Here is a 108276-nt window from a genome sequence, read left to right as displayed (position 1 = left end):
CACCCGAAACAGGTCAGACGGGCGACGCGTCGTCATCATTTGAATTTGTTTTGACTTAATTCAGGTTACCAAACCGTCAACGATGGTCGAAAACCGCGGGTTTAGCCCCGAAACGGAGCGATTTGCTCCATTGTCCGGCGCCGTTCGACCGGTGATTCGTACCATCGCCGAACCAAGGATCGATGTCGGATGCGCGGTACTTCGGAATGCTGTTCCGGACGGATTCCTGCCCCAAGTCATTGAATGACGCCGAACGCGCCAAAGCGCACGACCGGCCTCATTCGCATGTCTATGCCATAAAGAATCGGGCAAGAGTTTGACTTTTGGGCGGGAATAGGGCGCCACAACCCGGGAGGCCAATCTCCTTTCAATCTTGCGGAGTATCGGCAAGGGTTTCGTCAGCCTTGGTGTAGTGCGTTTCCTTGATCTGGCCGCTGATGGCGGCGAAGGCCGCGGTCAGCACCGCGACGTCGTCGGAAAAGCCGACCACGGCCAGCATGTCGGGGATGATGTCGATCGGCAGCACGAAATAAGCGAGTGCGGCAAGCAGGATGCCGCGGGTCCGTGTCGGCGTCTGCGGATCGATGGCGCAGTAATAGGCGGCGACAAGGTCGCGGCTGAAGGGGATCTGCCGCGCAGCCCGGCGGAAGGTTGGCCAGAAGCGCCGCTTCACACGCTTTTCCCTGCGCTCCTGCTCGGATTCCTCGCCAGGCAAGAGAATTTCACCGATCTTGACGTCGTCCATTATCCCGCTTCCGCTGCTACAGCGCTTTCAATATGGGAATTGTGTTCCCTATTTCAAATGATCGGGCATGCGGCCCGCCGCCGCCTTGTCCATCCGGGCCGCCAGCTTGAAGTCCAGCTCCGTCAACCCGCCGGCGTCGTGGGTCGTCAGGGTCACGTCGACGCGATTGTAGACGTTGAACCATTCCGGATGATGGTTGAGCTTCTCGGCAACGATCGCGCACTCGGTCATGAAGCCGAAGGCCTCGACGAAATTCTTGAAGCGAAAGGCCTTCCAGATCGAGTTGCCGTCCTCCGCCCTAACCCAGCCTTCCATCTTGTGCAGGTTTTCGGCAATCGTCGCTTCGTCGAGCTTTTCCGCAGTCATCGTCTCTCTCCCACACGTCGACCTGTTCGAAGGCCTACAGCGCCGCGCGTCTCATGAGGCGCGCAAAGGTCGCTGTAGCACTTTGATTTGCTGCATGTCTTCGTCCTCAAATCGAGGTCGATTTAAGGAGACATGCAGTAGCTGCCGCGTATAAATGCGCACCAATCTCCAGTCCTGTCGAACTTGAATAGCATGAAACCGGTCAGAGTTCTTTTCGTTTGTCTCGGCAATATCTGCCGGTCGCCCCTGGCCGAGGGCGTGCTGCGCGCGTTGGCGGAGCAAAAGGGATTGGCATCGGCGCTGCAGGTGGATTCGGCCGGAACCGGTGCCTGGCACATCGGCGATCCGCCCGACGGCCGCTCGATCCAGGCGGCGCGTCGGCACGGGATCGATATTTCGGCCTTGCGCGGGCGCCAGGTCCGGGCCGAGGATTTCAGGGATTTCGACCTGATCCTCGGCATGGACGAGAACAATGTCCGTACGCTGAAACGGCTGGCGCCTGAAGGCGCGGCAGGGAAAGTGCATCTTTTCCTGGACCATGCCTCAGGCCGCCGCCAGGACGTGCCGGATCCCTATTACGAAGGACCGGAAGCCTTCGAGGCGCTCTACCAGATGCTCGAGGCCGGATGCTCGTCGTTGCTCGTAAGGCTCGGCGCGCGCACCTCGTGAAGCGGGAAGACCTCCTCCGTGAGGTAAGGCCCGCCGCCGACCGAATCGCGCGATGACAGAAGCACGAAGCGCGACACGGTGAAGGGCGAGGTCATGAAGTTGCCGCGTCCGGAGAGGTATTCGACGACATCTTCGACGCGGCTGGAGCGCAGCCGGGCGAGCGTCACATGCGGTGTGAACTTGCGCGGATCCGGCTGCAGTCCGAGCCGCTGGCAGATGCGTTCGATCTCGGCCTGCAGCGCATACATTTCCGGCTGGTTGGTGACGCCGGCCCAGACCGAGTGCGGTTTCTTGGAGCCGAAGGCGCCGGTGCCGGTCAATTGAAGCTGGAATTCCGGTCTTTCGATCCGATCGAGCTTGTCGATGATCTCGTCGGCGGTGCGCCAGTCGACGTCACCAATGAAGCGCAAGGTGATATGGTAATTCTCCACATCTATCCAGCGAGCTCCGGGAAGTCCTCCGCGCAGCAACGAAAGACTCATTGCTGCATTGCGCGGAATTTCGAGGGCGGTGAATAGTCTCGGCATGGCGAGCTCCCCGAATCTCTTGCAGATGTCTCAGCGAATCACGCATCGAGTCTGCACGCAACTAGTATTTGACACTTACGAATATTAACGTTCTCTTAACTGTGGACGATGTCATCACTCCGTCTTATTCAGCGTTGCCAGAAAGCGTTCGACCACGGGCAATGCCTTCTCGACCATCACGCCGACGCCGTCGCCATTGGGATGAATGCCGTCTTCCAGCTTGAGCTTCGCCTCTGTCACTACGCCGTCGAGGAAGAACGGGTAGAGTTCCAGCCCATATTTTTCGGCAAGCTCCGGATAGATCGGGTTGAAGCGGGCGGCATAGTCCGCGCCCATGTTCGGCGGCGCCATCATGCCGGCGAGCAGCACCGCTATGCCTCGGTCCTTGAGCCGGGTGATCATCGCCTCGATGTTCTTGCGGGTGGCTTCCGGCGGAATGCCGCGCAGCGCGTCGTTGGCGCCGAGTTCGAGGATCACGCCCTTCGTGCCATCAGGCACGGACCAGTCGATGCGGGCAAGGCCGCCGGAGGAGGTGTCGCCGGAAACGCCGGCGTTCGCGATTGTCACGTCCAGGCCCTTTTCCTTCAGCGCCTTTTCGAGCCGAGCGGGGAAGGCGTCCTGCGGCGGGAGCTGATAGCCGGCCATCAGGCTGTCGCCGAACCCCACAAGGCTGATCGTCTCGGCGCGTGCTGTCGATGATAACGCAATTGTCATCATCAGTGCCAAGAAAACCCGTTGAAATCCTTTTAATGCCATGGGCCTGTTCCTAAATCCCGAATGCCGTTTCTGTTCCCCATTTCGTTCATATAGGGTTGTTTCCCTTGGCCAGCACCATCATCGAACTCAAAAACGCGGATCTGACCCTCGGGGAGGCGGCAGCCTCGGTGCACGTGCTGAAGGGCATGAACCTCACGATCAATGCCGGCCAGTCGGTCGGCATCGTCGGTCCGTCGGGTTCGGGAAAGTCGACCCTGTTGATGGTGCTTGCCGGGCTCGAACGGCTGGATAGCGGCGAGATCGTCATCGACGGCACGCCGTTGCACCGGCTCGACGAGGACAGGGTGGCGGACTTCCGCGGGCGCAACATCGGCATCGTCTTCCAGTCCTTCCACCTCATCCCCAACATGACCGCGCTCGAAAACGTCGCGGTGCCGCTCGAACTCGCCAATGTCCCGGGCGCCTTCGAGATCGCGCGCAAGGAACTCGTCGCCGTCGGCCTCGGCGAGCGGCTCAGCCACTATCCCGGCCAGCTTTCCGGCGGCGAGCAGCAACGCGTGGCGATCGCTCGCGCCTTGGCGCCTTCGCCGAAACTGCTGATCGCCGACGAACCCACCGGCAACCTCGACGCCGAGACCGGACGCCAGATCGCCGATCTGCTTTTCGCCGAACAGCGTGACCGCGGCATGACACTCGTTCTCGTGACGCATGACGCGGCTCTTGCCGCACGCTGTGCGCGGCAGGTCCGCGTCCGCTCCGGCGAAATTGTCGCCGGCGGCGAGGCGGAGCCGCTTGTGGCGACGCCGCGCCAGGAGGCGGCTTCGGCATGAACGGCGTGTCATCGGTTCGGTTGCGGCCGCTTCTTGCCCTTCGCCTGGCGCTGCGCGAAATGCGCGGCGGACTTCGAGGTTTCTACATATTCCTCGCCTGCATCGCGCTCGGCACCGCGGCCATTGCCGGCGTCAATTCGCTGTCGCAATCGATCACCGCGACGATCGCCACGCAGGGGCAGGAATTACTCGCCGGCGACATCCGCTTCGAACTCAACAACCGTGTGGCGACGGTGGACGAGCGGGCCTATCTCGACACGCTCGGCACTGTTGCGGTTTCCGCCGGCCTGCGCTCGATGGCGCGGCTGCCCGACGGTTCCAACCAGGCGCTGGTCGAACTGAAGGCGGTCGATGCCGCCTATCCGCTCTACGGCGCACTGGAAAGCGGGCCGAACCGCCCGCTGCATGAATTGTTGGCGCGCGATGGCGAGACCTTTGGCGCCATCGTGGCACCGCTGCTGCTCGACCGCCTGGGTGTGCAGGTCGGAGATGAAGTCCTTCTCGGCAACGCCAAAATCCGGATCACCGGCACGATCGTCCGCGAGCCGGACGCCTTGTCCGACGGCTTCGGCTTTGCGCCGCGCCTGATGGTCTCGGCCGAGGCGCTTGCGGCTACTGGCCTGGTGCAGACGGGAAGCCTTGTCGAGCATAGCTACAAGGTGAAGGTCGCCGATCCGGCACAGCTTCCGGCCATTCGTGCCGATGCCGAGAAGCGCTTTCCGGCGGCCGGCTGGTCGATCCGCACCAGCGCCAACGCCGCGCCGTCACTGACGGCGAACATCACCCGCTTCTCGCAGTTCCTGACCCTCGTCGGCCTGACGGCGCTGATCGTCGGCGGCGTCGGCGTTGCCAACGCGGTGCGCGCCTATCTCGATCAGAAGCGCAGTGTCATTGCGACCTTCAAGTGCCTGGGCGCTCCTGCCTCGCTGGTGGCGATGATCTATCTGGCACAGATCCTGATGATCGCCCTGATCGGCATCGCGATCGGCCTGATCCTCGGCATGCTGATCCCCTTTGTCGCGGCGCAATTCCTCGCCGACCTGCTGCCGATCTCGACCGAGTTTCATCTCTATCCGGGCGCCCTCGGTCTTGCCGCGCTCTTTGGCGTGCTGACGGCGCTGACCTTCGCCATCCTGCCGCTCGGGCGGGCGCGGGCCATTCCGGCAACCGCGCTCTTCCGCCAGCAGGGTTTCGACCCCTCGGGCTTTCCGGCATGGCCCTATTTGCTGGGCGCGGTCGCGTGTCTTGCCGCGCTGGCGGGGCTCGCGATCTGGACGGCCTACGACCGCTATATTTCGCTGGTGTTCCTCGGCGCGATCGCCTTCGCCTTCATTGTCCTGCGCGTCGTCGCGCTGTTGATCGCCTGGCTTGCGCGCCGCAGCCCGCGGGTCAACTCGCCGGCCCTGCGGCTGGCGATCGGCAACATTCACCGCCCTGGCGCGCTCACGCCTTCCGTCGTGTTGTCGCTCGGTCTCGGGCTGGCGCTGCTCGTGACGCTGGCGCTGATCGACGGCAATCTGCGCCGCGAACTCACCGGCAACATGGCGGAGCGGGCGCCGAACTTCTTCTTCGTCGATATCCAGGGCAGCGAGATCGAAGGCTTCCGCTCGGTGCTGAAGCGGACGATCCCGAAGGGCAAGGTCATCGAGGTGCCGATGCTGCGCGGCCGGATCGTCGCCTTCAACGGCGAGGACGTGAACAGCCGCAACGTGCCGCCCGGCGGCCAATGGGTATTGCGCGGCGACCGCGGCATCACCTATGCCAAGAACAAGCCCGAGAACTCGACACTGTCCGAGGGCACATGGTGGCCGGCCGACTATAGCGGCGAGCCCCTGGTCTCCTTCTCGGCGGAAGAGGCCGGCGAACTCGGCCTGAAGATCGGCGACACCGTGACCGTCAACGTGCTCGGCCGCAACATCACCGCCAAGATCGCCAATTTCCGCAATGTCGAGTGGGAATCGCTTTCGATCAACTTCGTCATGGTGTTTTCACCCAATACCTTTGCCGGTGCGCCGCATGCGTGGCTGGCAACGGTCATCGATCCGGAAGCGACGCCGGAAGAAGAGGCTGCGGTGCTGAAAGCCGTCACCAACGCCTATCCGACGATCACGAGCGTGCGTGTGAAGGATGCTCTCGACATCGTGAACGGGCTGCTTGGACAGTTGGCAACGGCGATCCGGGCTGCGGCCGCGGTGGCACTGGTCGCGTCCGTCCTGGTGCTTGCCGGTGCGCTTGCCGCCGGCAACCGGGCCCGTATCCATGATGCGGTCGTCCTGAAAACGCTGGGTGCGACACGCGCGACCCTCATCCGGGCCTCCAGCTACGAATATGCCATTCTCGGCCTTGCGACCGCGGTTTTTGCCCTGTTTGCCGGCGGTGTTGCCGCCTGGTTCGTCGTCAGCCGCATCATGACGCTGCCGTCAAGCTTCCTGCCGGATGTCGCCATCCTGACCGTCGCCGGGGCCCTGGTGATGACCGTTGGCATCGGTCTTGCCGGTACGTGGCGCATTCTCGGGCAGAAGGCGGCGCCGGTCCTGCGCGAGCTCTGAGTACGTGCAGTTAACCGTAAATCCCCGTCGGGCTTGCCGGAAACGGCCGGATGCGTTCGAATCCAGGGGCTTCGGGGCTTGTACGCAACCGGTTTCGGCATCATATTTATCCACAGGCATGCTGGAGCTCCGCAGCGGCGCCTGGGCGTGGAAGCCAGCCTTTCAGAGCGAGACCGTTCGCCGCCCGACACCGTAACTTCCACCGGAGCTTAAATGAGGAAACAATGGCTGATCTGAGAAACTACCAAACCCGAATGTCGCCCGCCGGCGCTCAGGCGGGTGCCGTGATCGATGAAGGCCTTCGTGCTTACATGCTGAAGGTCTACAACCTGATGGCCCTTGGGCTGGCGATCACCGGCGTGGCAGCTTACGGAACCTATGCGCTTGCCGTCTCCAATCCGGCATTCGCCCAACTCATCTACGGTTCGCCCCTGCGGTGGGTCGTGATGCTGGCGCCGCTGGCGATGGTCTTCTTCATGAGCTTCCGCATCAATTCGATGAGCGTCTCCGCAGCGCAGACGACGTTCTGGATCTACGCCGCCCTGATGGGCCTGTCGCTGTCGTCGATCTTCCTGGTCTTCACCGGCCAGAGCATCGTGCAGACGTTCTTCGTCACGGCCGCGTCGTTCGGCGCCCTGTCGCTTTACGGCTACACGACCAAGAAGGACCTGTCGGGCTTCGGCACGTTCCTGATCATGGGCCTCTTCGGCCTGATCATCGCGTCGATCGTCAACATCTTCCTTGTTTCGTCGGCTCTCGGCTTCGCGATCTCCGTGATCGGCGTGCTGATCTTCGCTGGCCTTACCGCCTATGATACGCAGAAGATCAAGGAAATGTACTACGAAGCCGACGACAGCACCGTTGCCGGCCGCAAGGCGATCATGGGCGCGCTGACGCTCTACCTCGACTTCATCAACCTGTTCATGTTCCTGCTGCAGTTCCTGGGCAACCGGAACAACTAAGCACGAAACGAATGACGGAAAAGGCGGCTTCGGCCGCCTTTTTTGTTGCCCACAGATGTTGTCATATGTTGATCGCGTCCCGGCTCCGTGGGAGTGAAGGACGACGAAACCTCGAGATGCAGTCTATCGCCATGTCCCTGAGTTTGCGTGACGCCACCTTGGCGGACCTTCCCGTCATCACCGGAATCTACCGCGAGTCCGTTCTGAACGGTGTCGCCACCTACGAGATCGTGCCCCCTTCGGAGGCGGAGATGCGAAGCCGCTTCGAGACGATTGTCGGCAACGGTTACCCCTATATGGTCGCATGCAACGGCAGCGGATCGATCGTCGGCTATGCCTACGCGTCCGCCTTCCGGACGCGCACGGCCTATCGCTTCCTGGTCGAGGATTCGATCTATCTGGCGCCGGAAGCGCGCGGCAAGGGCGCCGGCAGGGCGTTGCTCGCCGAACTGATTCGTCGTTGCACGCAACTCGGCTTTCGGCAGATGGTCGCGGTGATAGGCGGCGCCCATCCGGCCTCGATCGCGGTGCACCGCTCCCTCGGCTTCGAACTTCAGGGTACGATGAAGGCGACTGGCTTCAAGCACGGCCGCTGGCTCGATACGGCGATCATGCAGCTTGCGCTCGGCGAGGGGCAGGCGAGCGATCCACCGGAAGATGTCTATCCGGACACGCTCTATCAGAGCTGATTGCCACATGTCAGACGGCAGGCCCGGCGTGCGCTGATTGCAGTCCGTCTTGCGTTCAGGCCAAAGCCAGGCGCCGGCAGAAACCGCCGCGCATCGCACCGGGCTGCTGCTGCAGATCAGGTCTTGAAGCGCATCGCGATCTTTCGGGTCGCTCCTCGCGCTTTAAGATCTTGATATTTCGCATGTCGCGCAAGGCGGCCGCGCACATTTGCGCGGCATGCCTCAGGTTTCCACCAGCTTCAGCACCTTGTCGAACACCTTGAGCACTTGGGCGAGCTCGTGGCCGCGTTTCAGGATCGTGCCGTGAATGTTCAGCACGCTATAGGCGCCCTGTTTCGTCGACAGCTTCGGGTTCTTCTCGATCCGGTAGAGCGGCATCTCCCCCGATCGCTTGAACACCGAGAAGACCGCTCGGTCCTTCAGGTGATCGATGGCGTAGTCCCGCCACTCGCCCTCGCCGACCATGCGGCCGTAGACCCAGAGGATCTGGTCCAGCTCGCGGCGATGGAAAGTGATGGGGGGAGGGTTCTTGGCGTTCTTGTATTCGTGAAGATCGACAACCACTTCGGAAGTGGTCTCGCGCTGATGGCGCGCCTCGCCTTGCGGCAAATCCGGCTCATCGGTCATCGGCAATCCGGCCTTCTGTTGTGACAGAACGATAACAGTGTGCCTGACGTGAGCCGAAAAGCAAGCCGGAAGCCGTTGGACGATGAGGGCATTTCTTGCCTCTGCCCCATTTCAGTCAAATCGCCGCCCCAATTCACCGCAAAACTCGCGGGCGCTGACGGACAGAGTCGTTGCCACCGTATGTCCGGTCAGGTCGTCATGCTGCGGGAGTTCACCGAACGCAGCCATGGCCGGTTCGGTCCGGTAACTTCGAACCCTCAGCCCCAGCCCCTCGATGCTGCCGGGCCGAACCACCCCCTCGCGCTTCGCGCTAGAGTTTGCCCTGGGGGCCGGCGAGCACGGCGGCTGCGCCGACGATCGCGCCCGGCGTCTCCTTGTCCTTCATCGACTGCAAGAGAACGGCACAGCCACTATTGCCGGGGCGCTCGGTCAGGACCGTTGCAGGAAGGGTGAAGCTTGCCGGTTTTCCATCCCACATGCCGATCGTCTGAATGTCGCGCACGGCATGCCAGTAGGGGATTTCCTTGCCGCTGTTCTCGCCCTTCTCCATCCTCACGACTTTCGCACGGTCGAAATAGACGACGACGACGTTCGCCTTGCCGATGCCGCTACCGATGTTGATCTGGATCTCTTCGTCCTGGATCTTCGCATCGACGGGTACGGCAAGCCCCTTGCCTTCGGCCTTCATTGTTTCCAGCCGCGTCTTGATCGCCTGAAGGTTGCCGCCGTTGAGATGGTCACGGCCATTCAAAATGGCCTGGGGCGTATAGACGCCGTTGCGACCGAGCATGCGGGCATAGGCATATTGCCGCTCGGTATTTTCCTTGGAGGCGAGCGTGTCGGCCCAGCCGAGATAGTTCCAGTAGTCGACGTGATAGGCGAGCGCCACGACGTCGCCATCGTCGACCAGCGTCTTCAGCGCCGCATCCGCCGGCGGGCACGAAGAACAGCCCTGGCTGGTGAACAGTTCAACGACGCCTTTGATCACCTGTCCGTCCTGTGCCCCGGCCGGTGCACCAGCGGCTGTGAACAGCCCGAAAGCCAGTGCAAAAGGGCGAATGAGAGAACGGTCTGCGGATGTCATGGCGTCACTTCGTTGGGGCCGTCGGCCTACTCCTTGTGGGGGAGCTAATTACATACGCCGGCCAGGCATCAACGGAAAGTCACGTTGGAGTGAGGTCGCGGGTGAGTGCCACCTTGTAGCGGGCGTACCGGTATTTGCCGGCCGGAGAAGAAGGAGCCGGGGCGCCTTTCGGCGTCCCGGCTCCAATGTTTCACGGCATGTCGACCGCGGCCGATCAGGCGGCCAGATCGCGCAGAACGGTCTGCAGGATGCCGCCGTTGTTGACGTAGGTCACTTCGTCCAGCGTATCGATGCGGCAGATCAGCGGAACTTCCTTCACGCTGCCGTCGCCATAGGTGATCTTGGCAACGCGCTTCTCGCGCGGCTGGACCTTGGCGAGGTTGTCGATGGTGACGACTTCATCGCCCTTGAGGCCCAGCGATTCCCAGGTCGTGCCCTCTTCGAAGACGAAGGGGATGACGCCCATGCCGACGAGGTTCGAGCGGTGGATACGCTCGAAGGACTGCGCGATGACGGCCTTGACGCCCAGCAGGTTGGTGCCCTTCGCGGCCCAGTCACGCGACGAACCGTTGCCGTATTCGACGCCGGCGAAGATGACGAGCGGAACGCCCTCTTCCTTGTACTGCATGGCCGCGTCGTAGATCGACATCTCTTCCTTCGACGGATAGTGGATGGTGTAGCCACCTTCCTTGCCATTCGGGCCGAGCATGTGATTGCGGATGCGGATGTTGGCAAACGTGCCACGCATCATCACCTCATGGTTGCCGCGGCGCGTACCGTACTGGTTGAAGTCGGCAACGCCAACACCATGGCCGATGAGGTAGGAGCCAGCCGGCGAAGCGGCCTTGATCGAACCGGCCGGAGAGATGTGATCGGTGGTGATCTTGTCGCCGAAGAGACCGAGAACGCGAGCGCCCTTGATGTCGGAGATGCCCGAGCCGGTCTTGCCCATGCCGACGAAGTACGGCGGGTTCTGCACATAGGTCGAACCCTCGTCCCATGCGTAGGTCTGCCCGGCCGGAACCTGAACGGCCTGCCAGTTCTCGTCGCCCTTGAAGACGTCCGCGTATTTCGTCGCGTAGAGCTCGCGCGTGACGTACTTGAAGATGAACTCCTGGATTTCCTTCGAGGTCGGCCAGATGTCCTTGAGGAAGACCGGCTTGCCGTCCTTATCCTCGCCGATCGGCTCCTTGGTCAGGTCCTTCTGCACGGAGCCCGCGAGCGCGTAGGCGACGACGAGCGGCGGCGAAGCGAGGTAGTTCGCCTGAACGTCAGGAGAGATACGGCCTTCGAAGTTGCGGTTGCCCGACAGAACGCCGGCGGCGATCAGGCCCTTGTCGTTGATCGTCTTCGAGATCGGACCCGGCAGCGGACCGGAGTTGCCGATGCAGGTGGTGCAGCCGAAGCCGACGAGGTTGAAGCCGAGCGCGTCGAGGTCCTTCTGCAGGCCCGACTTGGCGAGGTATTCGCCGACGACCTGCGATCCCGGTGCGAGCGAGGTCTTGACCCAGGGCTTGGACTTCAGGCCCTTGGCGACCGCGTTGCGGGCGAGCAGGCCGGCCGCGATCAGCACCGACGGGTTGGAGGTGTTGGTGCACGACGTGATCGCGGCAATCGCGACATCGCCATGGCCGAGGTCGAAATCCGTGCCTTCGACGGCATAGCGGTTCGAAAGCTGGCCGGGCTTCTTGTAGTCGTTTTCGAGCGCGGTGGCGAAACCGGAGGCGATGCTTTCGAGCGCGATGCGGCCTTCCGGACGCTTCGGGCCGGCCATCGACGGAACGACGTCGCCGAGGTCGAGTTCGAGTGTGTCGGTGAAGACGAGATCGGCGCCGTCGCCTTCGCGCCACATGCCTTGCGCCTTGGAGTAGGCTTCGACCAGCGCGATGCGCTGTTCTTCACGGCCGGACATGGTGAGGTAGTTGATGGTTTCGCTGTCGACCGGGAAGAAGCCGCAGGTCGCGCCGTATTCCGGACCCATGTTGCCGATGGTCGCACGGTCGGCGAGCGTCATGTTGTCGAGGCCCGGGCCGAAGAATTCGACGAACTTCGAAACCACGCCCTTCTTGCGCAGCATCTGAACGACCATGAGCACGAGGTCGGTCGCGGTGACGCCCTCTTTCAGCTTGCCGGTCAGCTTGAAGCCGATGACTTCCGGCAGCAGCATGGAGACCGGCTGGCCGAGCATTGCGGCTTCCGCCTCGATACCGCCCACGCCCCAGCCGAGAACGCCGAGACCGTTGATCATGGTGGTGTGGCTGTCGGTGCCGACGCAGGTATCCGGATAGGCGGTGATTTCGCCGTCTTCTTCACGGGTCCAGACCGTCTGGCCCAGATACTCCAGATTGACCTGGTGACAGATGCCGGTGCCGGGCGGAACGACGCGGAAGTTCTTGAACGCCTGCTGGCCCCACTTCAGGAAGCGGTAGCGCTCGCCGTTGCGCTGGTATTCGAGTTCGACGTTGCGGGCAAAGGCGGTCGCCGTGCCGAATTCGTCGACGATGACCGAGTGGTCGATGACGAGGTCGACGGGAACGAGCGGGTTGATCTTCTCCGGGTCGCCGCCGAGCGAGACCATGGCGTCGCGCATCGCAGCGAGGTCGACGACGGCGGGCACGCCGGTGAAGTCCTGCATCAGCACGCGGGCCGGACGATAGGCGATTTCGTTTTCAGCCGTGCCCTTGTCGTTGAGCCAGGCGGCAATGTTCTCGATGTCCTTCTTGGTGACGGAACGGCCGTCTTCGTTGCGCAACAGGTTCTCGAGCAGAACCTTCATCGAGTAGGGGAGCCTGGATACGCCGGCGAGACCGTTCGCCTCAGCCTTGGGCAGGCTGTAATAGACGTAGTCCACACCGTTGACGGTGAGCGTGGAGCGACAATTGAAGCTGTCTAGGGATTTGGACACTGGATAATACCCCGTTCCGTCTGATCGCCAAAAACTGACGTACGAACGCCCGAGCGCCTGTGAAGCGCAAATTGGGATGCGGGTGCGGCCATTTCCGCTGTCCGTACGTGGAAATTCATTCCATGTTCGGCGCTAGGATGAAATTCACGCCGACCGCTGGCGTGTTGGCCGCCTTATAGATAATTTCTCCAAAACGTGCCAGAGCAACGAAGGTTCAAATGGAACTTTTTTTGCTCTGCGGAAGACGCGCGAAGGGAAGACAGATATTCATGCGCCTGCTGGCTGAAGGTTTGAGTGCGAAGCGCGGCGAGGATCTGATTTTTAACGATATTTCCTTCGCGCTTGGTACCGGAGAAGCCCTTGTCGTGACGGGTCCGAACGGCTCGGGCAAGTCCACTTTGCTCCGGGTGCTGGCAGGTTTGTTGAGGCCCGAACGCGGGCACTTGAAACTTGAGAATGGCCCCCCGGAAATAGCCAGTCCCGCAGAGGTCAGCCATTATCTCGGTCACCGCAACGCGATGAAGCGCGAACTGACCGTCGCAGAAAATCTTTCCTTTTGGCAGCGTTTCATGGGCGATTCGCCAGGAGGCCACGGCGTCGCCCTCGATGAGGCCGTCGAGGCTGTCGGTCTGCCTGACATAGCACACCTGCCTTTCGGCTATCTCTCGGCCGGTCAACAGCGCCGCATGGCGATGGCGAAGCTGCTCGTCGCCTACCGCCCGATCTGGATTCTCGATGAGCCGACCGCCGCCCTCGATGCCGGCGCCGACCGGTTGTTTGCGGATCTGGTGAAGGCGCATCTTGGCAAGGGCGGCATCGTGGTCGCAGCGACGCACCAGCCGCTCGGGCTCGATCAAACAAAGGAACTGCACATGAAGGGCTTCGAGCATCTGGCGGGAGGGCTCTGGCATGATGCGTAGGGGCGTGATGCATGGAAGCCCGTCCGTGCTCGCCGCTGCGAGACTGGCGGCATGATGGCGCTCTTCTTCCGCGATCTGAAGCTGTCGATCCGTGCCGGTGGCGGCGCCATGATCGGCGTGCTCTTCTTCATGACCGTGGTGGCGGTCATTCCCTTCGGCGTCGGCCCGGATCTGAACCTGCTTTCGCGCATCGGGCCGGCAATCCTCTGGATCGGCGCGCTGCTTGCCTCGCTGCTTGGTCTTGATCGCCTGTTCCAGGCGGAGCGGGACGACGGTTCCCTCGATCTGATGCTGATGCAGGAGACGCCGCTGCTCTTCACCGTCTTCGTCAAATGCGCGGCCCATTGGGCGGCGACCGGCCTGCCGCTGGTGATCGCTTCGCCCTTGCTCGGTCTCTTCATGAACATGAGCGAGATTGCGATCGGCGCGACCATGCTGACGCTTTTGATCGGCACGCCGGCGATCACCTTCATCGGCGCGGTCGGCGCGGCCGTCGCCGTGTCGCTGCCGCGTGGCGGGCTGCTCGTTTCGATCCTGGTGCTGCCGCTTGCTATTCCCGTGCTGATCTTCGGCGTCAGCGCGGTCTATGCGGCGATCGAGGATCCGGCGCCGTTCCTGCCGCCCTTGATGATCCTCGCGGCAATCACCCTGTTCTTCGCCGTCATCGGGCCGGTTGCCGCCGCCGCAGCACTTCGGCACGCGTCCGATTGACGCAATCGGCACGGATCGGCTGAAACTGTTTGCGGTTTTCCGTCGCGGCCGGCGCTAAGTCATTCAGATCGATCACGTTTATGATTGGCGACACCAACTGATCGTGATCGGTCGATTGACGGGGATCAATTGCAGCAGAGGGGCTTAAGCGTTAAAGAGCCATCATGAGCGAAAACAGCCTGGCCATCCGCAAATTCAGCTACCTCGCCAACCCCACACGGTTCCTGGCGTTGGCCGACCGTCTGCTGCCTTGGCTTGCCGGCCTGACGGCGCTGTTCTTCGTCGCCGGCCTCTGGCTTTCCTTCTCCACCGAAGGCGACTACCAGCAGGGCGAGACGGTGCGCATCATGTACGTGCACGTGCCCGCCGCCTGGTTGTCGATGATGTGTTATTCGGTGATGGCCTTGGCAGCCCTTGGCACGCTCGTCTGGCGCCATCCGCTCGCCGACGTCTCTTCACGTGCGGCAGCGCCGATCGGCGCCTGTTTCACCTTCCTGGCGCTCGTCACCGGCTCGCTCTGGGGCAAGCCGATGTGGGGCACCTGGTGGGTCTGGGACGCGCGGCTCACTTCGGTCTTCGTGCTGTTCCTGATGTATCTGGGACTGATGGCGCTCAACCGCGCGATCGACGATCCGGCACGCTCCTCCAAGGTTTCCGCGGTGCTCGTGCTGGTCGGCTTCGTCAACATCCCGATCATCAAGTTCTCGGTCGAATGGTGGAACACGCTGCATCAGCCGGCGAGCGTCATGCGGCTCGACGGGCCGACGATCGATCCGGAGTTCCTGTGGCCGCTGATCGTGATGGCAATCGCCTTCACGCTTCTCTTCTTCACGCTGCACATCGCCGCCATGCGCAACGAAATCCTGCGCCGGCGCGTCACGGCGCTGCGCCGTCTGGCGGCGCGCAGCGCCGGCAGGGGAGCCCGCACGAAATGATGAGCCACACCGCTTACGTCTTTACGAGCTATGGAATAGCGACGCTGACTGTTCTCGGCCTGATTGCCTGGGTCGTTCTGGACGGGCGTGCGCGTCGACGTGAACTCGCCGAACTCGAAGCGTCAGGCATTCGCCGGCGCTCGGCCGAAGTGGCATCGGGAGAGACACGATGACCAGCACCCCTGCGCCGGGCGGCGAAGAGCGCAAACCCGGCCCCTTGCGTTTCGTGCTCGCGGCACTGCCGCTCATCATCTTCGCCGGGCTTGCGGCGATCTTCTGGAGCCAGCTCAATTCCGGCAAGGATGTCAGCGAGATCCCGTCGGCACTGATCGGCACCAAGGCGCCGAAGCTCGACCTGCCGGCGCTGGAAGGGGCGACCCGCGACGGCCAGCCGATGCCGGCGCTGACTGATGCCGCGATCAAGGGCAAGCTGACGCTCGTCAACGTCTGGGCCTCCTGGTGCGTGCCGTGCCGTCAGGAGCACCCTTTCATTCGGGAACTGGCGAAGGATCCTCGGCTCACTGTCGTCGGCATCAACTACAAGGACCAGAACGAAAACGCCCTGCGCTTCCTCGGCGAACTCGGCAATCCCTTCGCCGCGATCGGCGTCGACCCACGCGGCAAGGCGGCGATCGATTGGGGCGTCTACGGCATCCCGGAATCCTACCTCGTCGGGCCTGATGGTACGATCCTCTACAAGCGTGTCGGTCCCTTTGACGAGAACAGCGTCAAGACCGGCCTGCTGCCGGCGATCGAGAAGGCGATTGCGGGTTCGTAAGTCCGGCGCGCTGTCGACAGATTAGTCCCTCATCCGGCCTGCCGGCCACCTTACTGATCCGGCCTGCAGCGGTGATGTAGGGGAGGAGGGTGTGTCATCTCCCTTCTCCTCCTTGCGGGGAGAAGGTCGCGCAGCGGGAGAGGGGCGGAGGAGCCGAAATCTGACGGCCGCCTAAATCCCTGCCTGCCATTCCCTGACGGCGTCCAGCGGCCAGGCCAGCATCAGTACGTTTAGCGTGAGATTGTCGCGGATCAGCCAGCCGGTGAAGATCTCGAAGACGATGGCGACCGTCACCGTCAGCCAGACGGGCATGCGGGCGGCGAACAGGAAGCCGGCGACCATGGCCAGCGTGTCCATGGTGGAATTGAGGACGCTGTCGCCGAAATAGTCGAGCGAGATTGTTGCCGAGCGGTAGCGGTTGATCACCATTGGGGTGTTTTCGGCGATCTCCCAGGCGGATTCGATCACCGTCGCCAGGAACAGCTTTGCCGACAGCGGCTTGCCGCGCAACAGCAGATGGCCGAGGCCGTAGAACAGGAAGCCGTGGATGATGTGCGACGGCGTGTACCAGTCGGCGATGTGCTGCGAGTTGCCGCTGGATTTTACCACGGGCTCGAAGAGCTTGACGTAGCCGCACTCGCAGATCCAGAGACGTCCCATCAGATGCTGGGTTATGATCTGGATGATGAGGACCGCGAAACAGGCGGCCAGCCAGAAGAGTGCGCGACGGTTGCGGCTGTCATTCTCCTCGAGAGCGGTGCTCACTCGGCGTTCTCCTGGTCAAGCGAGTGCTTCATGATCAATGGCATCTGGGCGAGCGTGAACAGGATGGTGATCGGCATCGTGCCCCAGACCTTGAAGGCGACCCAGAAGTCGGTCGAGAACGAGCGCCAGACCACCTCGTTGAGCACGGCGAGGAACAGGAAGAACACACCCCAGCGCAGCGTGAGTTTGCGCCAGCCGGGTTCGTCGAGCTTGAAGGCGGAGTGGAAGACGTAGCCGAGCAGCGACTTGCCGAACAGGAGGCCACCGAGCAGGATCGCGCCGAACAGCGTGTTGACGATCGTCGGCTTCATCTTGATGAAGGTGTCGTTCTGCAGCCAGAGCGTCAGCGCGCCGAAGACGAAGACGACGATGCCCGAGATCAGCGGCATCATCGGCAGCGTGCGGGTCAGCATCCAGGAGACGATGAGCGCGATCGCAGTCGCGGCCATGAAGAGGCCGGTGGCGATGAAGATCGGACCGCCGAGCTCGGCCAGCGCCGGGAAATGCCCGGCCAGCCATTCGCCGCGCGAGTTGGCGAAGAAGAAGACCATCAGAGGCCCAAGCTCCAGCACCATCTTGAGCAAGGGGCTGACTTCCTTCTGCGGCTTGGTAGCCTCGATCGTCGACATCTGGGGGTCCTGTTTTCGCATGTGCCTGCTGCTCTTAACACCAGCTTTGCGGCAAAACCATATCAAGACGGCGGCCTCACGCCAACGCGCAACGCCTCGTCAGGCGGCGACGCCAGCGATCGCTTCGGCAAAATCCTTGGCCTCGAACGGTTCCAGATCGTCGACGCCTTCGCCGACGCCGATGAAATAGACCGGCAGCTTATGCTTGGCGGAGATGGCGACGAGGATGCCGCCGCGCGCCGTGCCGTCGAGCTTGGTCATGATCAGGCCGCTCACGCCGGCGACGTTGCGGAAGATCTCGACCTGCTGCAGGGCGTTCTGCCCGGTGGTGGCGTCGAGGGTCTGCAGCACGGTATGCGGCGCGTCCGGATCGAGCTTGCCGAGCACGCGGACGATCTTTTCGAGCTCGGCCATCAGCTCCGCCTTGTTCTGCAGGCGGCCGGCGGTGTCGATGATCAAGACGTCGGACTTCTTCTCGCGCGCCTGCTGGAACGCCTCATAGGCAAGGCCGGCCGCATCGGCGCCGAGTTTGGAGGAGACGATGTCGGAGTTTGTGCGCTCCGCCCAGATCTTGAGCTGCTCGATCGCCGCGGCCCGGAATGTGTCGCCGGCGGCGAGCATGACCTTCAGGCCCGCGCCCGAAAGCTTGGCGGCGAGCTTGCCGATCGTCGTGGTCTTGCCGGTGCCGTTGACGCCGACCACCAGGATGACGTGCGGCTTGTGGCTGAGATCCAGCTCCAGCGGCTTGGCGACGGGCGAAAGCACCTTGGTGATCTCGCCGGCCATGATGCGCGAGACGTCCTCGCCGGAAACATCCTTGCCGTAGCGCTCGGAGGCGAGCGTATCGGTGATGCGCATCGCCGTTTCGACGCCGAGGTCGGCCTGGATCAACAGGTCTTCGAGGTCCTGCAGCGTCGCTTCGTCGAGCTTGCGCTTGGTGAAGAGGCTGGCGATCTGGCCGGTGAGCTGCGACGAGGTGCGTGCAAGGCCGCGGCGCAGCCGCTGGTACCAGGTGAGCTTTTCCTTCGGCGCGGCGACCGGTTCCTCCCTGGGTTTGCGCTCGGTGGCCGAGAAGCCCTTGGGGAGGGCACGGGCTGCAGCTAGCTCGGCTTCGCCTGCCTCGCTCGGGGCGATGTCGGTCGTTGCGTCTGCGGCGGTGTTCTCTGCTGTCTCGGAGCCTTCTCGGAGGGCTGCGGCTTCACTCCCCTCTGCCCTGCCGGGCATCTCTCCCACTGTGGGGGAGATTGTGCTGGGCTCGCCCGCGGCGTCCAAGGGGAGCTCCTCGCTGGCCGGGGTTTCCGGCGCGGATGCCGGGGCGCCATCATCTGCCGTTGCCTCGAGACGCTCGGCATTGTCTGCAACCTCTGCATGGGGGGCGGAGGTTACGAGCGTGCCATCCGCATCCACGGGCTCCTCGTCAGCGACAGCTTCCGCAGCTTCGATAGCGGATGGTGTTTCTTCAGCGGCGGCCTGGGTCTCCACCTGTTCTCCCCCCTTGTGGGGGAGATGTCCCGAAGGGACAGAGGGGGGTACTGCAGCATCTTCGATGGCCGCGGTTTCGATCTCGTCGGTAGCCAACTCTTCGGCATCATCCGAAGCCGGTCCACCGGCGGTCTCGATCTCGGCTTCGAGCACCGGATCGTCCTCGGAGAGAGGCAGCGTCTCGATATCAACAGGCGGTTCGAAGGCGGCTTCGGGGCTTTCCTCGACGATCTCTGCCTCGGCGACAGGGGCAGACGGCTCGACTGCCTCAGCGCTTGGCTCAGGCTGCCGCTCCGCCTCGGGCGAAGAGACAATCGTCTCGTCAGGCACACCTTCCGGCGGCTTCGTTTCCTCCACCGCACCCTTGCCGAAGGTGAAGATCCTCTTGATGAAACCCATTGCCATTCAGGAATTCCGCATAAATCAGGCCGCAGCCATCTGTTTTACCTGCATCGTCAGATGCTTGCCATTGTGGCCGGTGATCGTGACCGGGACAAGCGCGCGGGCTTTCAGGCCGGCGGCGTCGACGAGCGTGAAGTTTTCGGTGTGGGCGAGCCCGTTGTTCTCGACCAGGATCGTCTGTTCGCTGCCGACCATGCCTTCGAGATGCTGCGCGTAAAGCGTTGCGCCGACGGTGCGCAGGCGGGCGGCACGATCCTTGACGAGCGCTCGATCGAGCTGCGGCATGCGTGCGGCCGGCGTGCCCGGACGCGGGCTATAGGGAAAGACGTGCAGATGCGCGATGCCGCAATCCTCGGCGAGCTTTGCGGCATTCTCGAACATCTCCTCGGTCTCCGTCGGGAAACCCGCGATCATGTCGGCGCCGAGACTGATCCCGGGGCGCAAGCGCCGGACCTGATCGGCGAAGGCGCGGGCATCGGCGCTCGAATGCCGGCGTTTCATGCGCTTCAGGATCAGGTCGTCGCCATGCTGCAGCGACAGGTGCAGATGCGGCATGAAGCGCGCCTCGTCGGCGATCAGGTCGAAGAGATGCTTGTCAGCCTCGATGCCGTCGATCGAGGAGAGCCGCAGGCGGCGGATGTCGGGCACCTGTTTCAGAAGCGTCTTCGCAAGCAGGCCGAGCGTCGGCGTGCCCGGCAGGTCGGCGCCGTAGCTGGTGGCGTCCACACCGGTCAGCACGATCTCGCAGTAGCCGGTTTCGACGAGCTTGCGCGCCTGGTCGACGACGTCGCCCATCGGTACGGAGCGGGAATTGCCGCGGCCATAGGGGATGATGCAGAAGGTGCAGCGATGGTCGCAGCCGTTCTGCACCTGGATGAAGGCGCGCACGTGGCCGTCGATGTGCTTGACCATCTGCGGTGCCGTGGCGCGCACGCTCATGATGTCGTTGACGCGCAGCTTTTCTTCCGCCGAGACGCCGAAATCGGGCAGGGCGCGATAGGAGGCGCTCTTGAGTTTTTCCTCGTTGCCGAGCACGGCGTCGACCTCGGCCATTCCGGCAAAGGTCTCCTTTTCCGTCTGCGCGGCGCAGCCGGTGACGATGATGCGGGCATGCGGGTTCTCGCGGCGCGCGCGACGGATCGCCTGGCGCGCCTGGCGTACCGCCTCGCCGGTGACGGCGCAGGTGTTGACGAGGATGGCGTTGTTCAGCCCCGCCTTCTCGGCTTCCGCCCGCATCACTTCGGATTCGTAGGTATTGAGGCGGCAGCCGAACGTTATGACCTCGACGCCGCTCAAAGCGCCTGCGCTCCGCTGGCCTCGGCTCCCTCGCGCTGCCAGGTGCCGGTGGTGGGGTTCAGCGTGCCGGACCATTCCCATTCGGCAGGTCCCGTCATGATCACGTGATCGTCGCGCTCGCGCCATTCGATCGTCAGCTTGGCCGGGGCCGGGGCGGAGGAGACGTCGATCGTCACCTTGCGGCCGGTGCGACCCGTGCGTGCGGCGCTGACGGCTGCAGCGCAGGCTGCCGAGCCGCACGCAAGCGTCAGCCCGGCGCCCCGTTCCCAGGTGCGGGTGCGCAGCGACGCGGGCGAAAGCACCTGTGCCAGCGTGATGTTGGCGCGCTCGGGAAACATCGGATGGTTTTCAAGCAGCGGACCGAAGCGATCGAGATCGAAGGACATCGGATCCTTGTCGACCCAGAAGACCGCGTGCGGATTGCCCATCGACATGGCCGAGGGCGAATGCAGGACGGGATTGTCGATGGGGCCGATCTGCAATTCGATGCGGCTCGTATCGGCGAACTCCTCGGCAAGCGGGATCCTGTTCCAGGCAAAGACTGGCTTGCCCATATCGACCGATATCGTGCCGTCCTCATGCTCCGCGGCATTCAGGATGCCGGCGACGGTCTGGAAGGTGAACGCCTTCTTGCCGGTTTCGGCGGCAAGCGCCTGGACGACGCAGCGCGTGCCGTTGCCGCAGGCCTGGGCCATGGAGCCGTCGCAATTGACGATGTCGATCCAGGCGTCGGTGCCGGCGGCCTTCGGGTCGTGGATCGCCATGATCTGATCGAAGGCCGTTGCCGGGTCGGCATTGAGCGCGATCGCGGCTGCGGGCGTCACCCGGTCCTTCCGGCCGCGCATGTCGACGACGAGGATCTTGTTTCCAAGCCCGTTCATTCTGGCGAATTGCACGTTGTCGGTCATGTGGCGATGGTCCAAACCGGCCCGCATCAAACGGGGCACCCTTCATTCGGGCTGTATATGGCGGAAAAGCCCGGAAATTACCAGTGCCGCCTTCATTCCCCGGCGGATGCGGCAGCAGGCACGTCGAAGACCTCGCCGGGGCGTAGCGGCCGGAAGCGGGCGCGGGCGATGCCGGCCGCATCGAGCGCCCGTTCCAGCGCCAGTCGGGGCTCGTCGACGCCCTCGTCGGTCAGGCGGAACGTGCCCCAATGGTGGCCGGCGACGTGGGCGGCGGCACAATCGATCATGCCACGCACCGCTTCTTCCGGGTTCTGGTGCTGGTCCTGCATGAACCAGCGCGGTTCGTAGGAACCGAAGGGCAAGTTGGCGAGACGGAAAGCGCCGTGTTTTTCGCGGGCGGCGCGATAGTTTGTGCCGCCGTGAAAGCCGGTGTCGCCGACATGGTAGATCTTGCCTGCCGGCGTCTCCAGAACGAAGGCTGCCCAGAGCGCCATGCGCCGGTCGCGTGAGCCGCGGGCCGACCAGTGGTGGCAGGGCTCCGCGTGGATCACGATGTCATCGCCGCAATCGACCCGGTCGTGCCAGTCGACCACCGTTATCTCGGCATCGGGAACGGCGTGGCGGATGATCGTGTCGTTCCCGAGCGGAGTGATGATCCTGGGCGTGTGCTCTTGGTGAAGCGCGGCCAGCGTTTCGACATCGAGATGGTCGTAATGGTTGTGGGTGACCAGCACGATGTCGATCGGCGGCAGATCGTCGAGCTCGATGCCGGGGGCATTGCGGCGCTGCGGGCCGGCGAAGGCGAAGGGGCTGGCGCGATGCGCCCAGACGGGGTCGGTAAGAATGTTCACGCCGTGCACCTGGATAAGCAGCGTCGCATGGCCGACCATCGTCACGCGCAGGCGTTCGCCTTCGACGCTGAGTTCGGGCTTCACCTGCGCGAACGGACTTGGATTGTGCGCCGGCCAGCGGACCTTGCCGCCGCCGAACTGCCAGCGCAGCAGGTCCGCCATGCCCTTGGGCGGCTTGCCGCCGGGATTGAAGAAGCGGGTTCCGTCAAAATGATCGGAGACGGGGCCTCGATAATATGGATTGGGCGTCTTCTTCATCCGGAGCCTTTCGGCAGGTCTCGTGACTGAATCAAATGGTACACCGGCGCAGGCGATGGAAGGTCGGGCCTTAATAAATTCTTGAAGACAGCAACTGGATTGCTATCGTGTTCGTATGCTCGTTCGATTCGATCCGCATGAACGCCTCTACAAGACCCTGAAGCTGGTCCGCTCCGTCCATCTCAATATGCAACGCGCGTCGGAGCATATGCTCGATGGGGCCGGCATATCCGTGGCCGAGCGTGCGGTTCTCGAGCTTTTTTGCGAAATGCAGCTAACCGTGCCGGAGGCGGCGCGACGCCTGTCGATGAAGCGGCAGTTCGTGCTGCGCATCGTCACCGGGCTGATGGACAAGCGTTTGCTCGAGAAGCAGCCGAATCCGGAACATCGGCGCGCCTATCTTTGCACTCCGACGGTTGCCGGGCGCGATCTGTTCGAGGAAATCCATCGCCGCGAAGTCGAGATGCTGCACGCCTTGCTTGGTGACATCAACCAGACCGAAGTGGTGGCGGCGCTCAGGGTAATGACGCGGGTCGCGACGGCCTTCGAGCAACTCGCCGGGGAACTGGGCGAAGAGGTCGAGGGCGAGGCGCCTTGAGCCTGAAGCGCCCTCATTGCCCTGCCGTCCTTGACTTTTGCCGCGCTTTCCTGTTTATCCGCCGCAATTCCTTCGCAAGCTCAAGTCTTCGAAGCCGCCGACCGGGTCCCGCCAAGGTATAAAGAGAACCCGGAGGTCACCATCCGACAGCGCGTCGCGCCCTCGGGTGGTTTTTGGCTTTGCGCCTTGTTTTCCGCGCGAAGGAACCCACGTTTCCGGCGAGTTGATCGCCACCGGAAACCAGAAGGAAGTAAGAATGTTCGAGAGCCTCCAGGACCGCCTTGGTTCCATATTGAATGGACTGACCGGCCGCGGCGCATTGTCGGAAGCCGATGTTTCCGCCGCGCTCCGCGAGGTTCGCCGTGCGCTGCTCGAAGCCGACGTCGCGCTCGATGTCGTGCGCTCCTTTACTGAAAAGGTTCGCGAGAAGGCCGTCGGCGCCGAGATCCTGAAGTCGATCAAGCCCGGCCAGATGGTCGTCAAGATCGTCCATGACGAGCTCATCGAGATGCTCGGATCCGAGGGGGTCGCCATCGACCTCAATGCGCCGGCGCCCGTCGTCATCATGATGGTCGGTCTGCAGGGCTCGGGTAAGACGACGACGACAGGCAAGATCGCCAACCGGATGAAGTCGCGGGACAAGAAAAAGGTCCTGATGGCTTCGCTCGACACGCGCCGTCCGGCAGCCCAGGAGCAACTGCGTCAGCTCGGCGTGCAGACCGGCGTCGACACGCTGCCGATCATTGCCGGCCAGTCGCCGACCGATATCGCCGCGCGCGCCGTCCAGGCTGCCAAGCTCGGCGGTCACGACGTCGTCATCCTCGACACAGCCGGCCGTACCCATATCGACGAGCCGCTGATGATCGAGATGGCGGAGATCAAGCGGAAGTCCAATCCGCATGAAATCCTGCTCGTCGCCGATGCGTTGACCGGTCAGGACGCCGTCAACCTCGCCCGCAACTTCGACGAACGCGTCGGCATCACCGGCCTGGTGCTCACCCGCATGGATGGCGACGGCCGCGGCGGCGCGGCGCTCTCGATGCGGGCCGTCACCGGCAAGCCGATCAAGCTCATCGGTGTCGGCGAGAAGATGGGCGAGCTCGAAGAGTTCCATCCCCGCCGCATCGCCGACCGCATCCTCGGCATGGGCGACATCGTTTCGCTGGTCGAAAAGGCGGCCGAGAACATCGATGCCGAGAAGGCGGCGGCCATGGCCGCCAAGATGGCCAAGGGCAAGTTCGACCTCAACGATCTCGCCGACCAGCTCAAGCAGATGCAGAAGATGGGCGGCATGGGCGGCATCATGGGCCTGATGCCCGGCATGGCCGGCATGAAGGACAAGATGGCTGCGGCCGGTCTCGACGACACGCTCTTCAAGCGCCAGCTCGCGATCATCTCGTCGATGACCAAGGCCGAGCGCACCAATCCGGACCTTCTCAAGCACTCGCGCAAGAAGCGCATCGCCGCCGGTTCCGGCACCGATGCCGCCGACATCAACAAGCTTCTGAAGATGCACCGCCAGATGGCGGACATGATGAAGATGATGGGCGGCAAGGGCAAAGGCGGCATGATGAAGCAGATGATGGGCGGCCTTGCCAACAAGATGGGCCTCGGTGGCCTCGGTGGCGGCGGCATGCCTGACCTGTCGAAGCTCGACCCGAAGCAGCTCGAAGCGCTGCAGAAGCAGGCGGAAGCCGCCGGCCTCAAGCCGGGTGGAATGCCGGGCCTTGGCGGCGGTGGCCTGCCGGGTCTGGGCGGCGCCAAGCTTCCGGGCCTCGGCGGCGGTTTCCCCGGCCTTCCCGGCCTGCCGAAGAAGAAGTGAGGATCGGTAAGAGATGATTGATCCCGAAATCAAACAGGAATTGGCGGGCTACCGGCAGTCGATCGACAACATCGATGCCGCGCTCGTCCACATGCTGGCCGAACGTTTTCGCTGCACCCAGGCAGTCGGCGTTCTCAAGGCCAAGCATGATCTGCCGCCGGCCGACCCGGCGCGCGAAGAATACCAGATCGAACGCCTGCGCCGCCTGGCCAAGGATGCCAATCTGGATCCGGATTTCGCCGAGAAGTTCCTGAACTTCATCATCAAGGAAGTCATCCGGCATCATGAAGCCATCGCCGCCGATCGCTCGCATAACGCGGGTAACGCCGGCACAAACCATTCCGCTTGAACGAAGCGGTCAAGAAAGCCTGCAAGGAGTAACTGAAATGGCACTGAAAATTCGTCTCGCCCGTGGCGGTTCCAAGAAGCGTCCGTACTACCAGATCGTCGTTGCCGACGCCCGCAGCCCGCGCGACGGCCGCTTCCTCGAGAAGATCGGCTCCTGGAACCCGATGCTCGGCAAGGACGACGAAAAGCGCGTCGAGCTCGACGCCGAGCGCGTCGCCCACTGGATCGCCCAGGGCGCTCAGCCGACCGACCGCGTTCTGCGCTTCCTCGACCAGGCTGGCCTGGCAAAGCGTCCGGCTCGCAACAACCCGGCCAAGGCCGTTCCGGGCAAGAAGGCTCAGGAGCGCGCTGCTGAAGCCAAGCAGAAGGCTGAAGAAGCTGCTGCTGCCGCTGCAGAAGCTGCCGCGGAATAATCGCCGGCAAACGGTTCGGAGCGGGATCGGCGGTCTTTCGACCGCATCCCCGCTCCGGCTTGCCGTGACATAAGGAAACGGGTGGCATTTCCATGCCGCCCGTTTTCCGTTATGTGCACCGATATATCCCGAAACGGACGCGGACGATGAGCAAACTCGAAAACCCGGTTCTGATGGCGACGATCGGCGCGGCGCAAGGCTTGCGCGGCGAGGTCAGGGTCAAGTCCTTTACCGACGATCCGACGGCGCTCGGCGACTACGGCAACCTGCACAGTGCCGACGGCCGCGTGTTCGAGGTGCTCGAAGTCCGCGAGGCGAAGAATGTCGTCATCGTGCGCTTCCGCGGCGTCAACGACCGCAATGCCGCCGAGGCGCTCAATGGCCTCGAGCTCTTCATCGAGCGGGACAACCTGCCGGACGAGGATCTTGACGAGGACGAGTTCTTCTATGCCGATCTCGAGGGCCTGGAAGCGATCGACGGCAATGGCACCAGCTACGGCAAGGTCAGCGGCGTTTTCGACTTCGGCGCCGGTGATCTCCTGGAGCTGAAGGGTCCGGGCAGGCGTCCGGTGCTGATCCCCTTTACCGAATGGTCGGTGCTGGAGATCGATCTGGAAGCGGGCAAGCTGCTGGTCGATCCGGTTGCCGCGGGTCTTTCCGACGACAAGGATCAGGATTCGGACAGTCCGTTTTCCACAAAACGCAAGTGAACGATGCGGCGATGACCTTTCGTGCGACTGTTCTGACGCTCTATCCGGAAATGTTTCCGGGCCATCTCGGCGTTTCCCTTTCGGGCAAGGCGCTGGAGCGCGGCCAATGGTCGATCGAGGCGGTGCAGATCCGCGATTTTGCCGAGGACAAGCACCGCACCGTCGATGATACGCCGGCGGGCGGTGGTGCCGGCATGGTGTTGAAGCCCGACGTGCTCGCCCGGGCGATCGACCATGTTTCTGAGGGCGATGATCGCCCGCGGCTGCTGATGAGCCCGCGCGGCCGGCCGCTGACGCAGGCGCGGGTGCGCGAACTTGCCGCCGGTCCCGGTGTCGTCATCGTCTGCGGACGGTTTGAAGGCGTCGACCAGCGGGTGATCGATGCCCGCGGCCTCGAAGAGGTTTCGATCGGCGATTATATTCTTTCCGGCGGCGAGCCGGCGGCGCTGACGCTGCTCGATGCCGTGGTGCGCATCCTGCCAGGCGTCATGGGCAACGAGCTTTCTGGCGTTCATGAAAGCTTCGAAGGCGGGCTGCTCGAGCATCCGCATTATACCCGGCCGCAGGTCTTCGAAGGCCGCGAAATCCCGGCGGTGCTGACCTCGGGCAACCACGGCGCGATTGCCAAGTGGCGCGAGGCGGAGGCGAAACGCCTCACCGCCGAGCGCAGGCCCGACCTTCTCGATCAGCCCGTGAAGAAATAATAGGCGGCCAGCAGCAGGCCGACGGCGACAACGAGAGCGCGGATGATCGCCTGCGGCACGCGCCTGGCCGCCCAGACGCCGGAGTAACCGCCAAGGGCCGCTCCCGGCACCATGATCGCCGCATGCAGCCAGGAGACGACGCCGCCGGCGGCAAAGACGACGATGGCGATCGCGGCAATCACGATCGAGATGAAGTTCTTGAGCGCGTTCAGCCGGTGGTAGCCGCCACCGGTGGCCAGCCCCAGCACTGCCAGCATCATGATGCCCATGCCGGCGCCGAAGAAGCCGCCATAGACGGAGGTGACGAACTGGGCGCCGATGCCGGCCGGATTGATCGCATGCTCGTCAACGCGCGCCTTGGGCTTCAAGAGCGGCCCGGCGGCGAAGATCGCCGTTGCCGCAAGCAGCAGCCAGGGGACCAGCGCGCGGAAGGAGGCGTTGGAAAGCGAGACGAGTAGCAGCGCGCCGCCCAGGCCGCCGAGCGCCGAGATTACACCGAGCAGCATTGCATAGCGCTTGTCGGCGCGGATCTCCTTGGCATAGGCGAGTGCCGAGGTGATATAGCCCGGGAACTGGATGATCGACGAGGTCGCATTGGCGACGATCGGCGAAAGGCCGCCAAGGGTCATCGCCCCGAAGGTCAGGAACGTTCCGCCGCCGGCGATGGCATTGACGACACCGGACAAGAAGCCGGCCGCAAAAAGCATGAGAACTTCGAAGATATGCATGGTCTCCCCCGACCCACCACGCTCGGGATAGCCGGTGGTTGTGGCGGCCGCAAGTCCGTTGCGTCCGATAATCGCCCGCGCCTATTTGCGGATTTTCTGATAGATTCATCATGTTCGGCGCGGATCGCCGAGAAAATATGGCTTCCGGGGATGACAAGCCGAACCGATTGGTGTATGTGCCGCCCCGGTTCGGGTTCTGTGCCCGTCGACCACAACAAAGAATGGCGAATCCGCTCCTGTCGGTTTCCGGCAAGACCTGAAGGCAAGCCCGACAGGTTCATCGAGAGCGCTCTGGCTGTTTCAGAAGAACTTGAAAGGTTAGACCGATGAACATCATCCAGCAGCTGGAAGCCGAACAGGCCGCCAAGATCGCCGCCAAGCGCACGCTCCCCGAATTCTCCGCAGGCGACACGCTGCGCGTCAACGTCCGCGTTGTCGAAGGCAACCGTACCCGCGTACAGGCCTATGAAGGCGTCTGCATCGCCCGTTCGGGCGGCGGCATCAACGAAAGCTTCACCGTTCGCAAGATCTCCTACGGCGAAGGCGTCGAGCGCGTATTCCCGGTTTACTCTCCGCTCGTCGAGAGCGTCGAAGTGGTTCGCCGCGGTAAGGTCCGTCGCGCCAAGCTCTACTACCTGCGCGACCGTCGCGGCAAGTCGGCTCGTATCGTTGAGAACACCGGCACGCGCGCCCGCAAGCTGAACGAAGCCGAGCGCCAGGCGATTGCCGAGGAAAAGGCACGCATCGAGGCTGAAAAGGTTGCAGCAGCTCAGGCGCTCGCCGCCGAGAAGGCAGCAGCCGAAGCCGCCGAAGCAAAGGCAGCAGCGGAAGCCGCAGCAGAATAAGTTTTCAATCCCTACAGCGCCGCGCGTCTTGGACGCGCAAAGGTCGCTGTAGAAAATTGAGTTGCTGCATGTTCTTGTCCTTAAGTTGGTAAGACTTAAGGGAACATGCAGCGGCGGATTGTTGGAAAGGCGGCCGAGGCCGCCTTTCTTTTTTGGTACTATCCGCTTGTCTTTTCGACGGAATTTGTGACATTTTCCGCTGCCACAATATTCGGGAGCCCTCCAATGACAATCCGTCGCCACGTGCTTGCGGGCATCGCAGCCGCACTTGCCGTTCCTTTCGCATTTTCTGCACCGGCCACTGCCAGCGACCTGCCCGATCTCGGCGGCAAGACGGTCGTCGTCGTCACAGAGAACGCCTACCCGCCGCTGCAGTTCGTCGATCCGAAGACCGGCGAGGCCAAGGGCTGGGAATACGACGCCATGAACGAGATCGCCAAGCGGTTGAATTTCAAGGTCGAATACCAGAACACCAGCTGGGACGCGATGATCCAGGCGGTGCATGACGGCCAGTACCAGATCGGCATGACCGGCATCACCATCAAGGATGACCGCAAGGAGAAGGTCGACTTCTCGGACCCCTATATGCGGTCGCAGCAGTTCATGCTGGTGCGCAGCGACGAAAACCGCTTCAACGACGGCAAGAGCTTCGGCGCCTTTGCCGACGGCCTCGTCGGCGCCCAGCCGGGCACCTCGCCGTTCTACACTGCCGTCTACGAAATGCTTGACGGCAACGAGCAGAACCCGCGCATCAAGCTGTTCGAGACCTTCGGTGCGACCGTCCAGGCGCTGAAGGCCGGCGACGTCGACGTGGTACTGACCGACAGCGTCGCCGCCAAGGGCTATGTCGATTCCTCCGAGGGCAAGCTCAAGGTCGTCGGTGGCCCGCTCGGCACCGAGGATTTCGGCTTCATCTTCCCGAAGGGCTCGGATCTTGTCGCTCCGGTCAACGCCGCGATCAAGGCCTTGAAGGAAGACGGCACCTTCGATGCCCTCGATAAGAAATGGTTCCTCGAATACAAGATGGGCGGCTGATCTGAGTGGCTGCCCCGCAATCTCCTGATATGTCCGGCAAGGGCGACTATCCCTGGTGGTTGGTCGCCCTTCTCGTGATCGCGGTGGCGCTTGCCGCCGTGATCGTCAGCAATGACATCTTTTCCGAAGTTTTCACTGTGGTCTTCAAGGGCCTCGGCGTTACCGTTTTCGTGACCCTCATGGGGTTCGTGCTGGCGACGACGCTCGGCCTCGGTATCGCGCTGATGGCGCTCTCCGAGCACACGGCGCTTCGGCAGATCGCACGCTTCTATACCGAAGTCATCCGCGGCGTGCCGATCCTGGTTCTGCTGTTCTACATTGCCTTCGTTGGAGCGCCGGCGCTGGTCGTCGCCGCCAATTTCGTCTGTGCGCCATTGATCAGTGCCGGCTGGATGGACCCGGTCGTCGTGCGTGACATCTCGCTGATGTGGCGTGCAATCATCGCCTTGATGATCGGCTATTCCGCCTTCATCGCCGAGGTGTTCCGGGCCGGCATCCTTTCGGTCGACAAGGGGCAGGTCGAGGCTGCGAAGGCGCTGGGACTTACGCGCTATCAGCGTTTTCGCCTCGTCATCTTCCCGCAGGCGGTCCGCGTGATCCTGCCGCCGCTCGGCAACGACTTCGTCGCCATGGTCAAGGATTCTTCGCTGGTGTCGGTGCTCGGCGTCGCCGACATCACGCAGATGGGCAAGGTTTACGCCTCCGGCTCCTTCCGCTTCTTCGAGACCTACTCGATCGTCGCCTATGTCTACCTGGTGCTGACCATCGGCCTGTCTCTGGCATTGCGGGCGCTGGAGCGGCGGCTGCGACGTGCCGAGCGGCGCTGAGGCCGCTTCCACCGATTGCCGACCTGTCAGAAAATTGATATGAACACGGCCATGGAATCCAAATTCGGATGTCGCGAACAGAAAATCGTCGTGCTGCAGGATCACAAGCGCCTGCCGGCACGTTTCTTTGCGCGTGTCCATGGGGCGCTTACAAGCCGCCTATCCTGATCTCCTGATCAGCGTTCCCGGCCGCCCTGCCGCGCCGGACTCCCCTACCTTTTGAAAACTCGATGGATATACCGCCATGAGCGCACCGCGTACCCTCTATGACAAGATCTGGGATGACCACCTGGTCAACGAACAGGAAGACGGCACCTGTCTTCTCTACATCGATCGTCACCTCGTTCACGAAGTGACGAGCCCGCAGGCCTTCGAAGGCCTGCGCATGGCCGGCCGCCAGGTCCGCGCACCGGAAAAGACGCTCGCCGTTGTCGACCACAACGTTCCGACTTCGGCCGACCGCCATCTCGGCATCAAGAACGAGGAAAGCCGCATCCAGGTCGAGGCGCTCGCCAAGAACGCCGCCGACTTCGGTGTCGAATACTATTCCGAGAACGACAAGCGCCAGGGCATCGTGCACATCGTCGGCCCGGAGCAGGGCTTCACCCTGCCGGGCATGACCATCGTCTGCGGTGACAGCCACACCTCGACGCATGGCGCCTTCGGTTCGCTGGCCCACGGCATCGGCACCTCCGAAGTCGAGCACGTGCTCGCGACCCAGACGCTGATCCAGAAGAAGGCGAAGAATATGCTGGTTCGCGTCGACGGCCAGCTTCCGCCCGGCGTCACCGCCAAGGACATCATTCTCGCGATCATCGGCGAGATCGGCACAGCCGGCGGCACCGGCCACGTCATCGAATTTGCCGGCGAGGCGATCCGCTCGCTGTCGATGGAAGGCCGCATGACCATCTGCAACATGACGATCGAAGGCGGCGCCCGCGCCGGCCTGATCGCGCCCGACGAGACGACGTTTGCCTATATCAAGGACAAGCCGCGCGCCCCGAAGGGCAAGGCCTGGGACATGGCGCTCGACTACTGGAAGACGCTGCACACGGACGAAGGCGCGCATTATGACCGCGTCGTCGTGCTCGACGCCGCCAACCTGCCGCCGATCGTTTCCTGGGGCTCCTCGCCGGAAGACGTCATTTCGGTTCAGGGCATCGTTCCGAACCCGGACGAAATCCAGGAAGAGACCAAGCGGGCCTCCAAGTGGCGCGCGCTCGACTATATGGGCCTGAAGCCAGGCACGAAGATCACCGACATTGCCATCGATCGCGTCTTCATCGGCTCCTGCACCAACGGCCGCATCGAGGACCTGCGGGCGGTCGCCCAGGTCGTCGAAGGCCGCAAGGTCGCCTCGACCGTTTCGGCGATGATCGTTCCGGGCTCCGGCCTCGTGAAGGAACAGGCCGAGGCCGAGGGCCTCGACAAGATCTTCAAGGAAGCCGGCTTCGACTGGCGCGAGCCGGGCTGCTCCATGTGCCTGGCGATGAACGACGACCGACTGAAGCCCGGCGAGCGTTGCGCGTCGACGTCGAACCGCAACTTCGAAGGTCGCCAGGGCTTCAAGGGCCGCACGCATCTGGTCTCGCCGGCCATGGCAGCCGCCGCGGCGGTGGCGGGCCACTTCGTCGACATCCGCGAATGGAAATAAGCCGGATCTGAGCTTTTCCGGCGCAAATGGCCGCCCTTCGGGGCGGCCTTTTTTGTCTGCGGGCCGCGGTCTTATCGGACGCGCAAAGGTGACTGAGCACTTTGATTTGCTGCATGTCTTTGTCGTTAAACCGAGGTCGATTTAAGGAGACATGCAGCAGGCATTCCGCGCGGCTCGGCGAAATGCGCTAAGCTGTCCACTCATGACCTGAAGAGCCGTGGGAGGACGATGGATGAGCGACGATCTGCCTGTTCACAACTACTGCCTGATGCTGCTTCGGCATGCCAAGTCCGCCTGGCCGGCGGGCGTCGCCGATATCAATCGCCCACTTGGCGAGCGTGGCCGCAAGGCGGCGCCCCGGATGGGCGACTACATGAAGCAGCATGAGCTCGTGCCGGAACGCGCCCTTGTCTCGACGGCGAAACGTGCACAGGAGACCTGGCAATTGGTGGCGGCGGCTCTGCCGACGGGAATCGCGGTCGAGAATACCCGCGCGATCTACGAAGTGGGGGCGGCCCAGATCCTGAGCGTCCTCCGCGCCACCGATCCGGCCGTCAGGACGCTGCTCGTCGTCGGCCACAATCCCGGTTTGGAGGACCTGGCGTTCCAACTCGTCGGTTCCGGCGATGCGGACTTGCGCATGCGTATGGCGGACAAGTTTCCGACGGCTGCCCTTGCCGTGCTCGAATTCGAAGCAACGGGTTGGCGGGAGCTTGCGCCCGGCGGCGCCAAGCTCCGGCGTTTCGTGACGCCCCGGTCGCTGGCCTGAGTGACACCAGCGTGTCGCGATCAGATTCGCTCCTTGCTTTAAGTCCTTGATATTTTGCATGTCGTTATCGCAAAACCGCCGCGCACTTTTGCGCGACATGCTTTCGCCCTGGCCGGTATCAGAGAACCTGGACAGTGGTGCCGCGCCGCATATGCGGGATCAGCCGCGACATGGCGGGCAGGCTGACCGCGACGCAGCCCTGCGTCGGCTCATAACCCGGCCGGATCAAGTGGAAGAAGATCGCCGAGCCGGCATTTCGCCGGCGAGCGATGAGATTCCAATCCATCACCAGGCAGATGTCATAGAGCCCGTCCTCGCGCATCATCTCCTCATGGCTCGGCGTGAAAGGTGCCATGACCGGACGATTGTATTGGGCGTGGCCTGACGCGTCGCACCACAGCATGCCCTTGCGCGTGGTCCGCGTCGGCAACGGCGTGGGCGGCAGGGAGAGCCGATCGCGCCTGACATAACCGCCGATCAGCTTCATTGCGGCGCGTGGGGTGGCGCCGTCACCCTCGCGCTTCAGGCTGGTGATGCCGCTTCGTCCGATCGCCGCCTGCTCGACGCGGCCGTCGAAGCAAACCAGTGCCCGCCTTCGATCGCGCGGCGCCGGGCGGACTGTGATGATGGATTTGGCTGGTCTTTTTCCCGACGTTTTCTTGCGCATCATTCTCACGGATTTTTGCTTTGCCCGTGATTTGGGGGCACCATAAGCACGGTTGCGAATATAACGATCTACTGCATGTCTCCTTAAATCGACCTCGATTTAAGGACAAAGACATGCAGCAAATCAAAGTTCTACAGCGACCTTTGCGCGTCTGATAAGACGCGCGGCGCTGTAGCAAAGCTGGTTCGCTTGCCAACACAGGCATTTGAGCTAGTTTGAAAATGGAAGCAAACAGGAATTGTCCAATGGCGACCCGTACCATTCTTCTTGTCGATGACGACAATGACCTGCGCGAGACATTGGTCGAGCAACTCTCGCTCTACGAAGAATTCGATCTCATCCAGGAGGCGACCGCCGCCAAGGGTATCCAGACCGCACGTGGGCAGCAGGTGGATCTGCTGATCATGGACGTCGGCCTACCCGACATGGATGGCCGCGAGGCGGTGAAACTTCTGCGCAAGGGCGGTTTCAAGGCGCCGATCATAATGCTGACCGGCCACGACACCGATTCGGACACGATCCTCGGACTCGAGGCCGGCGCCAACGACTATGTGACAAAGCCGTTCCGCTTCGCCGTGCTGCTTGCCCGCATTCGGGCGCAGTTGCGCCAGCACGAGCAGAGCGAGGACGCGACCTTCAGCGTCGGGCCCTACACGTTCAAACCCAGCCAGAAGTTGCTGACGCTTGAGAACGGCCAAAAGATTCGTCTCACCGAGAAGGAAGCGGCGATCATCCGCTACCTCTACCGCGCCGACCAGAAGGTGGTGACGCGCGACGTGCTTCTGGAAGAGGTCTGGGGCTACAATTCCGGCGTCACCACCCACACGCTGGAAACCCATGTCTACCGGCTGCGCCAGAAAATCGAGCGGGACCCTTCCAATGCCGAGATTTTGGTGACAGAGAACGGCGGCTACAAGATCGTTCCGTAGCCGGGGTATGCATGGCGCGAAACAGCTCCACGCCATGTTCCGTTTTCCGTTACCGCCCTGCCGGGTCGGCAGCGACGTGACTTCCGGAGGTTAGCCGCTTGGCGCTCAACGATGATATCGTGCTTCTGTCCAACGTGCCGCTGTTTGCCGATATCAGCGAGGACAAGCTGCGGCTGATCGCCTTCGGCGCGGAGCGGCGCCGCATATTCAAGGGGCAGGAACTGTTTCGCGAAGGGGCGCCCGCCGATTGCGCCTATGCGATCGCGAGCGGCAGCCTGTCCTTGTCGAAGGCAGGCGCCGACGGTTCCCTGGCGCAGGTCACCACGGTCGGCCGTGGTGCACTTCTGTCGGAACTGGCCCTGATCTCGATGGTCGAACGCAAGTTCACGGCAACCGCCGAGGAAGACAGCGAGGTCATCCGCATCAACCGGCCGCTCTTCCGCCGCATGCTGGAAGAATACCCGGAAGTGGCAGAACTCGTCGAAGTGCGCATCCGCGAGAACCTGCAGGCGATGATCCGCCGGGCCGGCGCGCTCGCCGGCCGCTTTGCCTGAACTCCGATAACTGGCTTCCTTCCGTTACCACCGGTATTTCAGCGAACCGAGCACCGTGCGGCCCTGGCCGAAATAGCAGTAGCCATCGGTGCAGATCTCTTCGCGGCGGTCGCCGAGATTGGTGGCGCTGACGGCGAGCGACAGCCCGTCGAGTTCGGGGTTCCTGGCACCGAAGTCGTAGGCGATCGAGGCGTCGAAATAGACGGCGCCGCCGTTCTTGGCCGTGTTGGCATCGGATGTGTAGGAGCTCGATGCCAGACGCATGCCGCCGCCGAGGCTCAAGCCCGCAAGCTCAGTATCGTCGGGCAGCAGATAGTTGACCCAGAGCGATGCGACATGGCGCGGCTTCGTTGACGGCACATTGCCGATCAGCGACGGGTCGACGTTCCCGGTGATTTCGGCGTCGTTGTAGTTATAGGCGGCGATAAAGCTCAGGCCGTTGTCGAACTCCCTTCGTCCTTCCACCTCGAAGCCATTGGTCGTCACCTCGCCTGATGATTTGTAATAGTAGCCGGCGGGAAGCGACGCGTCCGACACATATTGCGGCGCGCCGGTCTCGACGATCCGATAGTAAGCCGCACTCAGCGAGTAGGTCTCGCCTTCCGGCTGGTACTTCACGCCAAGCTCGATCTGCTCGCCGGTCGTCGGATCAAGCACGGTGCCGTCAGCCGAAAGTTCGGTGCGCGGCACGAAGGAAGTGCTGTAGCTGGCATAGGGCGCAATCCCGTTGTCGAAGAGGTAGAGAAGGCCCGCCTGTCCGGTCAGTTCGCCATCGTCCTTGCGATCGACGACGCCGGTGTTCTTGTTGGTACCGGTCTGATCGACTCGGTCGTAGCGAAGGCCGCCGACGGCGCGCCAGTTGCCGAACTCCACCTGGTCCTGGACATAGATGCCGGTCTGGCGGAGATCCCGTCCGCTGAAGCTGGTGAGATCAGGCGTCGGGCCGCTGACGCCGAAGGTGGGGTTGTTGAGGTCTAAACGATAGGCCGGATCGACGGCGCCGAAGCCGAGGCCGAAGTCGGAGGTGATCCAGGAATAGTCGAGGCCGGTCAGGAGCGTGTGGGAGACCGCGCCGGTGTCGAAGACTGCCTCGAGCTGATTGTCGATCTGGTAGGCGCGCTGGTCGTCCTTGATGGCGACGGGAGAGCGGTCAAAGACGTCGGGTGCCACCTCGGCCCCGAACTGCAGGTAACGGGCCTTCAGGTCGAGATCGCTAACGCGGCCATGCTGGCGGAAGGTCAGGCCGTTGTCGAATTCATGTTCGAACTTGTAGCCCGCCTGATACTGCCGGACCTTCTGATAGTCGTAGTCCGGATCGCTGTAGCGCAGCAGCCGGCCATCATGTTCGAGCACCCTCGGGCTGGCGTCGCTCTCGCCTTTCTGGCCGAGACCGTAGACGGTCAGCGACGTGCCTTCGTCCGGCCTCCAGGTAAAGGAGGGTTGCAGCAGGTAACGGTCGTCGGCGACGTCGTAGTTGGTCTCGCCGTTCCTGAAGAGCCCGACGATGCGGTAGAGGAAATCGCCCTCGGCCGTTGCCGGGCCACCGAAATCGAAGGCGGCCTGGGTGCGGCCGATCGTGCCATATTGCAGCTCGACCTCGCGGTGCGTCTCCTCCTCTGGCATCTTCGAGATGCGATTGACGATGCCGCCGACGCCGGCTGCGCCATACATGACGGATACCGGCCCCTTCAGGATCTCGATTCGTTCGAGGCCGTAGACCTCGGTCGGGAAGGTGCCGTAGTTCATGTAGGGCTGGCGCAGGCCGTCGCGGAAGTCGCCGGTCGTCGTCGTCTCGAAGCCGCGGATGTAGATCTGGTCGAAGCGCGGATCGAAGCCGAAGGCGCCCGTCGTGACGCCGGCGGCGTAACGGGTCGCCTGGATCATGTCCTGTACGCCGCGCTCTTCGAGTTCCTTGCGTGTGATCACCGAGACGGAGCGGGGCGTTTCGACCAGCGGCGTATCGATCTTGAACGCCGAGACATTGCGCGTCGGCGCAATCGTGTCGTTATCCTCGGCGATCGTCGCGGCTGTCTTGCCGGCCGTCACCTCGATCTTTTCCAGCCGTGTCGTCTTCTGGCTTTCGGCCGATTGCGCATAGGCTGCGGTTGGCGAAAGGAACACGACGGCAACGCTTGCGGCCAGGACAATGGCTGCGGAGAATGCGCGGCGCGACGCGCGCGTGAAGTGGATCGGCAAGGTCTTCGACATGTCTGGCCCTCTTGCGGGCGCACGAAAGCTTTCCGGCGAAAGCCAGAGCGGAGCACCCGAATATCAGTGAAAACGGCAGCCCAGCGGCTGCCGGAGGCGGTGTCCCCGCCGCCCGAAAAGAGGGATAGTCCGTTTGGAAATGCGCATCAAGAAAAATATGATTCTTTTAGTCATGTTTTTCTTGATGAATCGGCAAGCACCGAAGGCGCGCCGCCGCTCAGGGAAAAGCGTCAGATATCGAAGTGGGCGATGACCGGCACGTGGTCGGAGGGGCGCTCCCAGCCGCGGGCTTCGCGCAGGATGTCGACGTGCTTCAGCGCCGGCGCCAGGTCGGCGGAGGACCAGATGTGGTCGAGCCGGCGACCGCGGTCGGCAGCTTCCCAGTCCTTCGCCCGGTAGCTCCACCAGGTGTAGAGCTTGGTCGGGGCCGGTGTGTGCTGGCGCATCAGGTCGACCCAGCCGCCGCCGGTCATGACCGTGGTCAGCCCCTCGGTTTCGATCGGCGTATGGCTGACGATCTTCAGGAGCTGCTTGTGCGACCAGACGTCGTCTTCGAGTGGCGCGATGTTGAGGTCGCCGACGAGGATCGAGGAAATGCCGGCCTCGGCCTCGGCGTGCAGCAGCTTCATCTCCTCGACGAAGTCGAGCTTGTGGCCGAATTTCGGGTTGATGGTGCGGTCCGGCTCGTCGCCGCCTGCCGGAACATAGAAATTGTGCAGCCGGATCTTCTTGCCGCCGGCCTCGAAGACGACCGAGAGGTGGCGGGCATCGCCGACGCCGCAATAGTCACGGCGGTCGCTGAGCTCATGCAGCGGCAGGCGCGAGATCGTCGCCACGCCGTGATAGCCCTTCTGGCCGTGCATCTCGATATGGTTGTAGCCGAGCGCCTTCAGCGGCTTCGAAGGGAACTGGTCGTTCGGGCACTTGGTTTCCTGCAGGCAGAGGATGTCCGGCTGCCACGTCTTCAGGAGATGCTCGACAAGCGGCATGCGCAGGCGAACGGAATTGATGTTCCATGTGGCGACGGAAAGGGCCATTCGTCATTCCCTGATCGGCTGGGGCCGGACGTTCGCGAAGGGAAGGCCGGCTTGGATGGATGTTTGACCTGAGCTTTAAGCAGGTCCGACGCGCCGGGACAAGGAATGCGCGAACGGGATCGCACGAAAAAGGCCGCCATCCGGCGGCCTTATGTCCATCATGCCCGCAGTCGGGATGCCGGCGGCTGGATCTCTCTAGCCGCCCCGCTTGTTGCGGACCTCGTCGTAGGGGATCTGGAAGACCTTGTCGTCCAACGGCATCCCGGTCTGGACGTTGAAGATCATGACCGAGGTATCCTTCTTCTGCGCGTCGGTGATCGTCCATTGGCGCAGATCGTAGGTCTTCGGATCGAACATCATGGTGATGGTCGAATCGCCGAAAATCGAGCGGTCGCCAAGCACGATGGTAATGAGGTCGGACTCTTCCTTGACGTCGCGCACCATCTTGCCGGTCAGGTCGATCTTCTCGCTGAGCAGCAGGTTGAGCGGCGTCTTCGACAGCGGATAGATGTCCCAGGTCTTGAGCTTCATGTTGCCGATGACCACGGACTTGCCGTCGGCGATGACGCGCATCGGCGAGGGGGCCTCGTAGTTGAAGCGGATGCGGCCGGGGCGGCGGATATAGAACTTGCCGCCGGTCTGTTCGCCGCGCGGGCCGAACTGCACGAATTCACCGGACATGGTCTTCACCGAGGAGAAGTGATCGGCGATCTTCTGGGCGGCGCTCGGCGCCTGGGCGAAAGCCTGGGTGAGATCGAGACCGGTGCCGCCGATGCCGGCAAGCGCCGCAAGCCCGCACACGAAGAGGCGGCGCGAAATCACCGGAGGATTGCGCTCGCCGATTTTGGTCTCTGTCATCTCAGTCTCCTTCATTTACCGATCATCTGGAGCGCAAGTGCGGCGCCTTCAAGGCGCCATTTTCGAGCTTTGCGGCTTGTGCTCTCACATGACCGTTACCGGTTCGGCCCCTGGTCCGGGACGTCTGCCCTTGTCTGTCGGCCGCATCAGCGGCCGGTGATTTCCGCTTCGGTCGGAACCAGGATCTCGCGCTTTCCGGCGTGGTTCGCCGGGCCGATGATGCCTTCCTGCTCCATGCGCTCGATCAGCGATGCGGCCCGATTGTAGCCGATGCCGAGGCGGCGCTGCACGTAGGAGGTGGAAGCCTTTCCGTCGCGCAGAACGATCGCGACCGCCTGATCGTAGGGGTCGTCGGAATCGGCGAGGTTGGAGGTGCCGGCCGGTCCGCCGCCGTCACCATCCTCGTCATCGTCCTCGGTGATGGCATCGAGATATTGCGGCACGCCCTGGGTCTTCAGATAGGCGACGACCTCCTCGACCTCGGTGTCGGAGACGAAGGGGCCGTGGACGCGCTGGATGCGGCCGCCACCGGCCATGTAGAGCATGTCGCCCATGCCGAGCAGTTGCTCGGCGCCCTGTTCGCCGAGGATCGTGCGGCTGTCGATCTTCGAGGTGACCTGGAATGAGATGCGCGTCGGGAAGTTGGCCTTGATCGTGCCGGTGATGACATCGACCGAGGGGCGCTGCGTTGCCATGATGACATGGATGCCGGCGGCACGCGCCATCTGGGCGAGGCGCTGCACGGCGCCTTCGATGTCCTTGCCGGCGACCATCATCAGGTCGGCCATTTCGTCGATGATGACGACGATATAGGGCATCGGCGACAGATCGAATTCTTCCGTTTCGTACATCGCCTCGCCGGTCTGGCGGTCGAAGCCGGTCTGTACCGTGCGGGTGATCGATTCACCCTTGGCAAGCGCCTGCTCGACGCGGCTGTTGAAACCGTCGATGTTGCGCACGCCGATCTTCGACATCTTCTTGTAGCGCTCTTCCATCTCGCGCACCGTCCACTTCAGCGCGACGACCGCCTTCTTGGGATCGGTCACGACGGGCGAAAGCAGGTGCGGGATGCCGTCATAGACGGAGAGTTCGAGCATCTTCGGGTCGATCATGATCAGGCGGCACTGATCCGGGCGCAGGCGATAGAGCAGCGACAGGATCATCGTGTTGATCGCCACCGACTTGCCCGAGCCGGTGGTACCGGCGACGAGCAGATGCGGCATCTTGGCGAGATCGGCAACCACGGGCTCGCCACCGATCGTCTTGCCGAGCGCCATGGCAAGGCGTGCCTTGGAAGTCTCGAAGTCACGCGAGCCGATGAGTTCGCGCAGGTAGACGGTTTCGCGCCGCTGGTTCGGCAGTTCGATGCCGATGGCATTGCGACCGGGAACGACGGCGACGCGGGCAGCGATCGCGCTCATCGAGCGGGCGATGTCGTCGGCAAGGCCGATGACGCGGGACGACTTGATGCCGGGCGCCGGCTCCAGTTCATAGAGGGTTACGACCGGACCCGGGCGCACGTGGATGATCTCGCCCTTGACGCCGAAATCCTCGAGCACGCCTTCGAGCATGCGGGCATTCTGTTCGAGTGCGTCGGGCGACAGCGAAGCGTCGCGGCTGACATTCTTCGGTTCGGCGAGAAAATGCATCGGCGGCAGCGTGAAATCGCCATCGTCCTCGACGAAGGAGCGCTGGGCTTCGCGCTCGATCCGCTGGCCGGCTTTCGGGCGGGGTGCCGGCGTTGCCACCCGCGAGCCCGATTTCGGCAGGCCCTGCTTCGGCGGCGCTGCCCGCGGCGCCCAGTCGGATGCCGGATCATCGTCCTCGTCGTCCGGCAGGATGCCGGCGGGGCGGCGCTCGTCGATATCGAAGGGCAGATCGTCGTCCTCGCCGTCGGCCATGATCGGCGGCGGCGTGACGATGCGGCGTTCGGAGCGATCGAGCGAGGGTTCGATGCGGTCGCCGGCAGCCATCGGCTTCGGCCGGACCGGCTCGTTCAGGGTGCCGAACTCGTCATTGTTGAAGTCGTAAGGCTCGTCATACTGACGCTTGGGCGAACTGCGCGTACCGCTCATGCCGAAAATGCGGCGCACGCGCGCATGCATCGTGTAGCGCATATGGGCGAAGGAGCCCATCAGCAGGGTGAAGGGGCCTTCGCTGTCGTCCTCGTCCAACTCGTCGCGAACGGTACGCGCCTTGCTCGGAGTCGGTTCGGCAATCTCCTCGTCTTCCTCTTCGTCGCTGACGCCGATGAGACCGGCACTGTAGATCAGGCACCAGGCGGCCGGTGCCGCGAAGATGCAGGCGAGCACGGTCGCGAGCGTGCCGGTCGGGAAGGCGCCGGTGAAGAGTGCGGGAAAGCGGAGAATCATGTCGCCGAAGACGCCGCCGAGACCATTGGGCAAGGGCCAGGTGATGGGCGCGGGCACGCAGCTCAGCGCCGCGCCGGCAAGCACGGAGCCGATGAACCAGGCGCCGAGGCGCTTGAATATCTTGTCGAAGCGCTTGCCGCTGATCAGCACCAGCGCCCAGGCAACGGCCGGCAGCAGCGCGACGACGCTGGCAAGGCCGAAGAATTGCATGAAGATATCGGCAAAGGCCGCACCCGGATAACCAAGCACATTGGTCGGCGCTTCCGATGTGGCATAGGAGAAGCTCGGGTCGGCGACGTTCCATGTCGATAGCGCCGCGACAGCCAGCGCCAATGCGCCGAACAGCGCAAAGCCCGCCAGCGACGCGATCTGTCGCCAAACGAAGGTGGTTAGCACGAACCGGTTGGAACGGCTGTCAAGCGTTGCCGGATTGCTTCTGCTCATATTGCCTGCTGCCCGTGTCGATCTCTAGGGCACATTGCGTGCCATGGAATCAACCTAAGCGGAGTACGGTTAATGCGACATTAACCATGCGTAGTTGCCGCTAAAATAGCGGCGCCTGTCCTGAAGATCCGTACGAAAAAGGCCCGGATCTTGCGATCCGGGCCAAAGGCGATCCGCAAAGACGGATCGCGACGGGACTTGGGTGGCGCCCTTTGTGGCGCCACGATGCGCTTAGCTGGCGTGGTATGCGGCTTCGCCGTGGGACGAGAGGTCGAGGCCTTCGCGTTCGGCTTCGACCGAGACACGCAGGCCGACGATCGAATCGACGATCTTGAAGATGATGAACGAACCGATACCGGACCAGACCACGGTGACAAGGACGCCCTTGAGCTGTGCCAAGACCTGGGTTGCGGTGCCGGCATAACCGGCTGCGAAGTCGGCCGTCGAATAATCGACGATGCCGGCGCCGCCGAGGGCCGGGTTGACGAGGATGCCGGTGGCAATCGCGCCGAGGATGCCGCCGACGCCATGAACGCCGAAGACGTCGAGGCTGTCGTCGTAGTTGAACTTGTTCTTCACGACGTCGACGAAGAAGTAGCAGACCGGGGAGACGATGAAGCCGAGCACGATCGCGCCCATCGGTCCGGCGAAGCCGGCAGCCGGCGTGACGGCGACGAGGCCGGCCACGGCACCGGACGCTGCACCGAGCATCGAGGCCTTGCCGCGCACGAGCGTCTCGACGACGGCCCAGGAGATGATGGCGGCGGCGGTTGCGAGGAAGGTGTTGATCATCGCGAGGGCGGCATAGGCGTTGGCCTCGAGGTTGGAGCCGGCATTGAAGCCGAACCAGCCGACCCAGAGCAGCGACGCGCCGACCATCGTGAGCGTCATCGAGTGCGGCGCCATGATTTCCTTCTTATAGCCGGTGCGCTTGCCGAGCAGGATGGCACCGACGAGGCCGGCGATGCCAGCGTTGATGTGAACCACCGTGCCGCCGGCGAAGTCGATCGCACCGAAGGAGAAGATCAGGCCGGTCGGAGCCGTGTAAGCGCTCGGGCCGCCCCAGAACCAGACCATGTGGGCGATCGGGAAGTAGACGAAGGTGACCCAGAGAATGACGAACAGCACGACGGCCGAAAAGCGGATGCGTTCGGCGAAGGCACCGACGATCAGCGCCGGCGTGATGCAGGCAAAGGTCATCTGGAAGACGACGAAAACATATTCGGGGATGAACACACCCTTGGAGAAGCTCTCGGCGAGCGTGGTCGTGTCGACGCCGGCGAGGAACATCTTCGACAGGCCGCCGACGAACAGGTTGAGCGAGCCGCCGTCCGTGAAGGCCAGTGAATAACCGTAGGTGACCCAGATGATCATGACGATCGCGGTGATCATCAGAACCTGCATCAGCACGGACAGCATGTTCTTTGCCCGCACCAGGCCGCCATAGAAGAGGGCAAGACCGGGAACCGTCATGAGGAGAACGAGGATGGTGGACAAGAGCATCCAGGTAGTATCGCCCTTGTCCGGAACCGGTACGGCTGCAGCCGCTGCGGCCGGAGCCGCTTCCTGCGCGAAGGCAACGGCCGGCGCAAGCAGGGCGGCGGTGAGTGCGCCCAGGCGTCCAAGAGAGGTGGAAAGCTTAAGTGATGACATCGAGGAGTGCTCCCTGAACGGCGTGATTTACAACGCTTCTGAATCGGTTTCGCCGGTGCGGATGCGCACGGCATGGTCAATGGCGTAGACGAAGATCTTGCCGTCGCCGATCTGGCCGGTCTTAGCGGCGGCCGCGATCGCTTCCACGGCCTTGTCGACGAGTTCCGAGGCAACGGCGATTTCGACCTTCAGCTTCGGCAGGAAGCTTACGGCATATTCGGTGCCGCGATAGATTTCGGTATGTCCCTTCTGGCGGCCGTAGCCTTTGACTTCGGTTACGGTCAGGCCCTGGATGCCGACAGCAGTGAGGGCTTCGCGAACCTCATCGAGCTTGAACGGCTTGATAATGGCCATCACAATTTTCATCTGGTTTCATCCTTGTTCGCCTCCGGCGGAGGCCGTCTCTCCTTGCTGCGGAGCGCCAGAGCGCCGTGCAACCGGACAATGACATTCAAGGGGCGTGCCAGATTCAGACGCTTGAGCTAAGCAAATGAAAAACAACGGGAAAAACGAAAGCCGCAGCACGGATGCTGCGGTGCAATAGAAAATCGTCAATTTAGAAGGTCAAAAAATAGGCAGATTATAGAATCTGCTTGTTTTCTATTCAGATGCCTTTTTCCGGATCAGCCCTTCCTGGGCGACAGAGGCGATCAGCACGCCGGAACGCGTAAAAAGGCTGCCTCTGGTCATCCCGCGGGCACCATGTGCACTCGGACTGTCCTGGGTATAGAGCAGCCAGTCGTCCATCTTGCAGGGACGATGGAACCACATGGCGTGATCGAGGCTTGCGACCTGCAGGTTCCGATCGAAGACCGAAGTGCCGTGCGCATAGAGCGAGGTGTCGAGCAGGGTCATGTCGGAGAGATAGGCAAGGATGGCCGCCTGGATATGGCGCTCGTCCGGAACGGTGCCGACCGCCTTGACCCAAACGTCCTGGATCGGCTTGCCGTCGTCGCGGGTAAAATAGTGGTGCAGCGAGGCCGGGCGGATTTCGATCGGCCGCGGCCGCTCCCAGTAGCGCCGGATCGCTTCCGGCGCATGGACGAGGAATTTCTCCTTCAGTTCCTGTTCGCCCGGCAAGGTCTCGGGCATCGGCAGCTTCGGCATCTCGATCTGGTGGTCGAACCCGTCCTCGTCGTACTGGAACGAGGCGGACATCGAGAAGATCGCCTTGCCGTGCTGAATGGCGACCACACGGCGGGTGGCGAAGCTCGAAGCCGTCGCGGATACGGTCGACCTCGTAGATGATCGGCACCGACGGATCGCCCGGCCGCATGAAATAGGCGTGCAGCGAATGGACGAAGCGGTCGGCGTCGACGGTCCGCTGGGCCGCCACCAGCGCCTGGCCGATGACCTGGCCGCCGAACACGCGCTGCCAGCCGACCTGCGGGCTCAAGCCCCGGAACAGGTTTTCCTCCAGCTTCTCGAGATCGAGAATGGCAAGCAGCGCATCCATGGGCGTGGCGGTGTCGGTGGGGCGCGACATTTCGGCAGTCTCCGATGGTAGGAACGTCGATGGCATTGATCTATATAGACATAAAACGATGCTCAAGTGCGACGGGAGAAAGCGGATGCTCGATGTCTTGATTGCCGGTGGCGGCTATGTCGGCCTTTCGCTCGCCGTTTCCCTGAAGAAGGCCGCGCCGCATCTGAGCGTTATGGTCATCGACGGCGCGCCGGAAGGCGCCTGGAAGAAGGACCAGCGCGCCTCGGCGGTTGCGTCGGCTGCCGAGCGCATGCTCGACGTGCTCGGGGTCTGGGATCAGATCGCGCCGGAGGCGGAGCCGATCCGCCGGATGGTGATTACCGATTCGAAGGCGGCCGATCCGGTGCGCCCGGTGTTCCTGACCTTTGATGGCGACGGCGGCGATGGCCGGCCCTTCGCCCACATGGTGCCGAACACGGCGATGGTCGGCGCGCTGCGCGGAGCATGCGAGGAACTCGGCGTCGTCAATCGCCAGTCGACGATGGTCGAAAGCTTCAAGAGCGGCGACCATGCGGTCGACGTCACGCTTGCCGGCGGCGAAAAGCTGGAAGCGCGCCTGCTTGTGGCCTGTGACGGCGTGCGCTCCAAGCTGCGTGATGCCGCCGGCATCAAGACGGTCGAGTTCGACTACGGTCAGTCCGGCATCGTCACGACGGTCGAGCACGAGCGGCCGCACGACGGCACGGCGGAGGAGCATTTCCTGCCGGCCGGTCCGTTTGCGACGCTGCCGCTCAAGAACAATCGCTCGTCACTGGTCTGGACCGAGCGCACCGAGGACGCCGAACGGCTGGTCAAGGGCGACGATTTCCTGTTCGAAGAGGAGCTGGAGCGCCGTTTTGGCCACAAGCTCGGGCATCTGAAGGTGGTCGGCGGACGGCGGGCCTTTCCGCTCGGCCTGACGCTCGCCCGCGATTTCGTCAAGCCGCGCTTTGCCCTTGCCGGCGATGCGGCCCACGGTATTCATCCGATCTCGGGACAGGGGCTCAATCTCGGCTTCAAGGACGTCGCCGCTCTGGCGGAAACGATCGTCGAGGCGGACCGCCTCGGGCTCGACATCGGCTCGCTCGCCGTGCTCGAGCGCTACCAGAGCTGGCGGCGTTTCGACACCTTCCGCATGGGGGTGACGACCGACGTGCTCAACCGGCTGTTTTCCAACGACATCACCCCGGTCCGTATCGCCCGCGATTTCGGCCTCGGTATCGTCGATCGCTTGCCGTCGCTGAAGAATTTCTTCATCCGCCAGGCCGCCGGCATCGCCGGTGAGACCGATCCGCGGCTGCTGTCGGGTCAGCCGATCTGAACAGCGACCTTGGGATTGCCCCTCACCCTAACCCTCTCCCCGCAGGCAGGGAGAGGGGACGAGATCTACTCTTTGCGTCGCCGCCATGCGCGACCAGACAGCAAGCAAGCGGCGGTTTGACTTTTCAGGTGCGAGCGCGCCACGCGTTTCCTTCTCCCCGCCCTTCGGGGAGAAGGTGGCCGGCAGGCCGATGAGGGCAACTGCGAAATCTCGCGTTCGTCAAATCGGCCGAGCCGTGCGACCTCAATCCTCGATCTTGCGCGCTTCCGAGACCAGCATGATCGGCACGCCGTCGCGGATCGGATAGGCGAGGCGGGCCTTTTCCGAGACGAGTTCGTTGGCTTCGGCGTGGTAGCTCAAGCGGCCCTTCGTCAGCGGGCAGACGAGCAGCTCAAGCAGTTTCGGGTCGACCTTGCTGGCGTTGATATCCATGATCCGTCGCTCGCTTCACTGCAGGATGCTGTCCATATCGCCGAAGTCGCGCGCGAGCACGATCTCGGTGATGGCGATCAGGGTTTCCGCGCGTGTCTTGAGGTCGGGTGCTTCGAGCAGCGCCTGTTTTTCGGCGGGGCCATAGGGCGACATCATCGCCATGGAATTGACCAGGGTGCGGTTGCTCGCCCGTTCGACGCTTTCCCAATCGGCCTTGAGCTTGTTGGCTTCGAGATAGGCCTTGAAGGCGGCAAGCAGAGCCGCCCGGTCGACGAGGGTTTCATCATCGCGGTTCTCGAGATCGGCGGCAAAGGGGCCGATGCGGAAACGGCGGTAACCGCGCGTGCCGCCGACCTCCGAAAACAGCCGGTAGCGGCAGACCCCGGTGAGCGAGGTGATGTAGCGGCCGTCGCCGGTCTCGGCGAAGGAGGTGATGCGGCCGATGCAACCGACCTCGCAGAGCGCCTGCGTCGGGCCGGTGGCCGTCTCGTTTCGGCCTTCGCAGAAGGAAGGCTGCACGATGCCGATCAGGCGGTTGCCGGAAAGCGCGTCATCGAGCATCGCGAGATAGCGCGGCTCGAAGATGTTGAGCGGAAGCTGGGCACCGGGAAGCAGCAAGGCACCGGTCAGCGGAAACACCGGAATGATCTCCGGCAAGTCCTGAGGACCGAGATAGCGTGCATTTCCGACGTGCATGTTCCGATAGACCCTGAAGGTATCCGCTCTTGCCCCGCCAAGGAAGCGTGGTCACCAGACCAAAAGATGGTGCATTCCCCAAAAATCTCAAGAGACACGCACATCGATCTTCATGAGTGAATGCGGATCGTGATCAGGTACGCATAAAAAAGGGCACCGATGGCGCCCTTTATACCTGAGCAATGCCCGAATATCTAAGCAATGCCCGACGGTTCAGGAGAACAGGATCGACGAGAGCTTGCGTCGCGCGGCGACCGTTGCCGGATCCTTCGGTCCCCAGACCTCGAAGAAGGACAGGAGTTCGCGCCGGGCGCCGTCGTCCTCGAAGCCGCGATCGCGCTTCATGATCGTCAGCAGGTGGTCGGCGGCAGCCGTCCGGTCGCCTTCGACGTTGCGGATCTTGGCAAGCAGCATGCGCGCCTCGTGATCGTCGGGGTTTGCCGCAAGGCGCCGCTCGAACTCGTCGGGATCGCCAAGCTTGCGGGCTTCTTCGATCTGGTCGAGTTTCTTGCCGATCGCTGCAATGCCCGCGTCCTTGGCGAGATCTTCCGGCAGGCCGGAAAGAGCCTCTCGGGCTTCGGCGAGCTGGCCGAGGGTGATCATGCAATCGACCATGCCGGCGATCGCCACGACATTTTCGGGGTCGGCCTGAAGCACGGCGCCGTAGAGGCCTGCGGCGTTCTGGGCATCGCCGGCATCGAGCAGCGCCTTGGCATCGGTGAGTACGGCTTCGATCTCGGCCTTGCTGTCGTCGACGGCGGGGCCGGCGATCTTTTCGATGAATTGCTTGATCTGGCTTTCCGGCACCGCGCCCATGAAGCCGTCGACCGGTCGTCCGCCGACGAAGGCGATGACGGCGGGGATCGACTGGATGCCGAGCTGGCCGGCGATCGAAGGATGATCGTCGATGTTCATCTTGACGAGCTTGACGCGGCCCGCGGCTTCCGTGACCACCTTTTCGATGACCGGCGTGAGCTGCTTGCAGGGGCCGCACCAGGGTGCCCAGAAATCGACGAGAACCGGCTGCTGGCGGGAGGCCTCGAGCACGTCCTTGGCAAAGTTGGCGGTGGTGGTTTCCTTGATCAGGTCACCGTTCGACGCGGCCGCCGGCTTGCCGAAGGAGGCCGAGCCCGTCATCTGAGTGCCGAAAGACCCTGCATAGGGATTGTCGCTGCCCGTCATTCTTCTCTCCTCGCCGGCTCGCCGGCCGGCTTACTGCATTCGCGCCAAAGATCGTATGTCAGGCCGTGACTTTCAAGACAAGCGGTTCGTGTCCGGTCGCTTCCATGAAGCGCAGCAGATCCCTGGACGCAATCGAGGTCGTCGCGTCATTCGAGAGCGGATGGCAGTTGACGATGTCGAACTTCATCAACTCCTCGTCGAGGATCATCTTGACGTTGCCGCCGGTGTCGTTGATCGCGCCGAAGGCGGTGACGGCTCCCGGAATGACGCCCAGATATTCCATCAGCTTTTCCGGCTTGCCGAAGGAGACCCGGCTCGCCGCACCGATCACCTGGTGAACGGTCTTCAGGTCCACTGTCGCATGCTCCTCGACGGTGAGCAGGAAATAGTTGTCCGTCTTGTCCTTCACGAAAAGGTTTTTCGTGTGGCCGCCGGGGATCTCATCACGCAGCGCCACCAATTCGGCGACGGTGAATACCGGCTCATGGTTCTTGGTTTTATGCTCGATCCCAAGTCCGTCGAGAAAACGAAAGAGGTCTTCGGCGGTCTTTGGCTGTGATTCACTCATGATTCTCATCCCTTGGGCGTTCGTTTTCGATCCTGCTTTAGGGGAGAAGCCCGTCAGCGCGCAATCTCACAGGCGGCGACGATGACCGAAAACGCGGCATTTCCGGGCTTTGCGGGAGGTCTCCAAAAAAATATTCGATTTCTCGTCATTTCCCTGTTGCATTCCAAAATCGCTTAGGCCATATACCGCCCGTCGCCGCAAGACAGCGTCGACGCCACGGTCCACCGACTACCCCCGGGCCGCGGAAAATGAGCGGGTGTAGCTCAGGGGTAGAGCACAACCTTGCCAAGGTTGGGGTCGGGCGTTCGAATCGCCTCACCCGCTCCAATTTCTCCCAACCACTTCATTTCATAATTGTTTTGGAAATGAGACGGCCTTTGCCGTAAGGCTCGTTGCACTTCGAGGCCGGCTGCAGCGCCGTGCGAACACGTGCCGAACACGACGCCGGTCCGTTGGGCCGCTCGCTCCCTTCCACTCCTATAGATCGATAGATCGCCAGCGCCCGTGCGGGCCGCACTCAGCTCTTCATGAAGACATAATCCGTCTCCTGCCGGCGGTTCTCGCCGGGGCGAAGCACCGCGCTCGGGAAGCCGGCATGGTTGACGGCGTCCGGCCAGATCTGGGTTTCCAGGCAGAAACCGGCGAAGGGGCCGTAGCGGCGGCCCTCGAGGCCGGGGACGGGGATATTGAGCTTCGCGCCGGTATAAAGCTGCACGCCGGGCTCCGTCGTCAGCACTTCGAGCGTGACGCCGGAATTGATGCTGCGGGCCAGCGCCACCGAGTGTTTCGCCATGGGCTGGTTCGAAAGACAGAAATTGTGGTCGTAGGCGATGCGCTCACCTTCGGTCTGGCGGCGAAGCGGCGTCATTTCCCGGAGATCGAAGGCGGTGCCCTCGACCGCACGGATCTCGCCTGTCGGGATCTGCCGTTCGTTGGTCGGCAGATAATGGTCGGCAGCGATCATGATGTCGTGGCCGAGCGCGTCGGCGCTGCCGTCGAGATTGAAATAGCTGTGCTGGCAGACATTGGCGAGCGTCGGCCGGTCGGTCTCGGTCTCGTAGACGACGCTCAAAACGCCACCGGGCTTCAGCGCGTAGGTGCAGGTGACCTGACAATTGCCCGGATAGCCGGCGCGTCCGTCCGGATCGGTGATGACAAGCGTGACGCTGTCCGCCGTCTGGCGGGTGATCGTCCAGTTGCGCTTACCGATGTTGTCGCTGCCGCCATGCAGGTGCGTGACGCCCTTCTCGTTCAATTCGAGCTGATAGGCCTCGCCGTCGAGGGTGAAGCGTCCGTTTCCGATTCGGTTGGCGCAGCGTCCGGGCGTGGCGCCGAGATAGGGCGAATGGGCGAGATAGCCTTCGAGATCGCTGAAACCGAGCACCAGCGGCGGCTCATGGCCTTCCAGCCGCAGATCCTGGATCACAGAGCCCCAGGTCAGCACATGCGCTGTAAGTCCGCCGCCGGAGAGCACCACACGATGGACCGGCTCGCCGGATGGCAGGTGGCCGAAGATTTCCGTGTTCTGATGCATATTCACCGCTGGCTCCCTCTTCGCGACCGCAGCAACCTGCGTCATTTCCGAGGATGCGGCAACCGGAAATCTCAGTGCAGGGCCACGGCGACCCTGGGGTGCTCTGAAAGACACGCGGCGCTGCAGGATATCGCCGTCATTTCAGCGGGATAATTGCTTGGTGGCGTCCTGCAGGCCGGCGAGCGTCAAAGGGAACATCCGCCCTTCGAACAGCTTTCTCACCATGGCGATCGACTGGGTGTAGCCCCAGTGCTGCTCGGGCACGGGATTGAGCCAGATCGAGCGCGGGAAATGTGCCGTCATGCGCGAGAGCCAGAGCGCGCCGGCCTCGTCGTTCCAATGCTCGACCGAGCCGCCGGGATGGCTGATCTCGTATGGACTCATCGAGGCGTCGCCGACGAAGATCGCGCGATAGTCGCCGCCGAAGGTGCGCAGCACTTCCGTCGTGCGGGTGATGTCGGCGCGCCGGCGCCGGTTGTCCTTCCACAGGCCCTCGTAGATGCAATTGTGGAAGTAGAAATGCTCCATGTGGCGGAACTCACCGCGGGCGGCAGAGAACAGCTCCTCGACGATGCGGATGTGATCGTCCATCGATCCGCCGACATCGAAGAACATCAAAAGCTTCACGGCATTGCGGCGCTCGGGCCGCGTCACCACGTCGAGATAGCCGTGCTCGGCGGTGGCGCGGATCGTGCCGGAAAGGTCGAACTCGTCGGCAGCGCCCTGGCGCACCCAGCGCCGCAGCCTTTTCAGCGCCACCTTGATGTTGCGGGTGCCGAGTTCGACGGTGTCGTCATAATCTCTAAACTCGCGTCGGTCCCAGACTTTGACCGCGCGGCGATGGCGCGACTGGTCCTGGCCGATCCTTATACCTTCGGGATTGTAGCCATAGGCGCCGAAGGGGGAGGTGCCGGCGGTGCCGATCCATTTCGAGCCGCCCTGGTGCCGGCCCTGCTGTTCGCGCAGCCGCTGGCGCAAGGTCTCCATCAGCTTGTCGAAACCGCCGAGCGCTTCGATCAGGCGCTTTTCTTCCTCGGTCAGGTGCTTTTCCGCGAGCTTGCGCAGCCAGTCCTCGGGGATGACGGCTTCTTCACCCGCTTCCATCGGATTGACCGCTTCCAGACCGGAAAAGCAATGCTGGAACACCCGGTCGAAACGGTCGATATGGCGCTCGTCCTTCACCAGCGCCGTGCGCGCCAGGTAGTAGAAGGCTTCGACGTCGAAGGCGGCGATACCCGCCTCCAGCCCCTCGATCAGGGACAGGAATTCCCGGAGCGTCACCGGGACCTTCGCTGCCTTGAGTTCGAGGAAGAAGGGGACGAACATCCGCTAAGCCTCAGTTTTCTCCGGTGCCGATCTCCGAGAGATCGTAGGGCGTCGTCTGGTACATCTCGTTGATCCAGTTGCCGAAGAAGAGATGCGCATGGCTGCGCCAGCGGTTCTGCGGCGGCAGGGTCGAGTCGTTGTGCGGGAAATAGTCGTGCGGCAACTTGATCGGCACGCCGGCATCCACGTCCCGGAAGTATTCGTCCGACAACGAGGTGGAATCATACTCCACGTGGTTGAACATGTAGAGCCGGTTGCCCTTTTTCTCGTGCACGAGGCAGACGCCCATCTCCTTCGATTCCATCAGGATTTCGAGGCTCGGCACCTTGTCGATGTCGGCGCGCCGGACCTCGGTCCAGCGCGAGACCGGGACGGCGAAGTCGTCGGAGAAGCCGTTGAGATAGACGGAGGAGCGGTTGAGATTCTGGTGACGGTAGACGCCGAAGGCCTTCTCGGCGAGCGGGTATTTCGGCACGCCGTGGAAATGGTAGATCGCCGCCATCGCGCCCCAGCAGACATTGAGCGTCGAATGCACGTTGGTCGCCGTCCAGTCGAAGATCTGCTTCAGCTCTTCCCAATAGGTGACGTCCTCGTATTCCAGCGTCTCGACCGGCGCGCCGGTGATGATGAAGCCATCGAACTTGCGGCCCTTCACCTCGTCCCAGGTCTCGTAGAAGGAGAGCAGGTGATCTTCCGAGGTGTTCTTCGCGCGATGGGCACCGATGCGCACCAGCGACAGTTCCACCTGCAGCGGCGAGGCGCCGATCAGGCGCGCCATCTGGATCTCGGTCTTGATCTTGTTGGGCATGAGGTTCAGAAGCCCGATCTGGAGCGGGCGAATATCCTGACGGATCGCCACGGTCTCGGTCATCACCCGCACGCCCTCATGCACGAGGGTTTCGAAAGCGGGCAGTGTATCGGGAATCTTGATGGGCATGGGCTTCCACTCGATCAATACAAAAAAACCGGCGGCGATTGATCGCGACCGGTCCTCGGAAATCCAACTTTCCTCGGCCCTTTAGCGACTTGTTTAACGTGGCTGCAAGCCGGCCGGCCAAATCACCACGGGGAATTTGATAGCGCGACAGGGACGCGGGGGTCAAGAAAAACGATTCGGGGGTGCGATAGACCCCTCATTCCGCTGCCGCGACTTTCTCCCCGCAGGTGGGAAGAAGGAAGGTTGCCAGCCTGCGCTCGGTCCAACACCGCCTGGTTGAACCGGCGGAGCATTCTGGTGATGTCTTGGCTGCTGCGCACGTCCCCTCTCTCCGCTTGCGGCGAGGGGGCTGGGGTGAGGAGCGAATTTACACCAAGTGCAGAGCGTCCCGCATTCCATATCCCAACTGACGCCCCGCCTCGTCGATGCCGAGCCAGAAGAAGCGGAAGCGGATCGGCGGGCCGCCGCTATCCGGCGTCATCTCGCGGTGCAGCCATGTCTGCCACTGCTCTCCAGTAAGGGCGACGTGAAAATAGTGTCGCCGATGGCAGATGGCTCTACCGTCCTTCCAGTAAGAATAGTCCTGCGTGACGAGGTGCGTGAGCGGCTGCGGTGGCGTCAACCCTGTTTCCTCGACGAACTCGCGCGTTGCCGCGACTTCCGGGCTCTCGCCCGGCTCCATCGTGCCACCGGGCACCTGCAGTTCGATCTCCGGAAAGTCCGGCTCGTCGAAGACCAGCAGGCGGCCCTGCCAGGTGGCGTAGATCAGCACCTTGTGCGCGTCCGGGCTCATCCGTCGCGGCGCGCCATGAAGGCGAGGCGCTCGAAGAGGTGGACGTCCTGCTCGTTCTTCAGAAGTGCGCCGTGCAGCTTCGGCAGCATGGTCTTGGCATCGGCCCTGAGATCGGCCGGATCGACTTCGTCGGCGACGAGCAGCCGGATCCAGTCGAGCGCTTCGGAAGTGGAGGGCTTCTTCTTGAGGCCCGGCACCTGGCGGATGTCGTAGAAGGCGGCAAGGGCCGCCGAAAGCAGCGTCTTGCGGATGCCGGGATAGTGCACCTCGACGATGCGGGCGAGCGTTTCGGCATCGGGAAAGCGGATATAGTGGAAGAAGCAGCGGCGGAGAAATGCGTCCGGCAGTTCCTTCTCGTTGTTGGAGGTGATGATGACGATCGGCCGGTGGCGCGCGCTGATCATCTCGCCGGTCTCGTAGACATGGAATTCCATGCGGTCGAGTTCCTGCAGCAGGTCGTTCGGAAACTCGATATCGGCCTTGTCGATCTCGTCGATCAGAAGCACCACGCGCCGGCCCGCCTCGAAGGCCTGCCAGAGCTTGCCCTTGCGGATGTAGTTTTTGACCTCGTTGACGCGTTCGTCGCCGAGCTGGCTGTCCCGCAGGCGCGAGACTGCGTCGTATTCGTAGAGGCCCTGCTGTGCCTTGGTGGTCGACTTGACGCTCCATTCGATGAGTTCGAGATCGAGGGCGGCAGCGATCTGGCGGGCAAGCTCGGTCTTGCCGGTGCCGGGTTCGCCCTTGACGAGCAGCGGCCGCTCCAGCCGGATCGCAGCATTGACGGCGATCATCAGGTCCTTGTCGGCGATATAGTCGGCGGTGCCTTCGAATTGCATGGTCGTCTTCCGGTTCAGCATAGGTCTAGTGGAATGAATTTGACATTTGAGTCCCGTTTTCCGCACGCGCTCAACTCAAATGTCAAATTCGAAAATTCCACTATCATCATAGTGTTACTCGTGGTCCTCAAGATTCCGACATTTGCTCTCGAGGGCGCTGAGATCGCATGCAAATGTCGGAATCAGACCACTAGCAAAGCGATGCCTATGGACTATCGCATATTGGCTTAATTCGGAATCGATTTGAGAGGAGATGGTGCGAGCAGAGGGGCTCGGCGTCAGCCGCGAAGGGCGGTGACTTCGATCTCGATCAGCATTTCCGGGCGGATCAGGTCGCAGACGATCATGGTTGCGGCCGGCCGGATCTCGCCGAAGACTTCGCCGAAGATGGGGAACACCCGATCGGCGAAGCTGGCATCGGTGACGTAATAGTGATTGCGCACCACGTCGGAAAGCGAAAAGCCCGCTTCCTTCAGCGCGCCCTCGATCGTCCTGAGGCAATTGCGCGCCTGCTCCTCCACCGTCTCGGGCATGGTCATGGTGGCATAGTCGTAGCCGGTCGTGCCGGAGACGAAGCACCAGTCGCCCATCGCGACGGCACGCGAATAGCCTGCCGTCTTTTCGAAGGGCGAACCGGAGGAGATGAGCTTGCGCGCCATGTCGCCCGCTTTAGGCCCAGGGACGCGAGGCGCCGACCGACTTCTCAAAACTGTCGATGGCGGTCGCCTTCTCCAGCGTCAGGCCGATATCGTCGAGGCCGTTCAGCAGGCAGTGGCGCTTGAAGGCGTCGATCTCGAACTTGATCGAACCGCCGTCCGGACCGGTGATTTCCTGGGATTCCAGGTCGACCGAAAGGATGGCGTTGGAGCCGCGCGAAGCATCGTCCATCAGCTTGTCGAGGTCGGCCTGGCTGACGACGATCGGCAGAATGCCGTTCTTGAAACAGTTGTTGTAGAAGATATCGGCAAAGGACGTGGAGATCACGCAGCGGATGCCGAAGTCGAGCAGGGCCCAGGGGGCATGTTCGCGCGAGGAGCCGCAGCCGAAGTTGTCGCCGGCAACGAGGATCTTGGCGTTCTGATAGGCGGGCTTGTTGAGCACGAAGTCCGGATTGACCGAGCCATCCTCGTTGTAGCGGGCTTCGGCGAAGAGGCCCTTGCCAAGGCCGGTGCGCTTGATCGTCTTCAGGTAATCCTTCGGAATGATCATGTCCGTGTCGATGTTGACGACGGGGAGGGGTGCTGCGACGCCGGTGAGCTTGACGAATTTTTCCATAACTTCAGGCCTTCGATTTCAGAAGAATGTTGCGTAGCGTTTAGAGCAGTTCTACGCAGAAATGAAGGAAAATCTGTCCAACACGCGTCGTCGGGCGGGTGAAAATGCCCGCCCGCCCAAAGTTCCGTCCGGATTTCGTCGCCGGTAAGGGTCAGCCTGCTTTCACCGGGCTGTTCATTGCCCAGAGAACGCCGAAGGGATCGCGAACCTGACCATAGCGGTCGCCCCAGAACATCACCTCGACCGGCGTCACCACTTCCGCGCCGGCGGCGACCGCGCGGTCCCACCAGGCATCGATGTCGTCGACGGTGAGCGTCAGGGTGAAGGCCTGCGGCTTTTCGAGCGGATGGCCGTATTCCGGATAGGCATCGGCCAGCATCAGCGAGCTGCCGTTGATGTAGAGATGGATGTGCATCGTCCGGCCCTGCTCGTCCACCGGATGCCGGTTGACCTCCTTGGCGCCGAAAGCCCGCGTGTAGAATTCGGCCGCCTTCACGGCGCCATCGACCTGAAGATAGGGCAGAAGACCGTTCAGAACCGGTGCCGGCTTCTTCGTTTCAGTTTGCTGCGTTTCGATGTCCATGTCGTTCTCCATTCTGTTCGAAGAGCCAGGACCGTGCTGGCCTGTCTCAAGGACGGGGATAACGCGCCCGATCCGACATGGGGATGGAAAAAATTTCGCAGTCAAAATTTCGCAGTTTGGGGAGCTATGATCTTTTGCAGGAAGCAATGGTCGGCGAGCCGATCATCGATCGGCCCGATTCCGGATCACAGCCTGAGGATCGATCCCGATCGCTGGGGATCAGAGGTCGATGATCGTGCCGCGACCGTCGTTCCAGATGCGCATCTCGCGCTGGCCAGGGGCGGCGCCTGCGGCGGCCGGACGCGCCGTGGCGCGGGCTGGCTTGAGGTTCAGACGGGCGGCAATGGCGCTGCCGATCACGACGACGGCGGCGATGCCGGCCAGTGCCAGCGCCAGCGAAGCGGTCAGAACAAAGGCCGCGAACGTGATGGTCAAGGCTGCGGCCGTAAAGAGGACAGAGCGAATGCTTTGCATAATCGTTACCTTTCTGGTTGCGATGTGGTGGTTTGCAGCTCCGCTTGCAAGGGGTGGCTCTTATGAAAGGGTGCGGCGGTTCGCCTCGTCTTGCGGAACGAAGGAAAGGCGGGCACAACTGAAACATGAACAAATCGATCGAACATCACCCCATGCGCCTGCGCCGCTCGGTGCTCTCGGTGCCGGCCGACAATGCCCGTGCACTTGCCAAAGTCGCTGAACTCGCGACGGACGCCGCGATCTTCGATCTCGAGGATGCGGTGGCGCCCGAGCGCAAGGTGGAAGCGCGCGAGGCGCTGGTGCAGTTTCTGACGGCGAGCCGGCCGGATTGCGAAATCGTCATCCGCATCAATGCGATCGGCTCCGACTTCGGCCAAGGTGACCTCGCTGCGGCACTTTCTGCCAACCCCGACGCCATTCTGCTGCCGAAGGTCGAAAGCCCGGCGGATATCCAGGCGGCGGCCGACTGGCTTACCGAGAACGATGCGCCGGAGACGCTGCGTCTCTGGGCGATGATCGAGACGCCGCGTGGCGTCATCAACGCGCCTGTTATCGCCGAGACCGGCCGCACCTTCGGCGGACGGCTCGATTGCTTCGTCGTCGGCCTCAACGATCTGCGCAAGGAGACCGGCGTGCCGGATCGTCCAGGCCGGCCCTTTCTCGTCCCCTGGCTGATGCAGATCCTGCTGGCGGCGCGGGGTGGCGGGCTCGACGTCATCGACGCCGTGTTCAACGACTTCCGCGATGTTGATGGTTTCGACGAGGAATGCCGGCAGGGCCGCGACATGGGCTATGACGGCAAGATGCTGATCCATCCGGCCCAGATCGGCCCGGCGAACGAGCGCTTCGGCGTGGAGCAGATCGCCGTCGACGAGGCGCGCGCGATCATCGCCGCCTTCGCGGCTCCGGAAAACACCGGCAAGGGCGTCATCAATCTTAATGGGCGCATGGTCGAGCGGCTGCACCTCGACCAGGCCATGGCGCTTGCCACCAAGGCGGACCTTATCGAGAAACGAAAGGCAAGATCTTGAAACTCTACCGCTTCCTGACCGGCCCCGACGACGCCTCCTTCTGCCACAAGGTGACGGCGGCGCTGAACCAGGGCTGGAGCCTGCACGGCTCACCCACCTATGCCTTCAATGCGGATACGCAGCACATGCAGTGTGGCCAGGCGGTGGTCAAGGAGGTCGAGGGCAAGGATTACACCCCGGATATCAAGTTGTCGGAGCAGTAGACGGGCCGTCCCGCGCGTTTGCCCTCCGCTTCACACTTTCCCGGAATTGCTTTAGCCGCCGACGTGCTCGACGCTGGCTTCGATCCGTTCCATGTCGTCGTCGGAAAGGCCGAAATGGTGGCCGATCTCGTGGATCAGGACATGGGTGATGATGTCGCCCAGCATCTCCTCGTTCTCTGCCCAATAATCGATGATCGGACGGCGATAGAGCGTGATCCGGTTGGGGAACTGACCGGTTTCCATGGTGAAGCGTTCGCCGATGCCGCGGCCTTCGAAGAGGCCGAGCAGGTCGAAGGGCGTTTCCAGCGCCATGTCCTCGAAAACATCGTCGCTCGGGAAGTCGGCGACCTCGATGATGAGGTCGGTTGTCAGCTGACGGAACTCCTGTGGCAGGTGGCCATAGGCTTCCAGCGCGAGCTGTTCGAAAGTGGTAAGCGTCGGTGCGTGGCGTTCCCGCCAATCATCGGTGTGGTCAATGCGGGCCATAGGCACTCCTTGTTGCCCTCCATATAGCGATTTTGCCTTTGTTTTTCGAGTGTTGAATTCCGCAGACATAAGGGCAGGAATAAATTCTTAGAATTGGCTGTTGACTCATTTAGCAAGCTCTGGAATCAATTAGAACATAACATGAACATTTATGATGGGAGTTGACCGTCATGGCCGACAAAGCCGTGCAGCGGGAGACGGTACTTTCGCTCCGAGAGACCATAGCCAGGATCGAAAACCGTCGACTTCCGGGCGTCGTGCGCGCCGCCAAGGCGGCTGACCCCGGCGGCTTCCGTCAGCGCGAGGAAGATGAATCCGGCCGCAAGGCGCTTACGCTCGGGGTTCCGGATCTGGACGCGCTTCTCGAAGGCGGCCTGCCGCTCGAAGGCATGACGGAAATCCGCAATGCCGAGACGCGTGATGCTGGTGCTGCCGCCGGTTTTGCCGCCGCACTCGGTGTGCTCTGCCAGCAGGCGCGCCTGGAAAAGGGCGAGCCGGCAGCTCCCGTTCTCTGGATCAGCCAATCGCTGGCCTCCAACGAAGCGGGCATGCCCTATGGGCTTGGTCTGAAAGCTTACGGGCTCGATGTCCGCGGCCTCGTCTTCAGCCTGCCACGCACGGTGAAGGATGCGCTCTGGATCGCTGAAGCCGCGCTTTCCGTTCCAAGCTTCTGTGCCATCATCCTGGAAATTCGCGGCAATCCTGCTGCCCTTGCTCTCAGCGAAAGCCGGCGCCTGCATGTCCGCTCACGGGCGGGCCACGTTCCTCTTCTGCTCCTGCGCCAGTCCGGACACGAGGAGGCCAGCAGCGCCTTCTTTCGCCTCCTCGTCGAGCCGGCGCCGGCGCGTGAGCGCCCTCTACCGGATGGATCGATGCTTCGCGGCAGCATCGGCCATCCCGTCTTTCACGTCATTGCCGAGAAGAGCAGGGCTCCTGCGCCGCTCGGCTTCTTCCTGGAGTGGAATCCCCATGACCGCCGCCTTTACCCCGTCGAGCCCCTACCAGCCGCTGCTGCGGCAGATCCAGAACCAGCGCATTCTGTCGCTCGCCTTTCCGCATCTTCCGGCCGATCGGGTCGCCCGCAAGCGCTGGGGGAACTCGTGGCTTTCCCGCGGGCGTCCTGAGCATCCGCCCGTCGTCTTCGCCGACAAGGTGAAGAGTGCGATGCGTCTCGTCGCGCTCGACGGTTATGCCGAGAAGCGTGGGTTTCACATTGGCCAGGGGGTTGCCGAGGCTCGGGCCATGTGTCCCGAGATCGACGTGCTGCCGGCCGATCCCGCCGCTGACCGGGCTCTGCTCGAGGGCCTTGCCGATTGGTGTTGCCGCTATACGCCGCTGGTCGCGCTCGATGGCGACAGCGGCCTCTTTCTCGACATCACCGGCTGCGCCCATCTTCTCGGTGGGGAAAAGGCGCTTCTCGACGATCTGCTCGCCCGCCTTTTCCATCTGGGGGTCGAGGCCTGTGCGGCGATCTCCTCCTCGGCCGGGCTTTCCTGGGCGGTGGCGCGCTTCGGGTCCGAAGGCATCATTGCCCCGGATGAGGCCGCACGGGTGCTGGCGCCGCTGCCGATGGCGGCGCTCCGGCTGCCGCGGGAGACGATCGAAACGCTTGGCCGGGTTGGGCTCAAGCAGGTCGGCGACATCCTCGAAGCGCCGCGCGCGCCGCTTGCCCGCCGGTTCGGCGCGATCCTGCTTCTGCGCCTTGATCAGGCGCTCGGGCGGGAGGACGAACCTTTGTCGCCACGGCTGCCCGTCGCCGCCCTTTCGGTCGAGCGCCGTCTCGGCGAACCGGTCCAGGGCGAAGACGATATTTTAGGCCTGACGGAAGAGCTGGCGGTGCGGCTGAAGCCGGAACTGGAAAAGCGTGGGGAAGGCGGGCGGCTGTTCGAGCTTCTGCTCTTTCGCGTCGACGGCGCGGTTTTCCGCATCGCCGCCGGCACATCCTCGCCGCTCAACGAGCCGCTGCGTGTCGCCGGTCTTTTCCGCGAGCGGCTGCAGGCGGTGCATGAGGATCTCGACGCCGGCTTCGGCTTCGAAATCCTCAGGCTCTCGGTTCCGAAGAGCGAAAAATACGAGGTGATGCAGGAGGATTTTTCCGGCACGCCGGATCGCGAGCGGCCGCTTGCGGCCTTTGCCGATCGGGTCATGGCGCGGTTCGGTGCGGAAAGCCTGCTGGTGCCGGCTCTCGCAGAAAGCCATGTGCCGGAGCGGGCAGCGACTTTCCGCCCGCTCACGGATCTGGCGCTGATCAGCAAGGCTGAGGAGCCGGTGGAAAACATGCCCGCGACCCTGCTTGCCGCCGCGGCCCGGCCACAGCGGCTCTTTCCAAGCCCCGAGCCGGTGGAGGCCGTGGCCGAGGTGCCGGAGGGGCCGCCGAGAAGCTTCCGCTGGCGCCGCACGTTGCATCGCATCGCGCGCGCCGAAGGGCCGGAACGGATTGCCGGCGAATGGTGGCTCGATGGCGAGCCGGCGATGGAGCGCGATTATTTCCGGGTGGAAGATGAGCGCGGCCGGCGGTTCTGGCTGTTTCGCGAGGGTCATTACGGGGCTGCCGCCCCGCCCCGCTGGTTCATGCATGGAGTCTTCGCATGAGCGGCGCTACCCCCTATTTCGAGATCGGCGCCTGGTCGAATTTTTCCTTCCTCGAAGGCGCCTCCCATCCGGGCGAGATGGTCGTTGCGGCAAGCCGCCTCGGCATTGGTGGCCTTGGTATTGCCGACCGCAATACGGTGGCAGGGGTGGTGCGCGCCCATGCACAGGCCAAGGTGGAGAAATATGCCTTCCAGCCCGGCGCACGGCTCTCCTTTGCCGAAGATCTGCCTGACGTGCTTGCCTACCCCTTAAATCGCCGCGGCTGGGGCAATCTCTGCCGGATGCTGAGCGCCGGAAACCTGCGCGCCAAGAAGGGCACCTGCACGCTCTACGAAGCCGATCTCGTCGAATGGGGCGAGGACCTCTTGCTTGTCGTGCTGCCGGATCCGGTGATCGGCGCGCCGGAGGCAACCCTGCTTGCCGATTTCCTCAAGCGGCTGAAACCACATTTTGCCGATCGGCTCTATCTGGCGCTGGTGCCGCGTTATGACGGCTTCGACCAGCTTGCCTTTGCCGGGCTTGCGACCATCGCCCGCCATGCGGCGGTCAAGCCCGTCGCCACCAACAGTCCGCTGTTTCATGTCGCCGCCCGGCGGCCGCTCGCCGATGTCGTCACTGCCATCCGCGAACATGTGACGATCGCGTCGGCCGGCTACCGGCTGCACGCCAATGCCGAACGGCATCTGAAGACACCTGAGGAAATGGCGCGCATCTTCCGCGACTATCCGGAAGCGATCGCCAATACCGGGCATTTCTTTGGGAGGTTGAAGTTCTCGCTGTCGGAACTCGAATATCAATATCCGGATGAAAGCATTCCGGGCGAGACGCCGACTGAGACCCTGCGGCGGCTGACGATGGAGGGAGCGCGCGAGCGGTATCCTGAAGGCATTCCCGATAAGGTTTCAACGCAGATCGAGTACGAGCTCGAGCTGATCGCGGGCAAACGCTACGAGCCCTATTTCCTGACGGTGCGCAACATCATGCAGTTTGCGCGCAGCGTTCATATCCTGTGTCAGGGCCGCGGGTCGGCGGCGAACTCCACCGTCTGTTATTGCCTGGGCATTACCGAGGTCGATCCATGTGAGACCACCCTACTCTTCGATCGCTTCCTCTCGACCGAGCGGGACGAGCCGCCGGACATCGACGTCGATTTCGAGCATGAGAAGCGGGAAGAGGTGATCCAGCACATCTACCGCACCTATGGCAAGGAACATGCAGGGCTGACGGCCGCCGTCATCAGTTACCGGGCGCGCTCGGCCGGCCGGGAGACCGCCAAGGCCTTCGGCTTTTCCGAGGACGTGCAATCGGCGCTCGCTGGCTCGGTCTGGGGCTGGTCGGTCGCCGATCTTTCCGAGCGTGAGGCGCAGGCTGCCGGTCTCGACACGAAGGACCCGACGACGGTGAAGGTGCTCGATTATGCCACCGAGCTGATGAGCTTCCCGCGCCATCTTTCCCAGCATGTCGGCGGCTTCGTCATCACCCGCGACCGGCTCGACGAGGTGGTGCCGATCATGAACACGGCAATGCCCGACCGCTACATGATCGAGTGGGACAAGGACGATCTCGACACGCTGAAGATCCTGAAGATCGACGTGCTGGCGCTTGGCATGCTCACCTGCATCGCCCGGGCCTTCGCGCTTCTCGACCGGCATTACGGGGAGAAGAAAACGCTGCACCAGCTCTTCAAGGATGACCAGAAGGCCGTTTACGACATGATCTGCCGGGCCGATACGATCGGTGTCTTCCAGATCGAAAGCCGGGCGCAGATGAGCATGCTGCCGCGGTTGAAGCCCAGGAAATTTTACGATCTCGTCATCGAGGTGGCGATCGTCCGGCCGGGGCCGATCCAGGGCAACATGGTGCACCCCTATCTGAAGCGACGGGAGCAGCATGCTCGGAAGATCCCCATCGAATATCCGAGTCCTGAACTGGAGGTGGTTCTGGAGCGAACGCTCGGCGTGCCGCTCTTCCAGGAGCAGGCGATGCAGATCGCCATCACCGCCGCCGGTTTCTCGCCCAGCGAGGCCGATCAGTTGCGGCGGGCGATGGCGACCTTCAAGCGCACCGGCACCATCCATACCTTCCACGAGAAGATGATCGAAGGCATGGTCAGGAACAACTATCCGCGCGATTTTGCCGAGCGCTGCTTCAAGCAGATCGAAGGTTTCGGCGAATATGGCTTTCCCGAGAGCCATGCCGCATCCTTTGCGCTTTTGGTTTATGTCTCCTCCTGGCTCAAGACCTATTATCCCGATGTCTTCTGCGCGGCGCTCCTGAACTCGCAGCCGATGGGTTTCTACGCGCCCGGGCAATTGGTGCGCGATGCGCGAGAACATGGGGTCCGGATACGGCCCGTCGACATCAACCATTCGGTCTGGGATGCGGACCTTGAAGAAGGAGAGCTCGACAAGGGGGCCATCGAGCCGCGCCATCGCGAGATGGAGAACGTGATCAAGACCGACAAGACGATGCGCCTCGGCTTCAACTCGATCAAGGGCCTGAACGAAAAGGAGATGGAGGATAAGCTCGTTGCCAACCGCGGCGCCGGCTACCGGACAGTCCGCGATCTCTGGCTGCGCTCCGGTCTTCCCCGCTCCGTGCTCGAAAGGCTTGCGGACGCGGATGCCTTCCGCTCGATCGGGCTCGATCGGCGCAAGGCGCTCTGGGCGGTAAAGGCCTTGGACGAAAAGAGTGCCGCCGAACGATTGCCGCTCTTCGACCGGGCGGCGAAGGAAGAGTTACGGCCGGAACCGGCGATGATCCTGCCGGAGATGCTGCCGGGCGAGCAGGTCATCAACGACTATCGCTATCTCTCCTTCTCGCTCAAGGCGCATCCGGTCTCCTTCCTGCGGGCGGCGCTTTCCGAGCAGGGCATCGTCACCAGCCGCACGCTTGCGACGGCCCCGGTCGGGCGGCGGATAACGGTCGCCGGGCTGGTGCTCGTCCGCCAGCGCCCGGGCTCCGCCAAGGGCGTGATCTTCATGACGATCGAGGACGAGACCGGCGTCGCCAATGCGATCGTCTGGCCGAAGGTATTTGCGACCTATCGGCCGGTGGTCATGGGTGCGCGCCTCGTCAAGATCCGCGGCCGGCTGCAGCGCGAAAGCAGCGTCATCCATGTGGTCGCCGAACATATCGAGGACATCACGCCGATGCTGGGACTGCTGCGTGCAGAGGTGAGGCGGTTCGGCGCGAACGACCGTGCCGATGAAGCGCTGAGACCGACCGGCGACGCGCGCGAGAAGAAAGCGCAGGGCGATCTGCGCCCGGCGATCGCGCGGCGTTCCGGCGGCAGTCCGGAGCAAACGACGGCCGAGGTGGCGGACGTGATGCCGAAGGGGCGCAATTTCCATTGAGGGCAGGGCTCGGACCCCAGCTACCGCAAAGGCAGCCGGATGGGCTTTCCGGTAAAATGAGCAGGTCATCTTGGCGCGCTCGGCGAAGCGGTCCGATGGTGTGTAAAAATGTCGCAGAAGGCGTGCGGCATAATCGACCTAAGGTCTGCAAGAATAGTCGTTCGTATTTCTCTAAAATTTTGAAAAGACGGAGCTTTTCATCAAGATTAGAGTCGTTCTAATCGACCTGCAACTTCCGCTCGCGGAGTTTTTAGTTGACACTAAATGTCCTGTTTTGCTTTATGCGCTGATACAGGGCGTTGCGTACGACAGGCGAGACGAAATGCTGGTTTGCAGCTGCAATTTCATCACGGAAAAAGAGATCGAGGACACGATTGTCGGCCTCCTCGACGAGGACTGTTGGCAGCTGATCGTGCCGGCGAAAGTCTATCACGCGATGGAAAAGCGCGGCCGTTGCTGCGGCTGCTTCCCCAATGTCGTCGACATCATCATCCGCACCACCGAGCAATATCACGCGCACCGCGACTCGACGGACGCCGAGATATTTGATTTCATGACCCGCCTCAGACAATTCCACGAAGAGAACCGGAGGGCGGACATTGAAAGGCGACAAAAAGGTCATCGAGCAGCTTAACGAGGCGCTCTATCTCGAACTCGGTGCCGTCAACCAGTACTGGTTGCACTACCGTCTCCTCGAAGACTGGGGTTACACGCTTCTCGCAAAGAAGGAGCGCGCGGAATCCATCGAGGAGATGCAGCATGCCGACAAGCTCGTCGCGCGCATCATCTTCCTTGAAGGCCACCCCAACCTGCAGACGGTTGCGCCGCTGCGCATCGGCCAGAACGTCAAGGAAGTGCTGAAGGCTGACCTCGCCGGCGAATACGACGCCCGCACCGCCTACAAGAAATCACGCGACATCTGTCACGCCGCCGGGGACTATGTCTCCATGAAGCTCTTCGAAGAACTGCTCGCCGACGAAGAGGGCCACATCGACTTCCTCGAAACCCAGCTCGATCTGCTCGACAAGATCGGTGAAGAAAAATACGGCCAGCTCAACGCCGCACCGGCCAACGAGGCCGAAGCCGACTGAGTTCGGCGCAGCTTTCCAAAGACAAGGGCCGGCGACATCGCCGGCCTTTTTCGTCTGCGAGACGAACTCCCGCTTGCAACCTTTGAAATTACGCGCTTCCGAACGCAAAGCCGCTTCACGCTTTTGCGCGCATCCTTCAGGGCGCGAGATGTGCGAAGGCCGTGACGACCTCCTCATAGACCTTGCGCTTGAACGGCACGATCAGCTCCGGCAATTCGCGCATCGGCTTCCACTCCCACGCGTCGAACTCCGGATCGTGTCCACCCGGCGGCGGGTTGATGGCGATTTCGTCCTCCTCGCCCTCGAAGCGAAAGGCATACCAGCGTTGCGTCTGGCCACGATACTTGCCCTTGAGGCCGATGCCGATCAGATGCTCGGGCAGATCGTAGTTGATCCAGCCAGGCGCTTCCGCGAGCAGCGAGACTGTTTTCATGCCGGTTTCTTCGTAGAGCTCGCGATAGGCGGCCTTCAACGGATCCTCGTTCTTGTCGATGCCGCCCTGCGGCATCTGCCAGCGCTGCGGCGAGCCGTCATATTCGGAATTGCCGACGGCGATCCGGTGCCCGGCCCAGACGAGGCCTGCGCGGTTCAGCACCATGACCCCGACACAGGGGCGATAGGGGAGGTCCTCCGCTCTCAGTTTCTTGCCCTTTTCCTTGCTCATCGGCTGCCTCTTCTTTCAATCGCCAAATCATCCTGTCGGATGGCTGTAAGCTAGTTCTGTTGCGGATCCTTGACGAGCGCGGAAACGCCGACGATCTCGATACCGCGTCCCTGTGCCTCGCCGATCCAGGAGGCAATCGCACTGACGCTTTCGTCGAAGGCGGAAGCGACGCCGATGGCGGTGCCGTTGCGGCGCGCAATCCGCTCCAGTTCGTCGAGCTTCTTCAGGATCGCGCCGCGGCTGAGCTCCGTGTCGAGCGTCAGGTCGGCAAAGCCGTGCGGTACGTCGAAGGCATCGGCGAGCTTGCCCGAGAGCGATTGCGCCGACGTTCCGTCGTCGAGGAACAGCAGGCCGCGCTTGCCGAGATCGCGCATCACCGGTTCCAGGGCGTCGGCGTCCGACAGGAAGCGGCCACCGAGATAGTTCATGACGCCGGTGTAATTGGTGATCTCGGCGAGGTTCCGATGCAGCTCCGTCAGGTTCTTCTTGGCGCCGAGATCGACGCGCAACGCATTGGGGCCGGGATCGTTGGCCGGGTAGTCGAAGGGTTCCATCGGTACCTGCAGCAGGATCTCATGGCCGCCCCGGCGTGCCTCCTGCATCCAGCGCTGCAGGCTGTTTCCGGCCGTGGCAAAGCCCAGTGTCACTTCGGCCGGCAGATCGCGGATCGCTTTCTGGGTGCCGGTCTGGCTGAGGCCGAGACCGCCGACGACCAGCGCGATGCGTGTGCCGCGCGCGCCGGACCAGGGCCGGGCATATTGATCCATGGGGCGCAGACCGTCCGGGCCGACGATCGGCAGACGTCCGGCCGGGCTGTCTTCCAGGAGATCGTCGTTGGGCATGGCCGCCATTCGCGGATCCTGGCCGCGGATCGGACCGACATTGATCAGGGCCGGGCCCTTGCCGTCGCGGCTGCGCGGTGAAAACTTGGTAACGGTAGAGCCGTCATCGGTGAGCGTGGGTTCGACGTCGGCGCCGGAATAGGCGGTCCCCGGCTTCATCGTTCCGCCCGCACCGGACTGGCCATTGGCCGCCTTCGCCGGCGTCTCGGCGGCGTCCTTGGCGCTCTCGGTTGCTGCCGTTTCAGGCTGGCTTCGCTTCAGTCCGTCCGGCGCAAGCGTGCCCCACAGCGACAGTCCGACCACCGACGCAATACAAATGCCGAGAAAAGAGAGCCCGAGCATCCGTCGGGGATTGCGCCTCGCCGCTGGCTTCACCCGCCGGTTCTGGCCCAGGGGGGCATTGAGATCAGTTCCCAAACGGAGCCTCGGTCGATCTGTGCGATGTTGCCGCTCCTGCATGCCTGCTTTGATCACGGTCGATCAAAGGACAAACATGCAGCAATTCAAAGTGCTGCAGCGACTTTGCGCGTCTGACAGGACGTGCGGCGCTCTAGAGCGAGGCGGCGTTGAGATGCTTCGCAGTTCCTCTCTCCGAGCGCACCGGTGCCCTGAGAATCAGCGGCTGCGGCAGCGTCTTTACCCCTATAATTTAGCTGAGTCGCGTTGACCAGTGCGTCTGCTTTCGGCCGAGCGGATGCGCCCGGCTGAAATGCAGAGCGCCGCGTGTTCGCTCGAACACACGGCGCTCTCAATTCGATGCTCGCAGGCTTACTTCTTGAGCTGAGCCTGTTCCGGATTGGCCGGGAAGGCCGGGTCCGTCTTCTTGCCGCGCAGCAGGTCGAGCGCGTAGTTGAGCTGCAGGTCGTCCTTCGTCTCCGGCGGCACATAGGCGACCGAGCCCGACCCTTCGTCGGTCTCGCTCTGGCCCTGGATGTGGCCGCGCAGGTCGGACTCGCCCTGGGCCTCGACCTTGCCGAGCAGTTCCGGCGGCAGCGGCTGTTCGACCTTGATGTCGGGCGAGATGCCCGTGCCCTGGATCGATTTGCCGGACGGTGTGTAGTAGAGCGCCGTCGTCAGACGCAAGGCACCGGCTTCGCCGAGCGGGATGATCGTCTGGACCGATCCCTTGCCGAAGGAGCGGGTGCCAAGCACGGTCGCGCGCTTCAGGTCCTGCAGGGCACCGGCGACGATTTCCGACGCGGAGGCCGAACCGCCGTTGACGAGTACGATGACCGGCTTGCCATCGGTCAGGTCGCCGGGCGTCGCGTTGAAGCGGCGGGTCTCGTCCGGATTGCGGCCGCGGGTCGAAACGACCTCGCCACGCTCGAGGAAGGCGTCGGAGACGTTGATCGCCTGGTCGAGCAGGCCGCCCGGGTTGAGACGCAGGTCGAGGACATAGCCCTTGAGCTTGTCGGCCGGCACTTCGGCCTTGATCTTCTCGATGCCCTTCTTCAGGTCGTCATAGGTCTTCTCGGTGAAGGAGATGACGCGCAGATAGCCGACGTCGCCTTCGGTGCGGAACTTGACGGCGCGAACGGCGATGACGTCGCGCACGATCGTCAGCTCGATCGGCTTTTCCGCGCCCTTGCGCAGGATGGTCAGCTTGATCGGCGTACCGACCGCGCCGCGCATCTTCTCGACGGCGTCCTCAAGCTTGAGGCCGCGAACGTCTGCACCGTCGATCTTCGAGATGAAGTCACCGGCAAGCACGCCGGCGCGCGCTGCGGGCGTGTCGTCGATCGGGCTCGTCACCTTGACGAGATCGTCTTCCATGGTGACTTCGATGCCGAGGCCGCCGAACTCACCGCGGGTCTGGGTGCGCATGTCCTCGGCATCGGCCGAGTTCATGTAGCTGGAATGCGGATCGAGCGAGGAGAGCATGCCGTTGATGGCATTCTCGATCAGCTTGTCGTCCTGCGGCGGCGTCACGTACTGCGCGCGCACGCGCTCGAAGACGTCGCCGAAAATTGCCAGTTCGCGATAGGTCGAGGTGTTGGCCGCGACAGCCGGAACGACAGCCGAATAAACCACGCCCATCGCGGTCGCGCCCATCAGCGCCCCGACCAGAACAAGTGAAGCCCTACGTATCATTTCGCGCCTTTCCAACCTCTGCTGCGGTCCACCACGGTCGGGAATCAACCGGTTTCCCGTCTTTCCGGAATTCAATGTAAAGCGTCGGCCGGTCTGTTTCCAGCGCCAAGGCCGCAGCGCTCGCCACTCTTTTTGCGCCCATCGTTGCCAATGGTTCACCGGCCACGACAAACTGCCCGGGCTGTACGCTCACTCCCTCCATCCCCGACAGCACGACGTGATAGCCGTCGCCCGGGTTGAGAATGATCATCTGCCCATAACTGCGGAAATTGCCTGCATAGACGATCCAGCCATCTGACGGCGCAGTCACCAGCGCGCCCGGATTGGTTTCCAACATGATCCCTTGCAGGGAGTGCCCCGTGCCATCTGCATCGCCGAATTTGCGCAACAGCGATCCCGCAGCCGGATAGGCAAGCTTGTTCCTCAGCTCCGAAAACACATATGCGGGGGCAATGCGGTTTTTGTCGGGCACGGCATTGCGGGCCAATTCGCGCGCCGCCTCGCGCTCGGCCTCGCTCATGCGCCGGCGCTCTTCCTCCTGCGCACGGGCCGCTTCCGCGGCTTCGCGAACAGAGGCGATCTGGCTTTCGAGAGAGCCGATCAGACCTTGAAGATTGGTGGCCTGGCCGGCAAGTTCCTGCGCCTTGCGCTGTTCGGCGGCAAGCTCGCTGGCGCTCGACTGGCGCAGCTTCTCCTTTTCGGCGACCAGCATCGACATGCGGCGCTCTTCTTCGAGATTGGCCGTCATCGCTGCGGTCAACTCTTCCCGCTGCCGGTCGATGCCGGTGCGGATGTCCGAGAGCGCCTTGAGGTCCGCCACCAAGTTTTCGGTTTCCTTGCGCAGGCCCGGCACGACGGCGCCGAGCAGGATCGCGCTGCGCACCGAGGCCAGCGCGTCCTCCGGCGTCACCAGGATCGCCGGCGGCGGGTTGCGCCCCATTCGCTGCAGGGCGGCGAGAACCTCGGCAAGCACGCCGCGGCGTGCGTGCAGCGACTTCCGGACGGCGTCCTCCTTGGTGCGCAGATCACTCAGTTTCTTTTCGCCGTCGACGATCTGTTGCTCAAGGCCCTGCCGCTTCTTGGCGGAATCGACAATTGCGGCGCGCAGCGTCTCGTTGGTCTTGTCGATCTCGGCGATGGTTTCGCTTAGCGCGTTGGCGCGCTCCTGCGACAGCGTGATGGTCTTCGAAAGCGCGTCGAGCTCGCTGCGCGTGCTGTTACGGCGAAGAGTGAGGTCGGCGGCAGGATCCGGCGGGCCCTGTTCCTGGCCGGCCATCGTGGCGCCGGGGGGCGCGGCTTCCTGGGCGCCCGCCGGCAGGCCGATCGCGAGCGCGACCGCAAGCGCCGCCGCCTTGCGGCCAAGCCGTCCTGCGTCGTCTCTTCCCATGCTGAAAACGCTGGCCCTGCCTCGGCGCATCATCGGTTCGCGTGCGTCCATCCGAAAAATATGAAGAAAAAACCCTAATCTGATTTGGCGCGCGCGACCAAGCATATTCTCGTTATCGCTTCGTGTGCTGCGCCAGGAATACGGGCGAAGAACCGGCGCATTAAACGCGATGGTAAGGGTGTCCGGAGAGAATGGTGACGGCGCGGTAGAGCTGCTCGGCGATCAGGATACGGACGAGCTGGTGCGGCCAGGTCATCTTTCCAAGATTGAGCACGGCATCGGCGCGGGCATGAAGGCTCGGCTCGAGGCCATCGGCGCCGCCGATCGCGATCATCAGGTCGCGCTTGCCGCTGTCGCGGAATGTCCCGAGCAGCGATGCAAAGCCTTCTGAATCCAGCGCCTTGCCGCGCTCGTCGAGAAGCACGAGCAGGCTGCCATCGGCGAGTGCCCTCTCGAGCTGGGAGGCTTCCTCCCGCTTGCGCGTGTCGGCATTCGAGGCACGGCTTTCGTTGACTTCGACGACACGGGAAAGCTCGAGACCGATCGCCGGGCCGGCCTTGGAAAAACGATCGAGATAGCGGGCCGCGAGATCCTTTTCCGGCCCCGCCTTGAGGCGGCCGACTGCGAACAATCCGATACGCATGACCTTATCCGTCCTCGCTTGCGCTGCACCACGCACTGCATAGTTCCTGAAATCGGGTCGATTCAAGGAGAATTCTGTGCAGCGTCCATGGAGCCTTGCAGCGTCGGTGCGCACCTTGTCCGGTTAACGGGCCTGAAGGTCACGATCAGTCGCAATAAACTTCCGGCTGAAAGCGCCGCTCAAGACGGCGACAGCCCTTCAAATTCATGCATGACCGCAACTCGGCTCGTCCGGCATTCAGCTGCGCGGCGACCCGGTCGGTCTCAATGCAGGGTGCCGTCCTCGATCTCAGGAGCCGCCCACATCTTTTCGATGTTGTAGAACTCCCGGATCTCCGGCCGGAAGATGTGAACGATCACATCACCGGTGTCGATCAGCACCCAGTCACCGCCTTCCAGACCTTCGACACGGGCATTGCCAAAGCCCCCGTCCTTGAGGTCGGTCGTCAGGTGATCAGCAATGGCCATCACATGCCTGTTCGATCGCCCGGAGACAACGACCATGAAGTCTCCCAGCGCCGACTTTCCGGCAATGTTGATGCTGACGATATCTTCTGCCTTCGAGTCCTCTAGGCTTTCGAGGACCAGTTGAAGCGCACGGACAGCGGCTTCGTCGCTCGATCCCGTGCTGCGCGGGAATGCGGAGACCGCATATCCCTTGGCGTGTGCTGTTGTCAGGGTCTTTCCTTTCCATATGAACAGAACAGGCACTTTCGATTCGAACAAAGATCGAACCGTCCATGAATGTAGGCATCAAACCGTAGCGGTTTCAAGACAGCAGAACTGATTCCCAGGAAATCATACTCCGCCCGCGGCCCGAAGCGCGGTCGAGCTCATCGACGAACGCGGTCCGTGAATGAAGCTCCAGGCGGGGGCTGCGTGATAGGCTAGGCGGCGTGCGTCGTCCTCATCGATGCGCGCATGATCGAAGGTCTTGGCCATGCGCGAAGAGAGGTAAGCGAGCGTCGAGCCCGGCCGGTCGATGACGGCGATCGGGAAGGTGCGGGCGATCTTCTGCCAGTTCTGCCAGCGGTGAAAGTTCTTCAGGTTGTCGGCGCCCATGATCCAGACGAAGCGAATGTCGCGATTGCGGGCGCGTACGATCTCCAGCGTGCGGGCCGTATAGCTCTGCCCGAGCGCCTGTTCGAAGGCCGTCACCTTGATGCGCGGGTTGCGCGCGATCGTTTCGCTCATGGCGATGCGGTCGGCGAGGGGCGCCAGATTGTTGTGATCCTTGAGCGGGTTGCCGGGCGTCACCATCCACCAGAGCTGGTCGAGCCCGAGCCGCTGGATCGCCGTATCGGCAACCAGCACATGGCCCTGATGCGGCGGGTTGAAGGATCCACCGAAGAGGCCGACCACCATGCCGCTTTCGACATGGGGCATGCGCAGGTAGCGGGCGTTCACCTTGCCCGCCGTCACCTCAGGGCCTGACCTGTCCAGCACCGCGCACCCGATACTTGAAGGATGTCAACTGCTCGACGCCAACGGGGCCGCGCGCATGCATCTTGCCGGTGGCAATGCCGATTTCGCCGCCCATGCCGAACTCGCCGCCATCGGCAAACTGCGTCGAGGCGTTGTGGAGCAGGATCGCGGAATCGATCTCCGAGAAGAAACGTTCGACCACCGCAGGATCCTCGGCGATCACCGCTTCCGTATGCGCCGAAGACCAGGTGCAGATGTGTTCGATGGCGCCGGAAATGCCGTCGACCAGCTTCACGGAGATGATGGCGTCGAGATACTCCGTCGCCCAGTCCTCATCGGTTGCGGTCTTCAATCCGTCCATAGAGCCTGCGAGTTCATCCGACACCCGCACTTCGCAGCCGGCCGCAAGCAGGGCGCCCAGCAGCGGCTTGGCCAGCCGCTCGGCGTCGTTGCGGTCGATCAGCAGCGTTTCGGCAGCGCCGCAGATGCCGGTGCGGCGCATCTTGGCGTTGACGACGATCCTTTCCGCCATGGCAAGGTCGGCCGAGGCGTCGACATAGATGTGGCAGAGACCCTCGAGATGAGCGAAGACCGGCACGCGTGCCTCGTTCTGGACGCGGGCGACGAGGCTCTTGCCGCCCCGCGGCACGATGACGTCGATCGCGCCGGCGAGACCCGAGAGCATGGCGCCGACCGCGGCGCGATCGGCGACCGGCACCATCTGGATGGCATGTTCGGGCAGGCCGGCGGCCTTCAACCCTTCGACCAGGCAGGCGTGGATCGCGCCGGAGGAATGGAAGCTGTCGGAGCCGCCGCGCAGGATCACGGCATTGCCGGCCTTGAGGCAGAGCGCGCCGGCATCGGCGGTTACATTCGGCCGGCTTTCATAGATCACCCCGATCACGCCGAGCGGCGTGCGCACGCGCTCGATATGCAAGCCGTTCGGCCGGTCCCATTCGGCGATCACGTCGCCGACCGGATCCTTGAATTCGGCGATCGCGCGAATGCCGTTTGCCATGTCGCGGATGCGGCCTTCGGTGAGCGTCAGGCGGTCGATGAAGGCGGTGGCGACGCCGGTCTCGCGGGCGTTTTCGAGGTCGATCGCATTGGCGGCGAGGATCTCGTCCTTACGTGCAAGGATGGCGTCGGCCATGGCGATCAAGGCGGCGTGCTTGCGTTCGGCGCTGGCGACGGCAAGCGGTCGGCTGGCGGCCTTGGCCCTGCGGCCGATCTCCAGCATGACGCTTTCGACGTCGTCCTTGTTCTTCACCTCGTCAAGCATGGATCTCATCCTTCCGACTGCCCTCGTCCTGGGCGCGTTTTCCGGTCATCACCATATCATCGCGGTGCACCATGGCGGCGCGGCCGGCATAGCCGAGGATCACGGCGATCTCGGCCGATTTCTTGCCGGCGATCTGCCGGGCCTCGTCGGCGTCGTAGCCGGCAAGGCCGCGGGCGATCTCGCGGCCCGATACGCCGAGAATGGCGATCGTGTCGCCGCGGCTGAAGCTGCCGGTGACGGCGCGGACACCGGCCGGCAGCAGGCTCTTGCCCGAGCGCAGCGCCTCTTCGGCGCCGGCGTCGACATCGAGCGTTCCGGCCGGCAGCAATTGCCCGGCGATCCAGGTCTTGCGCGCGGTCACCGGCGAACCCGACGGGGCAAACCAGGAGGAGCGGGCGCCTTCCTCGATCGCGGCGAGCGGATGGTTCGGCTTGCCGGAAGCGATGATCATGGCGCAGCCCGCGGTGGTCGCGATCTTGCCGGCATCGATCTTGGTGCGCATGCCGCCGCGTGAAAGCTCGGAGGCCGCACCGCCGGCCATGGCTTCGATTGCGGGCGTGATCTCGGCGATCGTTTCCAGGAAACGGGCGTTCGGGTCGAGATGCGGCGGGGCGGTGTAGAGCCCATCGATATCGGAGAGCAGCACCAGAAGGTCGGCGCCGACCATGGTGGCAACACGGGCGGCGAGGCGATCATTGTCGCCATAACGGATTTCCGTGGTTGCCACGGTGTCGTTCTCGTTGATGATCGGCACGGCGCCGAGCTTCAGCAACTGGTTGATCGTTGCGCGGGCATTGAGATAGCGGCGGCGCTCCTCGGTATCGCCGAGGGTCAGCAGCACCTGGCCGGCAACGATGGCGTCCGTCGAAAGGCTCTCCGACCAGGCGCGTGCCAGTGCGATCTGGCCGACGGCGGCGGCCGCCTGGCTTTCTTCCAGCTTCAGCGCGCCCGAGGGCAGCTTGAGCACCGTGCGACCGAGCGCGATTGCGCCTGACGAGACGACCAGCACCTCGACACCTTTGGCCTTGAGGCCGGCAATGTCGGCGCACATCGCGTCGAGCCAGGATTTCTTCAACCCTGTGGCGCGGTCGACGAGGAGTGCCGAGCCAATCTTGATGACGACCCGGCGATACTTCAGAAGCGGCTTACGGGTCTTGCTCATGTCAGACGTTCTCCTCGCCGGACTCTTCGCCTGCCTTCGCGGCGACGATGACGCCACGAAGGGCCCTCAACGCTTCGGTCATACCCTTGCCGACGGCGGCGGAGAGCAAGAGCGGCGGCTGGCCGCAGGCCTTCGCCAGAGCCTTGCTCTTCGCCTTCAACTCGTCCTCGTCCAGCACGTCGATCTGCGACAGCGCCACGATCTGCGGCTTGTCCTCGAGGCCGCCGCCATAGGCTTCAAGCTCGTGTTTCACCGTCTTATAGGCCTTGGCGACATCTTCTTCCTGGGCCGAGACGAGATGCAGCAGCACGCGGGTGCGCTCGACGTGGCCGAGGAAGCGGTCACCGATGCCGACGCCTTCATGCGCGCCTTCGATGAGGCCCGGGATGTCGGCGATGATGAACTCGTTGCCGTCGATGGTGGCGACGCCGAGATTGGGATGCAGCGTCGTAAAGGGATAGTTGGCGATCTTCGGACGCGCGCGGGTGCAGGCGGCGAGGAAGGTCGACTTGCCGGCATTCGGCAGGCCGACGAGGCCGGCGTCGGCGATCAGCTTCAGCCGCAGCCAGAGAGTCTTCTCGTCGCCTTCGAGGCCCGGATTGGCCCAGTTCGGCGCCTGATTGGTGGAAGACTTGAAATGCGCGTTGCCGAAGCCGCCATTGCCGCCGGCGGCGAGCCGGTAGCGCTGGCCCTCGGCCACCATGTCGACGATCAGGGTCTCGTTGTCTTCCTCGAAGATCTGCGTGCCGACCGGCACCTTCAGCGTCACGTCGTCGCCGCCGGCGCCGGTGCGGTTGCGGCCCATGCCGTGCTGGCCGGTCTTGGCCTTGAAGTGCTGCTGGTAGCGGAAGTCGATCAGCGTGTTGAGACCGTTGACGGCCTCCACCCAGACGTCGCCGCCGCGACCGCCATCGCCGCCGTCCGGTCCGCCGAACTCGATGAACTTCTCGCGTCGGAACGAGACGGCGCCTGCGCCGCCGTCGCCGGAGCGGATGTAGACTTTCGTTTCGTCGAGAAATTTCATTGGGCTGCCATCTGTTCGGTGGAAGGGCGCGGTCTTAATTTGCCGCCATCGATATAGGCGGTTTATTCGGAGGTCAAAGAATATCGTGCGGTTCGTCAGCTACAACATCCAATACGGCCTTGGTCTCGATGGCCGCTTCGATCCCGAAAGGATCGCGGCCTCGATCGGGGACGCCGATATCATCGCGCTGCAGGAAGTGACCCGCGGCTTCCACCGCAACGATCACGTCGATCTGGTTGCTCGCTTCGAAAGGCTGTTCCCGGGTCATTTCACGGTCTTTCACGCACCCTGCGACGTCGACATCGGCTCGTCGGTCGAAGACGGCCGGGCCGTCAGCCGCCGCTTTCAATTCGGCAACATGATCCTGTCGCGCTGGCCGATCCTTTCGACGCGGCTGATCTCCCTGCCGCGCACCCGCACGATCAGCCCGATGAACCTGCAGCGCGGTGCGACCGAAGCGTTGATCGCGACACCCAGCGGCCCGCTCCGGGTCTATTCCGTGCATCTCGACCATGTGCTGCCGGCCGAGCGCATCGCCCAGATCCGTTATCTCAAGGACCGGCTGCTCGGCTATCCGCTCGAAGGCGGCGCAATCACGGGGGCGGCCGATTTCGGCCTGTCCGAGCCGCCGCATCCGGAGGACTTCGTCGTCATGGGCGATTTCAACATGGAGCCGGAGACGCCGGAATACAACACCATGGTCGGTTCGCGCGACGCCTACTACGGTCGCTCGCTGCGGCTTGAGAACCCGGTCGATGCGCTCGCCCATCTCGGTCGGCTGACGCCGGAAAGCTATAGCTGGATTCATCCCGAAAACCCCGAAAGACGCATGCATCTCGACTATTGTTTTCTCAGCGCCGGCCTCGTTTCGCGGCTGACGGACGCCTGGATCGACTATGGCGCCAAGGGCTCCGACCACTTGCCTGTCGGATTCGCGCTCGCATGACAAATGCCCCCCGCGAAGTGAGCTTCGCGGGGGTGTCTTTCAATGTGGTCGACGCAGATCGGCAGCGGTCAGCCGCGTTTCGATATGCGCGACCATGGCATTGCGGGCGAGCGCATAGACCTGGCTGCAGCCGGTGATCTGGAACCCGATCTTCTCCTGCACCTTCAGCGAGCCCGGATTGTCGGCAAAGACGCCCGAATGCAGCGTCGTTTCCGGCATGCGGCGGAAGAAGCGCTCGACCGCCGCATAGGTCGCCTCGGAGGCAAAGCCCTTGCCCCAGTAGAAACGGTTCAGCCAGTAGCCGACATGCCACTGGCCATGCCGGAGCTCGATGCCGACACAGCCGATATGCACGTCGTCGCCTGACGTGACGGCGAAGGTCCAGTCAGGCGTCAGTCCGGAGGTCCGTGACGTGAGCCAGTCGAGCGCATCCTGCAGGTCGTAGGGGGCGGGAACGCGCGCCAGCATGCGCGCGACCTGGAAATCGCCGAGCGACTGGGCGATCGCCTCGGCGTCATCTCGCCGGTGCGGGCGCAGGACGAGACGCTTCGTCTCGATGACCGGGCAGGGGCCCGGACCGGGGCGGGCGACGAGCCGCTGGCGTTCGGAAACGAGCGCGTTCATCGCATGCCTCCCCAGCTTCTCAAGGAGACCCAGGTCTTGCGGTCGAGCCGGTACCACTCGACGGCGATCGAGCCGCCGAGCGCCAGGCTACCGACCATGCCGCTGCCCTGGAATTGGAAGCCGCACTTCTGGATGACCCGGCGGGACGCCAGATTCATGACCCGGCAGCGCGCATCGATCTGGTCGATGTCGCGGGTGCGGAAAGCCATGTCGGTCAGGACCTGGGCGGCCTCGGTGGCATAACCCTGGTTCCAGTAAGGTTCGCCCAGCCAGTAGCCGAGTTCCGCCGTCTTGCCGTCCGGATGCGGCTCGATACCGCAGCAACCGAGAAATGCGCCATTGTCCGCCTTGGTAATCGCGTAGACGCACTTGCCAATCGTGCCGGCTTTCGCGCGTCGCACGAAGTCGGCGGCGTCGGCCGTCGTGTACGGGTGCGGCATGCGCGAGACCATGGTCGCGACATTGGCATTGTTGGCAAGATGGGCAAGGGCGTCGATATCGTCTTCATGAGGGGCGCGCAGAACGAGCCTGGGTGACAACAATATCGGGCAATCGGTCCTTGACCGTTGGGGCCTCGGCCTCTGCTCGGGAGACCGGGATTGGTCTTCCCTCAACAACTCGGTTTGCATGGTTTCCTCCAGAAACGAAAAAGGGGAGTTGGGTCTTGCCCCATCTCCCCTTTTCAAGTCTGGCCTGGAACCATCAGGTGCGTCAGCCGGGTCGATGAGACGCCGGCTGTTTTAGAGCGCTACCGGCTTATTCCGCTGCTTCGGCTTTCGGCATTACAGACACGTACACGCGGCCATTGGCCTTCGTACGGAAGTCCACGTTGCCGGCCGTAAGTGCAAAAATCGTGTGGTCCTTACCGAGGCCGACATTGGCGCCCGGATGCCACTTCGTGCCGCGCTGGCGCACGATGATGTTGCCTGCAACGACGTTTTCGCCGCCGAACTTCTTCACGCCAAGGCGCTTGGACTCAGAATCGCGACCGTTACGCGACGAACCGCCAGCTTTTTTGTGTGCCATTGGTGTTCTCCTTTAAACCTTAGATCCAGGAACTCAGTTTGCAGCGGCTTCGGCGGCAGCTTCGGTCTTCTTCGAAGCCTTCTTCGCCTTGCCACCGGAAGCAGCGATGTCCAGGATACGGACGGTCGTCTGGTGCTGGCGGTGACCGCGCGAGCGCTTGGAGTTCTGGCGGCGACGCTTCTTGAAGGCGATGACCTTCTTGGCGCGGCCCTGTTCCACAACTTCAGCGCTGACAACGGCGCCTTCGACAAACGGAGCACCGATGGTTGCATCGGCGCCGACGCCGACCATCAGGATCTCGGTGAATTCGATCTTGTCGCCTGCAACGCCTTCCAGCTTTTCGATGGTGAGGACGTCGTTGGCGGCCACGCGGTACTGCTTACCGCCGGTCTTGATGACTGCGAACATTTTTTATCCTTTCATGTTCGATCCGGCTCTTTGCCCAAGGACAAGGCCGTCTTTTTCTCAGTCGACAGGTAAAGTGGAGACCTTATCGGCTTCCACCGGTGAAAGGGCGCAAATCACACCCGATGCGGAGTAGCCAGGCCACACCACTTCATTGCGCGGATTACAGGGAATCGCGCGTGTGTGTCAAGGCGAAAGCAACAGGGGCGTTACATATTCTTCAAACAGGCACTTGCCAGCACCCGAATCTGCCGCTATGAACCCGACCGCGCTCACCGAGCGCCAACCAGTTATGCGGAGAGGTGGCAGAGTGGTTGAATGCACCGCACTCGAAATGCGGCATAGGTGCAAGCCTATCGGGGGTTCGAATCCCCCCCTCTCCGCCAGACTCTTCTTTTATCTCACCACAATATGATGTCACGGGCAGCCCCACTTTGGGGGCGGTCATGCCCAATGTTTGATCCCCGCCCGCCTCGCAAGGCCAGGGATCGGATCCGTCCTGCATCACTTCTTCGGTGATTTCTCCGCGGGCGTTGGCGCGGCCTGCAGGTCGCCGAGGAGCGACGAAATGGCGTTTTCGCCGTTGAAGCCGGCTTCCTTCAAGAGTTGATCGAGCACCGGTTTGTTGGCCTGGTAAGCGAGCAATTGGCCGGCCAGGCCGTCGCCGAGGCCGATACCGTTGGTGGTGCCTTCGCCGCTCGCTCCGCGTCCCAGCATGCCGCCGGTGTCGAAGATGCGGATGTCCGAGATCTTCTCGATCGGCTTGACCGCCTCGGCCAGCGCTTCGGGAATGATGCGGATGCGTTCGCGCAGGATTTCGAACTCGATGATCGCAGGACTCAGCTTGTTGCGGGCTTCGTTGAGCAGCGCCTCGCTTTCGGCTGCGGCCTTGCCGGTTTCGAGTACGCCCTTGGCCTTGATGATCGCTGCGTCGGCCTCGGCGGTGGCGAGCGTCTTGATCGCATCGGCCTGGTCGAGCGCCGCCTGCTTTTCGGCTTCCCAATTTTCTTACGTTGAACGCGACTACGGTCGCAGCGCTTGCAAAGCGGGGCGGAACCAGTAGAGGCGGGTGACGCCGGAAGCGCGAAAATCGCCGGCGAAAATCAATCCGCCGCGTTGTTGCGGAGCCAGGTTTCCAGTGCGGCGATCACCGACAGCCGCAGGCTTGCGCCCTTGGACAAGGCGCGGGTGAGGGACATGTCGTCGCCGGCAAAACCCATCTCGGCCATGATGTCGTTCGCACGCATCCGGCGGCGGTTCATGACGGTGCGGATTTCGGAGATCGCTTCGGGAAGCAGGTAGCGGCCGCTGGCAATGGCGGAGGGTTGGTGCGCCGCGCGTGGCGGATCGACTTCAACCTGTGTTGCGGCCAGTTTCACGGCGTCGTTGCCGCTCAGCCAGTTCAGGAAAGCCTCGCGTTCGGCGGGGCTTGCCTTGGTCCAGGAATTCTTGAGCTTGTCGAGGCGGGTGCGCTCGTCCTTGAGCCCTGCCGCGACGAGCGCCTTGCGCAGTGACGGGATGCGGCCGGAGAGCAAATCCGCATGGATATCAGGGAAATCGAGCTTCAGGCGCTGCATGTCACCGGTTTCGTCGCGCTTGGTTTTCTTCGACATGCTCATTCCCGCGTCGTTCGTCCAGGCCGTTTCAGCGAAACCACATGCCTCGTCTCCGCAACCGCGTGAACTTGGCGAAGCAGCGCTTTCGCGTTTCTGGCGCAGCCGCGCGGATGACAATGCAGGGTGCCTGAGCCGAGGTGATCTCGTCCAAGCCTCCGCCGCGCTCCCACGCTTCTGCGCGACATGCTCTAGCGTGGTCGATCGCCCGGTGCGAGCGAAATAGCCCACTATCCTCTGTCCTTTACGGACCATTGCCGATAGAACCGGGATCGAAGCGGTGCGCCGCGCGATATCCAATCGGTATGTTCGCTCGACGCTTTGACGTCATGCATCCAGCTTTACGCAAGTCCCTTCGCCTATCGTCACCTCAATGGCCGGGATGTGACACGGCGAATGAAGGACAATGATATGTCAACCGATATCGAGCATTATCGCGACCCATCCGATTCGATGGTCGCCCTCTATCTCGCCAACAACGACGGCGACGAACTCACCGATGCCCTAGTCGCCGCGCTTGAAGACGCGTTCCGCATTCTGCGCGACGAGATCTCCGGCGAGACGATGCACTGAAGCGGTGCCGCTTATCGCGGCCGCTGGTTGGGTTGCCGCCGTAGCCGCCATGTCCGATGGACGCTGTCCGACGGAAGAATGCTCGTCAGCCCCAGTGCGCAGCTCTTCTCGGTTCGATCGAGATGTCTTGTCGCGTCAGTTTTTCCGCAGCAGCGCCTCCACCGAAAGAGCGGCCGCCAGCACCGCCGCATCCGTTCCTTTCCTGCCCACCAGCATCATGCCGGCCGGGCGCTGGAGGTTCGGCATCGGCAGCGTGATGGCGCTGAGGTCGAACTGGTTGGCGATCTGGCAATTGCGCAGCAACAGATCCTCCACGCGGTTGTATTCCGCCCGGTCCGCTTCGACGCTTGCGATCGGCACGGCGGCGATCGGTGTCGTCGGCAGCGCGATGAGATCGTAGGGCGAAAGCCGCTCGTCCATTGCGGCGGCGAGCCCGCGCCGCGTTTCCAGCAAGGCGGCGATGGCTGCATCGGGTACGGTGAGACGGCGCCGAAGCGGCAGCTTGACCCTGTCGTCGACGGGGGCCGCGGCGTCATTCAGCCAGCCGGCATGGATGCGGCTTGCTTCCAGCCCGGCGATCGAGCCGATTCGCGTCGCTTCGCCGAGCTTCTCCATCAGGTCCTCCAATGTGAAGTCGGCGATTTCCGCGCCGGCCTTGGCCAACCGGCCGAGGCTTGCCGAGAAGGCATCGGCGATTTCGGGCGAGAGGTCTTCGAACAGCCTTCCCCGGGGGATGCCGATGCGAAGGCCTGCAATCGGGCGAGCGACAAGCGGTTTCGGTTGCTCACCGGTCATCACGGCATCAGCCGTCGCGCAATCGGCAACCGTTCGCGCAAGCGGCCCGAGCGAATCGAGGGCGGGCGACAGCGGAAAGGCGCCCTGGAGTGGAATGCGGCTGGCGGTCGGCTTGAAGCCGACGATGCCGTTCAGCGCCGCGGGGATGCGTATGGAGCCGCCGGTGTCGGAACCGATGGCAATGTCGCAAGTGCCTTCGGCTGCCGAAACCCCGGCGCCGGAAGACGAGCCGCCGGGGATGAGGCTCTCGTTTGTGGCGTTGCCGGGCACCGGGTAGTGCGGATTGAGGCCGACCGCGGTGAAGGCGAATTCCGTCATATGGGTCTTGCCGATGATCACAGCGCCGGCAGCGCGCAGTCGCTGAATGGCGAGGGCATCTTTCGCGGCCGGGACCGCATTGCGGCGGATGATGGAGCCGGCAAGCGTCGGTTCGCCGGCAACGTCGAAAAGGTCCTTGATCGAAACGATCTTGCCGTCGAGCGGACCGAGGCTCGTGCCGTCCCGTCGGCGGCGGTCGGCGGCATCGGCTTCCGCGCGGGCATTTTCCGCATAGAGGCGCACGAAGGCTTTTTCTTCGCGCCGGCGATCGTTGAGCCGGCTCAGGATCTGTTCCATGCGGTCGCGGGCGGGAGTGTTGGCGGAGTGAGACACGATGATGACCTGTCGATTTGGTGTCGCCGCGCGGCGGCATGAGGCGGGATCATTGCCCGGATTCGCATCTGCGGTCAGGCTTTCTTCTTTGATAGCAGCATTGGCGGCGAAAGCCATTGCTCCGATGCCGAACGAGGTGGTCCCGACCTTCACCGAACTGTCGCCAAACCGTTCAAATAGTTTCATGCGGCTGTTACGTCGCTGACATCGGCATGACCAAAGGTCCGGCACGCGCGGTCGCGCTGCCGAATCGGAGGTCTGTTTGGCCGATATCCTCAAGACGCTTTCCCGGCGTTCTTTCCTGCTTTCCGCCGGTGCCGCGGGCTTCGTCGCCTCATCCGGCCTTGCGACACCCTTCTATGCTAGAGGCTACGGCCGGCCGGAATTCATTCACGGAGTGCAATCGGGTGATGTCGATACCTCCTCCGGCATGATCTGGACCCGAGTGGATCGACCGTCGCGGGTGTCGGTCGAGTATTCGACGACCGAGAGCTTTGCCAATCCGGTTCGGCTTGCCGATCTCACGGCGACGCCCCAAACCGATTGCGCGGTCAAGTGTTCGCTCGACGGGCTGCTGCTGGACCAAGACATCTTCTACCGTTTCACCGCCACGGATCTTTATGATGTCAATCGTGTCTCCGAGCCGGTGGTCGGCCGGTTTCGCACCGCCCCCTTGCGCAAGCGCTCGGTCCGGTTTGTCTGGTCCGGCGATACGGCGGGCCAGGGCTGGGGCATCGACGATGTCGGTATGAAGACCTATTCGACCATGCGGCTGCACGAGCCGGATTTCTTCATTCATTCCGGCGATACGATCTATGCCGACAACCCCATCCCCGACGAGATTCCCCTTCGCGATGGCGGCGTCTGGAAGAACCAGGTGGTCACGCATGAGAAGCGCGACGTGGCGCGCACGCTCGAGGAATATCGCGGCCAATGGAAATACAACCTGCTCGACGAGCATGTCCGGCAGTTGAACGCGGTCTGCCCCACCTTCTACCAGTGGGATGACCATGAGGTCCTGAACAACTGGTCGGCCTCGACCGATCTTCGCGACGATCCGCGCTATCCGGAAAAGGACGTCGCCGTCTATGCCGAGCGGGCGGCCCGGGCGTTCCACGAGATGACACCGATCCGCACACCGGCGACGCAGCCCGGCCGCATCTTCCGCAAGGTCGGCTATGGGCCGTTGCTCGACGTGTTCTTCGTCGACCTCAGATCCTATCGCGGCGCCAACCAGGGCGAGGGCGGCGGTGCGCTATTCGGCTGGCGGCAGGCGGACTGGCTGAAGCGCGAACTTGCCGCTTCGCGCGCGGTCTGGAAGGTGATCGCCTGCGACATGCCGATCGGTCTCGTCGTCTGGGACGATTATGCCAACAGGCGCGGTTCGGACGCGATCGCCAATGGCGACAATGGTGCGCCTCAGGGACGTGAGCGCGAATTCGCCGATCTCCTGCGTTTCATCCGCGACAACGGCATCGACAATCTCGTCTGGCTGACGGCGGACGTGCACTATACCGCCGCGCATCACTACGATCCCGCGCGCGCCGCCTTCAAGGACTTCACGCCTTTCTGGGAATTTGTGTCGGGGCCGCTGCATTCCGGCACCTATGGGCCGAAGGAGCTCGACATGACCTTCGGGCCGGAGGTCCGCTTCATCAAGGCGTCCGGCGGCGGCATCGACAGCAACCTGCCGCCATCGGCCGGTCTGCAGTTCTTCGGCATCGTCGATATCAACGGTCAGACAGAGCGGATGACGGTCCGTTTGATGGACCGGCAGGACCAGGAACTCTGGCGCGTGACGCTCGATCCGGCCGCGATTGCATGACGAATCTGGTCCAGGCCGGCCGCTTCTCAAACTCTGTTCGCGAGACCCCTGGCGGGTGCAAACCCATGGCCTACCGGCATTCGAACGCGGCGCTCGTGCGCGCGCCCCCTTTCGCAATCGCAAAAAAACCTGTATGAGCGCGACCATTGAAAAAGCGGCGTGGCCCATCGGGGCTTGCCCTGAACCTCCGAGACGAAAAATGAGCATTCGTAACATCGCGATTATCGCGCACGTCGACCATGGGAAAACGACCCTTGTTGACGAGCTCCTGAAGCAGTCGGGCTCGTTCCGCGAAAACCAGCGCGTTGCCGAGCGCGTCATGGACTCCAACGACCTCGAAAAAGAGCGCGGTATCACCATTCTCGCCAAGGCGACTTCGGTCGAATGGAAGGGAACCCGCATCAACATCGTCGATACCCCCGGCCACGCCGACTTTGGTGGTGAAGTCGAGCGCATCCTGTCGATGGTGGACGGCGCCATCGTTCTCGTCGACGCTTCTGAAGGCCCGATGCCGCAGACGAAGTTCGTCGTCGGCAAGGCGCTGAAGGTCGGCCTGAAGCCGATCGTCGCGATCAACAAGATCGACCGTCCGGACGGCCGCCACGAGGAAGTCATCAACGAAGTCTTCGACCTCTTCGCCAATCTCGACGCCTCCGACGAACAGCTCGACTTCCCGATCCTCTACGGTTCGGGCCGCGATGGCTGGATGAACGTCGCTCCCGAAGGTCCGAAGGACCAGGGCATGGCGCCGCTTCTCGACCTCGTTCTGAAGCACGTGCCGGAGCCGACGGTTGCCGAAGGTCCGTTCAGCATGATCGGCACGATCCTTGAAGCCAACCCCTTCCTCGGCCGCATCATCACCGGCCGTATCCATTCGGGCTCGCTGAAGCCGAACCAGGCCGTCAAGGTTCTGGGCCAGGACGGCAAGCTGCTCGAAAATGGCCGTATCTCGAAGATCCTTGCCTTCCGTGGCATCGAGCGTCAGCCGATCGACGAAGCGCATGCGGGCGACATCGTCGCGATCGCTGGTCTCACCAAGGGCACCGTCGCCGATACCTTCTGCGACCCGAGCGTTGCCGAGGCGCTGACCGCGCAGCCGATCGACCCGCCGACCGTCACCATGTCCTTCATCGTCAACGACAGTCCGCTTGCCGGCACCGAAGGCGACAAGGTCACGAGCCGCGTCATCCGTGACCGCCTGTTCAAGGAGGCCGAAGGCAACGTTGCGCTGAAGATCGAAGAATCCTCCGAGAAGGATTCGTTCTTCGTCTCCGGCCGCGGCGAACTGCAGCTTGCGGTTCTGATCGAGACCATGCGCCGCGAAGGCTTCGAGCTTGCCGTGTCGCGTCCGCGCGTCGTCATGCACAAGGACGACAACGGCCAGCTGCTCGAGCCGATCGAAGAAGTGGTCATCGACGTCGACGAAGAGCATTCCGGCGTCGTCGTGCAGAAGATGTCGGAGCGCAAGGCCGAAATGGTCGAACTGCGTCCGTCCGGCGGCAACCGCGTTCGTCTCGTGTTCTTCGCTCCGACCCGCGGCCTCATCGGCTACCAGTCGGAGCTTCTGACCGACACCCGCGGCACGGCGATCATGAACCGCCTGTTCCACGACTACCAGCCCTACAAGGGTGAGATCGGCGGTCGCGTCAACGGCGTTCTCCTGTCGAACGACGCCGGCGAATCGGTCGCCTACGCGATGTTCAACCTGGAAGACCGCGGCCCGATGATCATCGACGCCGGCGAGAAGGTCTATGCCGGCATGATCATCGGCATCCACACCCGCGACAACGATCTCGAAGTGAACGTGCTGAAGGGCAAGAAGCTCACCAACATGCGCGCTGCCGGCAAGGACGAAGCCGTTCGCCTGACGCCGCCGATCCGCATGACGCTCGAGCGCGCTCTCTCCTGGATCCAGGATGACGAACTCGTCGAAGTGACGCCGAAGTCGATCCGCCTGCGCAAGCTGCATCTCGACCCGAACGAGCGCAAGCGCTTCGAAAAGGCCCGCACCGCCGGCGCGGCTTAAGCATCCTGAAATTACCGAGCCTAAAAGAACCCCGGAGCGATCCGGGGTTTTTGCTGTGTGTGCCACGGATGGGCGACTTGCGGATAAAGTTAAAAAGGCGTTAACCTTGCATAGGGTGCCGTTAAAGTTGCCTGTGGGTTAACGCTGGCCGGCAACCGGGCGGGATTCCTGTTCGCCCTGTGTGCGTTTAGAGTCGCGAGTCATGAAGACTGTTTCGATCGAGGTCCGGCCTGGAGAGCCGCAGGAAGCGGCGGCGATTGCCGACGTGCACCGCGTTTCGTGGTTGCAGGCCTATGGCGGTCTCATTCCCCATCGTCCGCTGGTTCAGATGGTCAACCGCCGCGATGAAGTGTGGTGGCGCAAGGCGACGCGTGGGCCCGCGACGCTGCTCGTCGTTGACGTTGCCGGAACCATTGCCGGCTATGCAACGCTCGGCCTCAGCCGTGCCAAGGCGCTGCCGCAGGAAGGCGAGATCTACGAGATCTATCTCAGGCCGGAATATCAGGGCATCGGCCTCGGACGCATCCTCTTCGGCGAAGCCAAGAGCCTGTTGCGTTCGCTCGGTTGCCGCGGCCTCGTGGTCTGGTGCCTCGAGGACAGCGAACACGCCTACCAGTTTTTCCAGGGCGCCGGCGGCACCGATATCGCCGAAGGCATGGAAGACTTCGGCGACAAGCACCTGAAGAAGGTCGGCTTCGTCTGGAACTGACCCGCTCCGCCTTGCGGACAACTTCCTGAAATCGAAGGCTTATTCCGGCAGTTGATTGTTGGGCTCGGCCGCCTTGTCGCCGCGCGTGCCGTGATAGCTGGCCTTGTCGATGCCGCAGCGGAAGGTCGGCGCCACCTCGTCGGCGATCTTGCGCGCAAGGGCGTTCGGATCGGGATTGGCGAGCGCGTCGACATAGCCGGCAACGCAGCCCTTGCCGTCACCCTTCTGCGCGACCTTGGAGACGACGAGGACCTGGCCCTGAAGCGCGGGGACCGAGGCGCCCGAGGCGTCCGTGTTCTCGATGAACCAGCGCAGGATCGTCGCGACCGGGGTGCCGCCCTTGGCAATCCGCCACTCCACCGTCGTGCCGGTATGGTTGAAGGGGATGAAGCTCTCGAAGGCATCGTCGGCGTAGCGCTGGTTCAGGTGGCCGAAGGAGACGCTCTGGCGGATGTCGGCTTCCTTGAACCGAACCGGGTAATCGGCGTGCCCGGGGCAGGTCATCAGCACATACATGCCTTCCTCTTCCGCGATCGTCTTGCACTTGTCGCGGCCGATGTCGATGTAGACGCTCTCATTGGCCATCACCGATCCGGCGGATAACAAAACCAGCGCCAGGGCTGCAACCTTTCCGTTCATCGTCATCTCCCTCCACCGAGATTTGGGCACTCTTGCAAGACGTTTCGCGAAGACAAAACGAGCGGTTGAATCTGCGCTACGGACGAAAGTTATGTTGCATCGCGGCATGTTTCCCTTTATCCGACGGGCACACTTCTCAACTGACCCTGGAGTAGTCCATGCGCATCGACGCGATTTCCATCGGAAAGAATCCACCAGAAGATGTCAACGTCATCGTTGAAGTTCCCGTCGGCGGCCATCCGATCAAGTACGAGATGGACAAGGAAGCCGGCACGCTGGTCGTCGACCGCTTCCTCTACACCCCGATGACCTATCCGGGTAACTACGGCTTCGTGCCGCATACGCTGTCTGACGACGGCGACCCGATCGACGTTCTGATCTGCAACACCCGTCCGCTGGTTCCGGGCTGCGTCATCAACGTCCGCCCGATCGGCGTGATGATGATGGAAGACAATTCCGGACAGGATGAAAAGATCATCGCTGTGCCGTCGTCGCACCTGACCAAGCGTTACGACAAGGTTGTCGAATACACCGATCTGCCGGAAATCACGCTCAAGCAGATCGAGCACTTCTTCGAGCACTACAAGGATCTGGAGCCCGGCAAGTGGGTGAAGATCTTCGGCTGGAAGGATGCTTCCACCGCGAGGCAGTTGATCAAGGAAGCCGTCGAGCGCGCCAAGGGCGCCAAGTAAGCTTCGAGCGGCGCAGGTCCGACGGAAGACCGCTTCAGCGTTTTTCTGGAACTGCGCTACTGACCGACAAGCTCTGCAAGTCGTCTGAATATGTCGTCCGGGTCGCCGTCGATCCGGAGGATTTTTTTGCGCTGCGTATCGCCTGAGATGAGGGAGAGCTTGCTCTTGGCAAGCCCGAGCTTCTTCGCGAGAAAGGCAATCAGCGCCTGGTTGGCCTTGCCCTTCTCCGGAACCGCGCTGACGCGTACTTTCAGATGTTCTTCTCCGTCGGCGGCCGCTTCCAGGCCATCAATGGCATCGCGGCCGCCGTTCGGCGTCAGGCGTACCGTCAGGCGGACGTGGTCGCCATGCGCGGTGAAGGCCGGGTTGGCCATCGTTAGCCAAGCAGCGCCTGTGCGATCGTCGTATTCAGGAAGAGCTGGATGAAATAGAGGATCACCAGCACCACCAGGGGCGACAGGTCCACGCCGCCCATGTCGGGCAGCACACGGCGGATCGGGCGATAGAGCGGCTCCGTCAGCTGGTAGAGCGAGCGGCCGATCATGTTGATCGCCTGATTGTTCACGTTGATGACGTTGAACGCGTAGAGCCAGGAAAAGATGGCAGACGCGATGACCAGAAACCACGCGATGTTGATGATGAAGTTCAAGGTGCCGATAACAGCAAGCATGCCGGTCTCCAAAACGTTATTGACAGACATGTAGACATTGAGACCTAAACGAGCAAGTACGCCGGTTTATCGGGCGCGATCATGTTTAACGTGAGAACGCGTGATAACCGACCCTCAGTAGGAGTCTCTTCCGCATGTCCGCCGTTCATGCCTCGCACCGTTTTGCCGCCTTCCGGCATGTCGGCTATCGCCGCTATTTCTTCTCGCGGTTCCTTGCTTACTTCGCCATCCAGATCATCTCGGTCGCCGTCGGCTGGCAGATCTATGATCTCACCCGCAATCCCTTCGATCTCGGTCTGATCGGCCTCTTCCAGTTTCTGCCGTCTCTGGTGCTGATCCTCGTCACCGGCGCGGCTGCGGACCGCTACAACCGGCGCATGATCATGGGGATCTGCATGGTCGTCAGCACGCTCTGCGCGACGGCATTGCTGTTGCTGACCGTATCCGGGTTGTTTTCACCCTGGCCGGTCTATGCGGTCCTGATCGTCTTCGGCATCGAACGCGCGTTCCTTGCGCCCGCGTCGCAGTCACTGGCGCCCAACCTCGTGCCGCCCGAAGATCTGCCCAATGCGATCGCGTGGAATTCCACGTCCTGGCAAACGGCGATGATCGTCGGTCCGGTTGCCGGCGGCCTGATCTATGCGCTCGGCGCCGTTGCGCCTTATGCCGTCGGTGTCTGCTTCTTTCTGGCCTCGGCGCTGATGGTCTTCGCGATCCCGAAGCCGGCAGCGCGCACGCAAGCCGCCGGCCAGAGCTGGGAGACGATCACCGCAGGTTTCCGCTATATCAAGGCGGAGAAGGTGGTTCTGGGTGCGATATCACTCGATCTCTTCGCCGTGCTGCTCGGCGGCGCGGTCGCGCTGATGCCGGTCTTTGCCCGCGATATTCTCGATCTCGGTCCCTGGGGTCTCGGCCTCCTGCGCGCCGCCCCCGGCATCGGTGCCGTCAGCATGGCGGTCTGGCTGGCCGCGCACCCGATCCGCCACCGCGCCGGTTTCTACATGTTCACCGGGGTCGCGCTCTTCGGTCTCGGCACCGTTGTCTTCGGTCTTTCGGCGACGCCCTGGATCTCGATCGCCGCGCTCGTCGTCATGGGCGCTGCCGACATGATCTCGGTCTATGTGCGTGAAATCCTGATCACGCTCTGGACGCCGGACGAGCTGCGCGGCCGGGTCAACGCCGTCAACATGGTCTTCATCGGCGCGTCCAACGAGCTCGGCGAATTCCGCGCCGGCATGATGGCATCCGGCTTCGGCGCCGTCTTTGCGGTGGCCTTCGGCGGCCTGGGAACGCTACTCGTGTCCGGGCTCTGGGCGCTCGGTTTCCCGCAGTTACGCAAGATCGACACGCTGGACGTGCCTGATCACCACAAGTAGCGGGCACACGGCGCAGGGGACCGGCCGCTTACGCCTTTGTCGGATTTGATTTCGGCCGCTCGTCGCGCAGGAAGATCAGTTCCAGGAAGTTCTCCATCCAGGTGCGCAGCGGCCCGTCGTGCTGCATGCGTCCGTCGAGATGGGCCTTGCCCACCTGGGCGCCCGGCATCTCGAAGCGGTGCGCACCATGTACGACCCAGCGGTGCATCATGGCGCGGGTCAGTTCGCCGTGGAACTGAATGCCCCAGGCATTGTCGCCATAGCGGAACGCCTGATTGGGATAGGTGTCGCCGGTCGCGAGCAGCTCGGCGCCGGTCGGCAGGTCGAAACCTTCGCGGTGGAAATGGTAGACCATGGCCGGCCAGTCCATCAGCGCCTTGCCGGCTTCGGTCGCGACCAGCGGATACCAACCGATCTCGGTCATGCCTTCGTGATGCGGCGCCACGGAGCCGCCGAGATTGCGCGCCAGCATCTGGGCGCCGAGGCAGATGCCGAGATAGGGCTTGTTCTCCTTGAGCGGCACGGACAGCCAGTCGATCTCGCGGCGAACGAACTCTTCCTCGTCATTGGCGCTCATCGGTCCGCCGAAGATGATCGTGCCGCTATGATGTTCCAGTGTTGGCGGCAGATCGTCGCCGAGTGCCGGCCGACGGATGTCGAGCCGAAAGCCCTTCTGTTCCAGGATCTGGCCGACACGGCCGGCGCTCGACCGCTCCTGATGCAGGATGATCAGTACGGGCTTTCGGGCGCTGGTGTCCGGCATCGGCATTTCAGTTTTCCTGTTGTGGCTCGGCGTCTTCGACGGCGTCGCTTCTCGCCGCAGCCACCTGCCGCTGCAGCACCCGATCGCGACCGGAGACGCCGAGCAGATCGGCGATCCGCCAGATCACGTGGTCTTCCATCTCGCTGCGCTCACCGTCGGCATAGACGATATCCCAGAGCATGCCGACGAGTTCGATCCGTTGCTCTTCCGAGAGGTGGCGCTTGATCTCGGCGGTGAACTGGTAGAAGTCGATCGCCTCGCTTTCCGCAGTCTCACCTGCTTCGATCAGCGCGGCAAGCGAGGCATCGTCGAGCTTGTAGTGTTTCTTGATGACCGACCGCATCTTGCGCCGTTCGGATGCAAGGATCCGGCCGTCGGCTTCCATCACCTGGAAACAGAGGGCGATGACGGCCACGCGCGGATCGCCATGCTCTATCTGCGTCGTCGGGCCGGTCAGGCCGTCGAGAAACGTTCGTAAGCGTTCAAACATGTATTTCGCCACAACCCCTTGAGAGTTCAAAACAGTCGGAAACTAGTCTTTTCCGGCGCCCTCTCGCCGGCGGCTGGATCGCGCACGCCGGGATCATCCGGCGGACGGCCGAAGAAAGGATCGGGTATACGCTCGCCGTTGGTAACCTCTTCCTTCTCCGTCTTCTTGACCGGAGTCTTGTCGGCTATCGGCTCGGATGGCTTGCGCTCCGTAACCTTGATGGGCTGCGGCTCCGGGCGTGCCTCCTCCCGTTCGGCCTCGACGATGACCGGCGTTTCGCTGCGGCGGGCTACGGGTGCCGGTTCATGCGCATGCGGCTCCACCGCCACCGGCGGCAGATTGCGGATCGCCTCGTCGGCATTCGATTGCTCGTGGTCGACGGTCGCCGAAAGCGTATGCGGGGGCGCCTTCCATTCGAACGCATCGAGCCGCCCGCTGACCGGCGACACCGGCAGCCAGGTCGGTGACGTCACGCCGTCGGCCGTCCAAGCGGGGTCGCGTGGGCTGCGCAGGGCCTGCGCCATCCAGTGGCGGATGCGGCCCTCGTCGCCGGTATCCGCCTCTTCGATATCGGCGAGCAGCAGGAAGACGCTCTCGGTCGGGTCGAGCCGGGCGGCGGCTTCCGCCTTGGTCCGCGCCAGAAGCAGTTCGCGCGCTTCGAGCGCGGCTTCGGCGACGGCAGCCATCGCCACGGCATTGTTGGGTTTCAGGGCTTCGAGCTTTCGCGCCCGCTTCAACCGGTCAACGGCGGTGTCGCCGCCACGGGCGCGCACGTAGAGCCGCGCCACGTCCGGATGCGGATCGTGCTTCCAGCTCTTTTCGAGGATCGAAGTCCCCTTGCGCAGGTTGTCCTCGCGAAACAGCGCCTTGGCAGCCGTCAGCGCCGCCGGTACCAGATGTTCGTCAAGCTTCAGTGCGGCAAGCGCATCGTCGCGCGCCGCCTTCACGTCGCCGTCGAGCCTGGTGATCGCCCGAGCGGTCAGGAGCACCGCCTTCTTGCGGTCGGCTTCCTTACGCTCGACCACATGGGCGGCGCGGCTCTGGTCGAGGAGACGCAAAGCATCGTCCCACTGTCCGGCCTGGCTCTGGCTGTCGAGCGTCGCGAGCGCTGCCCAGGGCAAATGCGGCGCCTTCTCGGCGGCGCGTTCGGCATATTGCCGGGCGGCCTCGTGGGCGCCGAGGCGTTTGGCTTCGAGGTAGAGGCCACGGAGCCCGAGCTCGCGGGTCTCCGGATCATCGGCCATCAGCTCGAACTTGCGACGCGCATCGTCGTACTTGCCTTCGATGAGGGCGGTCTGCGCTTCGAGCAGGTGGATCAGCGGCTCCTGGTCGGCGCTGATCAATCCGCGGGTGCGGGCGGTCATCTTGCGGGCAAGATTGGCGTCGCCGGCGCCGGCAGCGATCAGGCCGGTCGAAAGCGCCTGGTAGCCACGGTCGCGCTTGCGGGCGCGGAAATAGCGGGTGACGGTGTGCGGCGAGAGCCAGATGGTGCGTACAAGCCAGACGGCGATCAGCACCGCGGCGATCAGCGAGATCAGTAGTGACGCGGCGCGCATCAGGCTCATCTCGATGAGCTGGCCCTGCCAGATCAGCGATAGTTCACCCGGTCGATCCGCGAGCCACGCGAAGCCGAGGCCGAGACCGAGCACGATCAGGATGAAAATCAGAATGCGAATCATATCTGGTATCCTCAGCCCTCTGTGCCTGGCTTTGCCATCGTCGCGGCGACGGCGGCATCGATCGCGGCTTCGACACGCAAACGCTGGTCGAGCTTGGCCTTGAAGGTCTCGCCCGCCGGTTTGGCGGCATCCGGCAGGCCATCCCACTCCAGAGCGGCGCCCTTGAGGTCGCCGTTGTTCAGCTTGTCCTCGATGCGGGCGATGACGGCTTCAGGCGTTTCACCCTCGACACTGCCGACGGGGCGCACGCGAATGCCGGACATGGCGCTGGACACCAGCCGGTCGAAGATGCCCTCGTTCGGATCGGGCTGATTGAGGGCGTCGAGCATGGCATCGGCGGTTTTCGGGAATTCGCGGCGCAGGTCGGTGCGGGTCGGCACGCCAACCTGGGCATCCTGAGCCAGAGCGGCGACGGCCGGCTCTTCCGGTGCGATGCTGCGCAGGGCGTCGAGTTCGGCAAGGAAGGGGCCGCCGCGATCGATTGCCGACTTCAGCGCCGTGACCGCGACCGCCTTGGCCATCTGGATGTCGTTGACCGGCTCGTTGAGCTTCTGTTCGGCGGATTCGATGCGGCTCGTGAGCTCGGCCTTCTCGGCAGTTGCCGCCTGTTGCGCATCGGCAAGCGCCGTCTTCAGGCCTGCGAGCTCCTTGGTGAGCGTGTCGATCTCCGCCTTCAGCGTTTCGACCTCGGCGCCCGGCGCCCCATTCGTTCCGGGTTGGGAGGCAGACTGCTCCAGAGCGGCGATACGGGCTTCGAGCGCAGTGTTGTCGACGACTGCTGCGGACGTCGGGAGTGCTGCGATCTGGTCGCGCAGGGCCTGCAGCTCACCGGAGATGTTCTGCTCGATGCCGGAAGCGCCGCGATCGGGGCCAAGTCCGGGGACGATGCCCGCATATTGCAGGCCGCCGAAGCCGAGCAGCGTTACGAGGCCGCCGACGATGCCGGCCGCAAGCGCGCCGGAGTTCGATACCGGTTTCTGCCGCAGCGTCGGCTCCGGCTCATGTGTCGAGTGGGGCGGCTCTTCGGCGAAGACGGCTGCGGCCGCATCGGCGCGCTGCTCCTCGATCTCTTCTTCCAGACGCGATCCGGCGGCACTGTCGTCGCTGCTGTCCGTCGTCGTGTCATCCGTCTTTGCGTCGCTTGCGCTTGCCGCGTCCGTCACTGTCTCGCGGCTGGCTTCGGCCTCTGATTCCGCAACGGTTTTTTCCGCTTCGAGGTCGATCGTCAGCGGTTCCTTCTCGGACTTCGAGCGGCGCGGCGGGTTTTCCGATACCATGGTGACCTCTTCCCGTTGGTGCCTGTCGGCTCTTCTCTCAAACCTAGTCAGCCGGATCGGTGAGGGAAAGCCCCTCCGTTCCGTTTTTGGCCGAATCGGCATCGGACTAGCGCGGAATGCGGGCGGAAAACCGGCCACACTTTCCTCATCCCGATTTAGAGCAATCTAAAAAGGTTTTCCTCATCGGGCTTTGCGGCGATCTGCGACATGACGTTGCGTGGCAGCGCCTCGGCAACGGCAACGCTCAGGCAAAGGTAGCGCGGGCTGAAGGACGCAGCGTCCAGACCAGCCTCCAACAGCAAAGTCGTCAGCCGCCGGGCCGTCTCCCGGGAATAGAGAAGAACGGCGTCGGGTCGGCCGGTTCGCGCAAGATCTCGCAACGCGCCCGGCGGGAGCGTGATCGGTTCCATGCGGTAGCATTCGACCGTTCTATGCTCGACACCGTGCTGGCGGAGCGTGCTCTCGAGACCGTCGGAGCGAGGCGAGCCGGTCAGGTAGAGGAGGGGCTGTTTCGGCAAAGTGCCGGCGGCCGAAATGATCAGCCCGGCCAGCGCTTCGCCGGCGCCGTCTCCGACGCGGATATCGGTGAAGCCAAGTTCCGCTGCCGCCCGCGCGGTCGCCTCGCCGACGCAGAAGCACGGGGTTTTCAGATGCTTTTCCATTTCACTGCCCAGCGCTGCGAGCACCCGAACGGCTTCGGCGCTGGTCAGGACGATGGCGGAAAATGGCTGTTCGAGCGCCGCGCTGGCAACGGCCGTGAGATGCGTCGCCTGCATCAACGGCAGGAGGATCGGCTGGTGGCCGGCAGCCTGCAGCCGGCGTGCCGTCGCCTCGGCGGCGGGAAGCGGCCGGGTGACGAGCACGCGCATCGGCTCAGGTCCAGCTTGCAAAGAAGCCGGGCCCGGCCTTGGCGCGGATTTCCTCGCCCGCCTTCTTGCCGAGCGCTTCGGCTTCGGTGGCCTTGCCTTCGATGGTGACGCGATGATGCGTCTGGCCGTCGGGTGTGAGGATCATGCCGGAAAAACTGAGATGTGTGCCATCCGAGATGGCGAGACCGGCGATCGGCGTGCGGCAGGAACCGTCAAGCGTTGCCAGGAAACCGCGCTCGCAGGCGACTGCCTCGTGCGTGCGCGCATCGTCGATCGCGGCGAGCAGGTCGTTGATGCGGCTGTCGCCAATCCGGCTCTCGATGCAGATCGCGCCTTGCGCGGGGGCCGGCGGGAAATCCTTGGGATCGAGCAATTCGGTCGGTACGTCGGTCATGCCAAGCCGCTTCAGGCCGGCATAGGCGAGCAGCGTTGCGTCCACCTGGCCCTCAGCGAGCTTTCGCAGCCGCGTTTCCACCTGGCCGCGATAGGTGATGACGTTGAGATCCGGGCGCAGCCGGCGGATCAGCGCCTGGCGGCGCAGCGACGAGGAACCGACGGTCGCGCCCTCGGGCAGTTCCATCAGCTTGCGCGCCGTGCGCCCGATGAAGGCGTCGCGAATGTCCTCGCGCGGCAGGAAGGCGGAAAGACAGAGCCCGTCCGGCAGCTTCGTCGGCATGTCCTTGGACGAATGCACGGCAAAATCGAGTTCGCCCGACAGCAACTGCTGTTCGATCTCCTCGGTGAACAGGCCCTTGCCGCCGATCTCGGCGAGCGAGCGGTCGGTGATCCGGTCGCCCTTGGTCGAGAGGATGACGACCTCGAACATTTCCGGCGCCAAGCCATGCGCCGCTGCGAGCCGATCGCGCGTTTCATGGGCTTGAGCGAGCGCCAGCGGGCTGCCGCGCGTGCCAATCCGGAAAGGTTTTGTTTGCATCAAAGGCTATCCATTGTTACCGGAGTTCCGTGTACCCACCTTTCGGTGTGACCGCAATCTTTGAGTATACCCTGATGTCTCCGCCCCTGCGCATCCTCGGCATAGAAACAAGCTGCGACGAAACCGCCGCTTCCGTCATTTTGCGCGATTCCGACGGCAAGGGCCACATTCTCGGGGACGTCGTTCTCAGCCAGTTGGAAGAGCACAGCGCCTATGGTGGCGTGGTTCCGGAGATTGCAGCGCGCGCCCATGTCGAGGCGCTCGATACGCTGATCGAGGAAGCGCTGCTGCGCGCCGGTGTGACGCTTTCGGACATCGATGCGATCGCTGCGACAAGTGGTCCCGGTCTGATCGGCGGCCTGATCGTCGGGCTGATGACCGGCAAGGCGATCGCGCGGGCGACGGGCAAGCCGCTCTATGCCGTCAATCATCTCGAAGGACACGCGCTGACGGCGCGGCTGACCGACGGGCTCTCCTTCCCCTATCTGATGCTGCTTGTCTCCGGCGGCCATACGCAGCTCATCCTCGTCAAGGGCGTCGGCGAATACGAACGCTGGGGCACGACGATCGACGATGCACTTGGCGAGGCCTTCGACAAGACGGCGAAACTGCTCGGCCTTCCCTATCCGGGAGGCCCGGCCGTGGAGCGTGCGGCACTCGCCGGCAACCCGGAACGTTTCGATTTTCCACGCCCGCTTGTCGGTGACGCGAGGCTCGATTTCTCGTTTTCGGGGCTGAAGACGGCGGTGCGCCAGGCGGCGCAATCGCTGGAGCCGGTGACGAATGAGGACATCGCCGATATCTGCGCCTCCTTCCAGCGCGCGATTTCGCGCACGCTCAAGGATCGCGTCGGACGCGGGCTGAAGCGCTTCAAGGCAGAGCATGCTGGCGTGGCGCGCCCGGCTCTGGTTGTTGCCGGCGGCGTTGCCGCCAATCAGGTGCTGCGTTCGACGCTGCAGACCCTGTGCGCCCAATCCGGTTTCGAGTTTATCGCACCGCCGCTTTCGCTCTGCACCGACAATGCCGCGATGATCGCCTGGGCCGGTGCGGAACGCCTGGCGGCGGGCATGGCGGCCGATGGCCTCGACGTCGCGCCGCGCTCGCGCTGGCCGCTCGACGCTCAGGCACAGGCACTGCTTGGCTCCGGCAAACGCGGCGCCAAGGCATGAAATTCAGCCAAGGGCATGAAGAATTCAGCCAAGGGCATGAGAGGCCCGGCCAGGGGCTCAGCCCGGCGTGATGCAGGATGTGACGGATAGAGAATGAACGATAATTCCAAGATCGGCCCCAAGATCGTCGTCGTCGGTGCCGGCGCCTTTGGCACCGCGCTTGCCGCGGTTGCGGCCTCGGCCGTTGGCAGCGACGTGACGTTGCTCGCCCGTCGCCGGGAGAGCGCAGAGGCGTGCCAAAGCACCGGTCGCAATGAGGATCACCTGCCGGGCATCGACCTGCCTGCGGCGTTGAAACATACGGCCGATGTCTCTGTTCTGGCCGATGCCGAGGTCGTTCTTTTCGCCATGCCGTCCCAGGCGCATCGCGATGCGGCGCGGCAATATGGCCCGCAGATCAATGCCGCCGCCACGATCGTCACCTGCGCCAAGGGCATGGAACAGGCGACCGGCCGGTTGCTGACCGATGTCCTGTCGGAGGAATTGCCCGGCCGTTCGATCGGCGTGCTTTCGGGGCCCGGTTTTGCTGCCGATATCGCCAAGGGCCTGCCGACTGCGATGGTGATCGCTGCGGCCGATGCCCAAACGGCGACGATGCTGGCAGAGGTGCTTTCAGGCCCGACCTTCCGTCTCTACCCGTCGGAGGATCGCATCGGGGTCCAGCTCGGCGGCGCGCTCAAGAACGTGCTGGCCATCGCCTGCGGCATCGTCGAGGGCGCAGGGCTCGGCGATTCCGCCCGCGCAGCGCTGATCTCGCGCGGTCTTGCCGAGATGTCGCGCTTCATTGCCGCCGAGGGTGGCGAGGCCGACACGGTGCGCGGGCTGTCCGGCCTTGGCGACCTCGTGTTGACGGCCACCAGCCACCAGTCGCGCAACCTGCGCTTCGGTATCGCGCTCGGCAAGAACGGCCGCGCCGATGGGCGCACGAGCGAACTGGTCGAAGGGGCGTTTGCTGCCTCGGTCGCCGCCCGTGTCGCCCATGATCTCAGGGTTGAAATGCCGATCACCGAAGCGGTGGCGGCGATCATCGACGGCAAGCTCGATGTCCGCACCGCACTCGAACAATTGATGACACGCCCGATTACTCAGGAATAATCCCGCAACGGGATGAGGAAAAGCGTAGGCGGGTCTCCGCTTGCATCCCGCGCCAAACGACAGCCCCAGGAGGAAGCATGCTCTTCGCACTTCATTGCACCGACCAGCCAGGCGCCCTGCAGCTTCGGCTCGATACCCGCCCCGATCACGTCGCCTATCTCAATGATCTCAACGCAAAGGGCATCCTGAAAATGGCGGGCCCGTTCCTCGGCGACGACGGCAAGCCGACCGGCAGCCTGGTGATCGTCAAGGCCGAGACCATCGACGAAGCCCGTGCTTTCGCCGAAGCGGATCCCTATGCCAAGGCGGGTCTTTTCTCCCATGTCGAGATCAAGGCCTTCAACTGGGTCTTCAATAATCCGGAGGCTTGAGAGGCGATGGCGCACTGGCTCTACAAGTCCGAACCATTCAAGTGGTCCTGGCAGATGCAGAAGGATGCGGGCGCCAAGGGCACCGAGTGGACCGGCGTGCGCAACTATCAGGCGCGCAACAACATGCGGGCGATGCAGATCGGCGACAAGGGCTTCTTCTACCACTCGAACGAGGGCCTGGAGATCGTCGGCATCACCGAGGTCTCGGCGCTTTCGCACCCGGATTCGACCGCAGAGGGTGATGCCCGCTGGGACTGCGTCGACATCCGCGCGGTGATGGACATGCCGCGTCCGGTGACGCTGAAGGAGATCAAGGACAATCCGAAGCTCGCCAAGATGTCGCTCGTCACCTCCATGCGCCTTTCGGTGCAGCCGGTGACCGAGGACGAATGGATCGAGGTCTGCCGTATGGGCGGGCTCGACAATCCGCCGCGGTAGTTTGTTTTCCGCATGATTTGTCCGACACCGGTTCCCCGCCTTTCGGATCACATCTGGAGAGTTGTTTGAAGACCGATCCGGAAAGCTTCATTCTCGCCAATACCGGCGTTCTCTCGCCGCCGCATGTGCCGGAGGTCCGCCTGCATCTGGCAACCGAGGCGCATGAGCTCTGGCTGAAGACGGAGGAGGAATTGCAGGAGATCGGCCTGCCGCCGCCGTTCTGGGCCTTTGCCTGGGCCGGTGGGCAGGGGCTTGCGCGCTATATCCTCGATCATCCGGAGGTGGTGCGCGGCAGGCAGGTCGTCGATTTCGCCTCCGGTTCCGGTCTGGTGGCGATCGCCGCGATGAAGGCCGGCGCGGCCTCGGTTCTTGCTGCCGATATCGATCCCTGGGCGGAAACGGCGGTCCGGCTCAATGCCGATCTCAACGGCGTCACGCTTTCCTATACGGGCGAGGACGTGACCGGCCGCGATCTCGACGCCGATGTCTACCTCGCCGGCGACGTCTTCTATGACAAGGCTTTCGCCGACCAACTGAAGCCGTGGTTTTCGGATCTGGCGGCAAAAGGCGTGACGGTGATCGTCGGCGATCCCGGCCGCGCCTATTGCCCGCGCGAGATGATGACGGCGCTTGCGACTTACGAGGTTCCCGTGACGCGCGCACTGGAAGACAGCGAGATCAAGCGCACGACCGTCTGGCGCTTCGGAGCGGCTGCGGACACGGACGGTTGACAGCCCAAAGGCCTTCGATTCCAATCCGTCAAAAAACGAGGGGATCGAACATGGCATTTGCGGGCATGAACTATCTGGCGGTGCTGATTGCCGCCATCGCGGCTTTCATCATTGGCGCGATCTATTACGGCGTTCTCGGCAAGCCCTGGATGAAGGCCGCGCGCATCGATCCCGCGAGCGCGCAGATGTCGCCGGTACTCTTCGCCATTTCCTTCGCCTCGGAACTGGTGATGGCGACCATGGTCGCCGGTGTCGTCGGCCACCTCGGTCCGGGCGAGGTGACACTCGTCAACGGCATCGCCTCGGCCTTCTTCCTCTGGCTCGGCTTCGTCGCCACGACCCTCGTCGTCAACCATCGCTATCAGGGTTTCGGCTGGGACCTGTCGCTGATCGACGGGGTGCACTGGCTGCTTGTGCTTCTGGCGATGGGCGCCATCATCGGCGCCATGGGCGTATCGGGCTGATCCGGCCGGAAGCGCCGCGACTACCGCCGGATCACGCAGACGCCGTGTTCATAGGCGCAGGAGCCGTTCATCGTTTGCGGCGTGACATTGATGATCTTGCCGCGTTTCGTCTGCGGTGGCGGCGCGTACTCGCCGCCGTCGGCATAGCCGTAATCGCCTTCCTGGTTGAAATAGATGCCGTTGCCGAGGTCGACATAGGCGGAAATGCCGCCGACATAGGTGCCGATGCCCGGGATGATGTCCGGATATTCATCGCCGCCATAATAGCCCGGGCGATAGTCGCGGCGCTGGCCGCCGGATGTCCAGATCTCGCGTCCGGCCCTGTCGCGAACCCATCCGCCGCCGGTTCCCCAGTGCTCGGCATAGGCGCCGCGATAGGGGCGATATTGCGGGAGGAGAACATGCCGCGTGCGTGTCTCGACTTCCGGCAGTCCATCGGCGATGCGTGGGCGACCATCGTGGCGGCGGCCCCCGGATGTCCAGATGTCATTGCCTGCCCTGTCGCGAACCCATCCGCCGCGATGCTCCCAGCGCCCGGCATAGGGGCCGGGGTAGGGGCGATATCGGGGGAGACCAATGTGCCGGGTGCGCGTGTTCACTTCCGGCAGCCCGTTGTTGGCCATCCAGCCGCGACGCGGCATGTGATTGCGGTTCCAGCCGCTGCGATAGCCTGAGCGGTCCGAATACATGCGGACATGGTTGCTGCGCGTCTGGAAGCCGCGTCCTCCGCCCCAGTCGCGGGCCTCCAGGGGGATACAGGTTGTGGCGATGACCAGGCCGGCGAGCGCTAGCACTTTGGTCGCATGGATTGCCCTGAACAGAGTCATTCTGTTCGCCCTCCGGATGACGCTTAACAAATCGTTAAGATCACCTTGGGCCACTTTCGCCGGAAAGTCACGGAATTGCTTGGCTTTTTGCCGCTATCGTTAACGGATGCCCATGTCTCCGGCAGGCAGGAAAATGGCGCAATTCGTCTAATCGATTAAATTGATTTTGCACCGCAAACACACTTGTCGTTAAGCATTATGGTGATTAAAGGTCCGAATGACTGAATTGCGCACAATCAGGTGCGATACCGGACTAAAATCGTCCAGTTTATTGGGCGAAAATCCGGGCATTCCGTGAGGTTCCGATGACGAATGTCACAAGAAGCCGGCCACTCTCGCCGCATCTTCAAATCTATAAACCGATCCCGACGATGGTGATGTCCATTGTGCACCGCATTACCGGCGGCGCGCTCTATTTCGGCACCATCCTCGTTGCCTGGTGGCTGATCGCCGCCGCATCGGGTGCGGCCTACTACGACTGGGTTAGCTGGCTGTTCGGCACGCTGATCGGCAAGTTGGTGCTCTTCGGTTACACCTGGGCGCTGGTGCACCACATGCTCGGTGGCTTGCGCCACTTCGTCTGGGATCTCGGCTACGGCTACGAGAAGCACTTCGCCACGAAGATGGCCAAGGCGACGATCATCTGTTCGGTGGCGCTGACGCTGCTGATCTGGGTGGTCGGCTATCTCGTCCGCTAACTGAGAGGAAAGACACCCATGGATATGCGCACACCTCTCGGCAAGGTCCGCGGTCTCGGTTCCGCCAAGGAAGGCACCGATCACTTCTGGCGTCAGCGCCTGACGGCGGTCGCCAACGTTCCGCTCCTGATCTTCTTCGTCATCTTCCTCGTTCGCTACGCAGGCGCCCCGCACGCGGATGTCGTCGCCGCGCTTGCGAACCCCTTCGTCGCGGTCGTCATGGCCCTCGTCGTGCTCTCGGGCCTGGTCCACATGCGTCTCGGCATGCAGGTGATCATCGAGGACTACGTGCATGGCGAAGGCATGAAGATCGCCCTTCTCATGCTCAATACGTTTTTCACGATCGCGGTTGGCGGGCTCTGTCTCTTCGCCATCCTGAAGATCGCTTTTGCAGGGTAATTTCGCCATGGCATCGAACAGTTCACCCGCTGCAAACGGCAAGGCCTATCAATATGTCGATCACGCCTTCGACGTCGTCGTCGTCGGCGCCGGCGGCGCGGGCTTGCGTGCGACCCTCGGCATGGCCGAGCAGGGTCTGAAGACCGCCTGCATCACCAAGGTCTTCCCGACCCGCTCGCACACGGTTGCCGCCCAGGGCGGGATTGCCGCCTCGCTGCAGAACATGACGCCGGATAGCTGGCAGTGGCACCTCTACGACACCGTCAAGGGTTCCGACTGGCTCGGCGACGTCGACGCCATGCAGTATCTCGCCATGGAAGCGCCGAAGGCGGTCTATGAGCTCGAGCACTACGGCGTGCCGTTCTCGCGCAACGCGGAAGGCAAGATCTACCAGCGCCCCTTCGGCGGCCACATGCAGAACTATGGTGAAGGCCCGCCGGTTCAGCGTACCTGCGCTGCCGCCGACCGTACCGGCCACGCGATCCTGCACACGCTCTACGGCCAGTCGCTCAGGAACAATGCCGAGTTCTTCATCGAGTATTTCGCGCTCGACCTGATCATGTCGGATGATGGCCGCTGCGCCGGCGTCGTCGCCTGGAACCTCGACGATGGCACGATCCATCGCTTCTCCGCCAAGATGGTGGTGCTGGCGACCGGCGGCTACGGCCGCGCCTATTTCTCGGCGACCTCGGCGCACACCTGCACGGGCGACGGCGGCGGCATGATCGCGCGCGCCGGCCTGCCGCTGCAGGACATGGAGTTCGTGCAGTTCCACCCGACCGGCATCTACGGCGCGGGCTGCCTGATCACCGAAGGCGCACGCGGCGAAGGCGGCTACCTCGTCAACTCCGAAGGCGAGCGCTTCATGGAGCGCTATGCGCCGTCCGCCAAGGACCTTGCCTCGCGTGACGTCGTCTCGCGCTGCATGACGATGGAAATCCGCGAAGGTCGCGGCGTCGGCAAGAACAAGGACCACATCTTCCTGCACCTGGATCACCTCGATCCGGCGGTTCTCCACGAGCGCCTGCCGGGCATCTCGGAATCGGCGAAGATCTTCGCCGGCGTCGACGTGACGCGCGAGCCGATCCCGGTTCTGCCGACGGTGCACTACAACATGGGCGGCGTGCCGACCAACTATTGGGGCGAAGTCCTGAACGCCGACAGCCAGAACCCGGAGCGCGTCGCGCCCGGCCTGATGGCGGTGGGCGAGGCCGGCTGCGCCTCGGTGCACGGCGCCAACCGCCTCGGCTCCAACTCGCTGATCGACCTCGTGGTCTTCGGCCGCGCCGCCGCGATCCGCGCCGGCCAGGTGATCGACCGCAACGAGGCGATCCCGGAACTCAACAAGGCTGCCTGCGACCGGATCATGGACCGCTTCGACCGCCTGCGTAACGCCAATGGCGGCACGCCGACGGCGGTGCTGCGCGAAAAGATGCAGCGCGCCATGCAGGAAGACGCAGCCGTGTTCCGCACCCAGGAATCGCTGGAATCGGGCTGCAAGCGCATCTCGGCGATCTGGAAGGAGATGCCCGACGTCAAGGTCACTGACCGCTCGATGATCTGGAACTCCGACCTGGTCGAGACGCTGGAACTCGAAAACCTCATGGCCAACGCCATCACGACGATCTACGGCGCCGAGGCGCGCAAGGAGAGCCGTGGTTCGCACGCCCGCGAGGACTTCACCGAGGGCCCGCTCGGCGGCCGCGACGACGTCAACTGGCGCAAGCACACGCTCGCCTGGGTCAACGAGGCCGGCGACGTCAAGCTTGACTATCGCCCTGTCCATACCGACCTGATCGCCGACGGCATCGATCCCAAGAAGATCGAGCCGAAGGCACGCGTCTACTGATCTTGAGGAATAAGCCACATGGTTGAACTCGCTCTCCCCAAGAACTCGCAGATGACGGAAGGCAAGGTCTGGCCGAAGCCTCAGGGCGCGACCAACGTTCGCGAATACCGCATCTATCGCTGGAACCCGGATGACGGCGCCAATCCGCGCATCGATACCTTCTATATCGATATCGACGATTGCGGCCCGATGGTGCTCGACGGTCTGCTCTACATCAAGAACAAGATCGACCCGACGCTGACACTGCGCCGCTCCTGCCGCGAGGGCATCTGCGGTTCCTGCGCGATGAACATCGACGGCACCAACACGCTCGCCTGCACCAAGGGCATGGACGAGATCAAGGGCGCAGTGAAGGTCTATCCGCTGCCGCACATGCCGGTCGTCAAGGATCTGGTGCCGGATCTGACGAACTTCTACGCCCAGCACCGCTCGATCGAGCCATGGCTGAAGACGGTGTCGCCGACGCCGGCCAAGGAATGGAAGCAGAGCCACGAGGATCGCCTGAAACTCGACGGCCTCTACGAGTGCATTCTGTGCGCCTGCTGCTCGACCTCCTGTCCGAGCTACTGGTGGAACGGCGACCGTTACCTCGGTCCGGCGGTTCTGCTGCAGGCCTATCGCTGGCTGATCGACAGCCGTGACGAAGCGACCGGCGAGCGTCTCGACAATCTCGAGGACCCCTTCCGCCTTTACCGCTGCCACACGATCATGAACTGCGCGCAGGCCTGTCCGAAGGGGCTGAACCCGGCCAAGGCGATCGGCGAAATCAAGAAGATGCTGGTCGAGCGCCGCGTCTGATCGACAGGCAGTATTCTATCGCGAAAGCGGCGGGTCCCGGGCCCGCCGCTTTCATTTCGACATGCGGGTCGGCGGTGCCGGCCGAACAATCCGCGATTGTGGGACGGATTTTAGCAGATTGGCGCTCGCGACCTCGAGTTGAGGCCCATGTGGCACAGGCTGGCTTGCGCTTTGGCCAGACGTTTCAATCCTGCAACAGGTCGGCAGGAATCGTCGTCCCTTGATTTGGCCGGTGGATTTGCTGTATTTCGGCCTATATTATCGCGTTGCATCATGGTTCGCGGACACGAACAGGAGTAGGGATATGCGGGTTTCTCATGCGGCGGCGGGGCTGGCAGTTGTGCTTGCGCTGACCGGATGCCAGCGGACATCGATGGGCGGTTTCAGTTCCCAGGATGCTTCACCCGCTCCCATTCAGGCCGCACCGGTTCCCTCGGTTTCGTCGAACCAGCTTCCGGCGCCGACCGGAAACACCTCACAATTCCCGGCTGCACCGACAAGCGGGACTATGACGCCCGGCACGGTTCAGCAGCCCGGCACGCAGGTCGCTGCGGCGGCGGGCGGCGGACTTGACGTCACCAAGGAATCGATGGTCGGCAACTGGCGCGTATCGAGCGCCGGCAGCTCTTGCGACATGTTCCTGACGCTTACCAATCTCGGCTCCGGCTCGCGCGGCGGCACGCGCGGCTGCGCCGGCGAGCTGACGACCATGGGGTCCTGGGAAGTGGCCGGCAAGCAGGTGGTTCTCAAGGACCGCAGCGGCAATGCCATCGCCCGTCTCTACAAGACGGCCGATGCCCGTTTCGACGGCTCGACCAATGGCGGCCAGCCGGTCAGCCTCAGCCGCTGACGCTTTTCAGCCCGGTCTCGCGCCGGGCTTTTGTTTTCCGGCCCATCTCGGGTGAGACGTGCTCAATCCTGACGACAGTATCTACCGCAAGCTCGAAACGCTCGTTGAGAGCGGCGAGCGCAAGCGCGACCCCGCACAGTTTACGATTGCGCGGCGTTTCGACCATCTTTCCGCGGAGCTGCTGGCCAGCCGTCCGTCGCGCAAGACCAATGCGCTCGGTTGGCTGTTCGCCTCGCGCAAGAAGGACCATCCGCCGGTCAAGGGCCTCTACATCCATGGCGGCGTCGGGCGCGGCAAGACCATGCTGATGGATCTGTTCTTCGATACGGTGCCGATCCAGCGCAAACGTCGGGCGCATTTCCATGAGTTCATGGCCGACGTACACGAGCGCATCTACAAGCACCGCCAGAAGCTGAAGAACGGCGAGACGAAACAGGCCGATCCGATCCCGCCCGTCGCCTCGGAGCTTTTCGGCGAGGCGCGGCTGCTCTGCTTCGACGAGTTCTCGGTTACCGATATCGCCGATGCGATGATCCTTGGGCGGCTGTTCGGCGAGCTTTTCTCGAAGGGCTGCGTTCTGGTCGCGACGTCGAACGTGGCGCCGGACGATCTTTATCGCGACGGCCTCAATCGCGGCCTGTTCCTGCCCTTCATCGATCTCCTGAAGGCCAATGCCGAGGTCATCTCCCTCGACACGGACACCGACTACCGTCTGACGAAGACGGACGGCAGCCCGGTCTGGCTCTCGCCGCTCGGTCCCGAGGCGGATGCCGCGATGGCGCGAGCCTGGATCCAGGAGACCGGCAACGCCCTGGCCAGCCCCGCCGAGGTGCCGCGCAAGGGTCGGAAGATCCATGTGCCGGTCGCCTCCGGAAAGAGCGCCCGCTTTACCTTCGCCGACCTTTGCCAGCAGCCGCTCGGCGCGGCGGACTATTTGGCCATCCTCGAACGCTATTCGACGATCTTCGTCGACCACGTGCCGCATCTGGGTCCCCACATGCGCAACGAGACCAAGCGCTTCATCCTCCTGGTCGACACGCTCTACGACAACGGCGCCCGATTGTTCGCTTCGGCCGCGGCCGAGCCACAGGATCTGCTGACCCAGAAGAAGGGCACGGAAGGCTTCGAGTTCGACCGCACGGTTTCGCGCCTGATCGAGATGCAAAGCGAAGAATATGCCGCAGAGCACCCTGCCAATCGTGCTGTTTCATGACGCACTCGTGACGGAAATTCTTACGTTTACGTAAGAATTTTATGTTCTAACCGATTGAAATTGCTCTGTCCAAAAGTATCGTTTGATATTTTACCATTTGCCGTTTAATGGCTTTCGGCGAAGGTTTGGCGTTTGCCGCGTTTCAGGCCTCGATCATATTGGGATCACAAAGGAAGCACTTTCATGGCGCGCAACAAGATCGCACTTATCGGTTCAGGGATGATTGGTGGTACGCTGGCCCATCTCGCCGGCCTGAAGGAACTGGGCGACATCGTCCTCTTCGACATCGCCGACGGCATCCCGCAGGGCAAG

112 protein-coding genes, 2 tRNA genes, 2 pseudogenes and 1 riboswitch (1 of these 117 only partly in view) are annotated in these 108276 nt (G+C 63.1%); of the genes and pseudogenes, 53 read left to right on the top strand and 63 right to left on the bottom strand.

The window, feature by feature from the left end:
• Positions 1–367: 367 nt before the first annotated feature.
• Both AC1Z3V_RS16550 and AC1Z3V_RS16545 read right to left on the bottom strand, forming a co-directional pair.
• Positions 368–745: a YkvA family protein gene (locus AC1Z3V_RS16550; protein ID WP_429814668.1), complete on the bottom strand. Its 378-nt coding sequence runs from the start codon at positions 743–745 to the stop codon at positions 368–370.
• Positions 746–793: 48 nt separating this feature from the next.
• The gene (locus tag AC1Z3V_RS16545; protein ID WP_113535363.1) at positions 794–1111 is read right to left on the bottom strand and encodes a 4a-hydroxytetrahydrobiopterin dehydratase; all 318 of its coding nucleotides are present in this window, start codon (positions 1109–1111) and stop codon (positions 794–796) included.
• A gap of 192 nt (positions 1112–1303) precedes the next feature.
• Here AC1Z3V_RS16545 and AC1Z3V_RS16540 point away from each other — a divergent pair, with 192 nt between their 5' ends.
• A complete protein-coding gene (locus tag AC1Z3V_RS16540) occupies positions 1304–1780 on the top strand; it encodes a low molecular weight protein-tyrosine-phosphatase (RefSeq protein ID WP_483500441.1) in 477 nt (158 codons plus the stop codon).
• Here the strand turns inward: AC1Z3V_RS16540 and thpR are convergent.
• The gene (gene thpR, locus AC1Z3V_RS16535) at positions 1717–2307 is read right to left on the bottom strand and encodes an RNA 2',3'-cyclic phosphodiesterase (protein WP_429814674.1); all 591 of its coding nucleotides are present in this window, start codon (positions 2305–2307) and stop codon (positions 1717–1719) included. The genes AC1Z3V_RS16540 and thpR overlap by 64 nt on opposite strands.
• A gap of 114 nt (positions 2308–2421) precedes the next feature.
• The gene (locus tag AC1Z3V_RS16530; protein WP_483500439.1) at positions 2422–3063 is read right to left on the bottom strand and encodes an arylesterase; all 642 of its coding nucleotides are present in this window, start codon (positions 3061–3063) and stop codon (positions 2422–2424) included.
• Between the two features lie 65 nt (positions 3064–3128).
• Here AC1Z3V_RS16530 and AC1Z3V_RS16525 point away from each other — a divergent pair, with 65 nt between their 5' ends.
• From AC1Z3V_RS16525 to AC1Z3V_RS16510, 4 genes are all read left to right on the top strand, one after another.
• Complete coding sequence (locus tag AC1Z3V_RS16525) at positions 3129–3854, top strand: ABC transporter ATP-binding protein (protein WP_429814678.1); 726 nt, start codon at positions 3129–3131, stop codon at positions 3852–3854.
• Positions 3851–6403 (top strand): ABC transporter permease, encoded by a 2553-nt coding sequence (locus tag AC1Z3V_RS16520; RefSeq protein ID WP_483500437.1) that lies wholly within the window; start codon positions 3851–3853, stop codon positions 6401–6403. Before AC1Z3V_RS16525 ends, AC1Z3V_RS16520 begins: the two co-directional genes overlap by 4 nt.
• 224 nt (positions 6404–6627) lie before the next feature.
• Positions 6628–7365 (top strand): Bax inhibitor-1/YccA family protein, encoded by a 738-nt coding sequence (locus tag AC1Z3V_RS16515; protein ID WP_429814683.1) that lies wholly within the window; start codon positions 6628–6630, stop codon positions 7363–7365.
• A 131-nt stretch (positions 7366–7496) separates the two neighbouring features.
• Entirely contained in the window at positions 7497–8054 is a 558-nt protein-coding gene (locus tag AC1Z3V_RS16510; RefSeq protein WP_483504101.1) for an N-acetyltransferase family protein, read from the top strand.
• Positions 8055–8276: 222 nt separating this feature from the next.
• Here AC1Z3V_RS16510 and AC1Z3V_RS16505 read toward each other — a convergent pair whose 3' ends face one another.
• From AC1Z3V_RS16505 to acnA, 3 genes are all read right to left on the bottom strand, one after another.
• Positions 8277–8681: a DUF2794 domain-containing protein gene (locus AC1Z3V_RS16505; protein WP_065374081.1), complete on the bottom strand. Its 405-nt coding sequence runs from the start codon at positions 8679–8681 to the stop codon at positions 8277–8279.
• A 310-nt stretch (positions 8682–8991) separates the two neighbouring features.
• Complete coding sequence (locus AC1Z3V_RS16500; RefSeq protein WP_483500435.1) at positions 8992–9765, bottom strand: DUF1223 domain-containing protein; 774 nt, start codon at positions 9763–9765, stop codon at positions 8992–8994.
• Between the two features lie 214 nt (positions 9766–9979).
• Complete coding sequence (acnA, locus tag AC1Z3V_RS16495; RefSeq protein WP_483500433.1) at positions 9980–12670, bottom strand: aconitate hydratase AcnA; 2691 nt, start codon at positions 12668–12670, stop codon at positions 9980–9982.
• A 269-nt stretch (positions 12671–12939) separates the two neighbouring features.
• Between acnA and ccmA the strand changes: the two genes are divergently transcribed.
• From ccmA to AC1Z3V_RS16470, 5 genes are all read left to right on the top strand, one after another.
• A complete protein-coding gene (gene ccmA, locus AC1Z3V_RS16490) occupies positions 12940–13590 on the top strand; it encodes a heme ABC exporter ATP-binding protein CcmA (protein WP_483504100.1) in 651 nt (216 codons plus the stop codon).
• A 51-nt stretch (positions 13591–13641) separates the two neighbouring features.
• The gene (gene ccmB / locus AC1Z3V_RS16485; RefSeq protein ID WP_483500431.1) at positions 13642–14301 is read left to right on the top strand and encodes a heme exporter protein CcmB; all 660 of its coding nucleotides are present in this window, start codon (positions 13642–13644) and stop codon (positions 14299–14301) included.
• Between the two features lie 164 nt (positions 14302–14465).
• On the top strand, positions 14466–15236 hold the full coding sequence (locus AC1Z3V_RS16480) for a heme ABC transporter permease (protein ID WP_483500429.1): 771 nt from the start codon (positions 14466–14468) through the stop codon (positions 15234–15236).
• On the top strand, positions 15233–15409 hold the full coding sequence (gene ccmD, locus AC1Z3V_RS16475) for a heme exporter protein CcmD (protein ID WP_483500427.1): 177 nt from the start codon (positions 15233–15235) through the stop codon (positions 15407–15409). The genes AC1Z3V_RS16480 and ccmD overlap by 4 nt, the downstream gene beginning before the upstream one ends.
• A complete protein-coding gene (locus tag AC1Z3V_RS16470; RefSeq protein WP_483500426.1) occupies positions 15406–16014 on the top strand; it encodes a DsbE family thiol:disulfide interchange protein in 609 nt (202 codons plus the stop codon). Before ccmD ends, AC1Z3V_RS16470 begins: the two co-directional genes overlap by 4 nt.
• A 171-nt stretch (positions 16015–16185) precedes the next feature.
• Here the strand turns inward: AC1Z3V_RS16470 and AC1Z3V_RS16465 are convergent, their stop codons facing one another.
• From AC1Z3V_RS16465 to AC1Z3V_RS16440, 6 genes are all read right to left on the bottom strand, one after another.
• The gene (locus AC1Z3V_RS16465) at positions 16186–16779 is read right to left on the bottom strand and encodes a DUF2585 domain-containing protein (RefSeq protein ID WP_483500425.1); all 594 of its coding nucleotides are present in this window, start codon (positions 16777–16779) and stop codon (positions 16186–16188) included.
• Positions 16776–17408 carry a septation protein A gene (locus tag AC1Z3V_RS16460; RefSeq protein WP_429814706.1) on the bottom strand — a complete coding sequence of 211 codons (633 nt, stop codon included), beginning with the start codon at positions 17406–17408 and terminating at the stop codon, positions 16776–16778. Before AC1Z3V_RS16460 ends, AC1Z3V_RS16465 begins: the two co-directional genes overlap by 4 nt.
• Before the next feature lie 99 nt (positions 17409–17507).
• On the bottom strand, positions 17508–19295 hold the full coding sequence (ftsY, locus tag AC1Z3V_RS16455) for a signal recognition particle-docking protein FtsY (RefSeq protein WP_483500423.1): 1788 nt from the start codon (positions 19293–19295) through the stop codon (positions 17508–17510).
• 18 nt (positions 19296–19313) lie between these two features.
• Positions 19314–20588 (bottom strand): tRNA (N(6)-L-threonylcarbamoyladenosine(37)-C(2))-methylthiotransferase MtaB, encoded by a 1275-nt coding sequence (gene mtaB, locus AC1Z3V_RS16450; RefSeq protein ID WP_483500421.1) that lies wholly within the window; start codon positions 20586–20588, stop codon positions 19314–19316.
• On the bottom strand, positions 20585–21496 hold the full coding sequence (gene dapF, locus AC1Z3V_RS16445; protein WP_429814713.1) for a diaminopimelate epimerase: 912 nt from the start codon (positions 21494–21496) through the stop codon (positions 20585–20587). Before dapF ends, mtaB begins: the two co-directional genes overlap by 4 nt.
• Positions 21497–21588: 92 nt before the next feature.
• Positions 21589–22605 carry an MBL fold metallo-hydrolase gene (locus AC1Z3V_RS16440; protein ID WP_483500419.1) on the bottom strand — a complete coding sequence of 339 codons (1017 nt, stop codon included), beginning with the start codon at positions 22603–22605 and terminating at the stop codon, positions 21589–21591.
• A 115-nt stretch (positions 22606–22720) separates the two neighbouring features.
• On the opposite strand from AC1Z3V_RS16440, the gene AC1Z3V_RS16435 reads away from it, so the two are divergent.
• The 6 genes from AC1Z3V_RS16435 to trmD all read left to right on the top strand — a co-directional run bounded on the left by AC1Z3V_RS16435 (position 22721) and on the right by trmD (position 27200).
• Complete coding sequence (locus AC1Z3V_RS16435) at positions 22721–23203, top strand: MarR family winged helix-turn-helix transcriptional regulator (RefSeq protein ID WP_483500417.1); 483 nt, start codon at positions 22721–22723, stop codon at positions 23201–23203.
• Between the two features lie 256 nt (positions 23204–23459).
• Complete coding sequence (ffh, locus tag AC1Z3V_RS16430) at positions 23460–25025, top strand: signal recognition particle protein (protein WP_483500415.1); 1566 nt, start codon at positions 23460–23462, stop codon at positions 25023–25025.
• Between the two features lie 13 nt (positions 25026–25038).
• Positions 25039–25374 (top strand): chorismate mutase, encoded by a 336-nt coding sequence (locus AC1Z3V_RS16425; RefSeq protein ID WP_065374094.1) that lies wholly within the window; start codon positions 25039–25041, stop codon positions 25372–25374.
• Positions 25375–25411: 37 nt separating this feature from the next.
• Positions 25412–25786 carry a 30S ribosomal protein S16 gene (rpsP, locus tag AC1Z3V_RS16420; protein WP_429814724.1) on the top strand — a complete coding sequence of 125 codons (375 nt, stop codon included), beginning with the start codon at positions 25412–25414 and terminating at the stop codon, positions 25784–25786.
• 146 nt (positions 25787–25932) lie between these two features.
• Positions 25933–26496 carry a ribosome maturation factor RimM gene (rimM, locus tag AC1Z3V_RS16415; protein ID WP_483500413.1) on the top strand — a complete coding sequence of 188 codons (564 nt, stop codon included), beginning with the start codon at positions 25933–25935 and terminating at the stop codon, positions 26494–26496.
• A gap of 11 nt (positions 26497–26507) precedes the next feature.
• Positions 26508–27200, top strand: a complete 693-nt coding sequence (gene trmD / locus AC1Z3V_RS16410; RefSeq protein WP_173517826.1) for a tRNA (guanosine(37)-N1)-methyltransferase TrmD — start codon at positions 26508–26510, stop codon at positions 27198–27200.
• On the opposite strand, the gene AC1Z3V_RS16405 is transcribed toward trmD, so the two are convergent.
• Complete coding sequence (locus AC1Z3V_RS16405) at positions 27182–27928, bottom strand: sulfite exporter TauE/SafE family protein (protein ID WP_483500411.1); 747 nt, start codon at positions 27926–27928, stop codon at positions 27182–27184. The two genes, trmD and AC1Z3V_RS16405, sit on opposite strands and share 19 nt — an antisense overlap.
• A 326-nt stretch (positions 27929–28254) precedes the next feature.
• Here AC1Z3V_RS16405 and rplS point away from each other — a divergent pair, with 326 nt between their 5' ends.
• The 5 genes from rplS (at position 28255) to AC1Z3V_RS16380 (ending at position 33058) form a co-directional block, all read left to right on the top strand.
• Entirely contained in the window at positions 28255–28773 is a 519-nt protein-coding gene (rplS, locus tag AC1Z3V_RS16400) for a 50S ribosomal protein L19 (protein ID WP_043625625.1), read from the top strand.
• A gap of 225 nt (positions 28774–28998) precedes the next feature.
• Positions 28999–29808 (top strand): basic amino acid ABC transporter substrate-binding protein, encoded by an 810-nt coding sequence (locus AC1Z3V_RS16395; RefSeq protein WP_173517823.1) that lies wholly within the window; start codon positions 28999–29001, stop codon positions 29806–29808.
• A 29-nt stretch (positions 29809–29837) separates the two neighbouring features.
• Positions 29838–30635 carry an amino acid ABC transporter permease gene (locus AC1Z3V_RS16390; RefSeq protein WP_483504099.1) on the top strand — a complete coding sequence of 266 codons (798 nt, stop codon included), beginning with the start codon at positions 29838–29840 and terminating at the stop codon, positions 30633–30635.
• A 244-nt stretch (positions 30636–30879) separates the two neighbouring features.
• Entirely contained in the window at positions 30880–32289 is a 1410-nt protein-coding gene (leuC, locus tag AC1Z3V_RS16385) for a 3-isopropylmalate dehydratase large subunit (RefSeq protein WP_429814739.1), read from the top strand.
• 232 nt (positions 32290–32521) lie between these two features.
• Positions 32522–33058, top strand: a complete 537-nt coding sequence (locus AC1Z3V_RS16380; protein WP_429814742.1) for a SixA phosphatase family protein — start codon at positions 32522–32524, stop codon at positions 33056–33058.
• A 118-nt stretch (positions 33059–33176) separates the two neighbouring features.
• On the opposite strand, the gene AC1Z3V_RS16375 is transcribed toward AC1Z3V_RS16380, so the two are convergent.
• The gene (locus AC1Z3V_RS16375) at positions 33177–33725 is read right to left on the bottom strand and encodes a L,D-transpeptidase family protein (RefSeq protein WP_483500409.1); all 549 of its coding nucleotides are present in this window, start codon (positions 33723–33725) and stop codon (positions 33177–33179) included.
• Positions 33726–33970: 245 nt separating this feature from the next.
• Between AC1Z3V_RS16375 and AC1Z3V_RS16370 the strand changes: the two genes are divergently transcribed.
• The gene (locus AC1Z3V_RS16370) at positions 33971–34654 is read left to right on the top strand and encodes a response regulator transcription factor (RefSeq protein WP_429814748.1); all 684 of its coding nucleotides are present in this window, start codon (positions 33971–33973) and stop codon (positions 34652–34654) included.
• A gap of 98 nt (positions 34655–34752) precedes the next feature.
• Positions 34753–35208, top strand: a complete 456-nt coding sequence (locus AC1Z3V_RS16365; protein WP_429814751.1) for a cyclic nucleotide-binding domain-containing protein — start codon at positions 34753–34755, stop codon at positions 35206–35208.
• A 24-nt stretch (positions 35209–35232) separates the two neighbouring features.
• Here the strand turns inward: AC1Z3V_RS16365 and AC1Z3V_RS16360 are convergent, their stop codons facing one another.
• From AC1Z3V_RS16360 to tesB, 7 genes and pseudogenes are all read right to left on the bottom strand, one after another.
• Positions 35233–37416 (bottom strand): TonB-dependent siderophore receptor, encoded by a 2184-nt coding sequence (locus AC1Z3V_RS16360; RefSeq protein WP_483500407.1) that lies wholly within the window; start codon positions 37414–37416, stop codon positions 35233–35235.
• A gap of 230 nt (positions 37417–37646) precedes the next feature.
• The gene (locus AC1Z3V_RS16355; protein WP_247959417.1) at positions 37647–38453 is read right to left on the bottom strand and encodes an exodeoxyribonuclease III; all 807 of its coding nucleotides are present in this window, start codon (positions 38451–38453) and stop codon (positions 37647–37649) included.
• A 195-nt stretch (positions 38454–38648) separates the two neighbouring features.
• Positions 38649–39311: an outer membrane lipoprotein carrier protein LolA gene (locus AC1Z3V_RS16350; protein ID WP_429814757.1), complete on the bottom strand. Its 663-nt coding sequence runs from the start codon at positions 39309–39311 to the stop codon at positions 38649–38651.
• Between the two features lie 146 nt (positions 39312–39457).
• On the bottom strand, positions 39458–42127 hold the full coding sequence (locus AC1Z3V_RS16345; protein WP_483500405.1) for an FtsK/SpoIIIE family DNA translocase: 2670 nt from the start codon (positions 42125–42127) through the stop codon (positions 39458–39460).
• Between the two features lie 231 nt (positions 42128–42358).
• Complete coding sequence (locus AC1Z3V_RS16340; RefSeq protein WP_429814763.1) at positions 42359–43780, bottom strand: ammonium transporter; 1422 nt, start codon at positions 43778–43780, stop codon at positions 42359–42361.
• A gap of 27 nt (positions 43781–43807) precedes the next feature.
• Complete coding sequence (locus tag AC1Z3V_RS16335) at positions 43808–44146, bottom strand: P-II family nitrogen regulator (protein WP_077968248.1); 339 nt, start codon at positions 44144–44146, stop codon at positions 43808–43810.
• 234 nt (positions 44147–44380) lie between these two features.
• A pseudogene (gene tesB, locus AC1Z3V_RS16330) lies at positions 44381–45266 on the bottom strand (acyl-CoA thioesterase II).
• A gap of 85 nt (positions 45267–45351) precedes the next feature.
• Between tesB and AC1Z3V_RS16325 the strand changes: the two are divergent.
• Positions 45352–46566, top strand: a complete 1215-nt coding sequence (locus tag AC1Z3V_RS16325; RefSeq protein ID WP_483500404.1) for a ubiquinone biosynthesis hydroxylase — start codon at positions 45352–45354, stop codon at positions 46564–46566.
• Between the two features lie 243 nt (positions 46567–46809).
• Here AC1Z3V_RS16325 and AC1Z3V_RS16320 read toward each other — a convergent pair whose 3' ends face one another.
• From AC1Z3V_RS16320 to AC1Z3V_RS16305, 4 genes are all read right to left on the bottom strand, one after another.
• Complete coding sequence (locus tag AC1Z3V_RS16320; RefSeq protein ID WP_043626122.1) at positions 46810–46998, bottom strand: Trm112 family protein; 189 nt, start codon at positions 46996–46998, stop codon at positions 46810–46812.
• A 15-nt stretch (positions 46999–47013) separates the two neighbouring features.
• Positions 47014–47694 (bottom strand): LON peptidase substrate-binding domain-containing protein, encoded by a 681-nt coding sequence (locus tag AC1Z3V_RS16315; RefSeq protein ID WP_429814771.1) that lies wholly within the window; start codon positions 47692–47694, stop codon positions 47014–47016.
• 213 nt (positions 47695–47907) lie between these two features.
• Positions 47908–48876 carry a thioredoxin gene (gene trxA, locus AC1Z3V_RS16310; protein WP_483500402.1) on the bottom strand — a complete coding sequence of 323 codons (969 nt, stop codon included), beginning with the start codon at positions 48874–48876 and terminating at the stop codon, positions 47908–47910.
• A gap of 58 nt (positions 48877–48934) precedes the next feature.
• Complete coding sequence (locus tag AC1Z3V_RS16305) at positions 48935–49444, bottom strand: prolyl-tRNA synthetase associated domain-containing protein (RefSeq protein ID WP_483500400.1); 510 nt, start codon at positions 49442–49444, stop codon at positions 48935–48937.
• A gap of 252 nt (positions 49445–49696) precedes the next feature.
• On the opposite strand from AC1Z3V_RS16305, the gene AC1Z3V_RS16300 reads away from it, so the two are divergent.
• Positions 49697–49771: transfer RNA gene (locus tag AC1Z3V_RS16300), tRNA-Gly, on the top strand.
• A gap of 190 nt (positions 49772–49961) precedes the next feature.
• Here AC1Z3V_RS16300 and AC1Z3V_RS16295 read toward each other — a convergent pair.
• The 9 genes from AC1Z3V_RS16295 to AC1Z3V_RS16255 form a co-directional block, all read right to left on the bottom strand.
• Entirely contained in the window at positions 49962–50978 is a 1017-nt protein-coding gene (locus AC1Z3V_RS16295) for an aldose epimerase family protein (RefSeq protein ID WP_483504098.1), read from the bottom strand.
• A gap of 141 nt (positions 50979–51119) precedes the next feature.
• Positions 51120–52304 (bottom strand): vWA domain-containing protein, encoded by a 1185-nt coding sequence (locus tag AC1Z3V_RS16290; RefSeq protein WP_483500399.1) that lies wholly within the window; start codon positions 52302–52304, stop codon positions 51120–51122.
• A gap of 10 nt (positions 52305–52314) precedes the next feature.
• Positions 52315–53241, bottom strand: a complete 927-nt coding sequence (metA, locus tag AC1Z3V_RS16285; RefSeq protein ID WP_429814782.1) for a homoserine O-acetyltransferase MetA — start codon at positions 53239–53241, stop codon at positions 52315–52317.
• A gap of 61 nt (positions 53242–53302) precedes the next feature.
• A riboswitch (SAM riboswitch) is annotated at positions 53303–53380 on the bottom strand.
• A 228-nt stretch (positions 53381–53608) separates the two neighbouring features.
• Positions 53609–54034: an NUDIX hydrolase gene (locus AC1Z3V_RS16280; RefSeq protein WP_483500397.1), complete on the bottom strand. Its 426-nt coding sequence runs from the start codon at positions 54032–54034 to the stop codon at positions 53609–53611.
• Positions 54031–54870, bottom strand: a complete 840-nt coding sequence (locus tag AC1Z3V_RS16275) for an AAA family ATPase (protein ID WP_483500395.1) — start codon at positions 54868–54870, stop codon at positions 54031–54033. The genes AC1Z3V_RS16280 and AC1Z3V_RS16275 overlap by 4 nt, the downstream gene beginning before the upstream one ends.
• Positions 54871–55148: 278 nt before the next feature.
• On the bottom strand, positions 55149–55529 hold the full coding sequence (locus AC1Z3V_RS16270; protein ID WP_247959425.1) for a RidA family protein: 381 nt from the start codon (positions 55527–55529) through the stop codon (positions 55149–55151).
• 10 nt (positions 55530–55539) lie between these two features.
• Positions 55540–56145, bottom strand: a complete 606-nt coding sequence (gene leuD, locus AC1Z3V_RS16265) for a 3-isopropylmalate dehydratase small subunit (protein ID WP_429814791.1) — start codon at positions 56143–56145, stop codon at positions 55540–55542.
• Positions 56146–56296: 151 nt separating this feature from the next.
• Positions 56297–56728, bottom strand: a complete 432-nt coding sequence (locus AC1Z3V_RS16260; RefSeq protein ID WP_429814794.1) for a VOC family protein — start codon at positions 56726–56728, stop codon at positions 56297–56299.
• Between the two features lie 219 nt (positions 56729–56947).
• Complete coding sequence (locus AC1Z3V_RS16255; RefSeq protein ID WP_483500393.1) at positions 56948–57202, bottom strand: hypothetical protein; 255 nt, start codon at positions 57200–57202, stop codon at positions 56948–56950.
• A 125-nt stretch (positions 57203–57327) separates the two neighbouring features.
• Between AC1Z3V_RS16255 and AC1Z3V_RS16250 the strand changes: the two genes are divergently transcribed.
• Together AC1Z3V_RS16250 and AC1Z3V_RS16245 are read left to right on the top strand one after the other, a co-directional pair.
• Positions 57328–58233 carry an HpcH/HpaI aldolase/citrate lyase family protein gene (locus tag AC1Z3V_RS16250; protein ID WP_483500391.1) on the top strand — a complete coding sequence of 302 codons (906 nt, stop codon included), beginning with the start codon at positions 57328–57330 and terminating at the stop codon, positions 58231–58233.
• Positions 58230–58436, top strand: a complete 207-nt coding sequence (locus tag AC1Z3V_RS16245) for a DUF1737 domain-containing protein (RefSeq protein ID WP_247959428.1) — start codon at positions 58230–58232, stop codon at positions 58434–58436. The genes AC1Z3V_RS16250 and AC1Z3V_RS16245 overlap by 4 nt, the downstream gene beginning before the upstream one ends.
• Positions 58437–58487: 51 nt before the next feature.
• Here the strand turns inward: AC1Z3V_RS16245 and AC1Z3V_RS16240 are convergent, their stop codons facing one another.
• Positions 58488–58922, bottom strand: a complete 435-nt coding sequence (locus tag AC1Z3V_RS16240; protein ID WP_483500389.1) for a metallopeptidase family protein — start codon at positions 58920–58922, stop codon at positions 58488–58490.
• A 170-nt stretch (positions 58923–59092) separates the two neighbouring features.
• Here AC1Z3V_RS16240 and AC1Z3V_RS16235 point away from each other — a divergent pair, with 170 nt between their 5' ends.
• The 5 genes from AC1Z3V_RS16235 to bfr all read left to right on the top strand — a co-directional run bounded on the left by AC1Z3V_RS16235 (position 59093) and on the right by bfr (position 65961).
• Positions 59093–60046, top strand: coding sequence for an ImuA family protein (locus AC1Z3V_RS16235; RefSeq protein WP_483500387.1), 954 nt, complete (start codon positions 59093–59095; stop codon positions 60044–60046).
• Positions 60047–60086: 40 nt separating this feature from the next.
• The gene (locus tag AC1Z3V_RS16230; protein ID WP_483504097.1) at positions 60087–61514 is read left to right on the top strand and encodes a Y-family DNA polymerase; all 1428 of its coding nucleotides are present in this window, start codon (positions 60087–60089) and stop codon (positions 61512–61514) included.
• Positions 61511–64870, top strand: a complete 3360-nt coding sequence (locus tag AC1Z3V_RS16225) for an error-prone DNA polymerase (RefSeq protein WP_483500385.1) — start codon at positions 61511–61513, stop codon at positions 64868–64870. Before AC1Z3V_RS16230 ends, AC1Z3V_RS16225 begins: the two co-directional genes overlap by 4 nt.
• A gap of 322 nt (positions 64871–65192) precedes the next feature.
• A complete protein-coding gene (locus AC1Z3V_RS16220) occupies positions 65193–65504 on the top strand; it encodes a (2Fe-2S)-binding protein (protein ID WP_173517796.1) in 312 nt (103 codons plus the stop codon).
• The gene (gene bfr, locus AC1Z3V_RS16215) at positions 65470–65961 is read left to right on the top strand and encodes a bacterioferritin (protein WP_247959431.1); all 492 of its coding nucleotides are present in this window, start codon (positions 65470–65472) and stop codon (positions 65959–65961) included. Before AC1Z3V_RS16220 ends, bfr begins: the two co-directional genes overlap by 35 nt.
• Positions 65962–66097: 136 nt before the next feature.
• Here the strand turns inward: bfr and AC1Z3V_RS16210 are convergent, their stop codons facing one another.
• The 10 genes from AC1Z3V_RS16210 to obgE all read right to left on the bottom strand — a co-directional run bounded on the left by AC1Z3V_RS16210 (position 66098) and on the right by obgE (position 76480).
• Positions 66098–66625: an RNA pyrophosphohydrolase gene (locus AC1Z3V_RS16210; protein WP_483500383.1), complete on the bottom strand. Its 528-nt coding sequence runs from the start codon at positions 66623–66625 to the stop codon at positions 66098–66100.
• Between the two features lie 50 nt (positions 66626–66675).
• Positions 66676–67884: a divergent polysaccharide deacetylase family protein gene (locus AC1Z3V_RS16205; RefSeq protein ID WP_483500381.1), complete on the bottom strand. Its 1209-nt coding sequence runs from the start codon at positions 67882–67884 to the stop codon at positions 66676–66678.
• A gap of 351 nt (positions 67885–68235) precedes the next feature.
• Entirely contained in the window at positions 68236–69558 is a 1323-nt protein-coding gene (locus tag AC1Z3V_RS16200) for a S41 family peptidase (protein ID WP_483500379.1), read from the bottom strand.
• On the bottom strand, positions 69548–70945 hold the full coding sequence (locus AC1Z3V_RS16195; protein ID WP_483500377.1) for a murein hydrolase activator EnvC family protein: 1398 nt from the start codon (positions 70943–70945) through the stop codon (positions 69548–69550). The genes AC1Z3V_RS16200 and AC1Z3V_RS16195 overlap by 11 nt, the downstream gene beginning before the upstream one ends.
• A 160-nt stretch (positions 70946–71105) precedes the next feature.
• A complete protein-coding gene (gene rlmH / locus AC1Z3V_RS16190; RefSeq protein ID WP_483500375.1) occupies positions 71106–71588 on the bottom strand; it encodes a 23S rRNA (pseudouridine(1915)-N(3))-methyltransferase RlmH in 483 nt (160 codons plus the stop codon).
• A 263-nt stretch (positions 71589–71851) separates the two neighbouring features.
• Positions 71852–72298: a ribosome silencing factor gene (rsfS, locus tag AC1Z3V_RS16185; protein ID WP_173518198.1), complete on the bottom strand. Its 447-nt coding sequence runs from the start codon at positions 72296–72298 to the stop codon at positions 71852–71854.
• 87 nt (positions 72299–72385) lie between these two features.
• On the bottom strand, positions 72386–72973 hold the full coding sequence (locus tag AC1Z3V_RS16180; protein WP_429815231.1) for a nicotinate-nucleotide adenylyltransferase: 588 nt from the start codon (positions 72971–72973) through the stop codon (positions 72386–72388).
• Positions 72974–73010: 37 nt separating this feature from the next.
• The gene (locus AC1Z3V_RS16175) at positions 73011–74294 is read right to left on the bottom strand and encodes a glutamate-5-semialdehyde dehydrogenase (RefSeq protein ID WP_483500373.1); all 1284 of its coding nucleotides are present in this window, start codon (positions 74292–74294) and stop codon (positions 73011–73013) included.
• Positions 74287–75456, bottom strand: coding sequence for a glutamate 5-kinase (gene proB, locus AC1Z3V_RS16170; protein ID WP_483500371.1), 1170 nt, complete (start codon positions 75454–75456; stop codon positions 74287–74289). The genes AC1Z3V_RS16175 and proB overlap by 8 nt, the downstream gene beginning before the upstream one ends.
• A 1-nt stretch (position 75457) precedes the next feature.
• Positions 75458–76480: a GTPase ObgE gene (gene obgE / locus AC1Z3V_RS16165; protein ID WP_483500369.1), complete on the bottom strand. Its 1023-nt coding sequence runs from the start codon at positions 76478–76480 to the stop codon at positions 75458–75460.
• A gap of 85 nt (positions 76481–76565) precedes the next feature.
• Here obgE and AC1Z3V_RS16160 point away from each other — a divergent pair, with 85 nt between their 5' ends.
• Entirely contained in the window at positions 76566–77426 is an 861-nt protein-coding gene (locus AC1Z3V_RS16160) for an endonuclease/exonuclease/phosphatase family protein (RefSeq protein WP_483500367.1), read from the top strand.
• Between the two features lie 39 nt (positions 77427–77465).
• On the opposite strand, the gene AC1Z3V_RS16155 is transcribed toward AC1Z3V_RS16160, so the two are convergent.
• The 4 genes from AC1Z3V_RS16155 to rplU all read right to left on the bottom strand — a co-directional run bounded on the left by AC1Z3V_RS16155 (position 77466) and on the right by rplU (position 79484).
• Positions 77466–78050: a GNAT family N-acetyltransferase gene (locus AC1Z3V_RS16155; protein ID WP_483500366.1), complete on the bottom strand. Its 585-nt coding sequence runs from the start codon at positions 78048–78050 to the stop codon at positions 77466–77468.
• Complete coding sequence (locus AC1Z3V_RS16150) at positions 78047–78679, bottom strand: GNAT family N-acetyltransferase (protein WP_483500364.1); 633 nt, start codon at positions 78677–78679, stop codon at positions 78047–78049. The genes AC1Z3V_RS16155 and AC1Z3V_RS16150 overlap by 4 nt, the downstream gene beginning before the upstream one ends.
• 127 nt (positions 78680–78806) lie before the next feature.
• Positions 78807–79076, bottom strand: coding sequence for a 50S ribosomal protein L27 (gene rpmA / locus AC1Z3V_RS16145; RefSeq protein WP_037470908.1), 270 nt, complete (start codon positions 79074–79076; stop codon positions 78807–78809).
• 33 nt (positions 79077–79109) lie between these two features.
• On the bottom strand, positions 79110–79484 hold the full coding sequence (rplU, locus tag AC1Z3V_RS16140) for a 50S ribosomal protein L21 (protein WP_483500362.1): 375 nt from the start codon (positions 79482–79484) through the stop codon (positions 79110–79112).
• A 293-nt stretch (positions 79485–79777) separates the two neighbouring features.
• Between rplU and AC1Z3V_RS16135 the strand changes: the two genes are divergently transcribed.
• Positions 79778–79867 (top strand) — tRNA-Ser (locus AC1Z3V_RS16135).
• A 118-nt stretch (positions 79868–79985) separates the two neighbouring features.
• On the opposite strand, the pseudogene AC1Z3V_RS16130 reads toward AC1Z3V_RS16135, so the two are convergent.
• Both AC1Z3V_RS16130 and AC1Z3V_RS16125 read right to left on the bottom strand, forming a co-directional pair.
• A pseudogene (locus tag AC1Z3V_RS16130) lies at positions 79986–80480 on the bottom strand (flotillin domain-containing protein); the annotation flags it as partial.
• Between the two features lie 104 nt (positions 80481–80584).
• Positions 80585–81094, bottom strand: coding sequence for a hypothetical protein (locus tag AC1Z3V_RS16125; RefSeq protein ID WP_483500360.1), 510 nt, complete (start codon positions 81092–81094; stop codon positions 80585–80587).
• Positions 81095–81505: 411 nt separating this feature from the next.
• On the opposite strand from AC1Z3V_RS16125, the gene AC1Z3V_RS16120 reads away from it, so the two are divergent.
• On the top strand, positions 81506–81667 hold the full coding sequence (locus tag AC1Z3V_RS16120) for a hypothetical protein (protein ID WP_483500359.1): 162 nt from the start codon (positions 81506–81508) through the stop codon (positions 81665–81667).
• A gap of 135 nt (positions 81668–81802) precedes the next feature.
• Here the strand turns inward: AC1Z3V_RS16120 and AC1Z3V_RS16115 are convergent, their stop codons facing one another.
• Entirely contained in the window at positions 81803–83077 is a 1275-nt protein-coding gene (locus AC1Z3V_RS16115) for an amidase (protein WP_483504096.1), read from the bottom strand.
• A 298-nt stretch (positions 83078–83375) separates the two neighbouring features.
• On the opposite strand from AC1Z3V_RS16115, the gene AC1Z3V_RS16110 reads away from it, so the two are divergent.
• From AC1Z3V_RS16110 to AC1Z3V_RS16100, 3 genes are all read left to right on the top strand, one after another.
• Positions 83376–84938 (top strand): alkaline phosphatase D family protein, encoded by a 1563-nt coding sequence (locus tag AC1Z3V_RS16110; protein WP_483500357.1) that lies wholly within the window; start codon positions 83376–83378, stop codon positions 84936–84938.
• Positions 84939–85137: 199 nt separating this feature from the next.
• A complete protein-coding gene (gene typA / locus AC1Z3V_RS16105) occupies positions 85138–86964 on the top strand; it encodes a translational GTPase TypA (RefSeq protein WP_429814897.1) in 1827 nt (608 codons plus the stop codon).
• A gap of 202 nt (positions 86965–87166) precedes the next feature.
• On the top strand, positions 87167–87673 hold the full coding sequence (locus AC1Z3V_RS16100) for a GNAT family N-acetyltransferase (RefSeq protein WP_173517776.1): 507 nt from the start codon (positions 87167–87169) through the stop codon (positions 87671–87673).
• A gap of 39 nt (positions 87674–87712) precedes the next feature.
• On the opposite strand, the gene AC1Z3V_RS16095 is transcribed toward AC1Z3V_RS16100, so the two are convergent.
• Positions 87713–88312, bottom strand: a complete 600-nt coding sequence (locus tag AC1Z3V_RS16095) for a hypothetical protein (protein ID WP_483500354.1) — start codon at positions 88310–88312, stop codon at positions 87713–87715.
• Between the two features lie 158 nt (positions 88313–88470).
• Between AC1Z3V_RS16095 and ppa the strand changes: the two genes are divergently transcribed.
• Positions 88471–89004: an inorganic diphosphatase gene (gene ppa, locus AC1Z3V_RS16090; protein ID WP_173517774.1), complete on the top strand. Its 534-nt coding sequence runs from the start codon at positions 88471–88473 to the stop codon at positions 89002–89004.
• 56 nt (positions 89005–89060) lie between these two features.
• On the opposite strand, the gene AC1Z3V_RS16085 is transcribed toward ppa, so the two are convergent.
• Together AC1Z3V_RS16085 and AC1Z3V_RS16080 are read right to left on the bottom strand one after the other, a co-directional pair.
• The gene (locus AC1Z3V_RS16085; protein WP_483500352.1) at positions 89061–89378 is read right to left on the bottom strand and encodes a DUF167 domain-containing protein; all 318 of its coding nucleotides are present in this window, start codon (positions 89376–89378) and stop codon (positions 89061–89063) included.
• Positions 89379–89380: 2 nt separating this feature from the next.
• Entirely contained in the window at positions 89381–89674 is a 294-nt protein-coding gene (locus AC1Z3V_RS16080; RefSeq protein ID WP_113535285.1) for a YggT family protein, read from the bottom strand.
• 134 nt (positions 89675–89808) lie between these two features.
• Between AC1Z3V_RS16080 and AC1Z3V_RS16075 the strand changes: the two genes are divergently transcribed.
• On the top strand, positions 89809–91050 hold the full coding sequence (locus AC1Z3V_RS16075; protein ID WP_429814909.1) for an MFS transporter: 1242 nt from the start codon (positions 89809–89811) through the stop codon (positions 91048–91050).
• A gap of 28 nt (positions 91051–91078) precedes the next feature.
• On the opposite strand, the gene AC1Z3V_RS16070 is transcribed toward AC1Z3V_RS16075, so the two are convergent.
• The 6 genes from AC1Z3V_RS16070 to hemC all read right to left on the bottom strand — a co-directional run bounded on the left by AC1Z3V_RS16070 (position 91079) and on the right by hemC (position 97062).
• A complete protein-coding gene (locus AC1Z3V_RS16070; protein WP_429814912.1) occupies positions 91079–91819 on the bottom strand; it encodes a glutamine amidotransferase in 741 nt (246 codons plus the stop codon).
• A gap of 1 nt (position 91820) precedes the next feature.
• On the bottom strand, positions 91821–92303 hold the full coding sequence (locus AC1Z3V_RS16065) for a tellurite resistance TerB family protein (RefSeq protein ID WP_483500349.1): 483 nt from the start codon (positions 92301–92303) through the stop codon (positions 91821–91823).
• Positions 92304–92329: 26 nt separating this feature from the next.
• Positions 92330–93982, bottom strand: coding sequence for a heme biosynthesis HemY N-terminal domain-containing protein (locus AC1Z3V_RS16060; protein WP_483500347.1), 1653 nt, complete (start codon positions 93980–93982; stop codon positions 92330–92332).
• Positions 93983–93993: 11 nt separating this feature from the next.
• Positions 93994–95259 (bottom strand): COG4223 family protein, encoded by a 1266-nt coding sequence (locus AC1Z3V_RS16055; protein WP_483500345.1) that lies wholly within the window; start codon positions 95257–95259, stop codon positions 93994–93996.
• Positions 95260–95414: 155 nt separating this feature from the next.
• Complete coding sequence (locus AC1Z3V_RS16050) at positions 95415–96128, bottom strand: uroporphyrinogen-III synthase (protein ID WP_483500343.1); 714 nt, start codon at positions 96126–96128, stop codon at positions 95415–95417.
• Between the two features lie 4 nt (positions 96129–96132).
• Positions 96133–97062, bottom strand: a complete 930-nt coding sequence (gene hemC / locus AC1Z3V_RS16045; protein WP_483500342.1) for a hydroxymethylbilane synthase — start codon at positions 97060–97062, stop codon at positions 96133–96135.
• Between the two features lie 74 nt (positions 97063–97136).
• Between hemC and tsaD the strand changes: the two genes are divergently transcribed.
• The 6 genes from tsaD (at position 97137) to AC1Z3V_RS16015 (ending at position 101330) form a co-directional block, all read left to right on the top strand.
• Positions 97137–98231, top strand: a complete 1095-nt coding sequence (gene tsaD, locus AC1Z3V_RS16040; protein WP_483500340.1) for a tRNA (adenosine(37)-N6)-threonylcarbamoyltransferase complex transferase subunit TsaD — start codon at positions 97137–97139, stop codon at positions 98229–98231.
• Between the two features lie 111 nt (positions 98232–98342).
• Positions 98343–99326, top strand: a complete 984-nt coding sequence (locus tag AC1Z3V_RS16035) for an NAD(P)H-dependent glycerol-3-phosphate dehydrogenase (RefSeq protein WP_483504095.1) — start codon at positions 98343–98345, stop codon at positions 99324–99326.
• A 77-nt stretch (positions 99327–99403) separates the two neighbouring features.
• Positions 99404–99697 carry a YciI-like protein gene (locus tag AC1Z3V_RS16030; protein WP_483500338.1) on the top strand — a complete coding sequence of 98 codons (294 nt, stop codon included), beginning with the start codon at positions 99404–99406 and terminating at the stop codon, positions 99695–99697.
• Positions 99698–99703: 6 nt separating this feature from the next.
• Positions 99704–100135 carry an EVE domain-containing protein gene (locus tag AC1Z3V_RS16025; protein WP_429814939.1) on the top strand — a complete coding sequence of 144 codons (432 nt, stop codon included), beginning with the start codon at positions 99704–99706 and terminating at the stop codon, positions 100133–100135.
• 65 nt (positions 100136–100200) lie between these two features.
• Entirely contained in the window at positions 100201–100866 is a 666-nt protein-coding gene (locus tag AC1Z3V_RS16020; protein ID WP_483500336.1) for a class I SAM-dependent methyltransferase, read from the top strand.
• A 50-nt stretch (positions 100867–100916) separates the two neighbouring features.
• Positions 100917–101330: a DUF1761 domain-containing protein gene (locus AC1Z3V_RS16015; RefSeq protein ID WP_483500334.1), complete on the top strand. Its 414-nt coding sequence runs from the start codon at positions 100917–100919 to the stop codon at positions 101328–101330.
• A gap of 20 nt (positions 101331–101350) precedes the next feature.
• Here the strand turns inward: AC1Z3V_RS16015 and AC1Z3V_RS16010 are convergent, their stop codons facing one another.
• Positions 101351–102157 carry a hypothetical protein gene (locus tag AC1Z3V_RS16010; protein WP_483500332.1) on the bottom strand — a complete coding sequence of 269 codons (807 nt, stop codon included), beginning with the start codon at positions 102155–102157 and terminating at the stop codon, positions 101351–101353.
• A 305-nt stretch (positions 102158–102462) separates the two neighbouring features.
• Here AC1Z3V_RS16010 and sdhC point away from each other — a divergent pair, with 305 nt between their 5' ends.
• The 7 genes from sdhC to mdh all read left to right on the top strand — a co-directional run.
• Entirely contained in the window at positions 102463–102855 is a 393-nt protein-coding gene (gene sdhC, locus AC1Z3V_RS16005; RefSeq protein ID WP_173517759.1) for a succinate dehydrogenase, cytochrome b556 subunit, read from the top strand.
• A gap of 18 nt (positions 102856–102873) precedes the next feature.
• Positions 102874–103254: a succinate dehydrogenase, hydrophobic membrane anchor protein gene (gene sdhD, locus AC1Z3V_RS16000; RefSeq protein ID WP_429814951.1), complete on the top strand. Its 381-nt coding sequence runs from the start codon at positions 102874–102876 to the stop codon at positions 103252–103254.
• A gap of 7 nt (positions 103255–103261) precedes the next feature.
• Positions 103262–105103, top strand: a complete 1842-nt coding sequence (sdhA, locus tag AC1Z3V_RS15995) for a succinate dehydrogenase flavoprotein subunit (protein WP_483500329.1) — start codon at positions 103262–103264, stop codon at positions 105101–105103.
• A gap of 18 nt (positions 105104–105121) precedes the next feature.
• Positions 105122–105901 (top strand): succinate dehydrogenase iron-sulfur subunit, encoded by a 780-nt coding sequence (locus tag AC1Z3V_RS15990; protein ID WP_429814957.1) that lies wholly within the window; start codon positions 105122–105124, stop codon positions 105899–105901.
• Positions 105902–106205: 304 nt separating this feature from the next.
• Entirely contained in the window at positions 106206–106751 is a 546-nt protein-coding gene (locus tag AC1Z3V_RS15985) for a protease inhibitor Inh/omp19 family protein (protein ID WP_483500328.1), read from the top strand.
• Between the two features lie 58 nt (positions 106752–106809).
• Complete coding sequence (zapE, locus tag AC1Z3V_RS15980) at positions 106810–107964, top strand: cell division protein ZapE (protein ID WP_483500326.1); 1155 nt, start codon at positions 106810–106812, stop codon at positions 107962–107964.
• Between the two features lie 183 nt (positions 107965–108147).
• Positions 108148–108276 carry the beginning of a malate dehydrogenase gene (mdh, locus tag AC1Z3V_RS15975; RefSeq protein WP_113535265.1) on the top strand. Its footprint extends 837 nt past the window's final position, so only the first 129 of its 966 coding nucleotides appear in the window; the start codon lies at positions 108148–108150; its stop codon lies off the right edge, out of view.

It is taken from the genome of Ensifer sp. 38_S197, assembly GCF_056924495.1.
Note: the sequence above shows the minus strand (reverse complement) of the source record. Positions and strands in the feature narration are given on the sequence as shown.

What these genes read in the sequence shown, in the direction of transcription:
- AC1Z3V_RS16550 (WP_429814668.1), bottom strand. Translation starts at nt 745, where the DNA reads ATGGACGACGTCAAGATCGGTGAAATTCTCTTGCCTGGCGAGGAATCC.
- AC1Z3V_RS16545 (WP_113535363.1), bottom strand. Translation starts at nt 1,111, where the DNA reads ATGACTGCGGAAAAGCTCGACGAAGCGACGATTGCCGAAAACCTGCAC.
- AC1Z3V_RS16540 (WP_483500441.1), top strand. Translation starts at nt 1,304, where the DNA reads ATGAAACCGGTCAGAGTTCTTTTCGTTTGTCTCGGCAATATCTGCCGG.
- thpR (WP_429814674.1), bottom strand. Translation starts at nt 2,307, where the DNA reads ATGCCGAGACTATTCACCGCCCTCGAAATTCCGCGCAATGCAGCAATG.
- AC1Z3V_RS16530 (WP_483500439.1), bottom strand. Translation starts at nt 3,063, where the DNA reads ATGGCATTAAAAGGATTTCAACGGGTTTTCTTGGCACTGATGATGACA.
- AC1Z3V_RS16520 (WP_483500437.1), top strand. Translation starts at nt 3,851, where the DNA reads ATGAACGGCGTGTCATCGGTTCGGTTGCGGCCGCTTCTTGCCCTTCGC.
- AC1Z3V_RS16515 (WP_429814683.1), top strand. Translation starts at nt 6,628, where the DNA reads ATGGCTGATCTGAGAAACTACCAAACCCGAATGTCGCCCGCCGGCGCT.
- AC1Z3V_RS16510 (WP_483504101.1), top strand. Translation starts at nt 7,497, where the DNA reads ATGTCCCTGAGTTTGCGTGACGCCACCTTGGCGGACCTTCCCGTCATC.
- AC1Z3V_RS16505 (WP_065374081.1), bottom strand. Translation starts at nt 8,681, where the DNA reads ATGACCGATGAGCCGGATTTGCCGCAAGGCGAGGCGCGCCATCAGCGC.
- AC1Z3V_RS16500 (WP_483500435.1), bottom strand. Translation starts at nt 9,765, where the DNA reads ATGACATCCGCAGACCGTTCTCTCATTCGCCCTTTTGCACTGGCTTTC.
- ccmA (WP_483504100.1), top strand. Translation starts at nt 12,940, where the DNA reads ATGCGCCTGCTGGCTGAAGGTTTGAGTGCGAAGCGCGGCGAGGATCTG.
- ccmB (WP_483500431.1), top strand. Translation starts at nt 13,642, where the DNA reads ATGATGGCGCTCTTCTTCCGCGATCTGAAGCTGTCGATCCGTGCCGGT.
- AC1Z3V_RS16480 (WP_483500429.1), top strand. Translation starts at nt 14,466, where the DNA reads ATGAGCGAAAACAGCCTGGCCATCCGCAAATTCAGCTACCTCGCCAAC.
- ccmD (WP_483500427.1), top strand. Translation starts at nt 15,233, where the DNA reads ATGATGAGCCACACCGCTTACGTCTTTACGAGCTATGGAATAGCGACG.
- AC1Z3V_RS16470 (WP_483500426.1), top strand. Translation starts at nt 15,406, where the DNA reads ATGACCAGCACCCCTGCGCCGGGCGGCGAAGAGCGCAAACCCGGCCCC.
- AC1Z3V_RS16460 (WP_429814706.1), bottom strand. Translation starts at nt 17,408, where the DNA reads ATGTCGACGATCGAGGCTACCAAGCCGCAGAAGGAAGTCAGCCCCTTG.
- ftsY (WP_483500423.1), bottom strand. Translation starts at nt 19,295, where the DNA reads ATGGCAATGGGTTTCATCAAGAGGATCTTCACCTTCGGCAAGGGTGCG.
- dapF (WP_429814713.1), bottom strand. Translation starts at nt 21,496, where the DNA reads ATGACCGACAACGTGCAATTCGCCAGAATGAACGGGCTTGGAAACAAG.
- AC1Z3V_RS16440 (WP_483500419.1), bottom strand. Translation starts at nt 22,605, where the DNA reads ATGAAGAAGACGCCCAATCCATATTATCGAGGCCCCGTCTCCGATCAT.
- AC1Z3V_RS16435 (WP_483500417.1), top strand. Translation starts at nt 22,721, where the DNA reads ATGCTCGTTCGATTCGATCCGCATGAACGCCTCTACAAGACCCTGAAG.
- ffh (WP_483500415.1), top strand. Translation starts at nt 23,460, where the DNA reads ATGTTCGAGAGCCTCCAGGACCGCCTTGGTTCCATATTGAATGGACTG.
- AC1Z3V_RS16425 (WP_065374094.1), top strand. Translation starts at nt 25,039, where the DNA reads ATGATTGATCCCGAAATCAAACAGGAATTGGCGGGCTACCGGCAGTCG.
- rpsP (WP_429814724.1), top strand. Translation starts at nt 25,412, where the DNA reads ATGGCACTGAAAATTCGTCTCGCCCGTGGCGGTTCCAAGAAGCGTCCG.
- rimM (WP_483500413.1), top strand. Translation starts at nt 25,933, where the DNA reads ATGAGCAAACTCGAAAACCCGGTTCTGATGGCGACGATCGGCGCGGCG.
- trmD (WP_173517826.1), top strand. Translation starts at nt 26,508, where the DNA reads ATGACCTTTCGTGCGACTGTTCTGACGCTCTATCCGGAAATGTTTCCG.
- AC1Z3V_RS16405 (WP_483500411.1), bottom strand. Translation starts at nt 27,928, where the DNA reads ATGCATATCTTCGAAGTTCTCATGCTTTTTGCGGCCGGCTTCTTGTCC.
- rplS (WP_043625625.1), top strand. Translation starts at nt 28,255, where the DNA reads ATGAACATCATCCAGCAGCTGGAAGCCGAACAGGCCGCCAAGATCGCC.
- AC1Z3V_RS16395 (WP_173517823.1), top strand. Translation starts at nt 28,999, where the DNA reads ATGACAATCCGTCGCCACGTGCTTGCGGGCATCGCAGCCGCACTTGCC.
- AC1Z3V_RS16390 (WP_483504099.1), top strand. Translation starts at nt 29,838, where the DNA reads ATGTCCGGCAAGGGCGACTATCCCTGGTGGTTGGTCGCCCTTCTCGTG.
- leuC (WP_429814739.1), top strand. Translation starts at nt 30,880, where the DNA reads ATGAGCGCACCGCGTACCCTCTATGACAAGATCTGGGATGACCACCTG.
- AC1Z3V_RS16380 (WP_429814742.1), top strand. Translation starts at nt 32,522, where the DNA reads ATGAGCGACGATCTGCCTGTTCACAACTACTGCCTGATGCTGCTTCGG.
- AC1Z3V_RS16375 (WP_483500409.1), bottom strand. Translation starts at nt 33,725, where the DNA reads ATGCGCAAGAAAACGTCGGGAAAAAGACCAGCCAAATCCATCATCACA.
- AC1Z3V_RS16370 (WP_429814748.1), top strand. Translation starts at nt 33,971, where the DNA reads ATGGCGACCCGTACCATTCTTCTTGTCGATGACGACAATGACCTGCGC.
- AC1Z3V_RS16360 (WP_483500407.1), bottom strand. Translation starts at nt 37,416, where the DNA reads ATGTCGAAGACCTTGCCGATCCACTTCACGCGCGCGTCGCGCCGCGCA.
- AC1Z3V_RS16355 (WP_247959417.1), bottom strand. Translation starts at nt 38,453, where the DNA reads ATGGCCCTTTCCGTCGCCACATGGAACATCAATTCCGTTCGCCTGCGC.
- AC1Z3V_RS16350 (WP_429814757.1), bottom strand. Translation starts at nt 39,311, where the DNA reads ATGACAGAGACCAAAATCGGCGAGCGCAATCCTCCGGTGATTTCGCGC.
- AC1Z3V_RS16345 (WP_483500405.1), bottom strand. Translation starts at nt 42,127, where the DNA reads ATGAGCAGAAGCAATCCGGCAACGCTTGACAGCCGTTCCAACCGGTTC.
- AC1Z3V_RS16340 (WP_429814763.1), bottom strand. Translation starts at nt 43,780, where the DNA reads ATGTCATCACTTAAGCTTTCCACCTCTCTTGGACGCCTGGGCGCACTC.
- AC1Z3V_RS16335 (WP_077968248.1), bottom strand. Translation starts at nt 44,146, where the DNA reads ATGAAAATTGTGATGGCCATTATCAAGCCGTTCAAGCTCGATGAGGTT.
- AC1Z3V_RS16325 (WP_483500404.1), top strand. Translation starts at nt 45,352, where the DNA reads ATGCTCGATGTCTTGATTGCCGGTGGCGGCTATGTCGGCCTTTCGCTC.
- AC1Z3V_RS16320 (WP_043626122.1), bottom strand. Translation starts at nt 46,998, where the DNA reads ATGGATATCAACGCCAGCAAGGTCGACCCGAAACTGCTTGAGCTGCTC.
- AC1Z3V_RS16315 (WP_429814771.1), bottom strand. Translation starts at nt 47,694, where the DNA reads ATGCACGTCGGAAATGCACGCTATCTCGGTCCTCAGGACTTGCCGGAG.
- trxA (WP_483500402.1), bottom strand. Translation starts at nt 48,876, where the DNA reads ATGACGGGCAGCGACAATCCCTATGCAGGGTCTTTCGGCACTCAGATG.
- AC1Z3V_RS16305 (WP_483500400.1), bottom strand. Translation starts at nt 49,444, where the DNA reads ATGAGTGAATCACAGCCAAAGACCGCCGAAGACCTCTTTCGTTTTCTC.
- AC1Z3V_RS16295 (WP_483504098.1), bottom strand. Translation starts at nt 50,978, where the DNA reads ATGCATCAGAACACGGAAATCTTCGGCCACCTGCCATCCGGCGAGCCG.
- AC1Z3V_RS16290 (WP_483500399.1), bottom strand. Translation starts at nt 52,304, where the DNA reads ATGTTCGTCCCCTTCTTCCTCGAACTCAAGGCAGCGAAGGTCCCGGTG.
- metA (WP_429814782.1), bottom strand. Translation starts at nt 53,241, where the DNA reads ATGCCCATCAAGATTCCCGATACACTGCCCGCTTTCGAAACCCTCGTG.
- AC1Z3V_RS16280 (WP_483500397.1), bottom strand. Translation starts at nt 54,034, where the DNA reads ATGAGCCCGGACGCGCACAAGGTGCTGATCTACGCCACCTGGCAGGGC.
- AC1Z3V_RS16275 (WP_483500395.1), bottom strand. Translation starts at nt 54,870, where the DNA reads ATGCAATTCGAAGGCACCGCCGACTATATCGCCGACAAGGACCTGATG.
- AC1Z3V_RS16270 (WP_247959425.1), bottom strand. Translation starts at nt 55,529, where the DNA reads ATGGCGCGCAAGCTCATCTCCTCCGGTTCGCCCTTCGAAAAGACGGCA.
- leuD (WP_429814791.1), bottom strand. Translation starts at nt 56,145, where the DNA reads ATGGAAAAATTCGTCAAGCTCACCGGCGTCGCAGCACCCCTCCCCGTC.
- AC1Z3V_RS16260 (WP_429814794.1), bottom strand. Translation starts at nt 56,728, where the DNA reads ATGGACATCGAAACGCAGCAAACTGAAACGAAGAAGCCGGCACCGGTT.
- AC1Z3V_RS16255 (WP_483500393.1), bottom strand. Translation starts at nt 57,202, where the DNA reads ATGCAAAGCATTCGCTCTGTCCTCTTTACGGCCGCAGCCTTGACCATC.
- AC1Z3V_RS16250 (WP_483500391.1), top strand. Translation starts at nt 57,328, where the DNA reads ATGAACAAATCGATCGAACATCACCCCATGCGCCTGCGCCGCTCGGTG.
- AC1Z3V_RS16240 (WP_483500389.1), bottom strand. Translation starts at nt 58,922, where the DNA reads ATGGCCCGCATTGACCACACCGATGATTGGCGGGAACGCCACGCACCG.
- AC1Z3V_RS16235 (WP_483500387.1), top strand. Translation starts at nt 59,093, where the DNA reads ATGGCCGACAAAGCCGTGCAGCGGGAGACGGTACTTTCGCTCCGAGAG.
- AC1Z3V_RS16230 (WP_483504097.1), top strand. Translation starts at nt 60,087, where the DNA reads ATGCGTCTCGTCGCGCTCGACGGTTATGCCGAGAAGCGTGGGTTTCAC.
- AC1Z3V_RS16225 (WP_483500385.1), top strand. Translation starts at nt 61,511, where the DNA reads ATGAGCGGCGCTACCCCCTATTTCGAGATCGGCGCCTGGTCGAATTTT.
- AC1Z3V_RS16220 (WP_173517796.1), top strand. Translation starts at nt 65,193, where the DNA reads ATGCTGGTTTGCAGCTGCAATTTCATCACGGAAAAAGAGATCGAGGAC.
- AC1Z3V_RS16210 (WP_483500383.1), bottom strand. Translation starts at nt 66,625, where the DNA reads ATGAGCAAGGAAAAGGGCAAGAAACTGAGAGCGGAGGACCTCCCCTAT.
- AC1Z3V_RS16200 (WP_483500379.1), bottom strand. Translation starts at nt 69,558, where the DNA reads ATGATACGTAGGGCTTCACTTGTTCTGGTCGGGGCGCTGATGGGCGCG.
- AC1Z3V_RS16195 (WP_483500377.1), bottom strand. Translation starts at nt 70,945, where the DNA reads ATGGGAAGAGACGACGCAGGACGGCTTGGCCGCAAGGCGGCGGCGCTT.
- rlmH (WP_483500375.1), bottom strand. Translation starts at nt 71,588, where the DNA reads ATGCGTATCGGATTGTTCGCAGTCGGCCGCCTCAAGGCGGGGCCGGAA.
- AC1Z3V_RS16180 (WP_429815231.1), bottom strand. Translation starts at nt 72,973, where the DNA reads ATGCCCCATGTCGAAAGCGGCATGGTGGTCGGCCTCTTCGGTGGATCC.
- AC1Z3V_RS16175 (WP_483500373.1), bottom strand. Translation starts at nt 74,294, where the DNA reads ATGCTTGACGAGGTGAAGAACAAGGACGACGTCGAAAGCGTCATGCTG.
- proB (WP_483500371.1), bottom strand. Translation starts at nt 75,456, where the DNA reads ATGAGCAAGACCCGTAAGCCGCTTCTGAAGTATCGCCGGGTCGTCATC.
- obgE (WP_483500369.1), bottom strand. Translation starts at nt 76,480, where the DNA reads ATGAAATTTCTCGACGAAACGAAAGTCTACATCCGCTCCGGCGACGGC.
- AC1Z3V_RS16155 (WP_483500366.1), bottom strand. Translation starts at nt 78,050, where the DNA reads ATGAACGCGCTCGTTTCCGAACGCCAGCGGCTCGTCGCCCGCCCCGGT.
- AC1Z3V_RS16150 (WP_483500364.1), bottom strand. Translation starts at nt 78,679, where the DNA reads ATGCAAACCGAGTTGTTGAGGGAAGACCAATCCCGGTCTCCCGAGCAG.
- rpmA (WP_037470908.1), bottom strand. Translation starts at nt 79,076, where the DNA reads ATGGCACACAAAAAAGCTGGCGGTTCGTCGCGTAACGGTCGCGATTCT.
- rplU (WP_483500362.1), bottom strand. Translation starts at nt 79,484, where the DNA reads ATGTTCGCAGTCATCAAGACCGGCGGTAAGCAGTACCGCGTGGCCGCC.
- AC1Z3V_RS16125 (WP_483500360.1), bottom strand. Translation starts at nt 81,094, where the DNA reads ATGTCGAAGAAAACCAAGCGCGACGAAACCGGTGACATGCAGCGCCTG.
- AC1Z3V_RS16120 (WP_483500359.1), top strand. Translation starts at nt 81,506, where the DNA reads ATGTCAACCGATATCGAGCATTATCGCGACCCATCCGATTCGATGGTC.
- AC1Z3V_RS16115 (WP_483504096.1), bottom strand. Translation starts at nt 83,077, where the DNA reads ATGGAACAGATCCTGAGCCGGCTCAACGATCGCCGGCGCGAAGAAAAA.
- typA (WP_429814897.1), top strand. Translation starts at nt 85,138, where the DNA reads ATGAGCATTCGTAACATCGCGATTATCGCGCACGTCGACCATGGGAAA.
- AC1Z3V_RS16100 (WP_173517776.1), top strand. Translation starts at nt 87,167, where the DNA reads ATGAAGACTGTTTCGATCGAGGTCCGGCCTGGAGAGCCGCAGGAAGCG.
- AC1Z3V_RS16095 (WP_483500354.1), bottom strand. Translation starts at nt 88,312, where the DNA reads ATGAACGGAAAGGTTGCAGCCCTGGCGCTGGTTTTGTTATCCGCCGGA.
- ppa (WP_173517774.1), top strand. Translation starts at nt 88,471, where the DNA reads ATGCGCATCGACGCGATTTCCATCGGAAAGAATCCACCAGAAGATGTC.
- AC1Z3V_RS16085 (WP_483500352.1), bottom strand. Translation starts at nt 89,378, where the DNA reads ATGGCCAACCCGGCCTTCACCGCGCATGGCGACCACGTCCGCCTGACG.
- AC1Z3V_RS16080 (WP_113535285.1), bottom strand. Translation starts at nt 89,674, where the DNA reads ATGCTTGCTGTTATCGGCACCTTGAACTTCATCATCAACATCGCGTGG.
- AC1Z3V_RS16075 (WP_429814909.1), top strand. Translation starts at nt 89,809, where the DNA reads ATGTCCGCCGTTCATGCCTCGCACCGTTTTGCCGCCTTCCGGCATGTC.
- AC1Z3V_RS16070 (WP_429814912.1), bottom strand. Translation starts at nt 91,819, where the DNA reads ATGCCGATGCCGGACACCAGCGCCCGAAAGCCCGTACTGATCATCCTG.
- AC1Z3V_RS16065 (WP_483500349.1), bottom strand. Translation starts at nt 92,303, where the DNA reads ATGTTTGAACGCTTACGAACGTTTCTCGACGGCCTGACCGGCCCGACG.
- AC1Z3V_RS16060 (WP_483500347.1), bottom strand. Translation starts at nt 93,982, where the DNA reads ATGATTCGCATTCTGATTTTCATCCTGATCGTGCTCGGTCTCGGCCTC.
- AC1Z3V_RS16055 (WP_483500345.1), bottom strand. Translation starts at nt 95,259, where the DNA reads ATGGTATCGGAAAACCCGCCGCGCCGCTCGAAGTCCGAGAAGGAACCG.
- AC1Z3V_RS16050 (WP_483500343.1), bottom strand. Translation starts at nt 96,128, where the DNA reads ATGCGCGTGCTCGTCACCCGGCCGCTTCCCGCCGCCGAGGCGACGGCA.
- hemC (WP_483500342.1), bottom strand. Translation starts at nt 97,062, where the DNA reads ATGCAAACAAAACCTTTCCGGATTGGCACGCGCGGCAGCCCGCTGGCG.
- tsaD (WP_483500340.1), top strand. Translation starts at nt 97,137, where the DNA reads ATGTCTCCGCCCCTGCGCATCCTCGGCATAGAAACAAGCTGCGACGAA.
- AC1Z3V_RS16030 (WP_483500338.1), top strand. Translation starts at nt 99,404, where the DNA reads ATGCTCTTCGCACTTCATTGCACCGACCAGCCAGGCGCCCTGCAGCTT.
- AC1Z3V_RS16025 (WP_429814939.1), top strand. Translation starts at nt 99,704, where the DNA reads ATGGCGCACTGGCTCTACAAGTCCGAACCATTCAAGTGGTCCTGGCAG.
- AC1Z3V_RS16015 (WP_483500334.1), top strand. Translation starts at nt 100,917, where the DNA reads ATGGCATTTGCGGGCATGAACTATCTGGCGGTGCTGATTGCCGCCATC.
- AC1Z3V_RS16010 (WP_483500332.1), bottom strand. Translation starts at nt 102,157, where the DNA reads ATGACTCTGTTCAGGGCAATCCATGCGACCAAAGTGCTAGCGCTCGCC.
- sdhC (WP_173517759.1), top strand. Translation starts at nt 102,463, where the DNA reads ATGACGAATGTCACAAGAAGCCGGCCACTCTCGCCGCATCTTCAAATC.
- sdhD (WP_429814951.1), top strand. Translation starts at nt 102,874, where the DNA reads ATGGATATGCGCACACCTCTCGGCAAGGTCCGCGGTCTCGGTTCCGCC.
- sdhA (WP_483500329.1), top strand. Translation starts at nt 103,262, where the DNA reads ATGGCATCGAACAGTTCACCCGCTGCAAACGGCAAGGCCTATCAATAT.
- AC1Z3V_RS15990 (WP_429814957.1), top strand. Translation starts at nt 105,122, where the DNA reads ATGGTTGAACTCGCTCTCCCCAAGAACTCGCAGATGACGGAAGGCAAG.
- AC1Z3V_RS15985 (WP_483500328.1), top strand. Translation starts at nt 106,206, where the DNA reads ATGCGGGTTTCTCATGCGGCGGCGGGGCTGGCAGTTGTGCTTGCGCTG.